The sequence below is a fragment of the Thermanaeromonas sp. DSM 22490 genome (genome assembly GCF_056378755.1).
Window position 1 is genome coordinate 57,062 of sequence record NZ_JBJHHE010000004.1, and the last position, 115,343, is coordinate 172,404.

Genomic DNA, 115,343 nt, shown 5'->3' on the forward strand with positions numbered 1-115,343 from the left:
GAGGATAGTGGACGCGGGTGGCGGCGCGTGGTACCTTCTCCCCGGCCTGTAGAAATCGTGGAAAGGCGAGCTATTAGAAAAGCACTGGATGATGGTCTGATAGTAATAGCTGCCGGGGGAGGAGGTATACCTGTGATCCGGGACGAAAAAGGCCGGTTGACCGGCGTGGAAGGGGTGATTGACAAGGACCTGGCGGCGGCCAGGTTGGCCATTGATATCCAGGCTGACGTGTTGCTAGTGTTGACCAGTGTGAGGAAAGTTGCGATCAATTTTGGCCGGCCTGGTCAACGAGAATTGGACCTTATGACGCTGGAGGAAGCCAAAGGCTATCTAGCGGAGGGGCATTTCCCGCCGGGCAGCATGGGACCCAAAGTGGAGGCAGCCATTGCTTTTCTGGAACAAGGGGGTCAGAGGGCAATTATCGGTTTGCTGGAGGAGGCCAGGGAAGCTCTCCAGGGTCAGGCAGGGACCACCATTGTACGGGGATTATAAGGAACCTGTCAAATACTTAACGGTGGTATGCACAGGGCCAGATTTTATAGCGCTCCTGTCGGGACAAAAGGATTTTTATGTTCATAGCGTTTTTAACCGGGCTATCAATCTTTGTGACGGTAAAAGGTTTTTAACTATGCTACCTATGGGAAAAGGTTGTGGGGCAAGTTATGCCACTTTAGCTGTGGAAGATAAAGCATCTTTTCTATCCTGGGGCATTCTTCCAGGCCAAAGGGTTGAGCTGTTGCCAGGGAACTGCCTGAAGGTTGGACCTGGGGTCATTGCTGATTTTAGTTGCAGTGTACCCTGGCAAAGTCCACTTGAGGGAATGAAAAGGCTGCCTTTAGTTAACGAGCACAATTTGGAGGCTTTCCGTTTCACCTTGCTGCGCAAGGAGGCGGCCTCACCTTTTAAAGGTATCCTCGAGGGCAAGGAACCTAAGTTAAGGGCACTCCTTGAGCAGATAAGGGGTTCCGTACTGGCACAAGAGAGACTTAAACTGGAGCAAGCTCTGGTGGGGGTATTGGGGTGGGGGCCGGGGCTAACACCTAGCGGTGATGATTTAGTTTTAGGCCTTAGCATGGCCCGGGGTGTTATAAGAAAAGCACTGGGGTTGGGGCCAGGCCTGTGGGAGGTTAGTGTGCGCCATAAATTAAATAGTACCCATCCCTTGAGCGCCTTTTTCATAGAAGAAGCCTTACACGGACGGGGCCACGAATTTGTAGAAAATGCCCTGGCTTCTTTGTTGGGGATGGGGTCGGTAAAACCGGAGAAGGCTGTAGAGCTATTGCTCAATTTAGGTGCTACTTCGGGATTTGATATTGCCTTAGGATTATACCTCGCCCTGGAATGGCAAAGGAGGTATAGTTGGTGTTCAAAAGGATAGTAGTTAAAGCCAATACTTACTATGATTCCGTGACCCTGATGAGTCTCAGCCAGGAAGTCCAAAGAGTAAAGGGGATTAGGGAAGCGCTGGTGGGCATGGGAACGGATCTCAATAAAGACAGTTTAAAAGCGATTAACCTTTATGGTCCGGAGGTAGAAAGCGCTACAGCTACTGATTTAATCATAGCTTTCGCCGGGGAAAGCGAGGAGGCCCTCACCAAAGCACAGGAGTTAATAGAACTCCGGCTAAGCCGGAGGTCCGACATACCAAGCGAAGGAGGGGAGAAAATATATAGCTCCCTGGAGGAAGCTGCTGCGCAGAAGGCGGGTATCGTCGCCATATCCGTTCCCGGACCATATGCTGCCCGAGAAGCTAGGAAAGCTTTAAAACAAGGATTACATGTCTTTCTTTTTAGCGATAATGTCTCTTTGGAAGATGAAATTTCCCTGAAGGAAATGGGTCGAGAAAAGGGCCTGCTGGTAATGGGGCCGGACTGTGGTACCGCAGTTATCGGAGGCCTGGGGCTGGGCTTTGCCAACAAAGTAAAGCCTGGAAGCATAGGGATTGTAGCGGCTTCGGGAACAGGCTTACAGCAAGTTATGGCGGTAATAGATCGTTTGGGTGAAGGCATTACCCACGCTATAGGTACCGGGGGGCGCGATCTGCGGCGGGAGGTAGGCGGTATAACTACTTTGATGGCCCTGGAACTTCTGGAGGAAGATGAAAGCACGAGGGTCAAAGTAGTTATTTCTAAGCCACCGGCGCCCGAAGTGCGGGAAAAGGTGGTCAGGGCGCTGGAGCGGGGCTCCAAGCCGGCAGTGGTGTGCTTTATGGGAGAGAGTGAGGGTCGGGATACGGGCAAAGTGAAATATGCCCGTAGCTTGGAAGAAGCTGCAGCTTTAGCCTGTTCTCTGGCCAGTGGGATAAGTGGAAGGACACTGTATTATTCGGAAGAAGAAATAGACTCGTTAGCTAGGAAATTGACGGGAGGTAAGCCTGTTAACGGGTACTTGAGAGGTTTATATGGGGGGGGCACCCTCTGTGATGAAACGCTTACCATTCTAGGGAGGGAGGGGCTAAAGGTTTATTCCAATATAGCCTGGCAGCCTGAGCTCCTTCTCTCTGATCCAGAAAAAAGTTACGCTCACTCTTGCATTGATCTGGGCGACGATTATTTCACTAGGGGTAAGCCCCATCCTATGTTGGAACCTGGCCTACGGGTTCCGCGGTATCTGCGTGAGGCTCAGGATAACGAAGTGAGTATCCTACTATTTGATGTGGTCCTGGGCTACGGCTGCCATCCCGATCCGGCAGGGGTGATGGCGGAAGCAGTTAGAGAGGCTGGCGCCCTGACCAGGCAAGCCGGCAGAGAGCTTATTCAAGTGGCAGTTTTGGTGGGTACCGAGGGCGATCCCCAGGATTTAAGTAGACAGGAAAGAGTTTTGCGCGAGGCCGGCGCTATGGTCCTGTATTCTAATTATGCGGCAGCAAAATTAGTGGCTAAGATGATCCGGGGATAAGGAGGGAAAGTTATGCCAGTACTCGCGAATTGGCCACCCCAGCTGAACGTAGTGAACCTGGGCAGCGAGGTCTTTGCCCGCTCTATGCAGGCCCAGGGGGCCACTGTATACCAGGTGAGGTGGGAACCGCCTGCCCGGGGCCAAGTAGAACTCATTAAAATCCTGGACCAATTGTCGGAACGGGAAGATATAGAAGAGGCGAACCGTATAGCCTTGGATAGATATAATTCTGCCCAGCCGGTTTTAGTCGGCATTGGGAAGGCAAAAGAAGTTATCCCAGGTTTTGGAGAGCGTATGTTACTGCACGCCGGGCCGCCCATAACTTGGGAAAGGATGTCAGGGCCTTTACGGGGGGCCATAATAGGCGCACTTCTCTATGAAGGTTGGGCGGGGTCAGCGGAAGAGGCGGAAAAGCTAGCTGCCTCAGGGGAGATAGAGTATTCCCCTTGCCACGAACACTCCAGCGTAGGCCCCATGGCAGGGGTAGTGTCTCCCTCTATGCCGGTATTTATCGTCGAAAATAAGACCCATGGCAACCGCGCTTACTGTACTTTAAACGAAGGCTTGGGCAAGGTTCTGCGTTATGGGGCATATAGCCAGGAAGTCCTGGACAGGCTTCACTGGATGGCTGAAGTCCTGGCCCCGGTGCTCCAAGCGGCCCTAGAGCTGGCTGGCGGCCTTGACCTTAAGTCCCTCATTGCTCAGGCCCTGCATATGGGCGATGAGGTACACAACCGCAACAAAGCGGCTACCTCCCTCTTCGTTCGGGCCATAGCTCCTCATATTTTAGAGACAGGCTATCCTTTGCCAGATCTGCGACGGGTATTGGAATTTATTAACAATAATGATCACTTTTTCTTAAATCTCTCCATGCCGGCTGCCAAAGCTATGTTGGATGCGGCCCATGGTATCCCCAAAAGTACTGTGGTAACGGTTATGGCGCGTAACGGGACAGAATTTGGAATTAAAGTAAGCGGTCTGGGGGATCAGTGGTTTACGGGACCAGCTCAGCAGGTCAAAGGACTTTATTTCCCCGGTTTTACCGAGAACGACGCTAACCCGGACATAGGGGACTCAGCTATTACCGAAACAGCTGGTTTAGGCGGTTTTGCCATGGCGGCGGCCATTCCTATAGTGCAGTTTGTAGGCGGCACTCCTGAGGACGCCCTGAATTTTTCACGGAAGATGTATAGCATCACTTTAGAGGAAAACAAATTCTTTACCATCCCTGTTTTAGGCTTCAGGGGAACAGCTACAGGCATTGATATCCGCAAGGTCGTGGAGACGGGTATTTTGCCGCAAATAAACACAGGTATTGCTCACAAAAAACCTGGTATAGGGCAGGTGGGTGCCGGCCTGGTCAATCCTCCCTGGGAATGTTTTGAAAAGGCTTTGTTAGCCTTTGCTGAACAGTACGCCTGAGAAGAGTGCGCCGGATAGAGGGGGAGGCAAGGCCATTTAGTTTGTGTGAGCAAGTGGCCTTCTTGGGCCCTGCGCAAAACTAATAAAATCCTATTAATTTGAGGAGGGATTGGCATGCTATCTTTTTGGGACAAAGTACAAATGTATGATCTCACCCAACCTTTAAGCCATCTCACGCCAGCTTGGCCTACTTACGAGCCGTTGCAGATTAAATTTTTCAAGAGGTTAGCGCCCAACGGGGCTAACGGACAGCTTATTACCACTTCCAACCACGTGGGTACCCATCTGGATGGTCCCCTGCATTTCTGTACCCATGGCAAGGATATTGCCAGCCTACCCCTGGATTACTTGGTAGGACCCGGAGTAGTGGTGGACATTAGTGACATAGCCGAAGACTATGGAATCTATACCTCCCAGGATATTATTGATCGAGTGGAAGTGCGGGAGGGAGACATCTTAATTATCCATACGGGATACCATCATTACGCCTGGGACCAGCCGGAAGCTGATGAAGTGCGGTATATGGTAAAACACCCCGGCCCCACGCGGGAATTTGCTGCTTGGTGCCGCAAAATGAAAATCAAGTGGATCGGCGTGGACTGCGGCTCGGCCGATCACCCCATGAATACCAAAATCCGCGAATGGATGCCTGTGCAGGCTAGGGAAGCTGATAAGCACCTGCGGGAGAAATATGGCAAGGGCTTGGACGATTTCTTCCCGCCGGAAGACTATCAGCTTATGCATATAGCTCTATTCCCTTATGATATAATCCATGCGGAAAACGTAGGGGGAGAGATCGATAAGATTTTAAACAAGAGAGTAGTTATCGGCTGCTTCCCCTGGAGGTTCGTAGGAGGCGAGTCTTCCATCTGCCGCATTGTGGCCTTTGATGAAAAGTGAACTATGAGCCAACGCTATGAATTAACGGCGAATGCTTTGTCTTTGGTTTTAGCAGCATTCGCCGTTAATTTTTAGCCCGTAAGGTTAACATTGTCATTTTTGTTTGGCATTTTTAGAGCTGACTGTAGGAAATGTACACTGATTTTTAGTAAAGGTATCTAGTTTTCCTGAAAGTATTTTGTTAATTATTACGAAGGTTAGGCGATAGAATATACAGAATTTACCTCATGATGTTAATAAGTAATTCATTTCATGAAGGATGACCCACCAAAGTTAATTTTTAGAGAGAAAACTTAAAAACGAGGACAAATTAAAGGGTTAAACGGGAGGTGTAACTGATGGCCGCAATAGAATATTTCAGGCCCACCAGCCTTGCCGAAGCTATTGAACTCAAAGATAAATATGGCGAGGAAGCTAAAGTGCTTGCCGGCGGAACAGATATTATTGTCAATTTAAGGGACAGGGTCCTGAAATGTAAATATTTGATTGATATAAAACATATTCCGGAGATGCAGGAGCTGAAATATGTACCAGAGAAGGGCCTGACCTTAGGGGGTGCCATAACTATTAACCAACTGCTGAAAGCTCCGGTTATTATCCACTATCCCCTGCTGGCCCAGGCCGGTAAGACCCTGGCCAACAGCCTGGTCCGCAACCGGGCAACCTTTATCGGCAACCTTTGTAACGCCTCGCCGGCAGCTGATATGGCTCCCGCAGCACTGGTGCTAGGGACTAGAGTAGTGGCTTTTTCCCGGGCGGGAAGCCGGGAAATACCCATAGAAGAATTTTTTGTTGGTGTGAAGAAAAATGCCCTGCGGCCAAACGAGCTGGTGGTAAGGCTGGAAATACCGGTGAGTAGTGGAAAGGGCGTGTATTTAAAAAAGTCGCGGATTAAAGGGCACGACCTCTCCCAGGTAAGTGTGGCGGGATTTTTAAGCGAGGAGGGAGAGCTGCGCCTGGCCTTGGGAGCAGTGGCGACGACACCGGTACTTGTTCAAGGGCTTAAGCGAGTCCGGCGCGATGCCTTGCAGCAAGAAGAAAACATTAAGGCCATTATCAATAAAGTAATGGAGCAAGTAAATCCCATCAGCGACCAGCGGGCCTCCAGGGAATACCGCTTGGCCATGGTCCACTATCTGGTCCGGCAGGTCCTGGGAATCTTGGGAAAGGAGGTTTGAGAGTATGAAGAAGGTTATTAATCTAAAGGTCAATGGGGAAGAAGTGAGTGTGGCAGTGGAACCAGACAAAACGCTGCTGTGGCTTCTACGCGAAGAGTTGAACCTGACGGGAACTAAAGAGGGATGCGGTGCTGGTGAATGCGGTGCCTGTACGGTAATTTTTAACGGTAAGGCAGTTAATTCTTGCTTGGTGCTGGCGGTGGAAGCCGAAGGAGCGGAAGTGTTTACTATAGAAGGTGAAGCCCGGGACGGTGAGCTTTCCGACCTGCAGAGGGCCTTTATCGAGCATAATGCCTTACAATGCGGCTTTTGTACCCCGGGAATGATTATGGCTGCTAGGGCGCTGCTGAATGAAAACCCTCATCCAACGGAAGAAGAGATTAAAGAAGCCATTGAAGGCAATCTTTGTCGGTGCACAGGTTATGTACCCATTGTCGAAGCCATCAAAGCTGTGGCTGCAAGGGGGGCGCAAGAATGAGCCAGAACCTGATTGGAGCCGGAATTCCCCGAATTGACGGGGTGGAAAAGGTAACCGGCGAAGCCCTTTACGTTCACGATCTGAAGATTCAAGGCATGCTCTATGCAAAATTAAAAACCAGCCCTTACGCCCATGCCAGGATCAAAAGAATGGATACCAGTAAGGCCCGGGCCTTACCTGGTGTAAAAGCTGTGCTTACGGGTCAGGATGTCCCTTATAAATTAGGAATATATATGATTGATCGCCCCGTATTGGCTACCGGGAAAGTCCGTTATTTTGGAGAACCCGTAGCGGCTGTCGCAGCCATTGACCTGGATACGGCTCAGGAAGCTGTCGATTTAATCGAGGTAGAATATGAACCGTTGCCGGCAGTACTTGATGTAGAGGAAGCCTTAAAGGAAGGCGCTCCCCTGGTCCACGAAGATTTAGGTAGCTATTCCTGGATTAAAAATGTTTACTTCCCTAAACCGGGAACCAATATTGCCAATCATTTTAAAGTGCGTAAAGGGGATATCGAAGCAGGATTTGCCAAGGCGGACCTAATAGTTGAAAATAAGTTTTACCAGCCCCAGGTACTGCATATGCCCTTGGAAACCCACGTGACTATTGCTAAGTGGTCCACCGGCGACCGGATTAAAGTGTGGACGAGTGCCCAGTCGCCCTTTGCCGTGCGTGACCTTTTAAGTGTGGCCCTCGGAGTACCTCGAAGCCAGATTGAGGTTATTGTACCCTATGTTGGCGGCGGGTTTGGCGGCAAAGCCGGTATCCACCTGGAAGCACTGGTAGCCTGTCTGTCGCGGGCGGCCCGCGGCCGGCCGGTTAAATTAGCTGCTACTAGGGAAGAAGAGTGTTCCACTCTGCCCTGCCGCCAGGGCTTGGTAGCCAGAATCAAGACTGGCGTTACCAAGGATGGCCGGATTATTGCCGAGGAAATTGAATATCTATGGGATGCGGGGGCCTATGCCGATTACGGTGTTAATATCGGCCGGGCTGCAGGTTATTCCGGGGTGGGGCCCTATGAGATAGAGAACGTTAAAATAGATTCTTACACTATTTATACTAACCATATCTTTGGCACGGCTTACCGGGGTTTTGGCCATGCCGAGTTTTTCTGGGCCATTGAGCGCCAGCGGGACCTGGTAGCCAAGGAACTGGGAATGGATCCCCTGGAATTCCGGATGAAGAACCTCCTTAAGCCCGGGTCGATCACTATCACGGGGGAAAAGATTCATGAAAACACAGGCAGGGTTGACAAGTGCCTGGCTATTGTAGCTGAAAAGATCGGCTGGCCGCCAGGAAAAACTGAAGAAGAGAAAGCTCGGGAGAGAGAGACCGGTAAGTACCGGGGTAAGGGGCTGGCCGTTTTGCATAAAGCGCCGGCCATGCCAACCTGGACTGCTTCTTCGGCCATAGTAAAGATGAACGAAGACGGTTCGGTTCATGTCTTAGTAGGTGGGATTGACTATGGCCAGGGCACCTATACCACGTTAGCCCAGATTGCGGCCGAGGAGTTGCACCTGCCTCTGCAAAAAGTTCATGTTGTTTGGGAAACAAATACGGAGGTCAGCCCTTATGACTGGCAAACGGTAGCCAGCCGTTTCTCCATTATGGGCGGTAATGCCCTCATCCGGGCCTGTCAAGATTTAAAGGCGCAAATGAGGAGCCTGGCAGCAGCCGTCTTACGAGCGGCGGAGGATGAGCTGGAATTTGGCCAGGAGGTAATTTATGTCCGCCACCACCCGGACAAGAAATTATCCTACCGTGAACTGGCCATAGGCTATACCTACGAAAATGGTAATGCCGTGGGTGGACCCCTTATAGGCAGAGGGAAGTATATAGCGCAGGGTCTAACCTATCTTGATCCGGAAACTGGTCAGGGATATCCGGCCCTGGACTGGACTTACGGCGCCCATGGCGTCGAGATCGAGGTGGATACAGCAACCGGTAATATCGAAGTCCTTAAAGTTGTATCCGCCTTTGATGTCGGTAAAGTTTTGAATGAAACTTTAGTTAAAGGGCAGGTAATTGGTGGTATTGTCCAAGGTTTGGGTACAGCTTTTTCAGAGTTCCTGGTTTATGATGCTGAAGGTAGATTGTTGACCAGGAACCTGGTGGATTATAAGATACCGACGGTAAAAGATTTGCCCCGGGAAATAGAAGTCTATTTTGTGGAAACGCCCCAGTTGGATGGCCCTTATGGCGCCAGGGGGGTAGCGGAACACCCGATGATCTCTATTACTCCAGCCATCGGCAATGCCCTGGCCAATGCCATCGGTTTAGAAATGCTGGAAGGGCCTCTATCGGCAGAAAAAGTCTACTTAGGCTGGCAGAAGAAACAGGAGAAATAGGTGGCATCTTGGAGTTTAGGACACGGTGGGGACTTGAACTGAAGCCACACCGTGTCCAGCCAATAATAATTTTGACCCATGCTGGAAAGGAGGTTTATAGAGAACAGTACAACATTAAGAAGATATTCTTTTATGGTGAAACTTAGGAAAGTATTTGAAAAAGGAGGGAATTGACGAATGGCGCGACGAGTCATCCAGATTGAAGAGAAACTGCCTATTTTAGAAACGATCCCCCTTTCACTGCAGCACTTGTTAGCTATGTTTGGCGCTACTGTATTAGTACCATTTCTGTTTAAAATCGACCCTGCTATCGCTTTATTGATGAATGGTATTGGTACTTTGATTTACAGTTTTGTCACCAAGGGTAAAATTCCTGCTTATTTGGGTTCCAGTTTTGCTTTTATCGCTCCAACCCTATTAATCATGTCCAAATACGGCTATAATGCTGCGCAGTCCGGCTACATTTTCTTCGGGTTATTCTTCGTCATTGTATCATTCATTATCAGGTGGGCTGGTACCAAGTGGATCGATATAGTTCTACCGCCTCCGGTCATGGGGGCTGTGGTGGCCGTAATCGGGCTCGAATTGGCACCGGTGGCTGCCCAAATGGCGGGCTTGGTGGGAGATAAAGTGGATGTTAGGGCCATAACCGTCTCCATGTTTACGCTGGCGGTGGGAGTATTTGGTTCGCTAGTATTCCGTGGCTTTTTCCAGGTTATTCCTGTATTGATCGCTGTTATTGCAGGTTATATACTGGCTTTCTTCTGGGGTATGGTAGATGTGAATATCATTGCCAGTGCCCCTTGGTTTAAGATACCTACCTTTCATGCTCCCGTTTTTAACCTGAACGCTATTGCTATAGTATTCCCGGCTTCGTTGGTAGTTTTGGCTGAACATATCGGGCATCTTATTGTAACCGCCAATATTACTGAACGCGATCTGGTAAAAGATCCTGGCTTGCACCTGTCGTTGCTAGGCGATGGGTTATCCAATATGCTCTCCGGCTTCACAGGTTCCCCGCCCAATACTACCTATGGAGAAAATATTGGAGTAATGGCCATTACGCGGGTCTATGCTGTCTGGGTAATCCGGGGAGCAGCAATCATTGCTATAGTTTTGTCGTTAGTAGGTAAGCTTGCTGCTCTTATCCAAGCCATACCGGTACCGGTTATGGGCGGCATTACTATCTTGTTGTTCGGTGTAATAGCAGCAGCAGGTATTAGGATGATTGTAGAACAGAGGGTCGATTATTCACGTAACTTTAATTTAGTGCTTTCAGCAGTTGTATTTACTTTCGGGGTAAGCGGCGCCAAGATAATGATTGGCACGGTAGAACTGAAGGGCATGGCGTTAGCCGCAGTAGTTGGTATTATTATAAGCTTGGTAGCCTATCTATTTAGCACCTTGAAGTTACTAAATGAAGAAATACCGACTCCTGGGAATAATATTGAAGGTAGGAAGGTAACTGAGAGCCATTAAACAGACACATTAAATATTATGAATATTAAAGGGAAGAGGGCGGAACGTAGTTACCCGCCCTTAATTTTTTGCTAAAAAACCTCTTTTAACCGGGCTTAGGGGAATACCAAGTCTGCGGTTGCTTAACCGGTCTGAGGTACATTAGTAGGATAGGTTGCGAAAGTTTGCCAGTCTTACATCCAAAGATAAAGTATAATATTGATGTATTTAAAATAGGTCACAGTAGGAGTTGAGTTGCGAACCATGTCTATATATCTTGACAATGCCGCCACTTCCTTTCCTAAGCCAGAGAAAGTATATAAGGCCATGAGCGATTACATGAGAAGTATAGGGGTTAGTGCGGGTAGAGGAGCCTACAGGTTGGCGTTGGAAGCCGACAGGGTGGTATATGAGGCTCGCTGCAATTTAGGCCGCCTGTTCAACATAAGGGATGTGAGCCGTATAGTTTTTACCTTTAACGTTACCGAAGCCTTAAACCTGGCTATCAAGGGATTGCTTAAAGAGGGAGATCACGTTATAACTACATCCCTGGAGCACAATGCCGTCTGGCGGCCCCTAAAACGGCTGGAGCGGGAAAAAGGGGTGAAAATCACTGCCCTTCCTTGTCCTGCAGGAGGCCCTTTTAACTTACGTGATCTCCAGGAAGCCATCCGGCCGGAGACCAGGATGATAGTCATGCTCCATGCTTCCAATGTTACCGGTGCTTTGATGCCGGTGGAGGAAGTAGGGAAAATAGCTCAGAAGCAGGGCATAGCTTTTCTGGTAGATGCTGCCCAGACAGCAGGGACTTATCCTATTGACGTGGAGGCCATGAATATAGACCTTTTAGCCTTCACGGGTCACAAAGGGTTGATGGGACCGCCGGGGACGGGTGGTCTATATATTAGGGAAGGTTTTGAGCCAGCACCGCTTATCGAGGGAGGGACCGGGAGCGAATCGGCTCTAGAAGAACAGCCCCGGGTTTTGCCAGACAGGTATGAGGCGGGAACGCAGAATGTAGCAGGTTTGGCGGGCTTAAAGGCGGCGGTGGAATTTTTGCTGGAAACCGGTGTGGAAAAGATACGAAAAAAAGAGCTGGAGCTCCTCGCCTATCTGCAAGAAGGGCTAAAGGGAATACCCGGATTAGAAATTTATGGTCTTCAGGATGTTGCCTCTAAAGTTGGTGTGGTGTCTTTCAATTTCCCTGAGATAAGCGCTGGTGAAGTAGCCTACGTTTTGGACCATGTTTACGGCATCATGGTGAGGTCCGGGCTGCACTGTGCCCCTTGTGCTCACCGCACCCTTGGCACTCTAGAACGGGGGACAGTAAGGGTAAGCCTGGGCTATTTTAACACCCAGGAGGATATCGATACCCTTCTGGCAGCCCTACTGGATATAGCCAAACATTAAGGCCTGGCTATTCCTTATAATTTAGCAAGCGGAAAGATTGCGTTAAAAATCTGAATTTCTTTATATATTTTGTAGGAGTGGGGGAATCCTTAGGGGGTTCCCCTTATTTTGGGGTCAGAGAAGAGAGGGGTAGTTGATTACCATAAAGACCGAGGTAAAAGTTTATAAATAATTTACAAAGGTTTATGGCTTTGTTTACGTTAATAAATTTAATAAAACGTATATCACAAGGGCGATAACTATCTTTAGAAAGGAGCAGGGACTATGTAAAACGTTAACAAACATTAACGATTTCAAACAGTCACTATACTAAATAAAGTCAAGGATTAAGGAGGAGGATTTAAAATGCTCGTTGACAAACTGGAACAATCTCTGCGTCCACCGGAGACTCCGATGCCTCCCTATCCCCCGAAGTATATTACTTTAGCCTCAGGGGAAAAAATGGTTGTCCATCAGGTGGGCCGCGAAGATATTCCACGCCTTCTGGAAGCAGTAAGGCCTTTGGTAATGGTAGAAAAAGACTTTTATGATATTGTGGCTGCTCGCCTCTATGCAGAGCTCCTTGGCTATTACCGCTACCGGGTGAAAGATGAGTATGTTCTGGTGGGCACCATCGACGGCGTCATAGCGGGTATTGTCAACGGCCGGTTGGTAAATGAGAAGGTGGGTATGTCCTATCATACTATGACTCTTAAACGTGGCCTCAGGATTGGTGCGCAACTTTTTGCGGCCAAGATGGAATATCACTTCGATTTTCTAGGTCAAGAAGAAGTTTATATCGTGGCGGAAAGCCCCATTGGCTTCCGGCGCTGGATGATTGAATATGAGCTTGAATATCGTCCGGAAGTCTGGCATGAGCTGGGTGGCGTTCCTACCTATGTTTTGACCAAGGCTCTGTGGGAAAAGCATAAGCCTATGAAATGTACCGGCCGCCGTCCAGTACCTCCCGAGATGCTGGAAGTAGCCAAGAAGCTTATAGTTCCTTCCGTTTCCGTCTAACCCCAGATACCTGGTTACAAACGAGGAGGGGGGCCAGGATTACCTTGAGGAAAGTTGGTATTGTCGGTGTTGGTCATACCAAATTTGGCAGGTGGAATGGCTCGCTAGTTGAGATGCTAGGCGCTGCAGCCCTGGAAGCCCTTGATGACGCCGGTATCAAACCCGGTAAAGATCACGGAGTAGACCAGGTTTTCGTAGCTACCATGGGGGCAGGTATGCTTAACCGCCAGAGCAGCGTGGCTTCCGCCCTGGTGGACACGCTCAACCTGCAACCCGCTATGGCTGAAACCATTGAGAACGGGCCGGCTTCCGGCGCTTCGGCCGTCAAATTGGGCTATATGGCCATTGCCAGCGGGATGTGTGACGTTGTCCTGGTGGTAGGAGGCGAATTGATGCGCGTGGTGACCGGGTGGGAAGCCACAGATTTTGTGGCGACTATGCTCCACCCGGAAGCAGAGTATAATTACGGGCTTACTCTCCCGGCCCTTGCCGGCATGTTTACCAGACTCTATATGGAGAAGTATGGCGTAACCGAAAAAGATCTAGCTATGGTGGCGGTAAAGAATCACGAGCACGCCATGCATAATCCCGTGGCGCACATCCAGTTGGTTCCTAGTTTGCACGCTATTACTGAGGACGAGGATGCCCATGTAATTAATCCTTATGTAGCTGAACCCCTACGAGTGTACGATGTATGCCCTGTTTCCGATGGTGCCGCTGCTTTAGTGCTTTGTGCGATGGATGTGGCCGACCGCTTCCCTAAAAAGCCTATCAGGATTGCCGGCATTGGACAGGCCACTGATACTCACGTCGTTGCTGAACGAGAAAATCCTACCGATTTATTAGCCGTGCGTTTGGCCGCCGAGCGTGCCTACCAGATGGCTGGCCTTAAGCCAGAAGACATCCATGTGGCTGAGCTCCATGATGCCTTCATAATCCTGGAAATCGCTATTTCGGAGGAAGTAGGCTTTTTCCGTAAGGGAGAAGGCCATCTCGCGGTGCGCCGAGGCGAAACAAAGGTTGGCGGTAGAATTCCCATTAATACTTCCGGCGGCTTGAAAGCTAAAGGGCACCCTCTGGGAGCTACCGGCGTTTCTCAAATAGTGGAGCTGGTCCGACAGTTACGTGGGGAAGCCGGTGGGCGCCAGGTGGCGGGCGCTAAACATGGGCTGGCTGTCAATTTTGGCGGCTTTGGTAATAATGTGGTAGCCACAATTTTGACCAGGGAGGATGGTTAGGCCATGGAACCTAGAATGTATGCTTATAAATGTACCCAGTGCGGCAAGCTATACCATCCTTCCCGGTTAGTTTGCCGTGAGTGCGGAGGCCGGGAGTTTGAGGAGATCCCTTTAGAAGGTGAAGCCACGCTTTTGACCTATACCCGCGTGTACAACTTGCCAGAGGGCTATATGAAGCCCTGGCTGACTTTTGGTATTGTCGAGTTTCCCAACGGAGTACGCGTTGCCGGACAGATGGCCACCGAGGACCTGGCTATAGGCATGAAGGTAAGGGCCACAGTCGATTTAGTTAAAGAAGGTATAGGGAGAGATTATTACGGCTTTATCTTTAGGAAAGCTGAGTAAAGTGATGATATTTTTGTCGCCGGCGTAAGCCGGCTTATTTTTTTGGTGTCAATCCCCTTCAAACAGGGTTATTTTCAGGGAACAGTTCGTGGCTCCTTCAAGGCCAGAGTGCTATAATGTTTTAATGGGTTAACCTAAGCCTTAGGAGTTCAGACGATGCAAAAATGGAAATATAACCTTTATACCGCTGTTGTAATCCAGATTATGGTTACAGCTACTTTTCAAATCGTGACCCCGTTTTTACCGTTTTTTATTTCCCAGCTGGGCGTTACGGAAACTCAAAACTTACAGAGGTGGAGCGGTACCCTGGTGGGAGTAAATGCACTCTTTACAGGGCTTCTCTCTCCTTTTTGGGGTAACCTCTCTGACCGTTACGGCCGGAAGCCCATGCTCATTCGTTCGGCAGCGAGCATCGCCCTTTTTACATTCCTCACTAGCTTTTCCTCTACTGTATATCATGTTCTTATTTTTCGTATCTTACAGGGAGCTTTCAGCGGTTTTTCCCCCGCTGCCCTTTCTCTAATAGCCACCAGCGTTCCGGAAAACCGTTTGGGCTATTCCTTAGGATTGCTTCAGGCCGGCCAAATACTGGGGTACCTTTTGGGTCCCCTTCTGGGCGGCATACTTTCAGATTTCTTTCCCTACCGCCGCGTCTTTCAGCTGGGAAGTCTTATTGCTGTCGCGGCCACGCTTCTCGCTATATTTAACATACACGAACCCTCTCAATCCCCGAAGGAAAAAGAAACCGAGAAAGCCAGCCTTTTTCCTAGTCTGTCTTGGCCATCAGCTATCTGGGTCATGTTTATGGTTATTTTTCTTTCGCAATTTGCTACCCGCGGAGTGGAACCGCTTTTACCCCTCTACGTGAAGAATTTAGTAGGCCCTTCTACCGCCCTAAACACTTATTCCGGTACAGCCATAGCCGTGCAAGGTATATCTTCGTTCATGGGTGCGGCTGTAGTAGGTTATCTCGCGCCGAAACTGGGGTATAAAAAATTGCTTGTTGTCAATTTATTTGGTTCGGCCTTGCTCTATTTTCCTCAAGCCTTGGCTTCTAACATCTGGACTCTAATATCTTTACGCTTTATCCAGGGGTTTTTCTTGGGAGGGCTATTACCGTCTGCCAATTCTATCATAGGCCTGTTTACGCCTGCAGAAAGAAGAGGTAGCGTCTATGGCTTAACTTCTAGCGCTTTCTTTTTTGGCAATTTTCTAGGCCCCCTAACTACCGGTTTCTGGTCTGCATATTTTGGGCTAAAATCCATCTTTTACACAGCTACCTGTCTTCTTTTCCTTAACCTTTTATGGGTACTTGTGGAGGTACGCGAACCCAGACGACACCAACCCCTTAAAAGGCAAAGTTTATAACTCACTTTGATAGGAGAAAAACTGGAAGTAGCAGGGAAAGGAAATTACTTGTGGAATAATATTGTCCAGGTAGTGTTAGGGGGAGTGATAATTCATGGTTATGTTCGCGGTACTTTTCAATATTTTCGGCACGCTGGCTTTTTGGCTCCTAATGGTGTTAGCAGGGGGTTATCTTACTCTGCAAGAAACTCTGGCCCTTGCCCTGCAGCCGCGTGTTCTGGCCTGGACAGGAGTTGCTGTTTTAGTTTCTACTCTTTGGGTTATACATAGCTTACGCAAACTGGAGAGCAATGCCCAGGCCTTACCCAAAGTATTGGTACAGTATTTGGTAGTGATGCTGGCCTTTTTTATAGGGGAAGGGGTATTGATGCTGGTAGGCTACGACTTGGGGAATACCAAGCTGTGGATTATTTTATCTTCGGGTGCTGGTACGGCAGCCTTAGTCACGGGCTGTACTTTTATGTTGGTTGCCTACTTGTTGGAATGGAAATATAGTCAGGGTTATTTTGCCACTGGGGGCAAGCGTTTGTACCCCATCTGGCTGCGGGTGGCCATAGGTACTGTTCTGGTGGCAGGCGGCGCCTCCATGTGTTTGTGGGGAGCAGTAGTAGGTTACTTAAACGAAGAGGTGGCAACCCACTTCTTCTTTTCCCACCTTCCCTGGGTGGCCGCCCTGGTTGCCGCAATGGTCGCTGCCTATTGTGCCTTTCTGTTTGCCAGTATAGGCAGAAATATGCAATACCTCTCTAAAGCCATGGCGGCGGCCACGGAGGCACAACGAGCGGATTTAAACATTACTCTAGGAGTACCTGCCATAGACGAAATTGGGCACGTGACCAATGCTTTTAATACTCTAATAGCCAGGATTGCTACTTTAGTGCGGGAGATCAGGAGTGCAGGGGAGTCCTTGGGACGGACTGTAAATCCTTTACAGGAAGTGGCAGATACCGTTACCAGAACAGCGCATGAAGTTGCCCAGGCGGCCAGCCAGGTAGCCGCAGGGGCTGATGCTCAGAGTACTCAGGTACAATCCTTAAACGAAACCTCGGAGAGTTTACGTGCCACAGCCGGCGAACTGTTAGACGCGGCTACGGAAATAACGGGTGCTGCAGAGAATAGCCTGGTGGCCGTCAAACGAGGCCGAGAAGAAGCCCGCCTGTTAGCCTCTACAGTAAGATCTTTAGAAGAAATAAGCCGGATTACAGCAGATTCTGTGCAGCTGATGGCGAGTTCAGCAAGGCGCATTGAGGAAACCCTGAGGGTGATTACTGAAGTAGCAGATCAAACTAACCTTTTAGCCCTGAATGCGGCTATAGAGGCTGCACGAGCAGGAGAAAATGGCCGCGGGTTTGCTGTAGTAGCTGAAGAAGTGCGCAAGTTAGCTACTACTGCGGGTCAAGCAGCAACTAAAATCGGTGCCTTAAGTTCTGAGATGCAGGAGAGGATCACTGCTGTAGAAAAGGCGGTAGCAGAGGAGAATAGCTCAGTCAAACGTTCAGGAGAGGCAGTGGAATCCCTGGTGGCTGTATTAGAGGAAGTGCTCGCCCGGTCGGACCAGGTAGAGCTATTGGCCTCGAAAGTGAAGGGAGTAGCCGAACAGGTAAAATACGTGGCCGAGGTGGTGGCTAAAGGAGCGACCAACCTGGCTACAGTATCTCAGGGAACAGCCGCCTCGGCTGAGGAAGTTGCAGCTTCAGCCGAGGAGCAGGCCGTTACCGCTGCTACTCTGCGGGAAAGTATAGATAATCTCAACAGGATCACTTCTTCTTTAGTTAACCTTGTCAGCCGTTTCCATCTGCCTTCTTAAGTTTGGGCCAGCAGGAGACTTCAGCAGTTACAGCGGGAAGAGGCTGGCAGGGAAAGCCGAGAAGAGGGAAAGGTGTTATTTAAGGGGGGCCAAGGGCCATAAAGTTGCCCTTAATTTTTTTCTCTGCTATAATGTTCCCGTGGTAAATTAGCCCAGGGTGGTGGAAGGATGCCTCTAAGTAAAAAAGAAGTCGAACACGTAGCTCTGCTGGCGCGGCTTTATCTCTCTGAGGAGGAGAAGGAGGCTTATACCCAGCAGCTCAATGCCATCCTTGATTATATGGAGAAACTAAATGCTCTGGATACCAAGGAAGTGGAACCCACAGCCCACGTTTTACCTTTGCGCAATGTTTTTCGGGAAGATGCGGTACGGCCGGGATTGCCGCGGGAAAAAGCCCTGGAAGGCGCACCTGCTGCCAGAGAGGGCCAGTTTGAGGTGCCGCGGGTAGTTTAGCCTGCTTGAATGTCGCGGACTAGGATAAAGGAGGGCTACTGGTTGGAACTTTTTTATATGAGCGCTCACGAAGTGGGCAGACTTCTGGCCCGCAAGGAAATCAGCTCCGTAGAATTAACGGAAGCTATGCTGGAGCGTATTGAACAAGTAGAAGGGCAGATTAAAGCTTTTGTGACTCTTACACCCGAGGTGGCCCTGGAACAGGCCAGGGCAGTGGATGCAGCCCGGGCTAGAGGGGAAGAATTGGGTCCCCTGGCCGGCATACCCATGGCCCTTAAAGATAACCTTTGTACAGAAGGAATACGCACCACTTGTTCCTCCAAAATGCTGGAAAACTGGGTGCCCCCTTACGATGCCTTTGTGGTGAAAAAGCTCAAGGAAGCGGGGGCTGTTTTGCTGGGCAAGCTCAATATGGATGAATTCGCCATGGGGTCGTCGACGGAAAATTCTCGGTTTTTCCCTACCCGCAATCCCTGGGACCTGGAGCGGGTGCCCGGAGGTTCCAGCGGGGGAGCAGCGGCTGCCGTGGCGGCCGGTGAGGCTTTTTACTCTTTAGGATCCGATACCGGTGGGTCTATCCGCCAGCCAGCCTCTTTCTGTGGCGTGGTAGGGTTAAAGCCGACCTACGGCCGGGTTTCTCGCTTCGGGTTGGTGGCCTTTGCTTCTTCCTTGGACCAGATCGGACCTCTCACCCGGGACGTGACCGACTGCGCTCTGGTTTTGCAGGCCATCGCCGGCCATGATCCGGCGGATTCTACCTCGGCGGACTTCCCGGTGCCCGATTACTTGGCAGCCCTGCGGCCGGATATTAAGGGCCTCAAAGTGGGTGTGCCTAAGGAATATTTTGCCGCCGGGATGGAACCTGAGGTGGCAACTTTAGTACGGCGGGCTATTGACCGCCTGGCCGACTTAGGGGCTATTTGTGAAGAAATTTCTCTACCTCATACCGAGTATGCCCTGCCGGCCTATTACCTGGTGGCCCCGGCGGAAGCTTCCAGCAACCTGGCCCGTTATGATGGGGTGGCTTACGGTTTCCGGCTGCCGGGTAAGGATATTGTGGACATGTATATGAAGACGCGTAGAGAAGGCTTTGGTCCTGAAGTCAAACGGCGCATCATGCTGGGCACCTATGCTTTGAGCGCGGGCTATTATGATGCCTATTACCTTAAAGCTCTTAAGGTACGCACCCTTATACGCCGGGACTTTGAGGAAGCCTTTAAACGCTTTGATGTCCTGGCCACGCCTACTTCACCCACGGTAGCCTTTCGCCTGGGAGAAAGGGTGGATGATCCCCTGGCCATGTACTTATCTGACTTGTGCACCATTCCGGTGAATATGGCGGGATTACCGGCTATTTCTGTTCCTTGCGGTTTCAGCCAGGGCTTGCCGGTGGGTTTGCAGTTTATTGCTCAACCCTTTGCGGAAGAGATTCTTTTCCGGGTGGCTTATACCTTGGAACAGGCTACCGTCAATTTACGGCGGCGGCCGGAATTGGGAGTGGTTGCCTAATGGAATACGAAGCAGTAATTGGCCTGGAAGTTCATGTGGAACTAAAAACAGAATCCAAAGCTTTTTGTAGCTGCACTACTGCTTTTGGAGGCGAACCCAATACGCACATTTGTCCCGTTTGCTTAGGGCTGCCGGGGGTGCTGCCTGTTATCAACCACCAGATGGTGGAATTCGGCCTGAAGACCGCCCTGGCCCTAAATTGCGAGATAGCGCCCATTTGCAAGTTTGACCGTAAGAATTATTATTACCCGGACTTACCCAAGAATTACCAGATATCCCAGTACGATATGCCTTTGGCCCGGAATGGTTATCTGGAAATAGAAGTGGACGGAGTTAAAAAGCGCATCGGCATTACGCGCATCCACATGGAGGAAGATGCGGGGAAGCTTATCCATGTGGAAGGTCCAGGCGGCGATTATTCTCTGGTGGATTATAACCGGGCAGGTGTACCCCTCCTGGAAATCGTATCAGAGCCAGATTTGCGCTCGCCGGAAGAAGCCCGGGCATATATGGAAAAATTAAAGGCCATCCTGGAGTATATTGAAGTTTCGGACTGTAAAATGCAGGAAGGCTCTTTGCGCTGTGATGCCAATGTTTCGGTCCGTCCCAAAGGTTCGACCACTTTCGGAACCAAAACCGAAGTTAAAAACATGAACTCTTTCCGCGCCCTGCAAAGGGCCTTGAGCTTTGAGATCGAGAGGCAAATTGCTGTGTTGGAAAGGGGCGAAAGGGTAGTCCAGGAGACGCGGGCCTGGGATGAAGAAAAGCAGGTAACTTATACCATGCGGAGCAAGGAAGAAGCCCATGACTACCGCTATTTCCCCGAACCGGATCTGGTACCCCTGGCCATTAATCACGAGTGGATTGAGAAGGTGAGGGCTACCCTACCGGAGTTGCCCGATGCCCGGCGGGAGCGGCTGATCCGCCAGTACGGTTTGCCGGAGTACGATGCGGGAATTATTACCAGCTCCAAGGCCCTGGCTGACTATTTTGAGCGGGCAGTATCCCTCTTTCCCGATGCCAAGCAGGTAGCTAACTGGCTTATGGGTGATTTCCTGCACTTGCTGAATGCTAAAGGGTTGGAGCCCAACCAAGCGCCGGTTTCCCCCGAAGGGCTGGCGGAGCTGCTAAAGCTCCAGCAAGAGGGTACCATCAGCGTAAAGATCGCCAAGCAGGTTCTGGAGGAAATGTTTGCCACCGGCAGGGGAGCCCGGGAGATCGTGGAAGCTAAGGGCCTGGTACAGATAAGCGATGTGGCCGAGCTTACGGCTGTCGTGGAGCGGGTCCTGGCCGCCCATCCTAAGGTAGTAGAGGATTACCGTAAGGGCAAAGAAAAAGCCTTAGGTTTTCTGGTGGGCCAGGTCATGAAAGAGACCAAAGGCAAGGCCAACCCCGGTCTGGTGAACGAGCTCCTCAAGGAGCGCCTTTAGAGGAGGGCAAAAGTTTGGCCTGGCAGGGAGTCCTCTTTGACCTGGATGGTACCATACTGGATACTTCGGACTTGGTAATCAAATCCTTTCAGTATACCTTGCAGCCTTATGTGGAACGCACTGTGGAGCCTGAGGAACTTTATCCCTACTTTGGGGTACCCTTGCGGGAAGGTTTGGCGGCCTTCGTGCCGGACAAGGTGGAGGAGATGCTCCCCATCTACCGCCGCTATAGCGCGGAGCACTTCGAGGAATTGGTACGCCTCTGTCCCGGAGTTAGAGAAGGTTTGGAAGAGCTCCGGCGGGGTGGACTTAAGCTGGGCATTGTAACTTCCCGGGTGCGCGATACCACCCTTTATGGCTTGCAGCTTTTTGGATTGCAGGACTTTTTCCAGGCTATAGTTACCCTGGAGGATGTGGCTACCCATAAACCGGGTCCGGAGCCGGTGAAGCGAGCTCTGGAACTCCTGGCCTTGCCACCGGAGGCGGCTTTAATGGTAGGGGATAGCCCCCATGATATCGCTGCAGCCCGGGCAGCCGGTGTGGCTTCGGTAGCTGCAGGATGGAGCTGTGTTCCCCGCCAGCGCTTGCTGGCAGCCCGGCCTGATTTTTGGGTGGATTCTATGGCGGAGTTGGTGGCCCTGGCCGTGGCAGGTGCCAGGGCTCTGACCGGCAATAGCGGCCTCTTGCCTTAATACCGGACAGGCAGCCTGAGTGGGGGTGAGTTCATGCTAGCTTTTTTCCGAGAATTACAGGAGGCTCTGGATGCGAATCGGCCTGCGGTGGCAGCCAGGGTGGTTCGGGTGGTTCCTGAAGGGGATGCCCAAGTTAGACCCGGGGCCAGGAAACTTTACTTCTTTGATGGTGCAGGGGTGGGCAACTTAGGCGATCTAGAGCTGGAAGCGGAGATAGCCAGGAGAATACCAGAAATTTTTGCCCGGCGACAGCCAGAAATGGTTACCATAGTCCTTCCTGCCAAAGAAGTGGAGATTTTTCTGGAGCCAGTACTGCCGGAACCGAAAATTTTGGTCCTGGGAGGAGGCCATGTGGGGCAAAAGGTAGCTGCCCTGGCCAAGGAAGTGGGTTACCGAGTTACAGTGGTGGATGATCGGCCGACTTTTGCCAATCGTGAACTTTTTCCCACAGCCGACGAAATAATTTGCGAGGATTTCGAGGTCGCCCTCGGGAAGATAAAAATCGATCCCGCCACCTATATTGTCATTGTCACCCGGGGGCACCGCCATGATTACGAATGTTTGCGCAGGGTCATCAATTCTCCGGCTGCTTATATAGGCATGATCGGTAGCCGCCGGAAGGTAAAAGGCGTTAAAGACCGTCTGCTGTCCGAAGGGGTTACAGAGGAAATGCTCTCCCGGGTTTATGCTCCCATCGGCCTGGATATTGGGGCGGAGACTCCGGCAGAAATTGCGGTAAGCATCATTGCTGAAATTATAAGGGATTACCGGCGAGGAAAGGAGAAGAAAGGCTAAAAATTAATTATAGTAGAAGGAAAATAGCTAAAAATGTTGTATAAATGTAAAAGATAGTTCTACAGGTGGGGATTCATGGATAGGGAAATGTTAAATACTATTGTCGAGCTGCTAGAAAAAGGAGAAACCTTTGTGCTGGCTACCATTGTACGGACTAAAGGTTCCACGCCGAGGGAGGCAGGTGCCAGCCTAATTATCTTGCCTGATGGGAGAATGTTGGGCACCATCGGCGGTGGTTGTGCCGAAGCAGAGGTGCGACAAAGGGCCCTGGAGGTCCTTAAGACAAACCAACCAGAGCTATACCGTTTGGATCTTACCGCCGATGTGGCTGAAGATGAAGGCATGATCTGTGGGGGTATTATGGAAGTCTTTATGGAACCTTTGGGAGGTCAGCAATGTTAGGTAAAAAAATTCGCCAAATCCGCCGGGAAAAGGGTATGAGCTTAAAGGATGTAGCCGAAAAAACAGGGCTTACCTCTAGTTTCTTAAGTCAGGTGGAAAGGGATCTGGCTGATCCTTCCATTACTTCCCTCCGCAAGATAGCGGAAGCCCTGGAAGTGCCCATATTCTATTTCCTTTTAAACCACGATGATCACAGCCCGGTAGTCCGGCGGGATCAACGTAAGGTTTTAAGATTCCCCCAGTCGCATCTGAGCTACGAACTATTATCTCCTGATCTTAATCGCAAGATGGAAGTAATGATAGCCCGTTTGGAACCAGGTGCAGTGAGCGCTGATGAACCCCTTTCCCACCCGGGAGAAGAATGTATTGTGGTGCTGCAAGGCTGTATGGATATCGACATCGGTGGAGAGGTTTATCACCTGGAAGAAGGGGACAGCATTTATTACTATGCGGCTGTGCCCCACAAGCTCTGGAATCCTGGCGATAAAGAGCTGGTCTTTCTATCGGCCATAACACCTCCCTTATTCTAATTCTAAGGTGTGATCTCCCTACATGGAATTGCAGACGGCACTGGAACTGGGAGAAAAAGAGATTATTACCTTGGTCGGGGCAGGAGGGAAAACTTCTGCCCTTGTTTGTTTAGCCCGGGAACTGGTAGCCAGAGGCAAACAGGTAATAGCCACTACTACCACTAAAATGTTAATGGAACAGGCCCGCCTTTTAGCTGAACCCCTGTGCCTGCCGGAAATACCTGATCTAGTAGCGGGTGTAGCCCAACGGCTACAAAATTCTCCTCTGGTCACCTGCGGAAGCGGGATAGGTCCGGGTGATAAGCTTCTGGGGGTAGATCCGGAAGCCATCGCCTTACTCGCTCGCCTGCCTGCGGACTATATCCTAGTAGAAGGCGATGGTGCGGCCGGAGCCTGGCTCAAAATCCCGGCTGTCCACGAACCTGTTGTTCCGGCAGTAAGCACCCTGGTAATTACCGTTATGGGTTTAAAGGTTTTAGGCCGTCCCCTGGACAGGCCCTGGGTGCACCGCCCGGAGCTTGCTCCTGGTATTTTAGGGGGAGAAGTCCCCCGGCAGGTTACTGTTGAACTGGCGGCTCGCGTTCTAAGCCACCCCCAGGGGGGCCGTAAAGGCCTTCCGACTTCTGCCCGCTGGGCCGTGCTCCTCAACCAGGCCGAGGAAGCAGAGGAGCAGCAGGCGGGATATTGTCTGGCTGAAGAACTATTAAAAAAGGGAGCGGAACGGGTAATATTAGGGGCCTTGAAAACTGAAGCCCCTGTAAGGCAGGTATTATTGTCTTCAGCTCAATCTTCCAGCCGGGTGGGGGTTATAATTTTGGCTGCCGGCGAAGGCCGGCGCTATGGTACCCCTAAGCAGCTTTTGCCTATAAAGAATAAGACTATGCTGCAGCAGGTGGTGGAAGTAGCGCTGGCGTCTGGTATAGGAGAAGTGGCAGTTGTTCTGGGCCATGCTGCGGATAGGGTTGCTCACCTTTTACGAGGCTATCCGGTTAACCTTATTTTTAACCCCCACTACCAGGAAGGGATGAGCACTTCCCTAAAGATTGGTTTGAGGTCTTTGTCGCCTTCAGTAGCCGGTGCTCTGGTAGTTTTAGGGGACCAGCCGGGAGTCAGCCCTTCAGTTCTTACGGCCCTGCGAGACGCTTATCTTGAGCAGGGGAGAAAGCTTGTGGCTCCTTTTTACTGCGGGAAGCGGGGCAACCCGGTGCTGGTGGATCGTTCTTTTTGGGAGGAGATAAATAACCTTAGCGGTGACCAGGGCGCCCGGGCTCTCTTTGCACGCTATCCGGAAGAAGTATGCCTGGTACCAGTAGACTGCCGGGGTGTGATAGAGGATATAGATACACCGGCAGATTACAGGCGTTGGGTGGACGGAATAAAGGAAGGGTGAAGGGAAATGGTGCGGGAAAAGCTTGTGGTTATTAAGGGAGCTGGGGACCTGGCCAGCGGCGTTGCCCATCGGCTGTGGCGCGCAGGGTTTCACATAATTATGACCGAAATACCCCAGCCTACTGTGATAAGACGGACTGTAGCCTTTGCCGAAGCTGTTTACCAGGGGAGCGTCATAGTAGAAGACCTCAACGGTAGGTTGGTAAGAAACAGCGAGGAAGCATGGGAGGTGGCTTCCCACGACGAGGTTGCCGTCCTCATCGATCCCCAGGGCAGGGTAATCGAAGATCTCCGGCCCCAGGTAGTGGTGGATGCCATTATGGCCAAAACCAACCTGGGAACTACCATACATCAAGCGCCGATAGTCATTGCCCTGGGTCCGGGCTTCCGGGCCGGCCGGGATGCCCATGCGGTCATAGAGACCATGCGCGGCCATTATTTGGGGCGAGTAATTTTCCAGGGCGAAGCTTTGCCCAATACAGGAGTGCCGGGTGAAGTGGACGGCTACAGCCACGAGAGGGTGCTCAGATCTCCAGCGGAGGGCCTCTTCCAGGGGCTCAAAGAAATTGGTGCGCAAGTGCAGGCAGGGGAAACAGTAGCCCTGGTGGGAGGCATACCAGTGGTAGCGGCCATTAATGGAGTATTGCGCGGGATGCTCCACGACGGTTTATGGGTCACCAAAGGTATGAAAGTGGGAGATGTAGATCCCCGAGCTAAGCGCGAGTACTGTTTTACTATTTCCGATAAAGCGCGGGCCGTCGCGGGAGGGGTATTGGAGGCTATTTTATACTTTCAAAATCGGGTAAAAGCGGTGACCAACCGGGATTAATCAATATTTTTGCAGATAGCTAGCAGGAAGAACTGGAACAGGGAGAGAAACATACAACTGGGTTAAAAAAGCGAAACCCCTGTACCAGGAAGGAGGACGAGTAAGAGTGAGTGTGGCTCAAATCCCTCAGGAGCAGAGGCGCCCGGGCAACCTTAACCTAAAGTATCTAACCATGGAATGGCTAGAAAGGCGGGGTGTCACAGTAGAGGATATAGCTTCCCTTGTTTATTCTATTCAAATAAAATACATTCCCAGTTTGACTCTTGAAGATTGCCTGGAGAGCGTGGAACGGGTGTTGGAGAAACGCGAAGTCCAAAATGCAGTCTTTACTGGTCTTTCCCTGGATGAGATGGCTGAAAAGGGGCAGTTGACCGAGCCCCTGACTACCATGTTGCGCAGTGATGATAGCCTATACGGCATCGACGAAGTGCTGGCCTTGAGCATTGTAAATATTTATGGTTCCATAGGCCTCACTAATTTTGGCTATTTAGACAAAGTGAAACCAGGGATTATCGGTAAGATCAATGAGAAAAAAGGAGAAAGGGTAAACACTTTTCTAGATGATTTAATTGCCGCTATTGCGGCAGCAGCCGCAGCTCGTCTGGCCCACCAGGAAAGGGATGGCAGTTAAATCTCCTTCGAAGTACCTAATTAAAGGAAGAGACCCCGAGAATATTTATAGGGCTCTATGGCGGGTATACTCCCGCCCTTATTTTTTTCTAAAGAAAAAGAGGGATTGTTTTTTCTTCGTCGAAATAGTATTGTAAGTAATAGTAAAGTTTTAATCTCACATTAACATTATACTTAATGGGTATAATTTAGGAGGTATTGCTTATGGCAAGCAGAATTCCCTTCGGGCCGACTTATGAGGAGATGCTCTATCCGGAAAAAATCGACCCGGCTGTACGCCAGAGAGCTATTAAAGCTCTCAAGGAGGACGAGTTAGATCCTATTAACCTCTTTAATATTACCTGGAAAGACGAGAACAACCAGGTGCGCAAGATGGTGTTGCCTCCAGAGCTAACCGGAGTGGACGCCAATATTGTGGTCCTCCTGGGACGCTATTTCCCGTCGGGCTCCCATAAGGTAGGACCGGCTTACGCTACGCTGATTGAAGGCTGTGTGGATGGAGTTATCCGCCCAGGAGAACATACTATCCTGGGGCCGTCTACCGGTAATTTTGGTATTGGTGTGGCCTACATCTGCCGTCTCATGGGGTACCGGGCCATCGTCATAATGCCCGACAGTATGAGCGATGAACGCTACGAGCGCATACGTAAATACGGTGGGGAATTAGATCTGACTCCGGGCACAGAATCCGACGTTATTCTAACCCTCCAGCGCACTCATGAACTCAAAAAAGATCCCAAGAACTTTGCCTTAGCCCAGTTTGAGCTTCTTCCCAACTACCGTTTCCACCGCTATGTGACGGGAAATTCGGCCATTGAAGCTGTCCAAGATGTAGGCAATGGTCGTATTGCCTGCTTTGTTTCGGCGCCAGGTTCCGCCGGTACCATTGGCGCTGGAGACGAGATTAAGCAGGTTTTCCCCGAGTGTAAAGTCGTTGCCCTGGAGCCCTATGAATGTTCCACCCTGGCTACCGGAGGGCGTGGCCAGCACCGTATCGAAGGCATAGGCGATAAAATGTGTACTCTGATTCATAATGTGCTTAATACTGACTTTGTCGTTCTCATTCATGACGAGGATTGCGTCAAGGGGTTAAAGCTTATCCAGGACGGGACAGAGACCTTGATTAAGATGGGTGTGAAAGAGGAAGTAGCCCTGCAGCTTAAAGATCACTTTGGCGTTTCCGGTATATGTAACGTCCTGGGAGCCATCAAGATGGCCAAGTACTTGCGCTTAGGCCCTGGCGACAATGTGGTTACTATTGCTACCGACGGCTTCGACCGTTACCGGTCCGTCCTGGATGATCTGGAAAAGCGTACTTTGGAAATAACCGATTTTGTTCTGGAACGCTGGTTCCGCGATATCTTCTTGCGGGCGAATGAAGAATACATTTATGATTTCCGCAAACCTGAAGCCAAGGAGCGCCTCTTTGCCCAGAAGGAAGCGGATTGGCTGCCCTTTGGCTACAGCAAGGAATACCTTGACTCCATGCGGAGCCCCAGCTTCTGGGAAGATGAATATGCCAAGATAAAGGAGTACGACGAAAAAATCCGGGCTATGCGCTAGGAATGGAGGAGGGGCCGAGATGCGCCTGGAGCTTATAGTTAACGGGCAGCAGAGGGTGGTAGAAGTACCGGCAGAGGCTACTTTGCTGGATGTACTGCGCGATCACCTGCGGCTTACCGGCGCCAAAAACGGTTGTGGCGAAGGGGTTTGCGGGGCTTGTACCGTATTGTTGGGCGGCCGGCCGGTGCGGGCCTGCCGGATACCGGCAGCTAAGGCGGTCGGCCAGGAAGTCTTAACCATAGAAGGTTTAACTCCCCGGGAGAAAGAGATATATGCCTGGGCTTTTACCGCCGCCGGGGCAGTGCAGTGCGGTTTCTGCACCCCCGGTATGGTCATGGAAGCCAAAGCGTTGCTTGACCGCAACAATAATCCCTCCGAGGAAGAAATCAAGCAGGCCTTTAGAGCTCATCTGTGCCGCTGCACCGGCTACCAAAAAATTATTGCTGCTGTGCAGCTGGCGGGTCGAGCACTGCGGGGAGAAGTATCGCCCGGCAGGGGAGAAGAGGCCGGCATGGGCCGGCGCTTTTTCCGGCCGGAGGCGCCGGCCAAGGCTCTAGGCCAGGCCACCTTTGTAGATGACCTTATTTTTCCCAATATGCTTTACGGCGCCGTCCTCCGGCCGCCTTATGCCCGCGCCCGGGTATTATCTCTGGATGTAAGCCCTGCCCGGGAGCTCCCGGGAGTGGTGGCGGTGCTCACTGCCGAGGATATTCCGGGCCAGCGTTACCAGGGCCATATATTTAAAGACTGGCCGGCCCTGGTAGCTGTAGGAGAAGAAGTGCGCTACGTAGGGGACGCTATAGCCCTGGTAGCGGCTGAAACCAAAGAGGTTGCGCAGAAGGCTCTCGAGAGCATTAAAGTGGAATATGAGGTACTACCCCCTGTAACCAGCCCGGAGGCTGCCCTGGCGCCGGGCGCTCCGGCCCTGCACCCCAAAGGCAATATTTTAAGCGAAACCAGGATAAATAAGGGCAAGGCTGAGGAAGCGCTGAAGACGTGCGCCCATGTAGTGAGCCAGACCTACCGGACTCCCTTTACCGAACACGCCTTTTTAGAGCCGGAAAGCGCTATAGCAGTGCCGGAGGGCGAGGGGATAACTATCTATACCAGCACCCAGGGTGTATATGAGATCCAAGAGCAGATCGCTTCTCTTCTGGCGCTGCCTCACGACAAGGTGCGGGTAATAAACCAGTATGTGGGCGGGGCCTTTGGGGGTAAAGAGGACTTAAGCGTGCAGCACCACGCAGCTTTGCTGGCCTGGGCTACCAAACGTCCGGTCAAGATTACTTTAACTCGCCGGGAGAGCATCCTGGTCCATCCCAAACGGCATGCCATGGAAATTAAGCTGACTACAGGATGTGATGCCCAAGGCCGACTGGTGGCCCTGGTGGCAGAGATTACAGCGGACACCGGCGCTTATGCCTCCTTGGGTGCTCAAGTGCTGGAGCGGGCCTGCCACCATATTACCGGGCCCTATCGCATCCCAAACGTAAAAATTTACGGCCGGGCTGTTTACACCAATAATCCTCCCGCGGGGGCTTTCCGCGGCTTCGGGGTACCGCAGGCGGCCTTTGCCTGCGAAAGCCAGTTGAATCTGCTGGCCCAGCGGGTAGGCAAATCTCCCTGGGAGATCCGCTGGATAAATGCCCTGGAGCCGGGAGACACCCTGGCCACCGGCCAGATAGTGACCGAGGACGTGGGTATAAAAGAGACCCTGCTGGCTGTCAAAGAAGCCTTTGATAGCAGCCCCTATGCCGGCATAGCCTGTGCCTTCAAGAACGTGGGCTTAGGTGTAGGAACCCGCGATACCGGCCGGGCCAATTTAGTAGTCAAGGACGGCAAAATTCATATTTACTCCGGGGCTGCCTGCCTAGGCCAGGGGCTGGAATCGGTGCTGATACAGATAGTGGCGGAAGCCACCGGTTTACCAGTGGAGAAGATAGAAGTTACCCTGGCCGACACAGCTTTTACCCCGGATGCCGGCATTACCACTGCTTCCCGCCAGAGCCTGTTTACTGGTGAAGCCGTGCGCCGGGCGGCAGAAGAATTGGTCAAGGCCCTTAAAGAAAGCACCTTGGAGGAGCTAGAAGGCCGTACCTTTATAGGCGAGTTTTACGGCGCTACCGATCCCATAAATTCTAACAAAGAGCACCCCGTCACTCATGTGGCTTACAGCTATGCCACCCAAGTGGTAATCCTGGATGAGGAAGGCCGTGTGGCGGAGGTAGTGGCTGCTTATGATGTGGGCCGGGCCATTAATCCCCTCAACATTGAAGGCCAGATCGAGGGTGGCATAGTTATGGGCTTAGGTTTTGCCCTCACTGAGGATTTCCCCCTTAAAGATGGTATCCCCCAGTATCAGCAATTGGGCCGCTTGGGTCTGTTCCGGTTCCACCAAATACCGCGTATGAAAACCATATTAGTGGAAAAGGGAGGCACTCAGTACGCCTTTGGAGCTAAGGGTATAGGTGAATTAGCTACTATACCTACTGCTGCAGCGGTAGCCGGTGCCTATTTTCGCCGCGACGGTATTTTCCGCACCTCTTTACCCCTGGAGGGTTCGCCTTATAGTAGGAAGTAGAGAGAGGAGATGGGCGGCCATGTCGAATATAGCCGGGTTGCATTGTATTAATTGTGGAAGAACGTACCAGCCCCAGGTAGGGCTTTATACCTGCAGCTTTTGCGGGGAAAAAGAAGGGATTTTAGACGTTGATTACGATTACGATTACATTAAGAGAACTATCTCTCCCCAAAGCCTTCAGGGCAATCGTGAACCTTCCATGTGGCGCTACCGCCCTTTTCTGCCGGTTAATCAGGAAGGACCGCTGCCGCCTTTAAGGGTGGGCTGGAGTCCTTTATATAAGGTACCACGACTGGAAGCGGAAATAGGATTAAAGCACCTCTATATTAAGGATGATGGGGTTAATCCCACCGCTTCTCTCAAGGACAGAGCTTCGGCCATAGCCGTGGCCCGGGCTTTAGCTGAAGGGGCTACCTCTGTGGCCTGCGCGTCTACCGGTAATGCCGCTTCTTCCCTGGCTGGTGCGGCAGCCTCGGTAGGGCTGAAAACTTTTATTTTTGTACCGGCCAGGGCACCTCAGGGCAAGGTGGCTCAACTGCTTATCTTTGGCGCCACCGTAGTGAGCGTTCAGGGTTCCTATGAGGACGCCTTCCGTTTATCCGCCCAAGCTATCAAACGTTGGGGTTGGTATAATCGCAATGCTGCCATCAACCCGTATTTAGTAGAGGGCAAAAAGACGGTCTGCCTAGAAGTGGCAGAACAATTAGGGTGGGAAGTGCCTGACTGGGTGGTAGTGTCTGTCGGTGACGGCTGCACCATAGCCGGAGCCTGGAAAGCCTGGTTAGATCTTTACCGGGTGGGCTGGATTGACAGGTTGCCCCGGATGCTGGGGGTGCAGGCTGAGGGGTGTTGTCCCATTACCAAGGCTTTCCGGGAGGGAGGCAAAGTGCAGCCGGCCGAGGAAAATACCTTGGCCGACAGCATAGCCGTGGGAGTGCCGCGCAATCCCGAGAAAGCTCTGCGGGCTGTCCGCGATTCGGGCGGCACCATGATCAATGTGAGCGAAGAAGAAATCTTGCAGGCCATGCGCCTCTTAGGACGTACTTGCGGGGTTTTCGGTGAACCGGCGGGTGTAGCCGGCCTGGCAGGTCTGATCAGAGCTGTGCAGGAAGGAATTGTGCGATCTGAGGATAAGGTAGTATGCCTGGTGACAGGTAACGGTCTTAAAGATGTGGCCAATGCCATAAAGGCGGCGGGTGCTCCTATAAGCTTGCCGCCGGATATAGATGAACTGGCTCAAGTGCTTGAAGGCTTACTCTAAATAAAGGAGGTGGCCCCCGTGACTTTGCTCATCAAAGGTGGCTGGCTGGTTACTGAAGATAGAGTGGAAAAGGGAGATCTGCTTATTGAAGGGGAAAAGATCGAGGCTTTAGGGTCTGATTTAAAGGTTAGCGGAGCTGAAGTATTGGACGCCAGAGGCAAGTATGTACTGCCCGGCATAATTGACGCCCATGTACATTACCAGATGCCCATTGGCGATCTTCTGACCGCGGACGATTTTTATACAGGTACCATGTCAGCCGCGTGCGGGGGCGTGACCACCGTTATTGATTATGCTGAACCCTCAAGCCCTCAAGACTCCCTGAACGAGGTAATTGACCGGCGGCTGGAAGAGGCCCGAGACAAGGTGGCGGTGGATTTTGCCCTCCACCTGGTACTGCTTCCCGGGCAGGAAGAGGACAGGGAAGCCTTGAGGGAGGCCGTAGCGCGGGGCCTGGTGAGCTTCAAAGTCTTTACTACTTATAACCAGCGGCTGTCTTACGCAGCCATCGAGCGTTGTCTGGAGCAGGCAAAAAACTTAGGCGCCCTGGTAACCGTCCACGCCGAAGATCACGATATAGTCATGGCTGCCCGTGAGGAGTTGACAGGTGCCGGGCAAACTTCGCCTCAGTACCATGCCCGGAGCCGCCCGGCAGCAGCAGAAGTAGAAGCGGTGCGCCGCATACTGGAAATGGCCCGCCGGCTAGAAACCTGCCCTTATTTTGTCCATATTTCCACCGGTGAGGCAGCCGAACTGATAGCCTCTGCCCAGGGGGAGGGGCTAAAAGTGTATGGGGAAACCTGCCCGCATTATCTATTGTTAACCGAAGAGGCCTATGCTACGGAAGACGCTTCCCTTTATCTCATGTGCCCGCCTTTGCGCCGGAAAGAGGATAACCTAAAACTTTGGCAGGCCCTATCCGAGGGCTATTTCCAGGTGGTGGCCACCGACCACTGCAGCTATACTCCTGGTCAAAAGGCTGCCGGTACAGCTTTCTTTAATACACCGGCCGGGATACCGGGTAGTGAGACCCTGCTCCCGCTTCTTTATTCCTTTGGTGTGCGGGAAGGCTGGTTGACTCTGCCGCAACTGGTACAGGTTCTCTCCAGCAATCCGGCCCGCCTTTTTGGTCTTTACCCGCGCAAAGGCAGCTTGAAAGTGGGTAGCGATGCCGATATTGTTATTTTTGACCCGCGGCAGGAGATGATGCTGGAGGCCGAAAAGCTTCATTCGGCAGCCGGGTATACGCCCTTTGCCGGTTTCACCTTACGGGGCTATCCCGAGGCCACCATCTTGCGCGGTCAGCTAATTTTTTATCAAGGCCGCTTCTTGGGCCGGCCGGGTCAGGGTCAATTTATTCCGGGAAAAACTACAGTATAAATGAGGCTCCGGCTACTCCCATTGATAAAAATTATACGGTGTAAATCCCTGTATAGAAGCAATAAACTAACCAAGACAGAATTATACTCAGCCCCTACCTCGGTATTATCTGAGGTAGGGGTAATTTGTGGTTGCAATACCCTGGGAGAAGAGATACAATTACTCCTAGTTCCAGGGGGAAAGAAGGTAACCTCTTATGAAGGTGTCCAACGGGAAGGTGTCCTGTGATAGCCTGGAGGAGAGACGATTCCGGCAAATTGGTTATGCAGAAATAATTTTAGCTTGTCTCCTTTATGGCGGTAACGTAGTAGCTGGCAGAATCGTAGCTACCCAGGTGCCACCCTTTGCTTTATCAGCCGTGCGGGCCATATTAGGTCTATCAATATTAGCGCCTTTTGTCTGGCGGCTAGGGCCAGCCTGTAGGCCCAAGGGGAAAGACCTTTGGTGGCTAGCGCTGCAGGGTTTTGTGGGTATTAGCTTGGCTTATAGCACTTTTGCTTGGGGTATTCGCTTTAGCCCCGCAATTAATGCTGCTATCATTTTTGCCACCTTTCCTGCCGTGACCTTGATTCTTTTAGCCCTTTTCTGGCGGGTCAAGCCGACCCTCATACAGGTAATAGGAATAATCATAGCTTTTACAGGGCTTCTAATCGTCGCTACTCGGGGTTCCGTGGAACGGTTGCTGTCCGTATCCTTTACGCCGACGGATGGCATTTTACTTTTGAACGTTGTCGCTGTTGCTTTCAGCAACATTTTAGGCCAAAAACTTATGCAGCGCTATTTACCTATAGTAGTTTCAGCCTACGGTCTTTTTTTTGGCATCCTCTGGCTTTTACCTTTGGCACTCTGGGAAGTCATGACGCGAGGGTGGCACCTTTCCTGGCAAGGCTGGATATTCCTTCTTTATATGGGCTGTACCGTTTCCGGGCTGGCGGTCGTCCTCAATTTTGAGGCTGTATACCGCATCGGAAGCGGTGCCGTAGCTATTTTTAATAATCTTAATCCCATTTTTGCCATAGCCCTGGCTGCCCTGTTCCTGGGAGAACGATTATACCTTTACCATGGTATAGGTATTATCCTGGTTTTAGGTGGTGTAGGCCTTTCTCTGACTTCGGAACAGCATTCGAAGAATTCTACCCGATGCCTTAAACCCAAGTGTAGTCACGCCAAAGCTTTTTCGAGGTAAGGAGGTTGACAGTAGGCCCATGGTAAAAGCTAATTGTGTAGTGGCCCAATCAGGAGGACCGACGGCTGCCATCAATAGCAGTTTAGCAGGCGTCATCCAGGAAGCTTTGCAACACGAGGAAATAGGTGAAATTTGGGGCGCCCGGAACGGCATCCTGGGCATTTTGCGAGAGGATTTTATAGATCTGCGGCAAGAAGATAGAGCCACCCTTGAGGCCCTGCGCTATACCCCAGGTGCGGCTCTGGGTTCTTGCCGATACAAACTCAAGATCTCCGACTATGAAAGGATTATGGATGTCTTCAAAGCCCGGAATATCCGTTACTTTTTCTATATCGGTGGCAACGATTCCATGGATACAGCTCAAAGGGTTGACGAACTGGCCCGGTCTCAAGGTTGGGACATGGGGGTAATCGGCATTCCCAAGACCATTGATAATGACCTGCCTTTGACCGATCATTGTCCGGGCTACGGCAGTGCTGCCAAATATCTGGCCACCTCAGTACTCGAGATGAGTATTGATCTGGAGCAGATTGTTACTTCAACTAAAGTATTAATTATAGAAACTATGGGCCGCAATACTGGCTGGTTAGCCGCTGCTACCAGCCTGGCACGTCAAGGGCCTTGGAAAGCGCCTCACCTTATCTATTTCCCGGAAGTGCCCTTTGATCTCCAAAGTTTTGTTACTGATGTTAAAAGGGTATATGCAGAGCGGGGCCATGTGGTTGTTGCCGTGGCCGAAGGCCTGGTAGATGCCAAAGGAGAGTATATTTTTAACGATAGCCAGACTTTGGATGCTTTCGGCCACCAAAGACTTGGTGGTCTGGGCCAATATTTGCAAAACTTAGTGGAAACTGAAGTGGGGATTAAAGGGCGTTTTGTGGTATTAAGTACTGCTCAGCGCAGCGCTATGCATTTGGCTTCGCTGACTGATCTGGAAGAAGCTTACCGTGGGGGTGCTGAGGCTGTAAAAAGTGCTCTTGCGGGCCAGACAGGGATAATGGTCGCCCTGCAAAGGGAAGCGGGGCCTGAATACCGCTGCTCCTTTACAGGGGTACCTTTGAGGGAGGTGGCCAACCAGGAGCGCAAGATGCCGCGAGAATGGATTAATGAGGCTGGCAATGATGTGACCCCGGCTTTTATCGAGTATGCTTCTCCTTTGATCCGGGGGGAGGTAAAATTAAATTACCGCAATGGCTTGCCGGAATATGTGCAGCTTAAAGGATGTCGGGTTTAACTGGGAGTTCTAACTTGACGGCCGGCGTACCACGGGATTTAGTGTTGTTGCTCTCTGTGTATCCTGAAGATTGTAGCACCACAGATCCGCTTATAAGTCGCGCCGACAAAATTATGTATCGTAATAAAGAAAGGAGGTGTTTGGCCAGTGGCGGACGGATTGAAGGGATAGATTCAGCACTTACGTTGAGCAAAAACCACGCTTGATTTGTTCCGTCATATTTTTTAGACTTTCACGCTGGCGGGGTTACCAGCGCGATGTCCACTAAACCACAACTTATTACGTGGGGAAAAGCGCATGGGTAAGAGATTTTGGCGGCAAAATAGGTTGCTTGTTGGGGCTACCATAGGTATTTTTATACTTTTTGCGCTAGTTTTGTTTTTGGGCGGGAATCAGATATATGAGCAAGAGGCTAGATGGCGACATGATAATACCGCTGCCCAATTGCTTTTAGCAAAACACGTAGTTAGTACAGTTATTTTGCATTCCTATGAGTCTTTATTTTTGTTAAATGATCTGCCGGGCATAAAGAGATACATAGATAGTGGTTTTGAGTCTCCAATGTACAAGAAGGAAACCCAGGAAATACTACATAGTTTTGCGACGGTTCATAAACAGTATTTTCAAATAGGGATCATCACTTCCTCAGGATATGAATTAATTAGAATACAAAATAAAGAAGACGGTACCACTACCATTGTTCCTGATTCCCACTTGCAACTTAGCGCGGATCAGTATTATTTTCAAGAGTATATGAAACTAGGGAAAAACAGGGTCTATGTATCCCTAATCAATTTGGATGTTGAGCATGATAAGGGACAAGCATTACGGATACCAGTTATAAGATTAGCCACCCCCTTGTTTGATTCTAACAATAACAAAAGGGGAATTTTAGTATTAGATTTATACGCATCTAAAATTTTGGAGGCACTGCCTCAACATGTATTTATTCAAACCAATGGCGGGAAGATGATATCAATTGGCTCAAATGGATCTATTATCTTTAAGGACTCACCTTATGTCTTTACTGAAGATAATGGCAGGTTATACCTTTCAGATACAGAAACTCTTCACTATTCTATGCTGGAACTCCTTTCGGGGCAAAAATGGATTATAGCTATAGTCCACAGCTACCCTTTACTTAAAAATGCTTTGCGAAGCCTCATACTAATATCTGCGATGCTTATAGGGTTATTTCTGGTGCTTACATTCATTATTGGATATACCAATGTTTTAACATTCAAAGATCTGATTGGCGCGCAAAAAGCAATTATTTCTTCTCTTGTAGAGCTTACCGAAGGGAGAGATCCAGAAACAGCAGGCCATTTGGAAAGAACAAGGAACTATGCAATAGTGTTGGCAAGATACCTCAAGAATAATCCAAGGTATAGCAAGATAATTACAGAGGAATTTATCGAAGATCTATATGAAGCCGCCCTGCTACATGATATAGGTAAAGTATGCATACCAGATTCTATCCTAATGAAAGAAACAAAGCTGACCGCTCAAGAATACGAAAAGATCAAGGAACACGTCCGGGTAGGAAGAGATGTGCTTCAGAGTATCATCGACAAATTGAAGACTAAACCCTCATTTCTTATCATGGCCAGGAATATTTGTGCGTATCACCATGAAAAATATAATGGCAAAGGATACCCGGATGGTTTAAAAGGTCAAGAGATTCCTCTAGAGGCAAGGATTTTTGCCCTTTGCGATGCCTATGACGCAATCCGCTCAAAAAGAGCTTATAAGGGCGAACTATCCCATGAAGAGGCGATCAGAAGGATCTGTGCTGATAGGGGAGAACACTTTGATCCCGAGGTCGTGGATGCGTTTTTACAGTGCGAGAAGGAATTTGTGGCGATAAGCAATTCCTATCATTGAAATCTTCCTTGTCCCCAGGGACCCAACGTGGTAAAGGAACCTGAGCGTGGATGGCACACAAAAGGATGGGGTATACTATTTGTGAGGCGTGGGGAACAATTTATTAAATGTTTAGATTGTGAAATCAGGGAGAAAACTGTCTATAGGGAGGGGAGGATTGGCTCAATTATGCCTTCAGTACGGGCCCATTTTTCTGTCCGCGGCAGGGTTCAGGGAGTGGGTTATCGCTATTTTGCCCTCAATCATGCTGTAAACCTAGGACTGAGCGGCTGGGTACGTAACTGCTACGACGGTACGGTAGAAGGGGTGGTGGAAGGTCCTCAGGAGAAGGTACAGGAGTTTTTGTCTTTATGCCGGCGGGGGCCCCGCTGGGCTCAGGTAGAAGGTATAGAGATAAGATACGAGGAGCCCCAAGGGGAAAAGGGTTTTAAAATAAGAGACACTTACTTTCCCGGTGACCAGATTTAAGTGGCGCAAGAAATACTAGGTCATTTAGCAAAGGAGTGTTTTTCTTGGTTAAACGTTTGGGTATTCTAACTGGTGGTGGAGATTGCCCGGGGTTAAATGCTGTTATAAGGGCAGTGGCTAAAACAGCTTATGCCCATGGCTATGAACTCATTGGTTTCCTCGACGGTTATACGGGCCTGGTGGAAGAGCGTTATGTCCAGCTGGACCCTCCGGCCATATCGGGCTTGTTACACCGGGGCGGGACCGTTCTAGGGACCAGTAACCGCAATGATCCCTTTCACTTTCCCGTGAAGGTGGGGGATAAAATAACTTACCAGGATAGGTCCGACCAGGCAATAAAGCTTTTGGAAAAGCTCAACATTGAGGTCTTGCTCGTTATCGGCGGAGACGGTACCCTGGCTGCGGCCCGCGACTTCAAGGCCAAAGGGGTCCGGATCATTGGCATTCCAAAAACCATTGACAATGACTTGGCCGCTACCGATCAGACCTTCGGCTTCGATACAGCGGTGCGCACGGCTACGGAGGCTCTGGACAAACTACATACCACAGCGGAATCCCACCACCGGGTCATGGTGCTGGAGCTTATGGGACGTTATGCCGGCTGGATTGCCCTCTATAGCGGCCTGGCCGGCGGGGCTGATGTAATCCTCATTCCCGAGATCCCCTGGACTCTAGAAGGCGTGCTGAAAAAAATTTTGGCCCGTCAAGGTGAAGGAAAACCCTTCAGTATTGTGGTGGTGGCCGAAGGAGTTAAATCTCCCACGGGAGAATTGGTAGTCCAGCGTCGGGTGGAAGATAGCGTGGAAAAGGTGCGGCTGGGGGGTATAGGTCAACTGATAGGCCGGCTTATTGAAGAGAATAGCGGCATTGAAACGCGAGTCACAGTTTTGGGCCACATCCAGAGGGGAGGTTCTCCTTCTTCCTACGACCGCGTCCTGGCCACGCGTTTTGGTGTGGCAGCAGCGGAGCTGGCCATCCAGGGCCTCCACGGGGTAATGGTGTGCCTGCGGGGCAGCGAAATCTCCCATGTTCCTCTGGAAGAAGTAGCCGGCAAACCCCGGACAGTTCCCCCGGACCATCCCTTGATACATACCGCCAGGGCTATCGGCATAAGCTTTGGCGATTGAAAAATGTTCGAGGTGATAAGCAATCTTGGCACGTCGGCCTTTAAGTTTATTGATCTTATTGGTGGCGGTCGCCTTAGCGGGAGGTTACTTTTTTGGATATGATAAAGCGCTAAGGTTGCCGCCCTTACTTATAGAAAACCCGGGGGAGCACCGGCCTGTTCCTCAGGCCAAAGGCTATTATGTGCAGGTGGCGGTCGCCGACGTTCGCGCTGAAGCTAGTGCCGAGGCGGAACTAGTTACCCAGGCCCTCCTGGGCGATGAAGTTAAAGTATTATCAGGAGGAAAAGGGCAGTGGCTGCGGGGCCAGGTACCGGATGGATATATCGGGTGGCTTAAAGCGAGCGAAGTCATAGACGATATACCCCCGGGAGGAAGGGAGCTGGCGGTTGTGGCTGTTCCCTTAGCCCAGCTTTACCGGGAGCCGAGTACCACGGCCCCCGGAATAGGGGAAGCGGTGCTGGGCACCGATCTGCCCCTAATAAGTCAGAAACCGGGTTGGGTAGAAGTCTGGCTTCCCGGCCACAGAACGGCCTGGCTAGCGGAAAAGGATGTGGAGATCTGGCCTCAAGGAAAGCCTGCAGGCCAGCGGGGCGGCCTTGACGTGGTTAAAGTGGCGGAAAAGTTGCTGGGGGCACCTTATCTCTGGGGCGGTGTAAGTATTTATGGGGTGGATTGCTCAGGGCTCTCTTATGTCTCTTACTTTTTAAATGGGATAAAGCTACCACGGGATGCTGACCAGCAATTCCAGGTGGGGCGCAAGGTGGAAAGGACAGATTTACGCCCGGGGGACCTGGTCTTTTTTAACACTGAAGGGTCCGGTACGGTTCCCACCCATGTAGGCATATATAGCGGTGATGGCCAGTTTATCAATGCTCGTTCTCGGCAGGGAGTGGTTGTGAGCCGGCTGGAGGAGCCCCTCTTTGCCCGAGGCTACCTGGGCGCTCGGCGGTATTTGCCTTAGCTTGTAAATGTAAAGATTATGTTTGGAGGAGGGTGCAGGAGTGGAACTAGCCATAATTATAGCTACGTTGGATACAAAAGGGGAAGAAGCTTTATATGTTAAGAATATTATAGAATCGAAACACATTTCTACTCTAGTGATCGACACCGGTATTAAGGGTCAACCCTATTTTGAGCCTGACATATCGAGATATGAAGTGGCTAATGCGGCAGGGACAAACTTGGAGGATCTCATAGAACGTAACGACAGAGGTTATGCAGTCGCAGTTATGAAATGTGGATGCGCCAGAGTCCTGGAGAGATTGCATAAGGAAGGTAGAATTGGCGGAGTAATGGGGCTTGGCGGTTCTGGAGGCACAAGTATAGCCGCTGGGGCCATGCAAGTTTTACCTATAGGTGTACCTAAGATTATGGTTTCCACCATGGCTTCCGGAAACACCAGGCCCTATGTGGGATTTAAGGATATCATTATGATTAACAGTATTGTGGATATTGCTGGTCTAAATACTATTTCAAGGAAAATACTTTATAACGCAGCCTTGAGTCTATGTGGCATGATCTATGGAATGAGAGAAGCAGAAAAAGAGAATATAACAGACAAAAAGGTGGTAATAGGCGCGACCATGTTGGGAGTAACTACTCCTTGTGTCATGGAAGCCAAGAAAATTCTGGAAAGTAAAGGTTATGAGGTATTGATCTTCCATGCCAATGGTGCCGGAGGACAGGCGATGGAAGAGCTCATTAAGCAGGGTGAGATAGCAGCAGTTATGGATATTACTACTACAGAAATAATCAACGAAGTGTGTGGTGGCACTTTTGCAACTGGGTCGGGGAGAATGGAGGCTTCGAGCGAAAAGGGGACACCTCGAGTAGTCTCTTTGGGAGGCCTGGACATGTCGATATTTACTCCCCCGGAAGCCTTGCCTCCGCAGTACCGCAACCGCCTTTTATATTCCCATAATCCCTCAGTCACCTTAATGCGTACCAATGTGGAAGAAAACAAAAAGGTGGCGAAGATTTTGGCTGAAAAGCTAAATAGGGCTTGTGCACCAATAACGCTAGTTGTACCGGAAGGAGGGTTCTCTTCACTAGATGCCCCCGGTCAGCCTTTTTATGGCCCTGATGAAGACCAGGCCCTTATTGAGGGTTTGTTGGCAGCACTAAATTCCAAGGTAAAAGTTATTCGAAGGAAGGAGAACATTAATGATCCCGTAGTAGCACGAGTGATAGCAGAGGAACTTTTGCAATTGTTAGAGGGAAGGCGTGAGAGGTTATGAAGCTCGCGGTGTTTTCCGATGTACACGCTAATCCCCGTTCTCTCCAGGCTGTACTTGCTGATTGTGAAAAGAGAGGGGTGGATATGATCCTTTGCCTCGGAGATCTTGTGGGTTTTTCACCCCGTCCTAAGGAAGTCATTGACATTGTTCGTAAAGAAGGAATCGAGTGTGTCCTTGGAAACCATGATCGTCTGGCTTTTGATCCTGCTTATCTCGATTCTTGGCCCATATGCAACCCAGAAGAAAAAAACTTGCTTAGGTTATCACTGAACTTTACTAATTCCAAATTAAATAATAAAGAAAAGGAGTACCTTAGTAGTTTGCCAGATAAGATTATAATCGAGTATAAAGATTACCGCCTCATCGCTGTACACGGTAGTATCGGCGATCCGAATCGTTATTTACATAAAGGAGCACCTAAACAGGAACTTCTAAGAAGCTTAGAGGATCAGAACTTCCATCTCTTATTGTGCGGGCATACCCACATATACTATCAGGAATGGTATGGAGGAAAGGGTATAGTTAACGTCGGCAGTACAGGTAAACCCAAGCATGGAGATCCCTATGCTGTCTATGCTTTGGTTACACTCACCTCTTTTGTAACTGTTGATTTTGTAAAGGTAACTTATGATTGGCATACAGCTGCTCAAGAGGTTTTGGAGGCAGGACTAGGAGAAGCCACGGCGCGGTGGATTGCTTATGGCAACTTGCAGGGCTTCCAGATCCAGTAGGTTAAGTATATGGGGACATACTTTAGTTCTATACGCTTTGCAGCAAGAAGTGGAAAGCTACTTAGAAAAAGATGTAGGTTGGTAAAAAAGTATTTAATGTTTTTTTATTACTAGGCATTGACGTATAAAGAAGTATCAATTAAAATAATAATAGATAATCGATAATCTTTAATGCTATCAATATACACATGCTGCATGAGGAAAGGGCGTAATAACACTTATGTACCAATATTTGAATTTAAAAGGGCCTACAATTGAGCGACGCGTTTTAAGGGAAGATATTAAGAAGTTTTTATTAAATTGCATTATAACTGGTATTCTCCAGCCAGGCCAGCGAATAATTGAGACCCGCATAGCTAAAGAATTGGGCGTAAGCCAAGCACCTGTCCGGGAGGCTATACGCGAACTGGAACAGATGGGGCTTGTGGAAACCATCCCTTATCAGGGAACCTATGTAAAAAAGCTGACGCGTAAAAGCCTGAAAGAAGCTTACGAAGTACGAGGAATTTTGGAAGCAGCAGCAGCCCGTGAGGCAGCAAGGCGTATTAGCAGCCAAGAGATAAAAGAGATGGAGCACCTTATAGATGACATGGTAACCGCTGCAGAAAATAATGATCATTCACTGTACGTTGAGAAAGATATTGCTTTTCATGAAGCTATTTTTAAAGCTGCTGGTAATGAATTACTCTATAAACTATGGAGTACAGTTCATATGGGGAATTTTACTGTGGTTACTACTAACATTTCGAAGAGGAGTTTAAGGGAGCTTGCAGAAAGACATAAACCCCTGTTGGATAGTATAGCCAATCGAGATCCTGAGCAAGCTGAAAGTTTAGCAAAACTTCATATAAGCGAACTCGCTGAAGAAGTATTAAATACACTTTCAGAATAGATATAGGTAACGAAGAAGGAGGGGAGAGAGAAAATCGTTAAAAAGAATCGTTAAAAACATTGAAATGATTATCTGTCAGGGGGGGGGGGGGGGGTTAAAAGGAGTTTCAATAACTTTTTCTTCTTCATCAAATATGTGTTTTAATGAAACTTTTGTAGTTTATCTACTTCAGTTAATTTAACTATTAGTAAAGAATTTATGGAGGTGAAGAGGATGAGTGAAGTGCTGGGGACTTTTTTTGGCGACGAAAAGTTTCCCATAGAATGGGCTAGTGAGGAAGAGAAGCAGCTACACTGGTTCTATGACGATTTACATTGTCCTAATCCCATCTCCCCTATGTACGCGGATATAGGGGGCTGGTGGGGAGATACATGCGCTTATATGTATCGACGATTTGGGGCTCCTTTTGGAAAAACATGGATTGGGAAAGTTATAAATAACTATGTTTATACCGCAATAGTGCCGCGCGATCCTGAAGAGGCGCAAAGGCTAGCTCCTTATTACAATGCGGTAATGCCAATTTATGCCGAAAAGTTTTTAGACTGGTGGCATGAGCGCTATTTACCAGAAATATTGAATAACCTCCAGTATTTAGATAATTATCCTTATGATAAGGCAAGTATTCCTGAACTTTTAATATTGCTCGAAGATGCTTTGGACATCCAAGAACGTCATTTTAAAATACATTGGATTTTAAATTTAGCCCAGTTCCAGGCATTTCTTCAATTTAGAGCCGTTTACAAAGAGGTTTTGGGCGAAGAGGACCCCGACAATATAGGGAAAATCTTAGTATCCGTGGAAGACAGGAATTGGGATTCTCTACGGGAGCTGTGGAAGTTAAAAGAAAATATAAAGGCTAAGCCTTCTTTACGTAATTGTTTTACTCTGGACAAGCCTTCCGAAATTCTCCGCGAATTGGAAAAAACAGAAGAAGGGAAGGAATTCCTTAACGAATTGGCTTCTTATCAGAAGGAATACGGATACAAGGCCATTTACACTCACGAATACATTTATCCCACTTGGATCGAAGATCCCACTCCTATAATTGAAATGCTTAAGACCTACCTGGACACCGATTACAATTTCCATGAAGCCTATGAGAAGTGCCTTAAAGAGCGGGACGAGGCTATAGCCGAAATGTTTTCCCGGGTCAAAGATGAAGAAGGAAAGGCTAAGCTGCAAAAAGCCCTTGACCTGGCCTTAAGGATGGCACCTCTCACTCCAGATCACCACTTTTATATTGACCAGGGTACTTATGCACGTATGCGGTTAGTTTTGATCAATATTGGGAAGGCCCTGGTCAAGGCGGGAATACTGGAAAACCCGGACGATACTATCTTTCTCAGGTATGAGGAATTGAGGCAGATTGCGATTAATCCTTCTCTATTTGATGTTAAAGAGCTTGTGCGTAAGCGCCGCCAAGAAAGGGAGGAGGCTTTTAAAGTTCGCCCGCCGGACTGGGTAGGAACGGTAACCAGATGGTCGCTTTATGAAGAGCCGTACAAGACCCTATGGGGTTTCCCCGAGAAATTCGAAAAGGCGGCTGCCAAAGCTGAGGAGGTAGTAGACGTCGTAAGAGGCTTGCCGGCTTCTCCGGGAGTAGTGGAAGGAACAGCTCGATATGTGGTCTCACCGGAGGAATTTGACCAAGTCCAACCTGGAGATATCCTGGTGTGCAAGATGACTAACCCGGCATGGGTAGTGGTGTTTACTAAAATTGCAGGTTTGGTAACTGATGCAGGAGGAGTGCTTTCCCATCCTGCTGTTGTGTCTCGTGAGTTTGGTATTCCTGCAGTAGTGGGCACTTCCAATGCTACGCGGAAAATAAAAAGTGGGAATCGCATAAGAGTAAACGGTAATACCGGCGTAGTAGAGATCTTGAGCTAAGCACTGCAAGGGGCGGGGTTGGATACCAACCCCGCTCAGGCCGAAAGTGGGGTGCAAGGATTATGTGGATATGCTGGTTCGGAGAAAACTTTTATGGTGTTGAGGAACTGGGCGGTAAAGGTGCCAGTCTAAGCAAAATGGCAGCTCATGGGTTGCCTGTACCCCCGGGCTTCGTAGTTAAAGCTAGTGCCTTTCGTCACTTCATGAATGTGTCGGGATTAATTACACCGGTAAAAGAGAAAGTGTCCAACTTAGATCCCTATAATAATACGGCCTTAACCGAAGTGTCTACGAACATACGGGAGTCAATAAAAGAAAATCCGGTTCCCAGGGAAATCTGTGAAGCTGTGGAGGAAGCTTACAAGAAACTGGGTTCAGGAGAAGAATTAGTAGCAGTTCGTTCCAGTGCCACAATAGAAGACGCTAAAGAGGCCAGTTTCGCCGGTCAACATGCAACTTATTTGTTCGTGAGCGGTGTTTCTAATGTGATAGACAAGTTAAAAGAATGTTGGGCCTCTTTATATAATCCTAGGGCAATATTCTACAGGCGCAGCAAGGGTATACCCGAGGAGCAAGCAGTAATTGCTGTAGTTATCCAAAAAATGGTCAACTCCGAAAAATCAGGGGTAATGTTTACGGTAAACCCTATCACTAAGAACAGACAAGAAATTGTTATTGAAGCGGTGTGGGGACAGGGTGAGGGCATAGTTTCTGGGATGATAACTCCAGATAATTACGTGGTTGACCGGGAAAGTTTAAATCTAGTTTCTAAATTTGTAGCTTTTAAAGAGGTCATGATGGTGCCAGACCCAGTGGCCGGGGGTGTGCGAGAAGTGGAGGTTACGCCGGAGATAGCGGAGGCGCAAGTTTTGGATGGGGAAGAACTTAAGGGCCTTGTAGAACTGGGGAAACGGGTTGAAAACTTTTTCGGTTTCCCGCAAGACGTGGAATGGGCTACGGAGGGAGGCCGCATCTATTTGCTCCAAAGCCGACCTATCACAACGCTTTAATTGTTTTGGAGTTGAGAAATGTTTTTGGCGCCAGGGACGAGGAAGCATTACTTTTGGTGGAGGGAATATTGCATGCTTCAGGGTGGATATACGGGGCAAGTTTTATTGGTCAATCTTACAACAGGCACGGTGGAGAAAGTTCCTTTAGACAAAAAAATGGCCGAAACGTATATTGGGGGGCGCGGGTTTACTTCTTACCTGCATTTCAAGTTAATAGACCCCCTAACGGATCCCTTCAGCGAAGACAACGTATTGATTTTTGCTACCGGTCCCCTGACCGGTACCCTGGCCCCTGCCAGCGGGCGATTTACAGTAGGAGCTCGCTCTCCTTTAACCTATATTTTGGGCGACGGTAACGGCGGTGGCCACTTTGCACCGGAACTAAAAATGGCCGGTTATGATGTTTTGATTGTCAAAGGCAAGGCCAAGTGGCCGGTGTACCTATGGATTAACGATGATGTGGTTGAGATACGGTCGGCGGATGCCTTGTGGGGCCTGGACACAGCAGCAACGGAAATGGCTATTAGGAAAGAGTTGGGTGAGGAAAACCTCCAGGTAGCTACTATTGGGCCAGCAGGAGAACGTTTAGTCCGTTTTGCTGGTATAGTGGTCAATCGTGATCACCTGGCAGCGAGGACAGGTATGGGCGCCGTTATGGGTTCCAAGAACTTGAAAGCTGTTGCTGTCCGCGGGAGCAAAAGCATTCCGCTGGCTGACCCTAAGAATTTTAAGAAATGGGCGGATGCCCTCTTTGAGACCATAACCACGGATAAAGTCAGTGGTGAAGCCTTACCTCAGTATGGAACGACAAGCCTGGTCGATCTCCACAATTCGTTAGGAGGTCTGGCAACAAAGAATTGGCAAAAAGGGTACTTTGAGCAGGCCAGCCTGATCAACGGAGATGCTCTCAATGCGCGCTTTCTAGTTAATGCCACCGCATGCTATAACTGCCCTTGCAGGTGTGACCGCTACTGCGTCATAACCGAGGGCCCTTATGCGGGCACTGCAGTAGGTGGTCCAGAATACTACACTATAGTTTCTTTTGGGAGCAAATGCTGCAACCCTGATTTGGCCTCTATTATTAAGGCTAATCATCTCGCCAATTTATACGGGTTAGATTCTGGCAGTACAGGTGGAGTCATAGCATACGCTATGGAGCTCTATGAAAAAGGTATACTCACCGCCCGAGATACAGGCGGCCTGGAGTTAACATGGGGGAATGGTGGAGCTGTCGTAGAGTTAGTCAAGAGGATCGCTTTCCGGGAGGGCATAGGTAACTTATTGGCCGAGGGTATCCGGGAGATGGCCAAGCAGCTGGGACCTGCCGCTGAAGAATGCGCTATTACAGTTAAAGGGATGGATCCCCCCACCTTTGATCCCCGGGCACTTCAAGTATATAACTTCCGCTATGCTGTGGCCAGTCGTGGTGCAGATCATTTGCGTATATCAGCTCATGGAGCCTACGAACTAGAGAGGATAGAAGATGATAACGAGGCAGCTAAAAGGCTGGCCTTTTGGCAAAACGTTGTCTGTATACCCGATATGATGGGTATTTGCAAATTCCCCTACACCTTTTATGCAGAAAATGCGGAGGTAACTTTTAAAAAAGCTTTGGAGTTGGTTCCCAAGGCCTTTGAGGCTGCTACGGGAATTTCTGCCAATGGTGATTATCTATTAGAGGTTGCTACACGTGTGGCTCAGCTTGAAAGGGCTATAAATGTGCGCTATGGTCTTACGCCTGCGGACGATGAACTGCCGAAACGGTTTTTGACCGAGCCCCTGCCTGATGGCCCCAAGAAAGGCCAGGTCCATGACCGTTTCCCTGCCTTAAAAGAAGGTTTCTACCTTGCCATGGGATGGGATTTGAACAGGGGGGTACCCACAAAACAAGTATTGCAGCAGTTAGACATGGATGAAATTGCTCGAGACCTGGAACAAAGAGGTTTATTGTAAAAAAACAGAGGTGAGTTAAATGGCTTTGACCTTTCGACAGGAAGTTTGTTCAGGCTGCCGGACCTGCGAGTTGATCTGTTCCTTTACTAACTTTCAAGAAGTTAATCCTAAAAAGTCCGGCATACGGATTAAGGAAAGCAATAAGCCAGGGAGGTATACAGCGCGTATTTGTTCTGGGTGTGGAAGATGTATGGAAGTTTGTCCGGCGGAAGCGATATCTATGGAGGCCGGCAGGGTAAAGATTGATGCTAGCCTCTGCACGGGTTGCCTGACCTGTGTAGATAGTTGCCCGGAGGAAGCTATTTTTATGATGCCGGGGTCGGAAATACCTTTTATGTGTAATAGCTGTGGTGCTTGTGTACAGTATTGTTCTCCTAAGGCATTATCGCTGTGAGGGGGAGTTATTAACCGATGTACCACCATATTGAAGAATTGGCCGCTGCCAACGTGCGTTTACGCGTAGATGTAGTTAGCCAGGAAAGGGTGGGGCGTGTATTACAAAGTGAAGAATTTCTCAATTATCGCCTGGCCGGGGTGCGGAGGTATTTGGAGTATACCTTGCCCGAGCCGGATATGGTTTGGTACCCGGACAAAGATGAAAAGGAAATAACATACCATGAAGGACGTGTCACCATTTTTGGCAAATGGTACGAGGGAGAGATACAGCGCATTATAGTCTCCCTGCTAGCCAAAAAGATGTTTGAAGCCGGTCTTTATCTTTTTCATGCTTCGGCCGTTAGATACCGGGACAAAAGCATTGCTTTTATAACCGGTGAAAGCAACTCGGGAAAAACCATGTCCCAAATTGAAGCATGTCGCCGCGGAGGGAAAATTATTTCCACCGAAACTATTGTAGTAAACGCGGAAGGCCAGGTTATCATGGGCTCCAAAAATGTCTTCCTGAGGCAGCGGAGTAAAGGTACGGAAAGAATAGATAAACCCGACCAGGATGAAGGGGTCGCCAAGTTTTTTAGTACAACACCAGAATTCGAAATCTATGATTTACCTACAGGTATAGATTTGGTGGTGTTGCCGGATATAGACGGCAATTACAGCCCGAAGTGCGGCGAAATGTCCGATTATGAGAAGCAATATCAGACTTTTCATTGCCTGTGCGATTACTTGGGCATGCATATCCTATTGGCACCGGGACTGCCCATGCCTCTGTTAGACACTCCGGAATTAAGAAGAGAACGGGCCAACTTTATTAAGAAGTTCTGTCAAAGGCCTTATTACTATATAAGGGGGCAGAACCCCCAAGTAGTAATTGACCAATTAGATAAGATCTTGGACCAGATGGAGGTAAGGACTTAGATGGACAAGAATTACCGTGACCTGTTTGACCTTAGTGGCCGGGTAGCCTTGGTGGTAGGGGGTACGGGTGGCATAGGGCGAGATATTGCCTTGGCCTTGGCCCAGTACGGTGCGGATGTAATTATTGCCAGTCGGCGACCGGAAGCAGGGGAAGAGGTGGTAAAGGCCATTGCCGCGACGGGTCGTAGATGTACATCTCTTAAGGCTGACATATTAAATGCAGGCGATTTGAGAAATCTGATGGATACTATTGACAACATGTATGGCCAGCTGGACATTTTGGTCAATGCAGCCGGTACCAATGTTTGGCAGAAAGCGGAAGAGTATAGTGAAGAGAATTGGGATAAAGTGGTGGATACCAATCTTAAGGGTGTGTTTCTTACGTGTCGGGAAGCAGGGCGTCTAATGATTCGCCAGCGACGGGGTAAGATAATCAACATCTCCTCTGTGCGGGGCAAGCTCGGGTTTCCTGAAAATTACACAGCATACTGTGCTAGCAAAGGAGGGCTCAACCTTTATACTAAGTGTTTAGCAGCCGAATGGGCCAAGTATAACATAAACGTAAACGCTATCGCGCCGACCTTTATTGAAACTCCCTTGGTGTCCAATATGCTGGCAGATCCAGAGACGTATAATCGCCTAGTCAATCGGATCCCGCTCCGGCGGATCGGTATGCCAGGTGATTTAGTGGGGGCAGCTATTTTCTTCGCCTCTCGGGCCTCTGATTTTATTACAGGGCAGATTCTTTACGTTGATGGCGGAGTAACGTGCACGCAATAGGTTGATGAAAATTCAAATTCAAGGAGGAATATACAGCTATGGCCCGCAGAATTATCGATCTAAGCATGGAAGTATCTAACGACATGATTGTTTTTCCCCGCGTAGCTCGTCCTATCATGGTTCAGCTAGAAAGCCACGAGGATTATGCCCGCAATATAGGGGCAGCGGAGTATGGTGTGACCCACTTAACAGCCCACTGTATAGTGGTCTTAGGGGATCACGTTGGAACCCACATTGATTCTTTACGTCATATGCGAAAAGATGCTCCCGGTGCGGAAGGTATCCCTTTGGAATATTGCTATGGCGATGGGGTGGTTTTAGATTTTGCGGATAAACCGGCAGGTTATGTTATTACCGTTGAGGATATAGAAAAGGCTTTAAAGAAAATTGATTATGAAATTAAACCCTTAGACATTGTGTTGATTAAGACAGGAGCTTCGCGATACAACAATACGGAAAGATATCTCACCGAGCACTGTGGAATGTCAGCAGAAGCAACGCTCTGGTTAATAGATCGCGGTATAAAAGTTATGGGTATTGATGCCCCTACTTTTGACCCGCCAGTAAAGACCATGTTTGAGATCAAGAAGTTCTGGGAGGCTCACCGGGTGATGATGGAGCGAGAATATTATCATTTGGAAAACCTGGCCAATCTGGACGCCATACCCGTCCCTTACGGGTTTAAAGTAGCAGTTTTTCCGGTTAAATGGAGAGGGATGACCGGGGCGCCAGTGCGAGCAGTTGCCATCCTGGAAGATTAAAGCGCCATGCTCAGAATTTATAAGAGGTTGGTTAACGATGATGGTCGTCAAAGTACGTTTTCCAGCACATATAGAACGCTTTTTCAGCCAACTGGCCAGCAAAGACTTAGAACGTCTAGAAATACCTGAGGGTACGACCGTAGCCGGCCTTTTACAGGTCTTAGGCCTGGCCCAAGGGGAAATCGGTCTGGTCCTTATCAACGGCAAACAAGCGGATTTATCTACGTTACTGGAACATGGTGACGAAGTCGAACTTTATCTTCCTCTGGCTGGTGGCTAGACGCCTCTTTTAAAGTATCAATTTAGTATTTAGGGAGGGAAAGCTAATGTCTAAAGTGCGGGTTGGCGTGGTGGGTTATGGCGTTATAGGTCAACGTTTGGCCGATGGTGTGGCTCGCCAGGGAGACATGGAACTGGTAGGTATAGCTGATGTAGCGCCAACTCTGGCCTTGAGGGCTCTGGCTGAGAGGGGCATGCCTTACAAGTTATATGCAGCTATTCCAGAAAATATTCCTCAGTTGCAAGCGGCAGGTATACCGGTTAGCGGAACCTTGGACGATTTGCTCGACCAGGTAGATGTGGTGCTTGATGCAACCAGCGCTGGCGTGGGCCGCAAAAATAAGGAGATCTATGAAAAGAAAGGTGTTAAAGCGATCTTTCAGGGCGGCGAAAAGAACGATGTGGCTGAGGTCTTCTTTCATGGATATGCCAATTACGAAAAAGGATTGGGCAAAAGATTTCTAAAGCTGACTTCTTGTAACACGACTGGGCTTATCCGCGCAGTAGACTGCTTGGACAGAGCAGTAGGCATAGAAAGAGTGGTCATAACGATAATACGTCGTTCTGCCGACCCAGGTGATACCCATCGGGGCGTGGTGGACCTGGCGCTCGTGGAACCTGTGCCCAATCATCAGGCTAAAGACCTGATGCTCATAATGCCCCATGTGGAAGCCACTGGACTGCTGGTACATGTACCTACTACCCATGGCCATATAATAAGCATTCTCGCCACGCCTAAAAAGAGTATTACTAAGGAAGAGGCGCTGGCAGCCTTTAATGCGCATCCACGCATTAGAGTGGTAAGAATAGCCGATGGTTTTAATTCCAATGCCGCTCTCTTCCGTTATGCTCGTGATCTAGGCAATCCGCGAGGAGATATGTATGAGATCGCTGTTTTCGAAGAGACAATAGCGTTCAGTGGGAAAGATATTTTCTTCACCATCAATGTGCCCCAGGAGGCTGTAGTTACACCGGAAACCATAGACGGTATTCGCGCCTGCATGGAGATGCAAGAGACCCGCGATGAGGCCGTGGCCATGACCAATAAATACCTGGGGTTAAAATAGAGGTGGCCAGAAAATGAAACATGGCATTTATACTCTGGACGACTTTGATTTCTATAATAAAACAGTGCTTTGTCGGGTAGATATTAATTCCCCCCTCAAACCGGACAAGTCCGGTTTGAGGGACATTACTCGGATTGAAGGTTGTCTACCTACCATTAAAGAGCTAGCGGATAAAGGGGCCAAGGTGGTGATTTTGGCCCACCAGGGTGGAGACCTAGAATACCAGAATTATGGCTCCACGGCCCCTCATGCACAAGTAATGAGCGAACTTCTTGGACGGCCTATTCAGTTTATCGATGATGTTTGTGGACCGGCTGCCAGGCAGAAGATTAAAGAGCTGAAGCCGGGAGATATCCTGGTACTAGACAACGTGCGTTATATGGCCGAAGAACTTACCCTTTTCGAAACCCGCCTAAAATTGACTCCTGAGGAGCAAAGCAGGACCGTGGTAGTACAAAAGCTGGCCCCGCTGGCGGATGTTTATGTTTGCGATGCTTTTGCTGCTGCCCACCGATCCCAGCCCACTCTGGTGGGGATGGAAGAGGTTTTGCCTTCGGCTATGGGCCGGCTTTTTGAAGCAGAGCTTTCTGCCTTGAGCAGGTTGAGAGAAAATCCCGCCCGGCCTTGTTTGTTTATCTTAGGTGGGGCTAAAATCGAGGATGCCTTTCTTATGATGGGCTCAGTTCTTAAAGATGGCGTAGCTGATGGAATTTTAACCGGTGGATTGGTGGCCAACATAATGTTCCTGGCGGCAGGAGTGAACTTGGGAGAGCAGTCGAAGGAATTAATTTATAAGCGAAATCTAGCCGAGTACATTGAAGTGGCAAAGGAACTTTTAGAAAAATATGGGGACAAGATCCATCTCCCTGAAGACTTGGCCTGGGTAGAAGAAGGAACAAGGAAGGAGATAACAGTAAGTCGTTTGCCGGTAGATGGTCTGATAGTAGATATCGGGCACCGAACGGTAGAACGATATCTGGAGAAAATAAATAATGCCCAGACCATATTTATCAACGGCCCCTTGGGCGTCTTTGAAAACGAAGCCTCCAGCTATGGTACTAGAGAAATTTGGCAGGGAGTTGCCAATTCCTCGGCTTTTAGCGTTATCGGGGGCGGGGACAGTCTTACGGCGGCCAATAAATTTGGTGTCCTAGACAAGTTTTCTTATGTTTCTACCGGAGGCGGCGCTCTGGTTCGCTTCTTAACAGGTGAGGAACTGCCGGTGATTAAAGCCCTTAGAAAGGCGGCTCAGAGATTTAAGTCTGACAGGAGTTGAATAAGGTGTCTTATACCGTGCGCTTAGCTTACGGTAAGAACCAATATAAGGAACTAGCCATTGAGGAACAAAACCTTTTAGGTGTATTACAACCGAAACCCTTTGCCCTGGATACTGAAGCTTCTATAGAACAAGCTCTGGAAAATCCTATAGGAAGTCCTCCCTTGGGGAAGCTGGTTCGCCCTGGAGAAAAGGTGGTCATAGTTACCAGCGACGTAACTCGTCCTTTTCCCACCAAGAAAGTATTACCTAAAATTCTTGCAGAACTGGCTAGGGCTGGAGTTGGCCAGGAGGATATAACCATAGTTTTCGCTATCGGCAACCACCGTCGGCATACGGAGAGGGAAATGGTTGCCCTGGTGGGCGAAGAAATTTATAGGGATTACCGTTGCCTAGATGCGGATTCGCAAGATGTAGTTTATTTAGGGCGGACTAGTAGGGGTACTCCAGTAGAGATATTTCGTCCGGTGGTAGAGGCTGATCGGCGGATTCTTTTGGGCAATGTGGAATACCACTACTTTGCCGGTTATAGCGGCGGGTTCAAAGCCATTATGCCGGGGTGTGCCTCCCGTAACAGTATTCAGGCCAATCACAGTTTAATGGTAATGCCCGGAGCCGAGGCAGGAGAGCTTCAAGAGAATCCTGTACGCCAGGATATTGAAGAAGCGGCTCAATTTCTGCCCGTAGATTTTATTCTCAATGTAGTGCTAGACGAAAAGAAACAAATTGTGGGCGCGTATGCCGGCCACCCGGTTATGGCCCACCGAGAGGCGGTTAAGTTGTTAGATACTATTTATCGGGTGGAAATCTCTCAACCGGCAGATATAGTGGTTGCCTCAGCCGGCGGATATCCTAAGGATATTAATCTTTACCAGGCCCAGAAAGCTTTAGATAATGCCAAAAGAGCAGTCAAAAGCGGGGGCATATTGATTTTGGTGGCTGAATGTGCCGAGGGTTTTGGAGACGTTGCTTTTGCTCGCTGGGTGAGGGAAGCCCGGCATCCCCAGGACTTAATTGAACGTGTAAAGACCCACTTCGAACTGGGAGGACACAAAGCTGCTGCTATAGCCATGGCTCGCGAGAGAATAAGAATATTTTTAGTATCGGGCATGGACCCAGGGGAAGTTAGGAAAGCTTTTTTAGAGCCTTACAGTGAACTGACCGAGGCCTACCATGTTGCTTTCAGCCTAATAGGTTCTGATGCCCAAGTCCTTGTTATTCCTCAGGCGGGCTCTTTGCTGCCTACTCTAAAACGTTAAAGGGATGGTGGTTATGGAAATAACCCAGGAATTGCGGTTAAGGATGTACCGCAAAATGCTAGAAATTCGATATTTCGAAGAAAAGATAGTGGAGGTCTATGCCCAGGGCCTGATGCCTGGACTGGCCCACCTTTATATAGGGGAAGAGGCCGTAGCGGTAGGGGTATGTGAGGCCCTGGATAAACAGGATTTGATAACCAGTACCCATAGGGGTCACGGCCACTGTATAGCCAAGGGCGGAGACCTCAACAAAATGATGGCTGAGATGTTTGGAAAGGCTACAGGTTATTGCCGTGGCAAGGGCGGGTCCATGCACATTAGCGATATAGAGTTGGGTATTGTGGGTGCCAATGGTATAGTAGGTGGAGGTATACCTTTAGCTACTGGAGCAGCCCTTTCGGCAGTAATGCGCCGATCCGGTCAGGTGGTAGCCTGCTTTTTCGGTGACGGTGCTTCTAATCAGGGCTCCTTCCATGAATCCTTAAACCTGGCTACCCTCTGGCGCTTGCCGGTTATCTACGTGTGTGAGAACAATCAATATGGGATATCTGTAGCCCAGCACCGCCACCAGGCTATCAAAGATATCGCTGTACGAGCCTCTGCCTACGGCATGCCCGGAGTTGTTGTTGACGGTAACGATGTAGAAGAAGTGTATAAAGTAACCTGCGAAGCAGTAGAGCGAGCGCGTAAGGGGCAAGGTCCTACCTTGATCGAATGCAAAACTTACCGGTGGCGGGGACACCATGAAGGTGACCCTAATAGAGGAATTCGTTACCGTCCTACTGAGGAGATAAAGGAATGGGAACAGCGATGCCCGATATTGCGGTTGGAGTCCAGACTTTTAGAAAGTGGAATTAGTCGTTCACAACTAGATGAGATTAAAGCCCAAGTGCGAAAAGCCGTGGAAGCGGCAGTAGAGTTCGCCAACGCCAGCCCCTTTCCTCCCTTGGAGGAAATTACAAGCGATGTATATAGCGATTAAATTAGAGAAAGGAGGAGTATTATGCCCCTCAAAACATACAGAGATGCTCTGAGAGAAGCTATTCGCGAGGAAATGATCCGGGATGAGCGGGTCTTCATAATGGGGGAAGATGTCGGTGTATATGGCGGTATCTTTGGAGTGACTGCTGGCCTTATGGAAGAATTTGGTGAAGAAAGAGTGAGGGATACACCTATATCAGAAATTGCAATAGCAGGGGTGGCTACCGGAGCTGCCATGACGGGTATGCGCCCCATAGCTGAAATTATGTTTATAGATTTTACCACTATTGCCATGGACCAAATTGTAAACCAGGCCGCCAAGTGGCACTACATGTCGGGTGGGCGTATTAAGGTTCCCCTTGTTATAAGAACGGTTGCCGGTACCGGGAGAAGGGCTGCTGCTCAGCATTCCCAGAGTTTAGAGGCCTGGTTCGCTCATGTGCCGGGTTTAAAAGTGGTCATGCCCGCTTCTCCCTATGATGCCAAGGGCTTACTTAAGAGTGCTATTAGGGATAATAATCCGGTAATTTTTATCGAACATAAAGGACTTTACAATGAAAAAGGAGAGGTTCCCGAAGAGGAATATCTCATACCCTTAGGCAAGGCGGATATTAAACGAGAGGGTAAAGACTGCACAGTAGTAGCTACTTCTATAATGGTCATGCGTGCACTTGCCGCAGCCGAAATACTTGAGAAAGAGGGTATTAGTATTGAAGTTGTCGACCCCAGGACTCTGCGGCCCCTAGATGTAGATACTATTTGTAACTCGGTAAGAAAAACCAACCGGTTGGTAATTGTGCATGAAGCTTGTGGCTTTGGTGGTTTCGGTGGAGAAATAGCTATGCAAGTTATGGAGAATGCTTTCTTCGATTTGGATGCCCCCATTATCCGCCTAGCAGGTTTAGATGTTCCTGTTCCTTTCAGCCCACCTCTGGAGGATATAGCAATTCCCAGTGTGGAGCAAATTGTGAAAGCTGTACGGGACTTGGTACTGGGAGGTTAGGTCGATAATTATGGCTAGTAAAGTTGTAATGCCGCAAGTAGGTTTAACCACTACTGAGGGTGTTATTGTGGAATGGTATAAGAAAGAAGGCGAAAGGGTAGCCAAAGGCGATAAGTTATTTTGCATAGAAACTGATAAAGTTACTATGGATATAGAATCCACCGCTAGCGGGGTATTAAGAAAGATAATGGTTCCGGCGGGCACCCCTGCCCAAGTAACACAGACCGTAGCCATCATCGGCGAACCCGAGGAGGACATATCCCAGCTGTTGGAGGGAGAGGAGAAGGAAAAGGATAAACCGACGGAAGGGCCAAAGTTGGCAGAACGCGGTGCTCAGAAATATGATTTGCCGGGAGAGACGGAACCTTACCCGACGCGCCTAAAGATTTCGCCTTTGGCCAAGCGCATGGCTAAGGAAAAAGGGATTTCCTTTAAGGCTTTAGCCGATTTAAAAGGCACAGGCCCTGGAGGCAGTATCGTTAAACGAGATGTATTAGCCTATTTAGACAGCCTAAAAGAAAGACAACCATCACAGTCTTTAGAGAGAGCTTTGGATAAAGCCGGCACTCCTACCCCACCAACTGCTGAAACAGTATCCACGTTTTCATCTCCTAAAGGAAGAATTGTGCCTCTAACGAATATGCGACGGATTATTGCCCAGAGGATGAGTCAAAGCAGTCATGATATACCTCAATTTTGGCTGAAGGTTGAAGCGAAGGCGGAAGCATTAATTAGGTGGAGAGAGATACTCAACGAGAAAATGAAAGGTGAAAATGGGGAAACCAAGTTAACTTTTACTGATTTTCTAGTCAAGGCCAGTGCCTTAGCTTTACGGGAGTGCCCTTACGTTAACTCGCGCTACACTCAGGAGGGTATTGTTTATCTTGATGAAATTAACGTGGGTATAGCTATAGCTCTGGCGGAGGGACTGGTGGTACCGGTAATAAAGGATGCGGCGCGCAAAACTCTCCTGGAAATTGCCAAAGAGCGAACTGATTTGGTAAGAAAAGCCCGTGAGGGGAACCTTAGTTTGGAAGAGCTTAGTGGAGGCACTTTTACAGTGTCCAATCTGGGCATGTATGACGTGGATGAATTTGTAGCCCTTATCAACCCTCCCGAGGCAGCCATCCTGGCTGTGGGGCGTCTGAGGGAAAAACTTGAACTAGTGAACGGGGAGGTCAGAGCTGTACCCTTCTTTTCCCTTACCTTGACCTTTGACCACCGAATTGTCGATGGTGCCCAGGGGGCGCGCTTCCTCCAAAAGATAAAGGAGCGAGTTGAAGATCCGCACTTGCTGCTTCTCTAAAAACCTGGGAATAATCGGGAGGCCATTTTATGCAGGTTAAATACTCCGACATTACAGTAATAGGTGGCGGTCCGGCGGGCTATGTAGCAGCCATCACTGCCGCGCAAAGGCAAAAGAAAGTAATCCTGATCGAAAAAGAGGAATTGGGGGGAACCTGCCTTAACGTAGGATGTATTCCCACCAAGACGTTAGCCAAGACAGCCGCCTTACACGCTTTGATTAGGCGGCTGGAGGAATTTGGGCTGGATGCTACCTCAACAAAGGTTGACTGGCAAGGTGTACAAAGGCGAAAAGAAGAAATAGTGGCTTCTTTAAGGCAGGGTGTGGCCGGTTTGTTGCGGGCCAATAACGTGGAAGTCCTGCAAGGTGTAGCTAGGTTGACAGACCGAAATACGGTGGAGGTCGCCCGAGGAGGAGAAAGGGCCTACGAGGTAAAGTCTAGCAGGATAATACTGGCTACAGGTTCTATTCCCGGTACCCTCCCAACAATAGAAATTGATGAAGAAAAAATCTTAAGCAGCACAGGTATTTTAAGACTGGATGCCCTGCCGCAGAGCTTGTTAATAATTGGTGGGGGAGTAGTGGGAGCCGAGTTTGCCAGCCTCTTTCAACTTCTAGGCACTAAGGTATTTCTGGTAGAAATACTTCCACGGATATTACCTGGAATAGATGAGGAAATAGCCCTATTGTTGCAAAAGCAACTGAACAGACAAGGAGTGGCCATTTGGACCAGGACCGAAGTGGAAAGAATTGAGCCTTTAGAGGAGGGCAGGATGGCGGTCTATTGCCGTAATGCAGAGGGCACAAAAAAGGCCCTTGTGGAAAAGGTATTGGTAGCAGTAGGCCGTAAACCTGCTACCTCTGGCCTGGGCCTAGAGAAAATAGGAGTAGAGCTAGAAGGAAATATAATTAAAGTCAACAAAAGGATGGAGACCAATATACCCGGCATCTATGCAGCGGGAGATGTAATCGGTGGCTATCAGCTAGCTCACGTAGCCTTCGCTGAAGGAGAAGTTGCAGCCCTTAATGCTACGGGAGAAACAAAAGAGATTAATTACCACAGCGTGCCTTCCTGTATATACACTCACCCTGAAGTGGCCCAAGTAGGTTTAACAGAGCAAGAAGCCAGGGAGCATTACCGGGAGATCAGGGTAGGTAAATTTCCTTTTAAAGCTAACGGCAAAGCTTTAATTGAAGGTGAAGCCGCGGGTCAAATTAAATTCATTTATGAACCTACCTATGGTGAGATCCTGGGAGTCAGCATTATAGGACCCCAGGCTACCGAGCTAATTGCAGCGGCGTGCCTAGCCATAAATAATGAGATAACTGTCGAAGGTTTGGTGGATACTATGTTTGCTCACCCTACTATTTCCGAAGCAATGCGGGAGGCCGGCCTGGTAGCTATGGGAAGGCCGTTACATTTCCCGAAATGAAACTTGCAAATAAAGTTGGCATTGACACCATCATTCAACAATAAGGGGTTGTTGCTATGAGCAAAGTTTCCGAAGTCCTTTGTCAAGCGCAGAACAGCGTCAATGCGGCATTAAAGATGCATGAATATTATGGGGGCAAGTTACAAGTAGTTCCTCGCTGCCCGGTAAGGGGTTTAGAAGATTTCGCCATTTGGTATACTCCAGGTGTGGCTGAGGTTTGCAAGGCAATTCAGCGAGAAAGAGACTTGTCCTACCGCTACACATGGCGGTGGAACGTGGTGGCAGTTGTTTCCGATGGTACACGCGTGTTGGGATTGGGAGATATTGGCCCGGAGGCAGCTTTACCTGTAATGGAGGGCAAAGCCTTTCTTTACAAGTACCTGGGCGGGGTGGATGCTGTACCTATTGTGTTAAACACACGGGACCCAGAAGAAATAATTAATACAGTGAAACTACTGGAGCCTTCTTTTGGGGGCATCAATCTTGAAGATATAGCTCAGCCAAAGTGTTTCCCGATCCTTGAGCGATTGCGGAAAGAAATGAACATACCGGTGTGGCATGATGACCAGCAGGGCACTGCTGCCGTGATTTTGGCTGCCCTTATTAATGCTTTAAAATTGGTGGAAAAAGAGCTTAAAGTAGCTCGGATTGTGCTGTTAGGAGCAGGGGCGGCAAGTATTGCTACAGCTCGGCTACTTATGGCGGCAGGCGCGGAACCAGGAAACCTTATTTTGGTAGACACCAAAGGTATCCTCCACCGCGGGCGCACGGAGCTTAAAGAGGCTTATCCAGAGAAATGGGAGATGTGTGAGGCCACCAACGCAGAGAACCGCCGGGGCGGCTTGCCAGAAGCCTTAAAAGGGGCTGATGCAATAATCGCCCTGTCCAAACCCGAACCTGGTACTATTAAACCCGAGTGGATCAGGACAATGAACCGGGACCCGATAGTTTTTGCCTGTGCCAATCCGACACCAGAAATTTGGCCGTGGGAGGCCAAGGAAGCGGGTGCTAAGGTAGTAGCCACTGGTCGTTCGGACTTTCCTAATCAGGTTAACAATTCCCTTGTTTTCCCGGCTATTTTCCGGGGTGCTCTGGATGTGCAGGCCACTACTATAACCGATGGGATGTGTATTGCTGCTGCGGAAGCTCTGGCACAGTATAATGAAAAGTGCGGCCGGCTGAGTCCTGATTACATTTTACCGACCATGGAGGACTGGGAGGTATATCCTTTAGTGGCGGCAGCTACCGGCGCTAAAGCAGTTGCAGAAGGCGTGGCTCGCTATACAGCAGCTTTCGAGGAACTTCATCGAAAAGCCACTGAATTAATTTCAGCAAGCCGTCAGATATTAAAAACATTAATGGAAGCACTTTTTAAAACGGGATAAAGCTGCTACGGGCTCCTAAAGAGAAGAACCTCTGGCCTTAAAATAAGACCAGAGGTTCTAAAGTTAGAGTCTTAAAGTTAATGTTTAATCTCTAAAAAGCGCGGGGGCTTGCTGGCCGCCTAGGCTTCGTTCGATCCAAGTGGTTATAGCAAAGGCTAGGACGCCAGCAATCGATCCAGCTACTATGGCCAGTATGCCGTAAGGTTCTTTGAGTATTTGCCAATATACACCCACAGCACTTCCTACAATAATAGAGGCCAAGCCGGCTGTCTTTGAGGCGCGCTGCCAACTGGATTATCAGGCTAAATATAGTAGCAAAACCTACGCCTGTTAGGGACATCTTTGCGGGCGGCACTTTACTTACTACAGCTTGCCAGCCGCCAGCGCCGCTTATAATATACGGCAGTGAAATCAGCAGGCCAAAGAAGATTATTATCCACTGGAACAAGTCTGTAAAAGCATCGGCCCAGAGACCGCCCTTGACGGTGTAAATTATGGCCACCAGTCCGGCAATTATAATAGCTATATTAAGGGGTAAGCACTAGTGTTAGGTGCCATATAGAAACCAGATACGATTCCGTTTTTGTAGTAGGAAACAGTGGGGGCATAACTTCAGACTTGGGGCCTCGTATTAGGAAAGTAATTCGGGGCCCCTCTTGTCAATAAAGGCTACGGAGTTGAGTTGTAATGGGTCCTGGCTTACCGGTACCAATGGGTCGGTCATCTACGTGTGTCAAAGGCATGATTTCCATAAGGCTGTTGGTCAGGAAAGCTTCTTCAGCCGCCAGGAGCTCCCCTGGTGATAAGGGTTTTTCCTCGACCGGCAAGCCTGCCTGAAGGGCCAGTTTCAGCACTCGGGCACGGACGAGGCCGGGCAGGGGGCCGCTGGCCAGATCAGGGGTATAGAGGATGCCCTGGCGTACTAGAAAGAGATTGCTCCGGCTACCTTCGGCCAGGTAGCCGTCGAGGTTTAGAAGGATGGCTTCTTTAGCGCCTTTGGCCTGGGCCTCGGCGAGGGCCAAGAGGTTCTCCAAGTAGTTCATGGTTTTAAGACCAGAAAGAGGTGAGTGGTGGTTTTTACGGATACTTACAATAGAAGCCCTGTAACCCTTAACATAATCCTCCGGTGTATAGGGAAGGCCAGCCTGGACAGTAATCATAAGGTGGCACCCGCTGGTGCCCAAGATTAAATTGACGCGAGCGCGGCCCCGGTCAACACCATTGGCCGCTATAGTAGCCTGGACAGCTTCTTCCAGATTAATCTTTTCTGGAAGCTGCCAGCCCAGTTGGCGAGCGCCGGTGATGAGTCTATCAAGGTGCTCCGTTACAAATAGGGCTTGTCCCTTTTCGATGCGCATGGTTTCAAAAAGCCCGGCCCCGTAGATAAAGCCGGGTTCGGTAGGATCGACCTTAACCTCTTTACGGGGCTTGAGACTGCCGTTAAAGTAAATGATGTCTGTAGTCATTATAAAGACCCCCTACATAAGAAGACTTATAAACACAGAGCACGGATGAGACCCCGAGCTTTATCCAGGGTTTCCTGATATTCGCGGGCGGGAATGGAATCGGCTGTTACTGCTCCGCCCACCTGAAAATAGGCGGTGTCTCTAACAATCAAGAAGGTACGGATGGCAATATTCCAGTCAGCTTCCCCCTGAAACCCTAAATATCCGAGGGAACCTGTATAGACGCTGCGGCGTACCGGCTCCAGTTCCTCAATGATCTCCATGGCCCGGACCTTGGGAGCGCCGGTAATGGAACCCCCGGGGAAGGTAGCTCGCCATAAATCTACCATATCTTTATCCCGTCGTAGAGTACCGGTAATAGTGCTTACCAGGTGAAAGACGGTGGCATACTCTTCTAGCACGAAGAGTTCGGGTACCTTTACCGAACCCACCTCACATACCCGTCCCAGGTCGTTGCGTTCCAGATCGATAATCATTACTAATTCTGCGCGATCCTTTTCGCTTTCCCATAATTCCTGACGCAAGGCTGCATCTTCGGCTGAATTTCTACCCCGGGGCCGAGTCCCTTTAATGGGCCTGGTTTCTACCTGGCCTTGGCTAACGCGTAAGAATCTTTCGGGAGAAGCGCTTATGATAATTCCTTCTTCCAGGGGCAAGTAGGCAGCAAAGGGGGCCGGGTTGACAGCCCGCAGGCGGAGGTATAGATCCCAAGGATTTATGGACAGCTTCGTGTGGAAACGCTGGGAAAGGTTTACTTCAAAAATATCCCCAGCAGCAATATAAGCTTTAGCTCGGTCAACGGCCTGGTAGTAGGATTCGGGAGTAAAAAGAGAAGTGATGGCCCCTGTATTTTTGGTGATACTTAAAGGAGTTGATAGGGGCCTGGCCTTCTGCAGACGCTCAATTGTAGCCTTCAGGCGAGCGGTAGCCTCTTTTTCCGCTCTAACACCAGTGCTGGGGAAACCGTTAGAGGCTACATACACTTTTTCTTCCTGGTGATCTACACCCACCACAGTATTGTAGAAGGCCAGGTAACATTCAGGTAAAGGTAAATCATCCATAGCTATTTGGGGTAGCTTTTCGATATACCGACCTAAATCGTAAGACAGGTAACCCACTGCTCCTCCTGTAAAAGGGAGGGGTTGAGGGTGATAAGGTTGTTGAAACATAAGTAAAAATTTCCGGATAATATTCCAGGGGTTGTCCTGGACAGTTTTAACTCCTTGGCCAGGTCGGTATATAATACCTCGGTGGCCTTTAGTTTTAATAACCAGAAAGGGGTCGCAGCCTAGAAAAGAATAACGCCCGAACCGCGGGTGGGAAAAAGCACTTTCCAGCAGGAAGCTGCCCGCCCTTCCGCCAGTCAAGGCGGCATAAAGGGCTGCCGGGTCTGGTGGCACCTTTACTTCAGCAATAACAGGTAACATGCCTCTCTGCCTCCCCCAAATAAAAAAACCAGCTCTCCATAAGCTGGTCCTCACCCCAAAAACTCCGAGTCGTCTCATCTCCAAGCTCTAACTCTTCTACCCTCACCTAACTCAGCTCTATTCAATTTTGTTGTTTTACAATCATTTTATAGCATATTTTATGCTATAAGACAAGGGTATTGGCTCCCCTTACCACCCCAAGGCATACCCATCACCGCGCGGGTCGGCACCGCCCATCAACACTCCCCGGCTGTAGTCGATGACAATACCCTGGGCGTGGCCTGCTTCGGATGACCAGTCCGGTAAGAGTTCCACTTTATGTCCCCGCCGGCGCAGCCCTTCGATTACCCTGGGGTCAAAGCGATTTTCCAGGTACAGGCAGGGAGAGCTGTCTCCCAGGATACTCCCGTGAATCCAGCGGGGCGCTTCGATGGATTCCTGGATGTTCCAGCCAAAATCTAAAATCCGGGAAATTACTTGCAAATGGATCTGGGGTTGACCGTCAGCTCCCATGGTACCGAAGACCAGGCAAGGCCGACCCTCTTTCATAACAATGGAGGCCATAAGGGTATGAAGGGTGCGCTTGCCGGGAGCCAGGCAGTTGGGGTGGCCGGGATCAAGGGAAAAATAGGCGCCCCGGTTCTGCAGCAGGATACCAGTACCCCGGGCTACCATCCCCGACCCGAAGGGAAAATAAATGCTCTGAATACAGGAGACAATGTTTCCTTCCCTGTCAACCACAGCGAAATAGGTAGTATCGCCCTGTAGCTGGCCACTGGGAGGTGCTTCTTTAGCCTGGTCGGGATTTATAAGCTGGCGGCGCCGGGCTGCATATTCTTTGGACAGCAAATGCTCTACTGGAATATGAACAAATTCCGGGTCGCTTACATAGGCATCGCGGTCGGCAAAGGCCAGCTTTTTAGCTTCCACCAGGTGGTGAATATACACATCTGAATCAAGGCCCATGTTTTGCAGATCTAAACCCTCGATAATATTGAATTCAAGCAGAGCAGTTATACCCTGGCTGTTAGGAGCAGTTTCATAAATGGTATAGCCCCGGTAGGTAGTAGCTACCGGCCGGCCCCAAACTGAAGTATGGCTGGCCAGGTCCTCCACTGACAGGAAGCCGCCCTCCCTTTGTACGGTTTCGGCTATAGCTTCAGCAATGGGCCCTTGGTAGAAAGCCTTTTTACCCTCCTTGGCCAGAAGGCGGAAGGTGGCGGCCAGGTCTCGCTGACATAAGATGTCTCCTGGCTGCGGGGGCTGCCCTCCCGGCAAAAAAATAGCCGCTGTATCCGGGTGTTGAGAAAGAGCTTCCCGGTATTGGGCTATATACCAGGCCAGCTTATGGCTGACGGGATGGCCTTCAGCATAGGCTATGGCCTCAACCAGGAGTTCTTCTAAGGGAAGGGTGCCGTAACGCTCCCGGGCTTCTTCCCAGGCAGCAAAGCACCCAGGAACCGTGACAGCATAAGCGCTCCGGGGAGGTATTTTCTTCATTTTTCTGTCTTGGAAAAATTCTAAGCTTATCTTTCGGGGTGCCCGGCCCGAACCGTTTAAGAAAACTATTTCTTCCGTCCGGGCTAGGTAAATAAGGTAAAACAGATCGCCTCCAATACCACACATATGGGGCTGGGTAACGTTTAAGACCGCATTGGTAGCAATGGCCGCATCTATAGCATTGCCGCCGCGCTTCAGGATATTGATACCGGCTAGGGAAGCCAGAGGGTGGGCAGAGGCCACCATGCCGTGTGTACCCATCACCACAGGACGATACATACGTTGGACACCCCTCTTTAATACTGCCCTTGTTCCTTCATATGGAGCTTTGATATAATACTCGACGAAGGAGGGTTTTTCCTGCTAATTACCGTATTTCGAGCTTAGTTTTTTAATGGTGCGTGAAAAAAGCAGGCCTTCGACTTGACCCGAATTTCCGGCCCGCAAGCAAATTGACCTAAGGCGTAAATTAGTGAAGCAAAGGGGAGTAGCATTGAATAAGCAAAAGTGGCTGATTTTGGTAGTGTTACTAATTCTGTCTTTAACAGCAGCTAGAACCGCAGGCCAAGGTTTTTCTGATGAACTGGACTTAAACCTTTGGAAACATGATATATTGAGCAGCCCCGGCCCTTCAGTGGGGGGCACGCCCGAAGGGCCTGAGGGAAAGGCATTGGTTAATGAGTACGACGGTTTTAAGATAGAGTACCCACCTGGCTGGCAGCCAGAAATTATTCCCGGAGTTGTCACCGTCCTGAGTCATCCCGGGGTGGCCAAGTTATCCATTTTTGTTCAACCCCTGGGCAAAATTACGGCGGACGAGTATATCCTTTACAGCAACCGCAGCCTGCAGGAGGGTTGGGGAACCATAAGGTTACTGCAACAAAAGAAACTAAAGATTAAGGGTTATCCGGCCTGGCAATTTGACTGGACCCGAGATAAAGTCGCGGCGGATGATCTTAATTATTACCGCGAATATCATATTATTGTCTCCAATACGGTCTATACCTTTATGCTAAAAACTGAGCCAGCCAACTTTAAAACAGCCACGGAAGAATTAAGCCGTATACTGGTAAGCTGGCGTCCGATACCGGCCAAGGGGCTGCCTTCCTTCCCTGAACCCCCGCGGGTCGAACGTAAGATAGAACTGGAGGGGAATCACCACCGACTGGTTATTCCCGCTGATAAGACTCTGTGGGGAATACTCAATCCCCACAAGCTGGGCAAGCTGGAGTATTTCCGCCATTTAATTCCTTTGGAACAAAAGCTGGATTACAAATTTGAGTTTCTTATAACCTACGCCGCCTTTGACACCCGTTTTGCCTCTGAGGAATTGCACAAAATTTATAATGATGGCCGGATATTAATGGTAGCCCTGCAGCCCTGGTGGTATGGTAAAAAAGATGATACTTCTTTAATTGATCTTTTAAAAGGAAAATACGATGGAATTTTCCGCGAGTGGGCCCGCCAGTTTAAGGCTGTGGAAGATCCTGTATTTGTACGCTTCGGCAATGAAATGAACGGTGATTGGTCTACCTGGAGCGCCTGGTTCTACGGTAAGGATGCCGATATTTTTAAGATGGCTTGGAAACACGTCTACCGGCTGTTCAAGGAAGAAGGAGCGGATAACGTTATTTTTGTCTTCAATCCCCATGACCGTTCCTTCCCCAACTTCAAGTGGAATAACTATCTCCTTTACTATCCTGGCGATAGCACTGTAGACTGGATCGGCCTTACGGGCTATAACAACGGTACCAGCCATGCTGCCGATGTGTGGCGGGAGTTTGATGCCATCTATGAGCCCCTTTACCGGGAATACATGTACTACTTTGGCGATAAGCCCTTCATTATTACGGAATTTGCCAGCAATGAAGTTGGGGGAAATAAGGCCAACTGGATTAAGCGAGCTATGGAGAGCCTGGGACAAAATTATCCCAATATAAAAATCGCGGTATGGTTTAATCAGATTGATGGCAAGTGGTTGTACAACCTGGATTCTTCTCCTGAAAGCTTCCTGGCCTTTAAAGAAGGGCTAAGAAACACCCGTTACCAGTTCCGAGCTGTCTGGCCCAAGCAAAAGTGAGCGCGACAGGGCGTAGGCTACTCTGAAGTTGCGCTCTATGGCCACACGGTACTGGCAGGTTGCCCCGGTTGCTGCCGGGCTTTTGGTTGGAAGGAGATGGACTGTGCAGTTTGTGGCTGATTTTCATATTCACTCCCATTATTCCCGCGCCACCAGTCAAGAGGCTAACCCGGAGGATCTATACCGGTGGGCGGTTTATAAAGGTGTGGCTGTGGTGGGTACGGGCGATTTTACCCATCCGGCGTGGCGGGAGGAACTTAAAGATAAGCTAGAGCCGGCGGAAGAGGGGCTCTACCGCCTCAAAGAGGAGTATTGCCGGCCGGTTGAGGAGGAATGGCAGCAGCCTAACTGGCAGGGGAAAGATCCTGCTGGAAGGCCCCTTGTTCGCTTTATAGTTTCGGGTGAGATCAGCACAATATATAAAAAAGGTGGGCGGGTACGTAAAATCCACCACGTAATCCTGTTGCCCAGCCTGGAAGCTGCGGAGGAGCTTAGCCGCCGGCTGGAGAGGATAGGCAATCTCACCTCGGACGGCCGGCCTATCCTGGGTATCGATAGCCGGCAGCTCCTGGAGATTACCCTGGAGGTGTGTCCCGAGGCCCTTTTTATACCGGCTCATATTTGGACTCCTCATTTCTCCCTCTTGGGAGCCAATTCAGGGTTTGACGATATCGAGGAATGTTTCGAAGATCTCACCAGCTATATCTATGCAGTGGAGACCGGCCTGTCCTCGGACCCTCCCATGAACTGGCGCCTCTCTAAACTGGACCGTTTCCTCCTCGTTTCCAATTCGGATGCCCATTCGCCCCGGAACCTGGCCCGGGAGGCTAACCTTTTTGCTACTGAACTTTCCTATCCTGCCATCTACCGGGCTTTGAAGGAACGCACTACCGGTTTTATAGGAACTCTGGAGTTTTTCCCGGAGGAGGGCAAGTATCACTATGACGGGCACCGGGCTTGCAATATCCGCTGGAAACCTTCCCAGACTCGGGAAGCAGGAGGGGTGTGCCCCGCATGTGGCCGGAAGGTAACGGTGGGGGTACTAAACCGCGTGGAGGAGCTGGCCGATAGGGAAGAGGGTGTTAGGCCTCAGGCAGCGAGGCATTTCGAAAGCCTCGTTCCCTTACCGGAAGTAATTGCCTCAGCCCTGGGTGTGGGCGTGTCCTCTAAGCAGGTCTGGCAGCGCTATTTCTCTCTTATCCGCCAGCTAGGCCCGGAACTGGTTGTTTTACGCGAGGCTCCCCTGGAGGAGATCGGGAAGATTGGCGGAAGACTGGTGGCCGAAGCCATCCGGCGGATGAGGGCAGGGAAAGTAGAGGTGTTACCCGGGTTCGACGGGGAGTACGGCAAGATAATATTATTGCGGCCAGAAGATAGACAAGGGCTATTGACCCAGGCCACGCTTTTTGGGGAGACCGCCGGAGATACCAGAGGTGCGGCCAGTGGTGAGAACAGCGGGGAGAACGGCCTGGAGGTGGCTGCGGGAGTGATTTTACCCCGTACCCCCAGTAGAGGGAGAAGCTCTGCCCTTTACACTAAGGCGGAAGAAGAAGGAACCGGCACCCCCCTAGGGAAGCATCCGCGGCCGGCGGCCGAAAGCAAAGATATTCTGGCCAGCCTTAACTCTGACCAGCAAAAAGCGGTTACCGCCGGAGAAGGGCCGGTTATTGTAATTGCTGGCCCGGGTACGGGCAAGACCAAAACCCTGGTGCATCGCATCGCCTATCTAATAGGCCAACGGGGTGTGGCACCGGGACAGATCACGGCCGTTACTTTTACTAATAAGGCTGCTTCCGAGATACGCCACCGTGTAGTTGATCTTATGGGTGAGATTCCATACATTGGGTCTTTAACTGTGGGAACGTTCCACAGTATCTGCCTCGATATACTCCGGAATTATAGGTTAAATAATTCTCCCGAAAATACAGATTCGGCGCTGCACGGCGGGCTGACCATCCTGGATGAAGTAGACTCTCGCAGCATCCTGGAAGAAGTGCTAAAGGGGAGTAGAGGCTCCAGGCTTCGAGATGTATTAAAGGTTCAGCGGATGATTTCTTTTCTTAAGAGCCGGGGCCTTACTCCTTTATCCGAGGGGATCCCGGAAGATCTGCGCTCCATTTATAGGGCTTACCAGGAGAGGCTGGCAGACTACAGTGCCCTGGATTACGATGATGTTCTCCTGGAGACCCTTAAGCTGGGAGAAAGCTGCACGGACATTTTTGGGGAACGCTTTACCCATTTGCTGGTGGATGAATTTCAGGATGTTAACCCGGTCCAGTACGGGTTGGTCAAGCTCTGGGCCGGGAAGGGGGAGAATCTTTTTGTCATAGGCGACCCAAACCAGGCTATTTATGGATTTCGGGGAGCTGACCACCGCTTTTTCTGGAAGCTCAAGGAGGATTTTCCCCAAGCCCAGCTCATTCGACTTTCCCTGAATTATCGCTCTACTCCCCTCATTCTCCGCGCAGCCTCGGCGGTGGTGGGTAATAACCAGGAAGGGCTGGTGGCCGTAAGGCAAGGTGGCCCCAAGATCCGGCACCTGGAGGTACCAAGTGAGATTTCCGAAGGAATAGCTATTGTAAGGGAAATCGGCCGGCTGGTGGGCGGTGCTACCATGTTGCAGGCCCATGGCCAGTACGCCGGGATTCCCGGGGAAGACTCGCCAGTTACGGCGGAGAACTGGAGTTTCTCAGATATAGCGGTTCTCTTTCGTACGGGTCTGCAAGCTGAGATACTGGAAGAATGTTTTCTTAAGGAAGGAATACCTTACCGGGTGGTGGGCCGGGAAAGCTTTCTGGAAGACCGCAACGTGCGGAAGGTCCTGGCCTTTTTCTGGTGTGTGGTGAACCCGGAAGATGATTTCCATCTCTTTCGCATCTTAAGCACAGCTCCCTTTGACGTGGGCCCGGAGGAGATAACAAAAATCCGGGAAGCAAGTGGACAAGAGGGAAAGCCGGCCTGGAAAGTTATAGAAGAGGGCAAATCAGCGAATAGCCAGAAGTTGCTGGCTTTTAGACAGGCTATAGGTGAGTACCGTTCTTTGGCGGGAATAGAACCTCCCGAACGCCTTGTGGCCCGCTGGATAGAGGAACACAACCTGGGAGAAACAGAAGCCCTAAACCGGCTTTTACGGGTTGCTGCGCGTTTTAACGACCTTCTTTCCTTCCTGCGGGGGATTTCCTTGGCCCTGGATGGCGATCATGAACGCCAGGGGAAAAATGCTGTATCTCCTGAGGCAGTTACTTTGATGACTCTGCATGCTGCTAAGGGGCTGGAATTCCCCGTGGTATTTATTGCCGGTGTGGAAGACGGGCTAATCCCCCTTCGGGATAGAGAAAATTTGACAGAAGAAGACCTGGCCGAGGAACGCCGTCTGTTTTACGTAGGGCTGACCCGGGCCAGGGAGGTGCTCATCCTGGTATCCGCCCGGAGCAGAGCGCTATTCGGGTCTAAGACCTCAACCCAACCCTCTCCCTTCTTGCTGGACATTCCTCCCGACTGCCTGGAAAGAAAGGTTTGGACAGACCAAGTTAAGAGAAAAAAAGTAAACGGCGACGACCGGTATAAGCAACTGAGCCTGTTTTAAGCTAAGTTATTCCCAGTTTTGTGGCTGGGCCTGCTTGGCTTTCCCTCGCTCCGGAACTGCTAGCCGGGCGACTATGTTTAACTCCAATAATAAAGGATTAAGAAACAGGAAACTATCCACAGAAGGACAGTGGCGGCCAGGGGTTTATCTTGCAGAATTAAGGTTTCCGGTTCTCCCCCGCCCTGATGGCGGTGGAGGAGGTAAAGGTAGCGACAAAGGCCGAAAAGGACCAGGGGTATGGTGAGCATCAAGTATTGATTTTCAGTTCCCAGTGAAGTGTAAAGGGCATAAACTACCACGGTGGAGGAAGTCACCGTAGTAATCAACTGATCTAGAAGGGGGACGGAGTATTCGGCCAGGATGCCCCGGTGCTCGCTAGCCTTTTCCAAAGATGTTAACTCCTGGCGCCTTTTGCACAGAGCGAGAAAAAGGGCTAGCAGGGTAACGGAGACCAGCAGCCAGGCGGATACCGGTACTTGAATAACCGCAGCTCCGGCCAGCACCCGCAACACAAAGCCGAAGGCCACGACGAAGACATCTATTATAACCAGATGCTTCAAGTAAAAAGAATAGACAATAACCTGGACTGCATAGACCAGACTGATTATCCCCACCTGCCACCCCAGCCAGAAGGACCAGCTTAAGCTTATTATTAAGAGAAAAATGGCAGCAGTTCCGGCTTGCCAGGGAGAGATTAAACCTGCTGCCACCGGGCGGAAGCGCTTGCGCGGGTGCAGGCGATCCCTTTCGCGGTCGGCTATGTCGTTCAGCAAGTAGACGGCACCGGAAAGGGAACAAAAAATGGTAAAGGTTTGCAGGGTACGTAACACCAGTGGGACCTCCAGCAGGTGGCGGGAAAACAATATAGCAGCAAAAATGAAGGCATTTTTCATCCACTGCTTGGGTCGCATACTGAGGAATATGTAGTACCACAGCTTGCGGGTAGATACTGTTACGAGACTCCCTGTCTCTATCGAGCTCACCATTTGTTCCTCCTTTAAAAGGTTTCCCTTTTTATCTAGAGCTAATTCGGCTATAAACAATATACTCCCCGTACTGGAAATAAGGTTTGAAGCCCAGCGGGTTATCTTTTAACCAGCCCTCGGCGGAGCTACCCCGGGTGGTAAGGAAGTACTGAATGTCGAGGTCCGCCAGCTGCTGATAAAAAAGAGATCGCTCACCGGTAGTTAAGCGAAATACTTTGTTGCGTAAGTGATGGCCGTAAAGAAGGTAAGGGAAAGAGGTCTGGGTATAGCCGATGCGAGAACCTGGCGGTACTTCATCCACCCAGGCCAGCTCGTCCCCCCAGGGGCGCAGTTGGGCGAAGGTACGCTTTTCCGGCGGCAAGGCCAGAAACCGGCCGACTACTTCTGGCGTGAAATAGGTATGGGTAAAGCTTCCCACTAAAGAAACGAGCACCAGGCTTAAAGTAGCCGTCCTTAAAGGCTGAGCTAACCAACAGGATAGCTTTTGTTCTAGCCAAGGTAGAGCTATGGCTCCGGCTGCTACGAAAAAAATAGTGTAACGGGACCACCAGTTGGCGGGCTGGAGGAGAAATAAAACCCAGAAGGGTATAAGGAGAGCCAGCAGCTTTTTTAAACGTTTTAAACAGGCTACCGCAGTCAAGAGGGTGAGAGCCGGAAATTCCAGGTAGAGCCACTGAGGGCCGAAGCCGCCTATTAATTGGTCGTAAATATAAGGGCCGTTGGTCTCCTGCCAGGAAGTCCAGACTTTGCGGAACCAGGGCTGGTCCAGGAATTCCCGGGGTGTATTGGGAAGCATAATGAGGTTTTCCACTTGACCGGTCCCTGGGAAAAGGGTATAGCCGAAGAGCTTTACTGTAAAGGGGTAAAGGGGATTGCCATAATAATACCAGGTGCGCAGGTACCAGAAGCTGCCCGCCAGGGAGACCAGGAAAAGAAAGAGCCCGAACCTTTTAAAGCAAGAGCTAAAGCAATTCTTGCGTTTTTGCCGGTAGTAGCCCCTCAACCCTGCCAGGATAAAAAGGGTGTTGACGGCTACGTATAGGGCGGCAGAAGATTTCATGCCCAAGGTGATTCCTGAGCTAAGGCCCGCCAAAAAAAGATAAACCTCCCGGGGCTCCTGGGCGTAGCGGTAGGAAAAATAAAAAGAAATAAGAAACATGGAGGCCAGGGCTACGTCTACATAAGCGGTTTTGGCTTGAACCAAAACGATGGGAGTAAGAAAGAAGAGGCTTCCAGCCACCACCGCTCCGGTAGGCTTAAGGCCTACCAGCCTGCCCAAACAGGCAACAGCCCCGGCTCCCATCAGGGCAAAGCCCAACTGGGTCAGGTCTACAATAATATCGTTGCCTAGAAATAGCATATTCCAGGTGAAAAGGAGTTCTGTATTTAAAGGATAAACGTTAGCCCATAAAGAATGGGGAGTAATAATGATTTTGCCGGCTTCCAGCCAGGCAGCCGCTGCTGTCAAGTGGTAGGCCAGGCTGTCCCAAGCATAGGGTGGGAAAAGGTAGCCCAGGAAAAGAATCCAGGCTGTGTCGGCTGCCACCAAGAAGAGGAAAGCTTGGGTCCAAAAGTTTCCCTTGATTTCTTTTAGAATTAAGCGACAGGAAAAGGTTGGTATGGTAATTGGTTGACGCCAGCGACTGGCTAGGGCTACAAGAAAGAACAAGGTGTTAACCAACAGGACAACCGGGGCAGTAAGCTTTTGCAGTACTGCTCCGGCTACGAGGAGGGAAAAGATGATTTGGCCGGTCATAAGGACAAAAAGGCCGAGCACTCCTTCGCCTGCCGGTAAGGACCAGTGCTGGCTTACCAGGAGTGCTGAAGCGAGGACTAAGAGATTGGCTGCTACAAAAAGAAGCCAGGACATGGTATTCTCTTCCCCTTTTATACCTTAAGCTAATTTTTTCCTTTTTACAAGCAGAATATTTTTTGAGGGTCCCAAGAAGAGTTTTACGTGATAGCTATAATGAGCAAGAAAATTAAATGAGATTTAAAGTTACTAGCAGGATTTAAGAAAAATATAGCGAATTTATAGATGTAACTTCGTATAACCCCGGTAATTGGTCCGGGGGTCTCTACCAGGTGACCGTAAATCACCCGACTACGAAGTTTGGTTTGGTGTGGGTGTACGGAGCATCTGGTTTTTTAATGAATAAGCCAGCTACACAATTTAAATTAGGGTTAAAGGGGTTTACAGACAAGTGCGCCAGTTTAACCTTAAAGTTAATGGAAAAGAGGTTCAGGTAGAGGCTCCGGCGGGTATCACTTTGCTAGAATTGTTACGGGAATATTTGGGCTTAACCGGTACCAAGGAGGGGTGCGGGGTGGGCGAATGTGGCGCCTGCACTGTACTTTTAGATGGGGTACCAGTAGACTCTTGCCTGCTGCCCGCAGCCAAGGCTGAAGGCAGGGAAGTTACGACCATCGAGGGCCTGGCTCAAGGGGAAAAGTTGCATCCTTTACAGGAAGCTTTTCTTACTGAGGGAGCGGTGCAGTGCGGTTTCTGCACCCCGGGAATGATTATGAGCGCTAAAGCTTTGCTGGACCGTGAACCTCATCCTACCAGAGAACAGATAAAAGAAGCTATTTCGGGCAATCTCTGCCGCTGCACAGGTTATGCTCAAATTGTCCGCGCCGTGGAAAAGGCAGCGGAAGCTTTGGCTAGGGGAGATACACCTTAAGCTGAAACAGCCAGGTTGGTTGGGGTAGGAGGGAATAAAATGGCTTATACAGTAGTGGGGAAAAGCGTAAATAGGGTTGATGCCGTGGCCAAAGTTACCGGGAAAGCCAAATATGCCGGCGACTTTTTGGAAAGAGACATGCTGGTAGGCAAAATATTAAGAAGTCCTTATGCCCACGCTATAGTCAAAAACATCGATGTGAGTAAAGCTAAAGCCTTACCTGGCGTAGAAGCAGTTTTGACCTATAAAGACGTCCCGCAAATAAAATTTGCCACTGCCGGGCATCCCTATGCCCTGGACCCTAAGCACAGGGATAAAGAAGACCGGACGATTTTAACCAACAAAGCCCGCTTTGTAGGGGACGCCATTGCGGCAGTAGTGGCGAAAGACGAGTTAACAGCAGAAGAGGCTCTGAAATTAATTGAGGTAGAGTATGAAGTATTGGAACCGCTGCTTACCCCTGAGGCGGCCATGAGGGAAGGTGCGCCTTTAATCCATGAGGACTGCGAAAGAAACATCGTTAGTTCTGTCGGTTATGAAATTGGCGATATAGAGGAGGCTTTTAAAGAAGCCGACTATATTTTTGAGGATGAATTAGAAACAAGCATTGTACAGCACTGCCAGTTAGAAAATCATGTATCCTGTGCTTATGTAGACAGCGATGGCCGCATTGTGATTATAACTTCTACCCAGATTCCTCACATTGTAAGAAGAATTGTGGGACAGGCTTTAGGCATCCCCTGGGGAAGAGTACGGGTAATTAAGCCTTACGTGGGCGGAGGATTTGGGAGCAAACAGGATGTTTGTTTGGAACCCCTAGTTGCGGCCATGACCCTGGCGGTAGGCGGAAAGCCAGTAAAATTAGAGCTGTCCAGGGAAGAATGCATGATCGACACCCGTACCCGTCACGCCATCAAATATAAGATTAAAACGGGCGTTTCTAAAGACGGAAAATTGATTGGCATGCATATAATTGCCATCTCCAACACTGGGGCTTATGCCTCCCACGGGCATTCTATTCTCATGGCCGGAGGCTCCAAATTTAGGGTCTTGTACCCCATGAAAGCACTGAAATACGAACCCTACACTGTGTACACCAATTTACCTGTGGCAGGCGCCATGAGAGGTTACGGGTCGCCCCAGATAACCTTTGCTGTGGAAAGTCATTTGGAAAATATTGCAAGAAAGCTAAATATGGATCCTATAGAGTTCCGGAAGAAAAACCTGGTTGATGTGGGCTACGTAGATCCCTTGAATGGAAATGTAGTAAGGAGCTGCGGAATTCGCGAGTGCATTGAAAAGGGTAAAGAATTGATCAAATGGGATGAGAAAAAAGCGCGGTATAAAAATCAAACAGGTACTAAACGTCGGGGCTTAGGTATGGCCTGCTTTAGCTATGCTTCTGGTACCTATCCAGCAGGACAGGAAATAGCGGGGGCCAGAATTGTTTTAAACCAGGATGGCTCCGTCCAATTGCAGATCGGCGCTACTGAGATAGGGCAGGGAAGCGATACCGTCTTTGCCCAAATGGTAGCTGAAGTCTTGGGTATTCCTATAGACATGGTGCATGTCGTTTCCATCCAGGATACAGACGTCAGTCCTTTTGACACCGGCGCCTATGCTTCCAGACAAACTTATATTACAGGTATGGCTGTAAGGAAAGCAGCCTTAGAAGTTAAAGAAAAAATCCTTAATTTTGCCTGCCATATGACCGGTATACCTGCTCATGCTTTGGATATCAAGGATCAACACATTGTTTATAAAGACTCGGGGAAGGTGGTCATGCCCCTTTCCGAGGTGGCCTTGCACACTTACTATGACCTCGTATCTGCCCAGCCTATAACCAGCGATACCTCCAATAATGCTCGGGTCAATGCCTACACTTTCGGGGTAACTTTTGCCGAAGTTGAGGTAGACATAAAGACTGGGAAAATCGAAATCCTGGAGATATATAATGTGCATGATTCGGGTAAAATCATCAACCCCCAGTTGGCCGAAGGACAAGTGCATGGTGGCGTAAGCATGGGTATTGGATACGCGCTTTTAGAACAAATGCTCTTTGACGAGAAAACCGGAAAACCCCTAAACAACAATTTGCTGGATTATAAACTCCCCACTATAATGGATATCCCGGATATCGGCGTAGCTTTTGTGGAAACCTTTGAGCCTACGGGCCCCTTTGGCAATAAGTCTTTAGGAGAGCCGCCCGTTCTTTCTGTAGCTCCCGCGATCAGAAATGCTGTTTTAGACGCCACAGGTGTAGCCTTTAACCGGTTACCCCTGAATCCACAACGGGTCTTTGAAAAGTTCAAAGAAGCCGGGTTAATATAGAAGGGCAGGTGAAGAGTCATGTTCGACATAAAAGCATATTTCGAGGCGGAAACAGTAAATGAAGCAACTGCGTTGCTGGCGGCCAATCCTAATCTAATCGTCATTGCGGGCGGAACGGATGTTCTGATTAAACTGCATCATGGACAACTCGAAAAAGCAGAGCTGCTCAGCATTCGGAAAATAAAATCCCTGGAAGGCATTCGTAAACTTGAGGATGGGACTATCATAATCGGCCCGCTTACAACTTTTACTCAAATCGCCCAAGACCCTATTATCGGTGAAAACATCCCCATCTTGGCGGAAGCTGCCCTCTCCATGGGAGGACCACAAATCCGTAACGTGGCCACCATAGGGGGTAATATTTGCAACGGCGCCACCTCTGCCGACAGCGCTTCCACCCTATTTGCCCTCAATGCTAGATTAAGATTGCAGAGCAATCAGGGTGAGCGGGTAGTTCCCATTCAGGAGTTTTACCTGGGCCCCGGAAGGGTTGATTTAAAACCGGGGGAACTCCTTACCGAAATTATCATTTCTCCGGACAATTATAAGGGTTATGGTGGGCACTATATTAAATTTTCCATGCGCAAAGCCATGGATATTGCTACTTTAGGTGTGGCCGTAATTTGCAGGATAAAGGATGGTAACGTTTTTGAAGATGTCAGGATCGGGCTAGGGGTGGCGGGTCCCACTCCTTTACGATGCCACGAAGCTGAAGCCTATGCTAAGGGTAAAACGATCTCCGCCGAAACCATAGCGGAAATGGGCAAATTAGCAGTCAAATCGACGAAGGCCAGAACCTCCTGGAGGGCTTCCAAAGAATACAGGGAGCACTTGGTGGAAGAACTTACTCAAAGGGCGCTAAAGGTGGCCATTGTCAAGGCAGGGGGTGAGGAAATTGCTTAAAAAAATTTCCTTGGTCGTAAACGGAAAACAAGAGACCCTAGAAGTCGACGTTCGCGAATCGTTGCTGGAAGTTTTGAGAAACCGCTTAGGATATACCGGTGTAAAAAAAGGGTGTGGAGTGGGCGAATGCGGGGCTTGCACTGTTCTCATCGACGGCACCCCTATTGATTCGTGTATTTACCTGGCCGTTTGGGCCGACGGGAAAAATATAGTCACCATAGAAGGTATAGCTAAAAACGGGGAGCTCTCCAAGGTACAAAAGGCCTTTATCGAAGAGGGAGCTATTCAGTGCGGCTTTTGTACGCCGGGGTATGTGCTTACTGCAACGGCTTTGGTAGAGAGCGGTAAGAAATATACCCGGGAAGAAATTAAGAGGGAGTTATCCGGTCATCTTTGCCGCTGTACCGGTTACCAAAACATTATTAAAGCTGTAGAAAAAGCCCTGGCAGATTAAGTTTCGACACCAATGAGGGGGTAAAGAAATGCTCATAGTAGGTAATGGACGTCTGCTCACATTAGACCCGGAAAGTCCTTACTACGAAAAAGGGGCGGTGGCCATAGAAGGGGACCAGATAGTAGCTTTAGGTCCTACGGACCAGCTAAAGGAACAATACCCGGAAGCAGAGTTTCTGGATGCAGAAGGCAAAATTATTATGCCGGGTATGACTAATACCCACATGCACCTTTACAGCACCTTTGCCCGGGGAATGGGTTTAAAGGATGATCCTCCGACCAATTTCCTGGAAATACTCCAGCGGCTTTGGTGGCGGCTGGATAAAGCCCTGACCCTGGAAGATGTTTATTATAGCGCTCTCCCGCCCCTGATAGATTGTATTAAGAGCGGGACTACCACGATTTTAGATCATCATGCCAGCCCCCGGGCGGTGAGGGGGAGTCTGGAGGCCATTGCCCAGGCGGTACAAGAAACCGGCGTTCGCACCTGCCTGGCTTATGAAGTATCTGACCGGGATGGCCCGGAGATTGCCCGGCAGGGTATTGAAGAAAATGTAGAAGCTATTAAAAAATACCGGGGCAAGGGAGGACTCCTCTCAGCAACCTTTGGCCTGCATGCTTCCTTTACTCTATCCGATGATACACTAGCCGCTTGCCGGGAAGCTGCCCAGGAGCTGGGCTGCGGTTTTCACATCCATGTGGCTGAGGGTATTCAGGATGTGGAGGATGCTCTGGAGCGTTCCGGCAAGCGGGTGGTTGAGCGTCTGGCTCAGCACGGTATTTTGGGACCTCAGACCATCGCGGCTCACTGTGTCCATGTAACAGAAAGGGAAATTGCTATACTAAAAGAGACGGGCACTCTGGTTGTTCACAACCCGGAATCCAACATGGGGAATGCTGTGGGCTGCGCTCCGGTAGGGGAAATGCTGGCTGCGGGGGTTACGGTAGGGTTAGGTACCGATGGGTATACCAGTGATATGTTTGAGTCCCTCAAAGTAGCTAACGTCTTGCGCAAACTGGCCAGCGGCAATCCCAGTACCGGCTGGACAGAGATACCGGCCATGGCCTTTACTAACAACAGCCGGATCCTGGAAGCCTTTTATCCCCGTCCTCTAGGACGTCTGGTTCCGGGTGCTTATGCTGATGTAATCTTGGTGGAGTATGAACCCCCTACGCCCCTTACGGCTGAAAACTGGTACGGTCACTTGCTTTTCGGCTTCCACGGCGGCCGGGTGGATACTACTATTATTGGGGGAAAAATCCTTATGCGCGGCCGTAAACTTCTGCACCTGGACGAAGCAGCCATTGCTGCCCGCGCGAGGGAGCTGGCCTTAAAAGTTTGGGAACGGTTTTGAGAGAGGGGACATCCAGGAAAGTGGAGGGCATTTTGTAAGGGGAGATTGGTATAATATGGTAACTACCTACCTTTTCCCTAGCTCGCCGGCCGAATGCCTGGAAATGCTAGCCGCCCATGAAGGAGCCAGGATTATTGCCGGCGGCACGGATTTGATGGTGGATATAAAAGAAAAGCGAAGGAACCCTCAAGTGCTGGTGGATATCACTCGCATCCCCGGGCTGAATGTTATTGCCGAAGAAGAGGATAGTATAATTTTAGGCGGTGGGGTGACCCACACCCAGGCGGCAACTTCGGAGCTTATTAGGAAGAGGCTTCCCGCCCTGGCCCAGGCTGCTGCTTCCGTGGGATCGCCACAAATTCGTAATGTGGGTACCCTGGCGGGCAATGTGGTCAACGCGCAGCCGGCGGCCGATGCGGCGGTAGCCCTGGTGGCCCTGGGAGCCGAGGCGGAAATAATCGGCCCTGGGGGTACTAGGCGAGTACCGGTAGAAGAGTTATATGAAGGTGTGGGCCGTTCCCGAGTGGACAGCAGCCGCGAACTTCTCTGGCGTTTTCTAGTGCCCAAGTGGGGTGAGGGTGATACGTCCGCCTTTGTGCGGCTTTCCCCGCGCCGGGCCTTGTCTTTGCCTATGCTCAACGTAGCTGTACGGTTACAAGTAAAAGATGGGCGCTGGCAAAGGGTGCGTATTTGTCTGGCACCAGTAGCTCCAAGGCCTTTCCTGTGCCGGGAAGCGGCCGAAGTGCTGGTAGGAGCGAAAGTCAGCCGGGAAAGGATGATGGAGGCGGCGAAAATTGCAGCTGACCTCGCCCAACCGAGAGATAGCGTTTTGCGCGGCTCCCGGGAATATCGTAAAGAAATGGCCCAAGTCCTAGTTTTCCGGGCTTTGGAGGAAGCCCTGGCCAAGCTAAATTAAACTTAAGGCCACAAGCAATGGCAACAACAAAAAGTAGGCCCTTCTCCTTTATTGGGGGAAGGGCCTTTTGTAATTACCAACGCGATATCCACGGGCTACGGTCAAATTGACCGTCAGGTTCCCGCAAAGCCCTTGGGGGAATCAGACTTAGCGCAGTTTCTTTAAAGCGTCTTCTATTCTGTTCAAGGCCTTTTGAATATTTTCCACCGAGTTGGCATAAGAGAGGCGCAGGTAACCTTCACCATACTCGCCAAAGGCCGTACCGCCGAGTACAGCCACGCCGGATTCTTCTAGCAGGAAATCGGCAATTTGCTTACTGGGGCGGCCGAAGGATTTAACATTGGGGAAGACGTAGAAGGCACCCTTTGGTTTTTTACAAGTAACGCCGGGGATAGAATTCAGGCCATCGACAATGATGTCTCGCCGGCGCTTAAATTCGGCCACCATAGCCTCTACCGCCTCCTGCGGACCGGTTAGAGCTTCAATGCCGGCTATCTGGGTAAAGGCTGCTGTACAGGAGTTAGAGTTAACCATAAGCTGGGCAATACGGGCAGCCAGCTCTTTATGCATAAGACCGAATCCCAGGCGCCAGCCGGTCATGGCATAAGTTTTGGAAAAACCATCCAAGATAATGGTCTGATCTTTCATACCCGGCAGGGAAGCAATGGATACCGGTTGTGCTCCGTCATAAATAATGCGGTCGTAAATTTCGTCAGATAAAACTATAATGTTTTTACCCCGTACCAGGTCGGCGATGCGTTCCACATCTTCACGGGTTAGCACGCCGCCGGTGGGGTTGGCAGGCGAATTTATAATCAACATCTTGGTTTGGGGTGTGATGAGGGTGGCCAGCTCCTCCACATCCAGGCGGAAATCCTTTTCTTCGCGCAGGGGAATGGGAACGGGCTGGCCCCCTACAAACTTGATGACGGATTCATAAATAGGAAAACCTGGGTTGGGATATATGACTTCATCTCCCGGATTAACCAGGGCCAGTATGCTGAAGAACATAATAGGCTTGCCGCCGGGGACTACAACCACTTCCTCGGCTGAATACGGGACGCCCTTCTGGCGAGTGGCATATTCAGCGATAGCTTGGCGGACTTCCATCAGGCCAGGGGCCGGGGTATAATGGGTATAACCTGAATTAAGGGCTTTGATAGCAGCATCAATAATATTGCGTGGAGTATCGAAGTCAGGCTCCCCAATTTCTAGATGAATGACTTCTTTGCCCTGGGCTTCCATGGCCTTGGCTTTAGCCAGTACTTCGAAGGCGGTTTCGGTGCCCAGGTCAAACATTCTGCGGGCTAAAAGGTGTTCAAACACAAGCGTTACCTCCCTTGAAAATACCCTTGGTTTCCTTTGGACAGAGGCCGTTCCCCCTATGTTTACATTATTTTCCGCGGTAGGCTTCCGGATTTACACACTGGGGCGGTAGTTCGCCTCGCAGGGCAGCTAGCAGGTTTCTGGCAGCCATAGTAGCCATGGCAGTACGGGTCTCCCAGGTGGCACTGGCTATGTGAGGACAAACGATTACATTGTCCAGTTCGGCCAATCCTGGTGCCATTTTGGGTTCCCATTCGAACACATCCAGGCCGGCGCCCCAGATTTCTTTTTCCTGTAAGGCTTTGACCAGGGCTATTTCGTCTACTACCGGGCCCCGGGAAGTATTTATAAGAATGGCTGATTTTTTCATGAGCTTTAATTCTTTTTCGCTGATGAGGTGATAAGTGGAGGGTGTTAAGGGCACGTGGATAGATACGAAATCAGATTCCCGCAAAAGGGTATCCTTGTCTACAAACTGGCCTCCGGTTTCTGCTTCAAAATGGGGGTTGGGCTGTACGTCAGTATACAAAACTTTAAGATCAAAGCATTTGGCTCTGCGGGCAAAGGCTGTACCGATCCGGCCAGCTCCGATTACTCCCAGGGTTTTGCCATGTATTTCCTGGCCGAGGAAAAGCAGGGGGCCCCATGCCTGGTATTTACCCGCACGCATGAACTTATCGGCTTCCACTACTCTCCTGGCTACTGCGAAAAGAAGAGCCCAGGCCATCTCTGCTGTAGCTTCCGTAAGAACGCCGGGCGTGTTAGTTATGAGGATGCCTCGTTCAGTGGCAGCTTTCACATCGATATTATCAAAGCCCACAGCCATATTGGCGAATACCTTCACGCTCTTGGCAGAATCCATAACCTCGGCATCAATTTTGTCGGTTAGCAGGCAGAAGACACCGTCGCACCCTTGAATCTTTTCTATAAGCTCTTGCTTGGTGAGGACGCGGTCTTCAGGATTAATTTCTACTTCGCAGTGTTCTGCCAGCATATCGATAGCTGGCTGAGGTACAGGGCGGGTTACATAGACTTTCCATTTAGACATACCTGGATTCCTCCTTGTTTGTGATTTTAATTACTATTACACTGTACCCAGTTAATTTAATTACATTTTTATTCGACATTTCTATGTAATATCCTTTAACCTGTCTCCAAAGAATACAGTATAAATTATTTCACCCTGGAACAGTGGCAGGATTTTATGAATTCATGGCGAATTAGAGTCTTTGTAACAGCTTTATATTAACTTGTAATGACTTCGTATAACCCCGGTAATTGGTCCGGGGGTCTCTACCAGGTGACCGTAATCACCTGACTACGAAGGTTGATCCTTCGTGGTTAAGTGATCGGAAGCCTGGCTTTTTAATGGCGTCAAAAGTTAGAAGGGTTAGGAGGATTATAGAAGATAGTAGCCAAATAATATTAGGAGGAGGTGGTGAAAAAGAGTACAAAAAGAATAAATGCATTATACAGCTTAAGCACGGTAGCGCGGATTGATGAAGTAGAAGCAAAGTTATAATTAAAAAAACAAGGAGGTGGCAGCCGGGTGCCTATGTGCGAACCCGGTACAGAGGTATGAAAAAAGTAGCTCGTATTTTGTTAGCGGGTTTGATCCTGCTATTGGCTATGGCTTTGCTGGCCGGCTGTGGTGGCAAGCAGAGCGCTCCTCCCCAAGGTGAGCAAAAGCAAGGAGAGCAGAAGAAAGAAGAAAAAATGAAAGTAGCTTTTGTATATGTTGGACCTGTAGGTGATGCAGGCTGGACCTGGGCCCATGACCAGGGACGCAAGTATTTAGAACAAAAACTGCCTTGGGTTACCACTACCTATATTGAAAACGTTCCTGAAGGCCCTGACGCAGAGCGCGTCTTGACTCAACTGGCCGAAGAAGGCAATAAAGTAATCTTTGCCACCAGCTTCGGTTATATGGACTACGTTATTAAGGTTGCTGAAAAATATCCTAACGTTGTCTTTTTGCACTGCTCCGGATATAAAACAGCTCCCAATGTGGGCACCTATTTTGGAGCCATGGAAGAACCCCGTTATCTTTCCGGCATAGTTGCCGGTAAAATGACCAAGAGCAACATTCTGGGGTATGTAGCGGCCCATCCCATTCCGGAAGTCATCCGCGGGATCAATGCTTTTACCCTAGGAGCCCGTTCGGTCAACCCCAACGTTAAAGTAAAAGTGGTCTGGACCAATACTTGGTATGATCCCGCAGCCGAAAAACAAGCTGCCTTGAGCCTCCTGGATGCGGGTGCCGATGTGATTGCCCAGCACCAGGATACTCCTGGACCTCAGCAGGCCGCCCAGGAGAGGGGTAAATATGCTATCGGGTATAATTCCGATATGCGCCAATTTGCTCCCAAGGCTTCTCTCACTGCGCCCATTTGGAATTGGGGGCCCTACTATGTGAAGACCGTGGAAGCTGTAAAGAACGGCACCTGGAAATCGGAGCAATACTACGGTACCATGAAAGACGGTATTGTGGACCTGGCTCCCTTCAACGATATTGTGCCCCAGGACGTCCGCCAACTGGTAGAAAACAAGAAGAAAGAGATTCTCGAAGGTAAGTTCTATGTGTTCCAAGGGCCCATTAAGGATCAGAGCGGTAAAGTCCGGGTACCCGAAGGCAGCAAGATGACCCACGAAGAAGTTTTAGGCGTTGACTGGTTTGTAGAGGGTGTCGAAGGAGAGATCCCGCGCGCTAAAAAATAGAAAAATATTCCTCTTGAAGGCCGTGGGATAAAGCCCACGGCCTTTAGAGTACAATTCTATTTAAATCTCATATGATAAAATACCCAAAATTTAATTATAGATTATTTTTAAACTGGGAGGAATTTATTCTCCCGTAGCGAATTTAAGCTCTAAAGTCTAGACCAGGAGGCATTTGCATGACAGTACCTCTCGTGGAAATGCGAGGTATTACGAAGGTTTTCCCCGGCGTTGTGGCCAACGATGGAGTAAATTTAACTGTTTATCCAGGAGAAATCCATGCCCTTTTAGGGGAAAATGGGGCAGGGAAAAGTACTCTAATGAGCATTTTAACCGGCTTGTACCGTCCGGACGGGGGCGAAATTTATATTAACGGGCAGAAAGCGAATTTCCGCTCTCCCCGGGATGCCATAGAAGCAGGAATCGGCATGGTGCACCAGCATTTCCGGCTGGTGGCCCCCTTCACCGTAACCGAGAACGTAGCCTTGGGCCTAAAAGGTGGTCTTAAGCTCAATTTGAATAAATTGGCCGAGGAGATAGCAGATTTATCCAGTGCCTACGGGCTTCAGGTAGATCCTCACGCCCGTATATGGCAGCTTTCAGTGGGAGAGCAGCAGCGGGTAGAGATCATCAAACTCTTATACCGCCGCGCCCGAGTACTTATTCTCGACGAACCCACAGCAGTTTTAACACCCCAGGAAGCTAGGGACTTATACGGGACGCTTAAAAAAATGGCTGCCGAAGGTTGTGCAGTAATCTTTATTACCCATAAATTGCAAGAAGTTATGGAGGCTGCCGATACCATCACCATTTTGCGGGGCGGCAAGACAGTGGCGACCGTAAAGAAAAGCGAGACCAACGAAAAGGAACTGGCCAGGTTGATGGTGGGCCGGGATGTCTTATGGCAAGGAGATAAACCTAAGGCAGCTAAAGGTGAAATAGTTTTGGAAATTAAGGGCTTAAAGGCCTTAAACGATAAAGGCTTGCTGGCTTTAAAGGGCATCGACTTGTCTATTGCTGCCGGTGAAATTTTAGGTATTGCGGGGGTGGCCGGTAACGGGCAGCGGGAGCTGGCCGAGGTGATTGCCGGGTTACGCCCTGTTTTAAGCGGCACTATCACTGTGGCCGGCCAAGAACTAGGCCAATGCGATCCCTGCCGGGTTATTAATGCCGGTGTAGGTTTTGTTCCCGAGGATCGCCTGGGCATGGGCTTGGTGCCTAATTTAGGAGCCATCGATAACCTGTTGCTCAAGGAGTATCGTCACCCTCGCTGGGGTAAGGTACTGATGAACCGGAGGGCGGCACGTCAGTGGGCCGGCGAACTGGTAGAGCGATTTAAAGTCAAAATGGCAGGCTTAGATGCTCCGGTAAAGTTGATGTCCGGGGGCAACTTGCAGCGACTGCTGCTTGCGCGTGAAATCTCTAACCGTCCACGCCTTTTGTTGGCTGTTTATCCCAGCAGAGGCCTGGATGTGGGGGCTACACAAACGGTTCACCGCCTTTTGCTGGAACAGAGAGCTGCGGGGACTGCTATCCTCCTGATCTCCGAAGACTTGGAAGAGCTCTTCCGCTTAGCCGACCGGATTGCGGTGATGTACGAGGGCCAGATTATGGGTGTAGTGCCGACTGAAGAGGCCAATATTGAAGACTTAGGGTTGATGATGGCTGGAGCTAAAAGAATGGAGGTAAGTGCATGACCTGGGTAAGGTGGGAAAAGCGTTTACAACCTTCTCCTTTTATGGTTGTAATAATTCCTGTTATTTCCATAATTCTTGCCCTGGGACTAGGAGCTATCTTTCTAGCCCTGACGGACCTCGATCCGTTAAAAGTTTACCAGGGCATGTTAAAAGGAGTTTTTGGCTCTAAATACGGTATTTCGGAAACCGTGGTTAAGGCTATACCGCTGATGCTGACCAGTTTGGGAGTCTCGGTAGCTTTCCGGATGCTCCTGTGGAATATCGGCGCCGAAGGACAGTTTTATATGGGAGCCTTTGGTGCCAGCTGGGTAGCCTTGACTTTTCCTCATTTACCGGTCTACGTTATGCTGCCAGCTATGTTTGTGGTCGGCTGTCTGGCGGGTGGCCTTTGGGCTTTACTGCCGGCTGTCCCCCGGGCCAAATGGGGTGTCAATGAGGTTATTACTACTTTGATGCTCAATTATGTAGCCATCCTCTGGGTAGACTATTTGGTCTACGGCCCCTGGAAGGATCCTAAGGGCTTTAACTTCCCCCTTACCGCTCCTTTCAGTAAAGCGGCCACTTTGCCCACCATTGCCGGAACGCGGGTCCATTTAGGCCTGCTCTTTGCTCTGGTAGCTGCAATAATTTTGACTGTTATCCTCTGGCGTACGCGCTGGGGTTATGAAATACGGGTTATTGGCGAAAGCTTTAAGGCGGCCCGCTATGCAGGAATGAATATTGAACGCAATATAATCCTGGTCATGTTTTTGAGCGGTGCTCTGGCTGGCCTGGCAGGCATGAGCGAAGTAGCAGGTGTAAGCCATCGCCTGCAGCACGGCATTTCTCCCGGGTATGGTTATACGGCTATTATCGTTGCCTGGCTGGCTAAACTCCATCCGGCCACCGTTATTCTGGTCTCCTTCCTGTTTGCGGGCTTGATTGTAGGAGGCTATAGCGTGCAAAGTATGGGTGTACCGGCTGCGACTGTTTCCATGCTCCAGGGAGCCATCCTCTTTTTCGTGCTAGGTGGCGAGATTTTGACCCGTTATCGCCTACACTTTGGTCGCAAGGAGGTCGCAAGATAAGCTATGGATAACTCCATATGGGTGGCTGCTCTGGCAGCGGCCATTATTGCTGGAACTCCTATACTTTATGCTGCCCTGGGTGAAATTTTAGCCGAGCGGGCGGGGGTCCTCAACTTAGGGGTTGAGGGTATGATGCTGGTGGGAGCAGTCACCGGGTTCATGGTTGCTGCGCGAACGGCTAATCCCTGGTTGGGTTTCATCGTGGCCATGCTCGCCGCTGGATGTACGGCAGCCATCTTTGCTTTTCTGACCATTACCCTGCGCTCCAATCAAGTAGTAACCGGCTTAGCCTTAACCCTTTTCGGTACTGGATTAAGCGGCTTTTTAGGCAAACCTTATATTGGAGTTCCCCTGCCAGTAAGTTTTAAAGCGGTGGCCATTCCCGGTCTTTCTCAGATACCTATTTTGGGTCCAATTTTGTTCCGCCATGATCCCTTGGTTTACCTTACGTATATTCTGGTTCCCCTGCTCTGGTATTATTTGTACCATACTAGGCCGGGTCTTAATTTAAGGGCTGTAGGAGAGAATCCCGGAGCTGCTGATGCTCTGGGGGTAAATGTTTTTGCCCTGCGCTACCTCCATGTTATAATTGGAGGTATGCTGGCTGGCGCCGGTGGTGCCTACCTTTCTTTAGCCTATGCACCCAGCTGGCTGGAGCACATGACCGCCGGTCGCGGGTGGATCGCTGTGGCCCTGGTTATTTTTGCTGTGTGGGATCCTTTAAGGGCTGTACTAGGTGCCTACCTCTTTGGGGGAGTAGATGCCCTGGCCTATACCCTGCAAGCAGCGACTAAAATTAGCATCCCTTCTTTCTTCTTAAAAATGTTGCCCTATATTCTCACGGTAATTGTGTTAATTATTGCCACCCGTCAGACCATGATAAAGCATATAGGAGCACCGGGGGCTCTGGGTATCGCTTACGACCGGGAGGAAAGATGAGGATAGCGGTGTCGTCAAAGATTGACCAAGCGAGCAAGGGGCTCGCAAGTCAAGAATCCCAGCGCAAAGCTGGGATTCTTAATTTGGACCCTTGCATGAAGCATTTTTCTTTTGTCAGCCGACAGGATTTGGCGGCCTGAAGGTGGAAAATAAAAACTGTGACTAAACATCTTAAAGGAGCTGAAACCTTTTTGCGCATATTACATACCTCTGACTGGCACCTGGGCCGTACCCTGGAGGGCAGGTCGCGCCTGCCTGAACAAAGGGAATTTGTGAACCTGCTGTGCGACCTGGCTGATGCGGAGGATGTGCACCTGGTCCTCATAGCCGGGGATGTTTTCGATAGCTTTAACCCTCCAGCGGAGGCCGAAAATTTGTTCTTTGAAGCCCTGGAACGGCTATCCCGGGGCGGCAGAAGAGCAATTGTAGCTATTGCCGGCAATCACGATAGCCCGGAGCGCCTGCGGGCTGCCAATCCCCTGGCCTTAACTCACGGCATCTCACTCATCGGTTATCCTCTGGAGGAATTGCCACCGGGACTTGGAAAGGGAGGAGTAGAGAGGGTAGCGTCCGGTCCGGGTTGGCTGGAACTTAAGATTCCGGGTTGTGAACAGCATGCCGTGATCGTCACCCTAGCCTATCCTTCGGAAGCGCGGCTCAATGAGCTGCTGACCCCTGAACTGGAAGAAAGCACCATGCAACAAGCGTATTCTGCGCGGGTTAAGGCTATTCTGGAGGGAGCTGCTGCCCATTTTCGTCCTGAAACCGTTAATCTTGTTGTTAGCCACCTTTTTATGGCTGGGGGTAGGGAATCGGACTCCGAACGGCCCATTCAGCTGGGGGGTGCCCTGTCCGTGGCGGCAGAGGCGCTACCGGCTAATGCCCATTATGTAGCTTTGGGTCACCTCCACCGCCCCCAAGGTATAGAAGCTGCTCCGGTAGCCTGCCGTTACGCCGGTTCGCCTCTGGCCTATAGCTTTTCCGAAGCAGACCAACAAAAAGAAGTGGTAATTATAGATGTTCGACCGGGCCAAGAAATCTATTTGAGACGAGTACCTCTTAATTGCGGCTGGCCTTTAAAAGTGTGGAGCGCCTCCAGCCTGGAAGAGTTTTGGAGTTGGTGCAGGGATGAAAGGAATTTACGTTGTTGGGTAGATCTGGAAATAAGAGCGCAGGAGCCTTTATCTCCCCAGGTAGTAACTGAGATCCGCCGGTACCATCCCGGGGTTGTTAATATCAAAGTCCTTTTGCCGGAGACAGAGGCCTTAGATAAAGAACACCGGAGACAGGCCTTATCCTTAGAGGAGCAATTTCGACTTTTTGCTGCCCGGCAGCTGGGGAACGAGCCTCCCCAGGAACTGGTAGACCTGTTTATGGAGTTGGTGAACGCTGAAGACGAAGCCGAACTGGTAAGGGAGGCGGGTTTATGAAGCCTCTTAAGCTGGTATTTTCTGGGTTGCACAGTTACCGGCAGGAGCAGCAGATTAATTTTGCAGAACTGGCCGGCTACGGGTTATTCGGGATTTTCGGGCCTACCGGAGCGGGTAAATCCACCATTTTAGATGCCATCACTTTAGCTCTCTTTGGCAGTGTGGAGCGAGCCGAGAGGGGGAAGCGCGGCATCTTAAACCAACAGGAGGACCGGCTGCAGGTCTCCTTTACCTTTGAAATAGGAGGAGGGATCTACCGGGTCGAACGGCAGTATATCCGGGAGGGAAGCGATACCTTTTCCGTCCGGGCCAGAAACGCACGTTTGCTGCAACTGGACAAGGACGGGAAAATCTTAAAAGTGATAGCGTCTTCCCCTAGTGAAGTTGATAGCCAGATTATAAAGATTTTAGGGTTGAGAAAGGAAGACTTTACTAGGGCTGTAGTCCTGCCCCAGGGGAAATTTGATGAGTTTCTGAAGCTCAGCGGCGGGGAACGGGCCAAAATGTTGGAATATATTTTCTGCCTGGAGCATTATGGTGATGAACTGGCAGAGAAGGCCAAGAAAGTGCTTTGGAATTGTGAACAGCGGCTGGCCAACATTGCCGCCGAAGAAGCAGGAATGGGAGATGCTTCGGAACAGGCTCTGGCCGCAGCTAAAGAGGCGGTAGTGGAGCAGGAGCAGAGAGTGCGGGATATGGAGCAGGCGCTAACAGAATTGCGCCAGCAATGGGAGCAAATGGAGGAAGTAAGAAAGCTGTATGACAAATTACAACAAGCTAAAAATAAACTGGAAGGTTTGCAAGGTGAACTCCCAGCGATGGAGAAGTACCGCGAGGCTTTGGAGCTGGCAGCCAAGGCTGAACCCTTGCGGCAGGACCTAGCCCGCGAGCAGGAGCTTACCTCAGAGCTAAAAAGACTGGAAGGATTGCTGGTGCAAGCAAAATCCCGGGAAAAGCAGGAGGAGGCAGCCTGGAAAAGGGCCCGGGAACAGTTGGAGGAAGCGGAGAGGGAAAAGGAAAGGGAGTGGCCTTTATGGCAGGACAGGCTTGTCAAGGTTAAAGGGGCCGTAGAAAAGGCTGCGGAAAGGAAGGCGCTACGGGAAGAACTGGAGAAGCAGGAGACAGCCCTGGAGGAACTCCGAAAAAATATTGCCCAGGTTACCCTAAAGCTGGAAAACAAGCGTACTTATCTGGCTGAACTGCGCGGGCAACAAAAGAAAATAGCAGCTCACCTGCACTCTTTGACCATAAATCCAGAGGAAAAGGAGCAGTTGGAAAATGCGGTAAGGCTTCTTTCCCTCTTGGAAGACAGGGAAAAACGGGCTCTAATCTGGGAAAAGAAATACCGCGAGGGAGAGCTGCGCCTGAAGGAAGGGCTGCAAAGCTTAACCCAATTGGTGCAAGATATGTTACCGGCCGCGGTAGTTACCCAGGAAACTGATATTGGTCTTCTCGTGGAAGGGGTGGTAAGGGAAGCCGAAGGGAAAGTGGACTCTTTGCGCCTGGCCCGGGAGCAAATTTTGCTGGCGCAAAAGGCAGTGGCTCTGGCTGCCGAACTCCGTCCGGGGGAGCCCTGTCCAGTTTGTGGTTCCCGGGAGCATCCCTGCCCGGCCAGAACAGGGGAAGACTCCTCGAAATTGGAGGCTTTGACTCGCGAACTGGAGCAAGCAGAAAAAGAGCTGGTGGAGGCAAGGCAATGGCGTGAGGCTGTTTTAAAAGTTAACAGGGATCTGGAGGTCCTCTACCGGACTTTGTGGGAGAATATTGCCCCGGAAAGGGAGAGGTTGCAGGAAGAAATAACAGAGCTTGCCGCTGCTTTTTCCCGGTTGGCGGAAGGGCAAAGCCGGGAGCAAGTTAAAAAACGGTTGGAGGAGCTCCGGCAAGCTGAAAAGAGACTGGCTGAGTTTAGCCAGCGCCGTAACCAGCTCGAGGAGGAAATAGAAGAGATAGATGTTCAAGTGCGCGAACTGGGGGAACATTTACAGTCCGTCCAGATTAAAGAAAGTGCTCTGAAGGGAGAGATTGCCAGCAGACGCGCTCGTGAGGTTGAGTTACAGGAAAGGATACGCCAAGTAGCTGGCGAAAGAGATCCGGCGATCTTGCTAAGGGCTATTGAGCAAAAGATAGCGGAGATGGAGGCCAGAGTTAACAAGTGTCGGCAACTAAAGGATGAGGCCCTGGCAGGGCTTACCGAAGCCCAGAAAAGAGTAACGGCCCTGGAGAGCCAGCTGAAGACTTGGCAAAGCGAGGAAGAGGACCTTAAGAAGCGTATAGAACAAAAGCTTCTGGCTGCCGGCTTTGCTAGCCGCGAATCTGTCCTTAACGCTCTTATGGACGAAGAAGAACGCCGCGCTATAGCTACCCGGCTAGAAGACTTCCAGGGCCGCCTTTATGCAGCCCGCGAGGAAATAAAAGAACTGGAAGAGGCTCTAGCCGGCCGGCCCTTTGATCCCGCAAGCTGGGAAGCCCTAAAGGCTCGGTTGGAAGAGGTAGAAAAGGAGCTGGAAGGCAATAAGGCCCAACTGGCAGTTTATAAAAATGAACTTGAGCGCCTCGAGAGGAATCACCAGAGGTGGCTTAAGCTGCAAGAAGAAAAACAGAAGGTTGCCCGGCGACGTGACCTGGCCGATATTTTAAGGCGTATCTTGAGCGGCCGTAAATTTGTAGAATTCCTGGCAGAAGAGCAGCTTAAGGCGATGGCTCTGGAGGCTTCCCGGCGCTTGGGAACCCTTACTGGCCAGCGCTATGCTTTGGAACTGGATGAAAGAGGCGATTTTATCCTGCGGGACGACTTTAACGGGGGCCAGCGCCGCCCGGTTTCTACCCTTTCCGGAGGGGAAACTTTTCTTGCTTCCCTCTCCCTGGCCCTGGCCCTGTCCTCCCAATTACAATTGAAAGGCCAGTATCCTTTGGGATTCTTCTTTTTGGATGAAGGTTTTGGCACCCTGGATGCTGAAAAACTGGAAGTAGTTATGCAAGCTCTGGAAAAACTGCGCCTGGGAGAATGTCTCGTGGGAGTCATCAGCCATGTGCGAGAGATGCGCGAGAGGATGCCTGTTTATTTGGAAGTAATACCGGCAGGGCCGGACGGCAGCGGGAGCAAGGTACGGCTGGTACGCAACTAAGAGCATTTGGTGTATAAGGCCCTGGTGGTAAGTCAAAAATATAAATGCACACACTCACTTCTTCAAGACCTCCTTGAGCCACTGGGGCCCAAAGATCAGCGTTTTGGGCCCCAGTAGTTTTATAAAGCTATATTCCTTTGGGGGGATAATCCTTTGGCTAAAGTTCATGTTGTGGGCATAGGCGATAGCCTTACCTACGGTTATCCCTACGGCCCCGAGGCTTCCTGGCTTAATCTGGTGGGACAGGCCACTGGCTGGGCAGTGGTAAACCGGGGCATAAACGGGGAAACCACTGAAGAAATGCTGGCCCGTTTTGACCGGGATGTTCTCGAGATAAAGCCGCGGGTCGTAATTATCATGGGAGGGACCAATGACGCCTGGGCGAAGGTGACTACGGCTGAAGTTAAAGACCATGTGCAAAACATGGCGGATAAGGCCAGCCGGGCAGGTATCTTGCCGGTAATTGCCCTGCCGCCTCCCCTTTGTCAAAAGGAAGCGGACATCCCGGTTTCTTTCTTGGCCGATATGGCTATTGCCCTGGAAGGCTACAGGGATGCTTACCGGGAGCTAGCTGCTTCTGAGGGTTTAAGGCTGCTCGATCTTTATACTCCTCTGCTGGACCCGGATACCGGCTGGGGCAGGGAAGAATATTTTGTGGACGGCGCCCACCCCAACCGGCGGGGTTACCAGGTTATGGCTGAAGCTGCCTTGTCGTTTCTAAAAGGTATATTTTAATAAAGTATATTTTTAAATTGAACAGGCCCTATTTATTGTAATGTAACTGGCGGGACAAAGATTGGTAAGGTTCAGTAGTCTTAAGTCAACGTTAAATCATAAGCCAATAAAGTAAATAATATTTTATTTAGCAGCAGGAATCGGACAAAATGTGTAGAATAATATTAACGACATAAAAATGACATGACGCTTTTGGGTATAACGAGTAAAGGGTGTTACAGCGCAGTGTTAAATGAAAGGCCCATTAAAGCTGCTCTGATCGGCCCAGGAGACCTGGTTAAAAGGGCGTCTTACTGTGCACGAGAGATGGAGAACCGGATAGAGGTAAATCTCTATCCTTATGAAGAAGAAGAACAAATTATTAGTCTTTATCAGAGAGCTAGTGGAGAGAACGAAGTTATACTCTTTACCGGACCTTTAGCTTATTTGCGTGCTCAAGGAGCATTTCCCCAGTGGGTAGTGCCTTCCACTTATGTACCCTACAGCCCCGAGTGGTTGTATCCTTCTCTGCTGCGGCTCTTAAGTCGGGGTTATGACATAAGAAAGGTCAGTATAGACGGTTTCGACCGCGATATAGTTAATGAAGTTTTCCGGGAAATTGGATTTGACAGCAGCGGGGTATTTGTTTTAGATACCACTGACGAGGAAAGCCTCTACCGGCTTAACCGGCAGGCCTATGAGGAAGGTCGTATTTGTTGTGTCGTCACTTGTATGAGAAATATTTATCGAAGATTGCTCAAAGATAACATTCCGGTAGAATGGGCTGTTCCTACCAATTCTGCCCTGCGTGAATTACTGGAAAAGGGTATTCTTTTAGGTGAGGCTGCCAGGGAAGCCGAGCGACAGATAGCTGTTGGTATTTTGGAATTTGATGATTGGCACAGGGATGACCCGGGAAGTCCCTATGAATATAAGAGGGAAAAGTTAATACTAGAAGTTCATCAAGTTTTGTTAAGCCAGTTCGAGCGCATCGGGGCCTTTGTTACTTATACGAGGCCGGGGAGCTTTTTATTTATAGCTACGAGGGGTTCTCTGAGGGATTTGACCTGTTCTTTTCGCACCTTTGAATTGATCGATATCTTGAAGGAAAAAATAGGGGTTTCGGCCAGCGTGGGAATAGGTTTTGGTCGCACTTCCTGGGATGCGGGACAGCTGGCCTACAAAGCAGTGCAAATGGCCAGGAGGAATGGAGGCAATTGTTGCTACCTGCTATCCGATAGCGGAGAACTCTGGGGACCCCTGCAGAGCAGCCAGGCCTTAAAGGTAGATGTTTGTGTGACAACCGATCAAGCCCTTTTCCACCTGGCGGAAAGGGCGGGTTGTTCACCTGCGACCTTGAGCAAGATTCTCTCTGCCTTATGTTCCCTGGAAAAGGGTGTGTTCACTTCCGGTGATTTGGCCAGAATTACAGGAGTAAGCTTGAGGTCAGCTCAAAGGATGATTAAAAAACTTTTGGAAGCCGGGATGATTAAAAAGGCAGGGGTGGAAAAAATACTAGCGCCAGGAAGAAATAAATCTTTATATATTTTTTCCCGGGAAGCGAAGGAGGTGAAGAGAGTTTTAGGGGGTTAATAAATTATAAGTATCACCATTTAATACTAAAACCAGGAGGGATAGTTATATGCATTCACTATTGAGGGGAAAACATTTCATTACTACTCAGGAATGGACCAAAGAAGAATTAGAAATGGTTTTTTCTTTGGCTGAGCGCCTGAAACAGGAATTTGCCACAGGACAGCTGCATGACCACATTTTGCGGGCCAAGACCCTTTTTATGATTTTCTTTGATAATTCCACCCGTACCCGCAACTCCTTCGAAGCGGGTATGACTCAGCTCGGAGGACATGCCCACGACCTTAGCCCGGACAAGCTGCAGATTTCCCACGGTGAAAACGCTAAAGATACGGCCATGGTCTTGTCCAGGTTTGGTCATGGCATTGCTATCCGGCATTGCACCTATGGAGAAGGTAACAAATATCTTCGCGAAGTGGCCAAGTATGCCAGTGTACCTGTAATCAACATGCAGTGCGATATGTACCATCCCTGCCAGATACTGGCGGATTATCTCACCATAAGGGAGCGCTTTGGCCGCAACACCCGGGGCTTGAAACTGGTAGTATCCTGGACTTCGGCTCCTAGATATGTGCGCCCGCTATCCGTACCCCAGAGCTTAATTCTGATGATGCCGCGCTTCGGTCTTGACGTTACCCTGGCCCATCCGCCAGAGTTTGAGCTCATGCCCGAGATTGTGGCCCAGGCTAAGAAGAATGCCGAAGAGGCCGGAGTAAAATTTGAAATCGTAGACGATATGGAGTATGCCTTCAAAGATGCGGACATCGTCATTCCCAAGAGCTGGGGGCCCCTGGTTCATACCCAGGACAAAGAAGAAGGAATCAAGCTCATCAAGAAATATCCCAAGTGGATCTGCGATTCCCGCATGATGAGCCTGGCCAAGAAACATGCGATTTATATGCATCCCCTGCCGGCAGATCGCGGTTTTGAAGTTACAGATGAAGTTATCGATGGGCCTCAATCTGTGGTGTACGACGAAGCGGAGAACAGGCTGCACGTACAGAAAGCCCTTCTGGCCTTGGTGATGGGTGGACGCCCGTAACCAGTCGGTAGTGGCTCTTGCCCTTTAGGAGGTAAAAAAATGAAACAAGACGAAGCCATCATTAAAAGGATAAAAGACGAGGTCGAGCGCTACCGGGAGGACATCATCCAGTTTTTAAGGGATATTATTGCTATCCCTTCCCCCAACGGAGCCATCGGTAATGTGGTCAAGCGCATTGCGGAAGAAATGCAAAAGTTGGGGTATGACGAAGTATTCTTTGATCACATGGGGAATGTAGTCGGCCGCATCGGCAACGGAGAAAAGAAAATCCTTTACGATTCCCATGTGGATACGGTGGATGTGGCCGATCCCACCCAGTGGGAATGGGATCCTTACCAGGGTAAAGTGGAGAACGGTATTTTCTACGGGCTGGGGGCCTGTGACGAAAAGGGTTCTACCCCGGGTATGGTCTACGGGCTGAAGATTGCTCACGATCTCGGCCTGCTGGAGGGGTATACAGCCTATTATTTCGGCAATCTAGAAGAAGTATGCGATGGTATTGCCCCGCATTCCCTGGTAGAAACAGATAAGATCCGTCCCGATTATGTAGTAATCGGAGAACCAACTAACATGAAGATTTACCGTGGCCACCGCGGGAGAGTGGAGATGAAGGTGGTCACCAAAGGGCGTACCTGCCACGCCAGCGCGCCTGAACGGGGTGAGAACGCAGTTTACAAAATGGCCCCCATTATTCAGGCCATAAGCACCATGGGGGCGGAGTTTATTGACGATCCCTTTTTAGGGAAGGGAAGTATAGCAGTAACGGATATACACTGCAAGACTCCCTCGATAAATGCCCTTCCTGACGAATGTACTATATTTATTGATCGAAGATTAACCTTTGGTGAAACCCTGGAGATGGCTGTGGAGCAGGTGCGCCGGGTAGCGGAACCCCATGGTGGTAAAGTAGAAGTATTAATCTACGATGAGCCGAGTTATAACGGCTTTGTCTTTCAAGTAGATAAGTACTTCCCTGCCTGGGCCCTTCCCGAAGACCATGTTCTGGTCAAGGCCGGGGTGGAAACTTGCCAAAAACTCTTCGGATACCAACCCGAAATAGGTAAGTGGGTGTTTTCGACCAACGGTACTTATTGGATGGGTAAAGCCAACATTCCGGCCATTGGTTTCGGCCCCGGTAATGAAGTGTACGCCCATACGGTAAAAGACCAAGTGCCCCTGGATGATGTTGTTAAGGCTGCCGAATTTTATGCCCTGTTCCCTGCCGTTTTGCGCAACAAACTATAATAAGGTACTGGAGACTGGGGTACTGCCTTGGATGCCCCAGTCTCCGATTCTCTCTGGGCCATACCCTAAAAAGTGGGGTAAATTTCCAGACAAAATAACTGAAAGTTGGGCTAGAAATTAAGTTGAAAAACAACTGATTAGCAGGATTTAAAAACAAGATGGCGAATTAATCAATACAAAACCTTCGTATAACCCCGGCAATGGGGCCGGGGGTTTCTACCAGGTGACCGGAATCATCTGACTACGAAGGCTGGCTTGCCTTGCGTAGAAAGCGGTCACTATTTTTATAGGTTTTACCTTCTTAGAGGAAGAAGGTGAGATTATGAGTGAAAGCTTGATCGGCAAATCGGTGGGACGCATTGAGGGAGTTGCTAAAGTAACGGGGCGGGCCCTTTATCCTGCAGATATAAGCTTTCCCGGGATGCTTTATGGAAAAGCCAAGCGGATACCTGTGGCTTCCGCCCGTATAAAAAAGGTGGAAGTAGGGCCGGCGCTAAAAATACCGGGGGTAGCCGCTGTTTTAACCTCCTCCGATGTACCGGGACACAACGGACATGGTGTGCTTATACCCCATATGCCAGTGCTGGCCGGCGAACGGGTTCGCTCAGTTAATGATGTGGTGGCGGCAGTGGCAGCCGAAGAGGAGGAGACGGCAGAGAAGGCTTGTGAGGCTATTGAAGTGGAGTACGAGCCCTTGCCGGCTGTATTTGATCCTTTAGAGGCTATGCAACCGGGAGCGCCTTTAATTCACGAGGAAGGCAACGTACTTTACCACATAAAAATAAGGCGGGGGGATATAGAGGCTGGCCGCAAGGCTTCCGCCGTTGTTGTAAGCAACACTTATCGTACGCCGATGTTGGACCACGCTTTCCTGCAGCCGGAAGCTGTGGTGGCCAGGGTAGATGAGAGGGGGCATATAGAAATTCACGTGGCCACCCAGTATCCCCACTGGGACAGGGCCGAGGTGGCCAGGGCCCTGGGCCTGGCCCAGGATCGGGTGCGCATAATCACCACTACGGTCGGAGGGGCCTTCGGCGGCCGGGAGGATATGACCCTGCAGATCCTGGCGGCTTTACTGGCCTACCGCACGGGGCGGCCGGTGAAGATGGTAAACAGCCGGGAGGAATCCTTTTATTCCCACAGCAAACGCCATCCCATGATCATGAAATATACCACGGGGGCCGATAAAGAAGGAAGGCTAACTTTTGTAGAAGCTGAGATTATCGGCGACAGCGGAGCCTATGCCTCCTGGTCCCCCAATGTTTTGCGCAAGGCTGCTGTCCATGCCACCGGCCCCTATTATGTGCCTAACGTCAAAATCGATGCTTATGCTGTCTACACTAATAACCCCTTTACCGGCGCCATGCGCGGCTTCGGAGCGACCCAGCCGCCCGTGGCCTATGAGGGCCAGATGGATTTGCTGGCCACCCAGCTCGGCCTTCATCCTTTCACCATCCGGTGGCGCAACATTTTGCGCCAGGGTGACGTAACGGCCACGGGACAGGTTCTGGAGAGAAGCGTAGGCCTGGAAGCTTGTCTTTTGGCAGCCGCCAGGGCGGCAGGTTGGGAGGTAGAAAGGTTAAAATAGGAAAATTTCGGTGAGGAGAGGAGGGAGAGCTTTGGCCAAGAAGCGGGGTATAGGGATGGCCTGTACCTTCTACGGTATAGGTTACGGCAATGGATTCCCGGATGTATCCACGGCACTGGTGGAAATCCATGATGATGGCTCGGTTACCGTACGGACTGGTGCCGCTGACTGCGGCCAGGGGTCCAGCACCATTCTGGCCCAAATTGCCGCCCAGGAAATAGGTGTACCCCTGGAAAAAGTCACAGTAGTGGCGGCGGATACCGATGCCACCCCGGACGCCGGGACCACAGCAGCTACGCGCCAGACTTATGTCTCCGGCAACGCCGTGCGTCTGGCCAGCCGCCAGGCGGCCGATAAGCTCCTGGAGTTTGTAGCCCGCGAACTGGGTGTCAATACCATTATGGGTCTTAAGGCGGCCGATGGGTATATCAGTGTGCTGGGTTACCCTGAAAAAAGAATAGACATCGCGACGGCGGCAGCCCGGGCGCGGCTGGCAGGGGTCCGGCTGGTAGGGGAAGGGACTTTTACGGCCCATACTACCAAACTCGATGAGAATGGCCAGGGAGCTCCTTACTGGCCCTATTCCTTCGGGGTACAGATTGCCGAAGTAGAAGTGGATACTGCTACCGGTGAGGTAAAAGTCTTAAAAGTGATAGCAGCTCACGATGTGGGCCGGGCTATAAATAAAGGGGCTGTTATAGGCCAGATTGGCGGAGGCGTGGCCATGGGTGTGGGGTTGGCTTTAATGGAAGAAGTAGTCTTAAGCCAAGGCCAGATCTACAATCCTTCCTTTAGCAACTACCTTATTCCCACCAGCCTGGATGTGCCCGAGGTAGAGGCCATTATCATAGAAGACCCGGAGCCCACCGGACCCTATGGGGCTAAAGGGGTAGGCGAGCCTGCTACTTTACCTACTGCTCCGGCCATCATCAACGCTATTTATAACGCCACTGGCGTGCGCTTAACCGAACTACCAGCTACACCGGAACGAGTGCTTAAGGCTTTAAAAGCTAAGGAGGACCAAAATGAGCATTCTCATTAAGAACGGTATACTGGTTACTATGGATAGGGAACGCCGTATCTTAAACGGTAACCTCTATATAGAAAAGGACCGCATTGCGGCTGTAGGCGAGACACCGGAAACCGCCGATACCGTGATTGATGCTTCCGGCCAGGCTGTTATTCCCGGCTTAGTGCAGACTCATGTCCATCTTTGCCAGACTCTTTTTCGCGGTCAGGCCGATGACCTGGCCCTGCTGGACTGGCTGAAAAAGCGCATCTGGCCGCTGGAGGGCGCCCACGATGAGGAATCTATCTATTACTCCGCCCTCCTGGGCTGCGCAGAAATGCTCTTAAGCGGTACCACCACCATTCTGGATATGGAGACGGTACACCATACCGAGGCGGCCGTCAAAGGGATAGAAGAAAGCGGTATCCGCTGTACCTTCGGCAAAGTTATGATGGATGCGGGGGAAGGCGTCCCGCCTTCCTTGCGTGAGGATACCGAGGATTCCCTGGCCGAGAGCGAGGAACTATGCCGGAAGTGGCACGGAGCGGCCGGGGGGCGTTTGCGCTATGCCTTTGCGCCACGTTTTGTCCTTTCCTGCTCAGATAAACTTATGCGGGAAGTAGGGGAACTAGCCCGCCGTTACGGGGTACTCGTCCATACCCATGCCTCGGAAAACCGGGATGAAGTGCGCTTGGTGGAAGAGCTGACGGGCAAGCGCAATGTTACCTATTTGCATGAGCTGGGATTGACAGGCCCCCACGTGGTATTGGCCCATTGTATCTGGCTGAACGAGACGGAAAAGGAAATCTTGGCTACTACCGGAACCCAGGTGGCCCACTGCCCCTCGTGTAACCTGAAGCTCGGATCCGGTGTCGCTCCGGTGCCGGAGCTCATGAGCCGAGGTGTGAATATTACCCTAGGGGCGGATGGAGCGCCGGCCAACAACAACCTGGACATGTTCAAGGAAATGCACCTGGCAGCTTTAATCCAAAAACCCCTCCATGGTCCCACGGCCATGCCTGCCTGGCAGGTCGTGGAGATGGCCACCCTGGGAGGGGCGCGAGCTTTAGGCCTAGAACAAGAAATAGGGAGCCTGGAAGTGGGCAAAAAGGCCGATGTGGTTATAGTTGACCTGCGCGGCCTGCACCAGACGCCGGTGGATACCGTAGATATATATAGCCTACTGGTCTATGAAACCCGCGGCAGCGACGTCACCTGGACTATAGTGGACGGCAAGCCGGTGGTAGCTGACGGGCAGCTTCTCACCGTAGACGCGGAAGAACTCCGGCGCCAGTGCAACCTGGCTCTGCGCCGCGTCCGGCGTCGGGCGGGTTTGGAAGGATAACTCAGGCCCCGATAGGGATTGACTTGCATACCTTTATTCCGTATCCTGAAAATAGCAGCTATTCTTGGGCGACACCGCCAGTTGCCCCCCCGAAATCTGGTTGGTTAAAGTGGTTAGAGCGCTATGAACGATTATCTGGTGCGAGCTACCGCCGAAGAAGGCCAAATATTCGCCTTAGTGGCGCGGACCTCCGACCTGGTAGAGGAAGCCAGAACCCTGCATAATACTTCGCCTGTGGCTACGGCAGCCCTAGGGCGCGTCCTGACCGGGGCCGCCCTTATGGCAGCTAGTCTTAAAGATGGGCATCGCCTGACTTTGCGTATAGAAGGAGATGGACCTTTAGGTAGCATTGTGGCCACGGCCAGACCAGGTACAGTCAAAGGATATGTGGCTGAACCCCAAGTAGATTTACCGTTAAAGGCCAAGGGCAAGTTAGACGTAGGCAGAGCAGTCGGTAAAGGTTCACTTTATATTATTAAGGATTTAGGATTAAAAGAGCCTTATGTGGGCAGCGTAGAGCTGGTCTCCGGGGAGATCGGCGAGGATTTGGCCTATTATTTTACTGCTTCGGAGCAGAAGCCTTCGGCTGTGGGCTTGGGAGTACTAGTAGAGCCCGAAGGCAAGGTGGAGGCTGCAGGCGGATACCTTCTGCAGCTCTTGCCTGGCGCCAGCAATGAGCTGGCCGAGGCTCTGGAAAAGAATATTAAAGAGGCGGGAGCTGTCAGCCGGCTTATCTCCCTGGGCTATACACCGGAAGATATTCTGGCCCTCCTTTTAAGAGGCTTTTCCTTTAAAATACACGAACGCCAGCCCCTTAAGTTTGCCTGCGACTGTTCCCGCGACCGGCTGCGAGAAATCCTCTTGGCTTTAGGACCTAAAGAATTGGAGCAGCTCCTGGCGGAACAGGGCGGGGCGGAGGCCAAGTGCGCCTTTTGCAACCGGACTTACTGGTTTAACCGGGAAGAGGTAGCGAAATTACTGGAGTTAAGCCGTTCGGCTAAAGAAGACTAGAAGTAGGTTGAGTAATTAGTTAAGAGATTACATTATATATGGAAGGACGGGTTTATAAAGACCCGTTTTTTATTTTAGCTAAAAAAATATTTTAAAATGAAGCAGGACTAATCTAAATTACATTGAATATATATAGTGAAAAATAAAACGGACTTAACAGGAGTGAGCAGGATGGCCAAAACAGTAGTATTGGCCTTTGGAGGCAACGCCATCGTCCGCCCTGGCCAGAAAGGCACCTATCAAGAGCAGAAAGCCAATATTCAGGACACTTGCCGGCAGGTAGTAGATTTAGTACGCGAGGGTTACCGCCTGGTAATTACCCACGGCAACGGGCCCCAAGTGGGAAGCATACTCATAAAGAATGAGCTAGCCAAGGATGTAGTACCTGCCATGCCCTTAGACGTCCTGGTATCTGATACCCAGGCTTCTATTGGTTATATGATTCAACAATCCTTAGGATACGAATTGCAACGCATAGGGTTAAAGGTGCCAGTAGTATCCCTGGTCACTCAGGTAGTGGTAGATCCGGCAGATCCGGCTTTTCAAAATCCCACCAAACCCATTGGACCCTTTTATACTGAGGAGGAAGCGCGCAAACTGGCAGCCGAAAAAGGATATAAGGTAGTGGAGGATAGCCATCGCGGCTGGCGGCGAGTAGTACCTTCTCCCCAGCCCTTAGAAATAATTGAAAAAGAGGCTATCAAGGCCCTGGTTCAAGCAGGTATTATTGTAGTGGCCGCCGGAGGAGGAGGCATACCGGTTGTCCGCCGGCCCGACGGGAGCCTTTGGGGTGTAGAGGCGGTAATCGATAAGGACCGGGCGGCGCGCCTTTTGGCCAGCGAAGTCGGAGCAGAGGTTTTATTCCTGTTAACTGAAGTGGAACAGGTCTATCTGGATTTCGGCAAACCCACCCAGAGGGCAGTTTCGCAGCTGACAGTGGCGGAAGCTAAAAAATATCTGGCGGAAGGCCAATTCCCACCGGGAAGCATGGGTCCCAAGATCGAAGCTGCCATCAGCTTTGTAGAGGCGGGCGGCGAAAAGGCTATTATCGGATCTTTAAGTAAAGCGGCTGCTGCCGTGGCAGGCAAGTCTGGTACAGCCATTGTAGCCGGGTAGGGATAAACCATGGATGTTTTCCAGGTTATCGGCCCTGTTATGATAGGCCCTTCCAGTTCCCATACAGCCGGAGCGGTGCGCATCGGCCGGCTAGCCCGGGCTATCTTAAGCGAAGAACCCCTAGAAGCAGATATTTTCCTCCACGGGTCCTTCGCCCGCACTTACCGGGGGCATGGTACGGACAGGGCTCTGGTGGCAGGTTTGCTAGGCTTGAACGTAGACGACGAACGGGTACGCCAGGCTTTAGACCTGGCCCGGGACAAGGGGCTTAAAATTAGTTTTAAAGAAAAAGATTTGGGCGAGGTACATCCCAATTCAGCACTTCTCATCTTAAAAGGTAGTTCCCGCAAGGTAGAGGTAATGGGTTCCTCTTTAGGAGGTGCCCAGGTGGTGGTCACCAAGATCGACCAATTTCCGGTGGAAGTCACCGGTGAATTGCCCACCCTGGTGGCTGCCTATAAAGATCAGCCCGGAATTATAGCCGCAGTAACCGCTTTGCTGGCCGGCCAAAGTATCAATATTGCCAGCATGCGGGTTTCCCGGGAAGGCCTGGGCCAGCGGGCTTTAATGGTGTTGGAGACGGATGATAGTATTCCGGAAGAAATAATCGCTGGCCTGCGGGCCTGGCCGGTAATGGAGCGGGTGATTCGTATTGACCCTGTGTAGCTGGAAAAGAGCATCTGAACTCTTAGCCGAGGCAGAAGGGAAAAACCTGCCCCTGTTCCAGGTGGTAATACAATACCAGGCGAGTTTAAGCGGGCAGGATGAAGCTTCCATCAGGCAGAAGATGATGGAAAGGTTAGAGATAATGCGGGCCGCTGCTCAAAGGGGACTGACAGAGGATATGCGATCCCCCAGCGGCCTGATAGGTGGAGGAGCCAGGCTGCTAGAAGCTGCGCGGGAAAAGGGGGAAAGTCTATCGGGTGGCACTACCGGACGGGCTATTGCCCTGGCCATGGCTGTGGCCGAAGTCAACGCCTGCATGGGGCGTATAGTTGCTGCACCTACGGCCGGTTCCTGTGGCATCCTGCCTGGGGTCCTTCTGGCCTTGCAGGCAGAAAAAGGCTGGAAGGATGAAGTTCTGGTAGATGGCCTTTTTACGGCTGCTGGCATAGGTATAGTTATAGGCAAACAGGCTTCTCTCTCCGGTGCGGCCCTCGGCTGCCAGGCAGAATGCGGTGTGGCCAGCGCCATGGCCGCCGCTGCAGCCGTAGAGGTGGCCGGTGGCCAGCCGCGCCAGGCTATAGACGCAGCAGCTATTGCCCTGAAGGGCTGGCTGGGATTGGTCTGCGATCCGGTGGGCGGCCTGGTAGAAATACCCTGTGTGAAACGCAATGCTATAGGGGCAGCCCATGCCCTGGCGGCTGCGGATATGGCCCTGGCCGGTTTGCCCTCATATATTCCGTTAGATGAAGTAGTAGCCGCTATGGTCCAAGTAGGTCGCAGTCTCCCACCTTCATTACGAGAAACGGGGGAGGGTGGCGTGGCCGCTTGTCCCACTGCACGTTCTTTAATGCGCGATCTGATGGGATGATAATTATAAAAAAATTTTCATACAAGAAGGATAATAGGTCGTAAATGTCGAATTAATTTATTAGCCCATGAGTTAATTACAACTTCATATAGGGCGAAGGAAGGGAGTAGAAGAGACCCCTCCTGACAAAAGAGAAAGACAGGGTAGGGGCGCCGAAGGAGCAAGCCCGGCTGTGGGTGGCAGCACGGGGGAAACTCTCAGGCAAAAGTACTACTCCTGGACGCGGCTCTGGAGAGTTCTCCCTTACGGGAGACACCAAAGGGGTAAGGCTTTGAAGCCTAATCTCTCAGGTAAGCAGACAGAGGCTCACACCGTTTTAATAACGGTATGGGCCTCTTAATTTTTTCCGGCCATACTATATTTGTTGAGGTGAGATTATGGGTACAGAAACCGGGAAGAAGACACCCCTTTATGAGGAGCATATATCAGCAGGTGCCCGAATGGTGGAATTCGGGGGCTGGATTATGCCCCTGCAATATACGAGTATACTGGAGGAACACCGGGCAGTAAGAACCCAAGCCGGGCTCTTTGACGTTTCCCACATGGGAGAGATTGAGATAAAAGGGCCGGATGCCTTCCGCCTGGTCCAGCATTTGATCACTAATGATGCTTCCCTGGCCCAGGGAGATAAGGTTATTTACAGCCCCATGTGCTATCAAGACGGCGGTACCGTAGATGACATTTTGGTTTACCGCCTGGAAGAGGAGAAATTTCTCTTGGTAGTCAATGCTGCCAATACTCTTAAGGACTTAGAATGGGTACAGAATAATGCTAAGGAATTGAACGCCGATGTGGTCATCACCGATGCTTCCCCGGCCACGCTGCAGCTGGCTTTACAGGGCCCGGAAGCAGCACCCATATTGCAGCCGCTAACTGATATTAATCTTCAGGACCTGGGGTACTATCGCTGGACTTATGGCAAGGTGCGAGGAGTCTTTTGCCTTATCTCCCGCACCGGTTATACGGGAGAAGACGGCTTCGAGCTCTATATGGACCCGGCAGAGGGACCCAAAATTTGGCGGGAGTTGCTGGAAGCAGGGCGGGATAAGGGCTTGAAACCTTGCGGTTTAGGAGCGCGCGACGTTTTGCGCCTGGAGGCGGCTATGCCCCTTTACGGGCATGAGCTGAGCCCGGAAATCACCCCCATAGAGGCCGGCCTGGGGCGCTTTGTGCGCACGGAAAAAGGGGAATTTAACGGTAGTGAAATTTTAAAACAGCAAAAAGAAGATGGGCCTCCGCGCCACCTTATTGGCCTTATAATGCTGGACCGGAACATTCCCCGGCCCGACTATCCGGTGAGCACAGCTGGCCGGGAGGTGGGGCGCATTACTTCCGGATCCTTCGCCCCTGCTTTGGGCCAGAATGTCGCCCTGGCCCTGGTAGAAAAAACTTATGGCCAGGTAGGAGAAAGCTTAAGTGTAATTATCCGGGGACGGGAACACCCGGCACGGGTAGTATCATTACCCTTCTACAGCCGGAAGAAAAAATAAGGAGGGTCATTACCATGATTATTCCTGAGGGCTTATTTTACACTAAAGAGCATGAATGGCTGCAACTAAAGGGCAACCGCTGTAGAATCGGCATTACTGATTACGCCCAGCAATCGCTAGGTGACATTGTATTTGTGGAACTCCCCCAGGTGGGGGACGAATTTAGTGCGGGCGATAGTTTTGGCGTAGTGGAATCGGTTAAATCTGCCTCCGATGTTTATATGCCGGTTTCCGGCAGAGTAGTAGCTGTCAACGAAGAACTGTTGGAGGAACCGCAGAAGATTAACCAAGATCCTTACGGTAAGGGCTGGATGATTGAAGTGGAACTGGCGGACCCTTCAGAAATAGCAAGTTTACTGGGTGCTGAAGCCTATCAGAAGTTGCTTGAGGAGGAATAAAGTTATGACTTATATTCCCACCACCTCAGCCCAAAGGGAAGAAATGCTTAAAGCCTGCGGCGTGGAAGGGATAGAAGACCTGTTTGCGGATATTCCGGAGGAAGTGAAACTTAAACGGGAACTGGACTTACCTGAGCCTTTAGCTGAAGCAGAAGTCTTACGCCATCTCCAGGAACTGGCCGGCAGGAACCGGACCGATTTGATTTCCTTTCTGGGCGCAGGAGCATACGAACACCACATACCCAGTGTGGTACCTGCTTTACTGTCTCGTTCCGAATTTTACACAGCTTATACTCCTTACCAACCGGAGGTGAGCCAGGGCACCCTCCAGGCCATATTTGAATTCCAGTCCCTCATTTGTGCCCTAACAGGTTTAGACGTAGCTAATGCCTCTCACTACGATGGCGCTACGGCTACGGCCGAGGCAGCCCTGGTGGCCTGCGGAGCTACCAGGCGCCAGAAGATTCTGTTCTCCCGCGGACTTAACCCCCAGTACCGCGCCGTTCTCCACACTTATACCCGTGGCCAGGGAATTGAGCTAGTAGAGATTCCCTGGGAGGACGGCCGGACTTCCCTAGAGGAACTGGCGAGAATAGCTGACCGGGACGTAGCCGGCGTCATCCTTCAACAGCCAAATTTTGTGGGGCAGCTGGAGCCTATGACCGAAGCCAGTGAACTGGCTCATAAGGTGGGGGCCCTTTTCATAGCAGTGGTAAATCCCATCTCCTTAGGCATATTGGCGCCGCCCGGAGAATATGACGCTGACCTGGCGGTGGGCGAAGGCCAGAGCCTGGGCAATCCTTTGAACTTTGGCGGGCCTTATTTAGGCTTTATGGCCGCTAAGGAGAAGTTTGTGCGACGCCTGCCGGGACGGATTGTAGGCCAGACAGTTGATGTAGAAGGCCGCAGAGCCTTTGTCCTTACCCTCCAGGCCAGAGAGCAACATATAAGGCGGGAGAAAGCTACTTCCAATATTTGTTCTAACGAAGCCCTTTGCGCCCTAGCGGCTACCATATACCTTTCCTGCCTGGGCAAGGAAGGGCTTAAAGAAGTGGCCCGCCAGTGCTTGCTTAAAGCGCATTACGCTTTTGAACAACTCCTAAAAATAAAAGGGATAAAGCCGGTCTTCAACGGGCCCTTCTTCCATGAATTTGCCATCCGCGCCTCCCAAGCTCCTTCCCAAGTAGCTGACCGCCTGATGCGCGCCGGTATAGCGGGTGGCTTTGACCTGGGACGCTTTTACCCGGAATTGGAAGGAGCCATGCTTTTCTGTGTCACTGAGGTGCGGACGCGGTCGGAAATAGACCGCTTAGTAGAAGTAATGAGGGGGTTGTAAACAGTGGCAGTAGAACCGCTTCTCTGGGAACTGGGAGCTCCCGGCCGGAAAGGCTATGTCTTTCCGCCGCTAGATGTGCCAGGAGAAGTAGAAAACCACCTGCCGGAGGCTTACCGCCGGCGGAAAGACGCTGAGCTACCCGAATTAAGCGAAATAGAAGTAGTGCGCCATTTCACCCACCTTTCCAGCAAAAACTACGGGGTGGATACCGGCTTTTATCCCTTGGGTTCCTGCACTATGAAATACAACCCCAAGGTCAATGAAGTGGTAGCCAGCTTGCCCGGCTTCACCGATTTGCACCCCTGTGTGCCGCGGGAGGCAGCCCAGGGGTCGCTGGAGCTTATGTATCACTTACAAAAGTATCTGGCCGAAATTACCGGTATGGACGCCGTGACGCTGCAGCCGGCGGCCGGAGCCCATGGCGAACTGGCGGGATTACTTATCATTGCTGCGTACCACCGGAGCCGCGGCGAGACCCAGCGGAAGAAGGTGCTGGTACCGGATTCGGCCCACGGGACCAATCCGGCCAGCGCTGCCATGGCTGGCCTGGAAGTGGTCCAAATACCCTCCAACGACCAGGGGCTGGTGGACCTAGAAGCCTTGCGAAAGGCTTTAGGGCCGGATACCGCAGCCCTCATGCTCACCAATCCCAACACCTTGGGTCTTTTTGAAAGTGATATTATAACTATGGCTGAAATGGTGCATAAAGCCGGCGGCCTGCTCTACTACGATGGGGCCAACCTCAATGCCGTTATGGGTATTACCCGGCCGGGGGATATGGGCTTTGATGTAGTGCACCTTAACCTGCATAAAACCTTTTCCACCCCCCATGGTGGAGGCGGGCCCGGCAGCGGTCCGGTCGGGGTAAAAGAGCACCTGGCCCCCTTCTTACCTGTACCTGTGGTCAGTTTCGATGCAACTAAAGGGCAGTACTACCTAGACTACGACCGTCCTCAAAGCATAGGGCAGATGAAGGCTTTCTACGGCAATTTTGGCGTTATGGTAAAAGCCTATACCTATATCCGCACTCTGGGACCCAAGGGCTTAAAAGAGGTCAGCGAGCAGGCCGTTCTTAACGCCAATTATTTGCTCAGCCTCCTGCGCCCCCACTTCAACGTACCCTATGACCGCATCTGTAAACATGAATTTGTGATCAACCCTGGCCCCAAAATAAAAGAGGCGGGAGTGCGCACCTTGGACATAGCCAAGCGGCTTTTAGATTACGGCTTCCATGCCCCTACCATTTACTTCCCCCTTATTGTCCCGGAAGCCATGATGATCGAACCTACCGAAACTGAGCCTAAAGAGGTGCTGGACGCCTTTGCTAGGGCTTTGATTGCCATTGCTGAAGAAGCAGTAAGCAAGCCGGAACTCTTGCACAATGCGCCCCATAGTACACCGGTGCGGCGGCTAGATGAAGCAGGTGCCGCCCGCAATCCTATCCTTAAGTGGCAGAAAAAATAAAGCAGGAAATCCTGGCCGTCCTAGTCGAAATATAAATTGGGTGATACTAAAGCCATGGCAGAGATGTGGCGCCTTCTGGATACAGGAATAGCTGACGGGCCTACCAATATGGCTATAGATGAAGCTATCTTGCAACAACATCGTGCGGGCAACGCGCCCCCTACCGTGCGCTTCTACGGCTGGGACCCGCCGACCATCTCCTTGGGCTATGCCCAGTCAGTCGAGAAGGAAATCGATTTGGGTGCCCTCCAGGAAAGGGGGCTAGGCCTGGTACGGCGTTTGACAGGGGGGCGGGCGGTGCTCCATGACCGGGAAGTAACTTATAGCCTGGTGGTAGTAGAAGATCACCCCCTAGTGGATGGGGGCGTTTTACCTTCTTACTTGCGGATTGCCCGGGTCCTGGCCCAGGGACTTAAGCGCCTGGGCGCCGAGGTGGAGATTGCTTCCGGCAAAAAAAGCACCGGTGAGCACAGCAGTGCCGCCTGTTTTGATGCCCCTTCCTGGTACGAGATTACTGTAGAGGGGCGCAAGCTAATCGGCAGTGCCCAGACCAGGAAAGGCGGCGCTGTGCTCCAGCACGGTTCCATTGTATTAAAACAAAATGTAGAGGATTTGTTCGCGGTATTAAAATTTTCCTCGCCCGAAAGGAGGAAAAAACTTAAAGAAAAATTTTATCAGCAGGCCTGCGGCCTGGAAGAGATTTTAGGTCGCCCAGTGGCTCCGGTGGAAGTTAAAGAAGCTATAATTAAAGCCTTCGCCGAAATCTATGATATCCAGCTCGTCCCGGGCGAACTTACACCAGAAGAAAAGATTCTGGCAGCAGAATTGCGGCAGAAATATGCCAGCGAAGAGTGGAACAGGCGCCGCTAGCTGCCAGCATAGCTTTTTCCTCTCCGGGGAATGCTATAGGGCAGAAGATTCCTTGCTTTTTGGGGAGGTAAAATAAATGGGTGATAGAGGCCGCAGCCGTTTTGTTAATGAAGACCGCACTAGACTGGAGCAAATGCGGGCAGCAGAATATCCCGGAGGAGTAGTGGTCGATCCGGTGCCCATAACTGCCGGAAGTGAAGTAACAATTTTGTACTATGGACTGCTGTCCCAGTGCGGCGCCGATCAGGTCTGGATGCGCACAGGATATGGCGACCCCCATAACTGGCAGGACATTTACGATCATCCCATGGAGCGCACCGGGTACGGCTGGGTTAAGAACATACGCGTATCGGAGGATTACGACCGGCTCAACTTTTGCTTTAAAGACAGCGCCAACAATTGGGACAACAACAACGGCCTCAATTGGAGTTTTATAATTCACAACGGCGAACGGGCTTAATAGAAAGGTGCTTAAAAAGAAGCGGGGGTGGGGTCCAGGAAATCGGGGCCCTATCCCCGCTCTTGTTTGGCTATCTTCAGTTCTTTTTGCGAGCATATCTTGACTTGCGGACGCTGTTACCCCACTTTAATTTGGGCGGCTTGGCGTTTATCTAAGGCTTCCCGGTACATTTTTTCGTACTGGGCGGCGGAGGCAGACCAAGAGAAGTCTGCCAGCATGCCCCGTTCCACCAGCTGGCGCCATTCCTGAGGCTGGGTCCGGTAGACGTTTAAGGCGCGGTTGATGGTTTCAAGAAAGGCCTGGGGGGTATACTCATAGAAAGAAAAGCCATTGGCCTTATCTGGGTGCTGGTGGAAATCGAAGATGGTATCCTCCAGGCCTCCGGTGGAGCGCACTACAGGCACTGTACCGTAGCGCAGGCTTATCATCTGGCTCAGGCCGCAGGGTTCAAAGCGCGAGGGCATAAGAAAAATATCAGCACCCGCATAGATGCGCTGGGCCAGGTCCGGGTCAAACCCTATTTTGACCGCCATTTTCCGGCGGTATTTTACTTTATACTGGGAAAAAAGTTGCTGATAATAATCATCGCCGCTCCCCAGCAGGATCAGTTGAACATCCTGCTGCAATAGGGGATCCAGTATGGCAGCCAGGAGGTCGAGACCCTTTTGGTTTACTAGGCGAGAAATCAAAGCTAGCAGAGGCACATCCACTACTGGCAATTCCAGCTCCTGCTGCAGAGCCTTCTTGTTTTCTTTTTTGCGCTCCGGGCTAGAAGCATCATAGTTAACCGCAATACGCGGATCCGTGGCTGGGTTGAACTCTTCGTAGTCGATACCGTTTAAAATGCCCCGCAGGTCGGCTGCCCTTTTCCTTAACAGGCCGTCCAGCCCCTCTCCCAATTCAGGGGTCTGGATCTCCAGGGCATATTTTTTGCTTACAGTGTTAAGGAGATCAGCATAAAGGAGGCCGGCCTTCATGAAATTAACTTTGCCATAAAACTCCAGGCGTTCGGGGACGAAGAATTCGTCGCCCAGGGCCATGAGCCTCAAGGTTTCCCGCGGGAAATGGCCCTGATACTGCAGATTGTGGATGGTAAAGATGGTAGCTGTGCGGAGGTAAAAGGGGTTATCCTCATGCTTTACTTTGAGGAAGAGGGGGATAGGCCCTGTCTGCCAGTCATTACAATGGATTATATCCGGGCGAAAATCCACCCAGGGCAACAGGGACAGGACCGCCTTACAGAAAAAATTAAAGCGAGCATCATCGTCAGGGTAACCGTACATACCATCCCGGTAAAAATACTTATAGTTATCAATAAGGTAAACGGGTACTGCGGCTGTACCTGAGAGGGTCGCCCGGCGGATTATGGCTGTCTCCAGGCTGCCATCCATCTCTACCGGGAGGTCGGTGAGATAGGTCACGTCCTTGATCTGGCGGTAGCGCGGCATAACTACTCGTACGTCATGGCCGCGCTGGGCTAAAGCTTTCGGGAGGCTACCGGCTACATCGGCCAGGCCACCTGTTTTAGCCAGGGGAGCTACTTCCGGCGAAACGAAGAGAATGTTAAGACGCTCAGCCATTCCTAATCCTCCTTGGTAACTGCATTTAAAAACTGGGCGGCGTGCTCCGGTGGAGTGGGATTAATATATATATCGGTTCCCCATTCGAAACCGGCCACAGTAGTTAAACGGGGTAAAAGCTGCAAGTGCCAGTGGTAAGCAGGAGTTGCCTCATGCAGAGGAGCTGTGCGTAAAACCAGGTTAAAGGGAGGGTTATCCAGGGACTTGTGAAGCCTATCCAGCAGGTCCTGCAATATGGAGGCCAAATCTTCCAGCTGTTGGTCCGTTATATCTCCAAAGCTAGGCTGATGTTGACGCGGAAAAATCCAGGTTTCAAAAGGAAAACGGGAGGCAAAGGGACAGAAAGCCAGAAAATGTTTATTGAAGGCTACCACCCGTGCTCCCTGATTTAACTCTGCTTCCAGCATATCACAATAAATACAGCTTTCCTTTTTCTCCAGATACTCTTCCGCCCGCCTTATTTCTTCCCGGACGGCCGTCGGAATTAAAGGTGTGGCGATGAGTTGGCTATGGGGATGTTGCAGGGAAGCCCCGGCTTCGGTACCATAGTTTTTAAAGATCTGGACGTAAGCCAGGCGTTCGTCCCGGGCATGTTGCAGGTAACGCTGGCGCCAGGTCTTAAAAACCTGTACGGCGTGCTCGGGCTTATAGGCAGGGAGTTCGAGGTCATGATCGGGCCCCTCGATAATGACCTCATGTACCCCTATGCCCTCCCGCCTGCGATACAGGCCGGCTGTCTCCTCCTCCCCATTGCCCTCCGGGACCAGCGCAGCGAATTTATTGGGTACTACCCGCACTTGCCAGCCGGGAGTATCCGCTTCCGTACCGGGTAGGCGGAGAGCAAAGACTTCGGGCGGCGTTTCCTTCTCATGACCTGGACAAAAAGGACAATTATCTTTACTTTTAGCCCCTAGCTCTTCAGATTCTTCTTTAGAGCGAACGAGATCTGAAGGGCGCTTAGCCCGTTCCGTAGCGATGATAACCCACCGCTGGGCAATGGGATCGTGACGCAGTTCGGGCATGAAATAGTAACCTCCGCTAAAATACAGTCTGTGTCTAGGTTACTTCTTTAAGGGGCAGTTTATACAAGAAGAAGATTAAAACCTGCAGCAGGAAATATCAAATAAAAGTAGAATAGCTGTATAGACGGCAAAGCCTACATGGAGCCATCGGCTGTTGACCATTTCCGAAGTTCTAACTTTATAAAAGGGTGGGGTCTGGTTCGAAATATAAATATGGCAACTGCTGGCCGTATCCACCTGAGTGAGGAGGGTTAACTCAATGGCCATAGATAAAAGCTCCTTTGTGCCTCCTTACTACCAGCTAGCGCAAATCTTGGAACGCCAGATTAGGTCAGGGCAATATCGCCCCGGCGATGCCTTGCCTTCCGAAGCGGAACTGAGCGAAAAATATGGGTTAAGCCGCATGACCGTCCGTCGCAGCCTGAGCCACCTGGCCAAGGCTGGCCTCATTCGGACGGAAAGAGGGAAAGGCACTTTTGTCTCCCGGCCCGAGCTGGATCGCGCCGTTTTTGTCATGGAGGACTTCCACAAAGAGATGGCCGCCCGGGGTTTGGCTTCCAGTGTGCGGCTTTTGGAAGCCAGGTTGGTTCCAGCACCGGAAAAGGCGGCCAGAAAATTACAGCTCCCGGTAGGTACGAAGGTGCTCTATATTCGTCGCTCTCTTTTAGCTGGCGGAGAGCCTATGGCCTATCATCGCAAATACCTCCGTTATGACCGCGGACGGCCCATTCTGGAGAACGAACTCCAGTACCAGGCGCTTCCGGACATGGTAGAAAAACATGCCGAGGCCCTGCCGGTAACCAGCAAAATGGTGTTGCAAGTGACCGTTCTTAACGAGGAAGAAGCCCGGGCCCTCCGCGTGGCGCCGGGTTCACCCGCCTTCTTGCTGGAGCAGATACTCCTGGCCGGAGATGGCCGACCCGTGGGCTGGGGATGGTGCATATACCGCGGGGACCGTTATCAATTGACTTCGGTTCCCACAGCGATTTAGATCCCGGGGTGCTAGCCAGCACACCAAAATTATAGTTTTAGAAGAGGGTGCTGATTCATGGGACCTTTAGCCCGGGCTATGGCAGAATTAGAAGAAAAGAAGGTCCTAGAACTGGTTAGGAGAGCACTGGGTGAAGAGAGGACGCCCCTGGAGATTGTGGAAGAATGCCGTCGGGGGCTCAGTCTCGTAGGGGAACGCTACGCCCGGGGGGAATATTTCTTAAGTGACCTGGTTATGTCGGCGGAAATATTCCAGGAAGTGCTCCGGATTCTGGAACCTTTCCTGGCCTTATCGCCGGCCTGGCAGGAACAGCCAGGCAAGGCAGACATCCTTTTTGGCACGGTGGAGGGCGACATACATGACATTGGCAAGAATATAACTATCTCCCTCCTCCGGTGCGAAGGCTTCCGCGTCTTTGATGCAGGGGTGGACGTTCCTCCTGACGTCTTTCTGACCCTCCTCCAACAAACCGGTGCCCGTGTTTTGGCGTTATCCGCTTTACTGACTTCTTCCTTTGAATCCATGCGCCGGACCGTCCAACTGGTCCGCATGGTGGCCCCTAAACCTGCGGTAAGGGTCATCATTGGAGGCCTGGTCAACGAGCGGGTCTGCCAGTACGTAGGTGCCGATGCCTGGGTGCGAGAGGCGGGAGACGGCGTGGCCATCTGCCGGCGCTGGTTAGGGGTGAGAGTTATAAACAGAGTTGGCTCGGGATAAGAGTTATAATAGAAAGGGAGACCGAAACGATTCTAAAATTTTTGTTCGCTTAAGAGAGAATTATCAAAAGATTGGATCTAGAGAGA

General features: G+C 50.5%; 98 protein-coding genes and 5 riboswitches (1 of these 103 cut by a window edge). Of the genes, 87 read left to right on the plus strand and 11 right to left on the minus strand.

Going from position 1 to position 115,343, the window contains the following annotated elements; all coding sequences use genetic code 11:
• The 54 genes from arcC (AC1BI1_RS04350) to AC1BI1_RS04615 form a co-directional block, all read left to right on the plus strand.
• Window positions 1-492, plus strand: partial view of a carbamate kinase gene (gene arcC, locus AC1BI1_RS04350; RefSeq protein ID WP_476716050.1) — the 3' portion only. It extends 459 nt beyond the left edge of the window; only the last 492 of its 951 coding nucleotides appear in the window; the start codon falls outside the window, past its left edge; its stop codon occupies window positions 490-492.
• A complete protein-coding gene (locus AC1BI1_RS04355; protein ID WP_476716051.1) occupies window positions 476-1,378 on the plus strand; it encodes an oxamate carbamoyltransferase subunit AllH family protein in 903 nt (300 codons plus the stop codon). Before arcC (AC1BI1_RS04350) ends, AC1BI1_RS04355 begins: the two co-directional genes overlap by 17 nt.
• The gene (gene fdrA / locus AC1BI1_RS04360) at window positions 1,363-2,898 is read left to right on the plus strand and encodes an acyl-CoA synthetase FdrA (protein ID WP_476716052.1); all 1,536 of its coding nucleotides are present in this window, start codon (window positions 1,363-1,365) and stop codon (window positions 2,896-2,898) included. The genes AC1BI1_RS04355 and fdrA overlap by 16 nt, the downstream gene beginning before the upstream one ends.
• 12 nt (window positions 2,899-2,910) lie before the next feature.
• The gene (locus AC1BI1_RS04365; RefSeq protein ID WP_476716053.1) at window positions 2,911-4,320 is read left to right on the plus strand and encodes a YlbE family protein; all 1,410 of its coding nucleotides are present in this window, start codon (window positions 2,911-2,913) and stop codon (window positions 4,318-4,320) included.
• Between the two features lie 114 nt (window positions 4,321-4,434).
• Window positions 4,435-5,220, plus strand: coding sequence for a cyclase family protein (locus tag AC1BI1_RS04370; RefSeq protein WP_476716054.1), 786 nt, complete (start codon window positions 4,435-4,437; stop codon window positions 5,218-5,220).
• 338 nt (window positions 5,221-5,558) lie between these two features.
• Window positions 5,559-6,398, plus strand: a complete 840-nt coding sequence (locus AC1BI1_RS04375; protein ID WP_476716055.1) for an FAD binding domain-containing protein — start codon at window positions 5,559-5,561, stop codon at window positions 6,396-6,398.
• Between the two features lie 4 nt (window positions 6,399-6,402).
• The gene (locus AC1BI1_RS04380; RefSeq protein WP_476716056.1) at window positions 6,403-6,876 is read left to right on the plus strand and encodes a (2Fe-2S)-binding protein; all 474 of its coding nucleotides are present in this window, start codon (window positions 6,403-6,405) and stop codon (window positions 6,874-6,876) included.
• Window positions 6,873-9,224 (plus strand): xanthine dehydrogenase family protein molybdopterin-binding subunit, encoded by a 2,352-nt coding sequence (locus AC1BI1_RS04385; RefSeq protein WP_476716057.1) that lies wholly within the window; start codon window positions 6,873-6,875, stop codon window positions 9,222-9,224. Before AC1BI1_RS04380 ends, AC1BI1_RS04385 begins: the two co-directional genes overlap by 4 nt.
• A 177-nt stretch (window positions 9,225-9,401) precedes the next feature.
• The gene (gene uraA / locus AC1BI1_RS04390; protein WP_476716058.1) at window positions 9,402-10,703 is read left to right on the plus strand and encodes a uracil permease; all 1,302 of its coding nucleotides are present in this window, start codon (window positions 9,402-9,404) and stop codon (window positions 10,701-10,703) included.
• A gap of 243 nt (window positions 10,704-10,946) precedes the next feature.
• Window positions 10,947-12,092: an aminotransferase class V-fold PLP-dependent enzyme gene (locus tag AC1BI1_RS04395; RefSeq protein WP_476716059.1), complete on the plus strand. Its 1,146-nt coding sequence runs from the start codon at window positions 10,947-10,949 to the stop codon at window positions 12,090-12,092.
• Window positions 12,093-12,437: 345 nt separating this feature from the next.
• On the plus strand, window positions 12,438-13,091 hold the full coding sequence (locus AC1BI1_RS04400) for a hypothetical protein (protein WP_476716060.1): 654 nt from the start codon (window positions 12,438-12,440) through the stop codon (window positions 13,089-13,091).
• Window positions 13,092-13,135: 44 nt separating this feature from the next.
• Entirely contained in the window at window positions 13,136-14,329 is a 1,194-nt protein-coding gene (locus AC1BI1_RS04405) for a thiolase C-terminal domain-containing protein (protein ID WP_476716061.1), read from the plus strand.
• A 3-nt stretch (window positions 14,330-14,332) separates the two neighbouring features.
• A complete protein-coding gene (locus AC1BI1_RS04410; protein ID WP_476716062.1) occupies window positions 14,333-14,674 on the plus strand; it encodes a Zn-ribbon domain-containing OB-fold protein in 342 nt (113 codons plus the stop codon).
• Window positions 14,675-14,830: 156 nt separating this feature from the next.
• The gene (locus tag AC1BI1_RS04415) at window positions 14,831-16,042 is read left to right on the plus strand and encodes an MFS transporter (protein ID WP_476716063.1); all 1,212 of its coding nucleotides are present in this window, start codon (window positions 14,831-14,833) and stop codon (window positions 16,040-16,042) included.
• A gap of 94 nt (window positions 16,043-16,136) precedes the next feature.
• Entirely contained in the window at window positions 16,137-17,849 is a 1,713-nt protein-coding gene (locus AC1BI1_RS04420) for a methyl-accepting chemotaxis protein (protein WP_476716064.1), read from the plus strand.
• A 168-nt stretch (window positions 17,850-18,017) separates the two neighbouring features.
• Window positions 18,018-18,302 (plus strand): Asp-tRNA(Asn)/Glu-tRNA(Gln) amidotransferase subunit GatC, encoded by a 285-nt coding sequence (gene gatC / locus AC1BI1_RS04425; RefSeq protein ID WP_476716065.1) that lies wholly within the window; start codon window positions 18,018-18,020, stop codon window positions 18,300-18,302.
• Window positions 18,303-18,344: 42 nt separating this feature from the next.
• A complete protein-coding gene (gatA, locus tag AC1BI1_RS04430) occupies window positions 18,345-19,811 on the plus strand; it encodes an Asp-tRNA(Asn)/Glu-tRNA(Gln) amidotransferase subunit GatA (RefSeq protein ID WP_476716066.1) in 1,467 nt (488 codons plus the stop codon).
• Window positions 19,811-21,241, plus strand: a complete 1,431-nt coding sequence (gene gatB / locus AC1BI1_RS04435; protein WP_476716067.1) for an Asp-tRNA(Asn)/Glu-tRNA(Gln) amidotransferase subunit GatB — start codon at window positions 19,811-19,813, stop codon at window positions 21,239-21,241. Before gatA ends, gatB begins: the two co-directional genes overlap by 1 nt.
• Before the next feature lie 14 nt (window positions 21,242-21,255).
• Window positions 21,256-21,933 carry a pyrophosphatase PpaX gene (gene ppaX, locus AC1BI1_RS04440; RefSeq protein ID WP_476716068.1) on the plus strand — a complete coding sequence of 226 codons (678 nt, stop codon included), beginning with the start codon at window positions 21,256-21,258 and terminating at the stop codon, window positions 21,931-21,933.
• 33 nt (window positions 21,934-21,966) lie between these two features.
• Complete coding sequence (locus AC1BI1_RS04445) at window positions 21,967-22,728, plus strand: XdhC family protein (protein ID WP_476716069.1); 762 nt, start codon at window positions 21,967-21,969, stop codon at window positions 22,726-22,728.
• 75 nt (window positions 22,729-22,803) lie between these two features.
• Window positions 22,804-23,130, plus strand: coding sequence for an XdhC family protein (locus AC1BI1_RS04450; protein WP_476716070.1), 327 nt, complete (start codon window positions 22,804-22,806; stop codon window positions 23,128-23,130).
• On the plus strand, window positions 23,124-23,660 hold the full coding sequence (locus AC1BI1_RS04455; protein ID WP_476716071.1) for a cupin domain-containing protein: 537 nt from the start codon (window positions 23,124-23,126) through the stop codon (window positions 23,658-23,660). The genes AC1BI1_RS04450 and AC1BI1_RS04455 overlap by 7 nt, the downstream gene beginning before the upstream one ends.
• A 22-nt stretch (window positions 23,661-23,682) precedes the next feature.
• The gene (yqeC, locus tag AC1BI1_RS04460) at window positions 23,683-25,050 is read left to right on the plus strand and encodes a selenium cofactor biosynthesis protein YqeC (protein WP_476716072.1); all 1,368 of its coding nucleotides are present in this window, start codon (window positions 23,683-23,685) and stop codon (window positions 25,048-25,050) included.
• Between the two features lie 6 nt (window positions 25,051-25,056).
• Window positions 25,057-25,878: a selenium-dependent molybdenum cofactor biosynthesis protein YqeB gene (yqeB, locus tag AC1BI1_RS04465; RefSeq protein WP_476716073.1), complete on the plus strand. Its 822-nt coding sequence runs from the start codon at window positions 25,057-25,059 to the stop codon at window positions 25,876-25,878.
• Between the two features lie 172 nt (window positions 25,879-26,050).
• Window positions 26,051-26,509: a phosphatidylglycerophosphatase A family protein gene (locus AC1BI1_RS04470; RefSeq protein ID WP_476716166.1), complete on the plus strand. Its 459-nt coding sequence runs from the start codon at window positions 26,051-26,053 to the stop codon at window positions 26,507-26,509.
• A gap of 203 nt (window positions 26,510-26,712) precedes the next feature.
• Window positions 26,713-28,071: a PLP-dependent cysteine synthase family protein gene (locus AC1BI1_RS04475; protein WP_476716074.1), complete on the plus strand. Its 1,359-nt coding sequence runs from the start codon at window positions 26,713-26,715 to the stop codon at window positions 28,069-28,071.
• Window positions 28,072-28,090: 19 nt separating this feature from the next.
• The gene (gene xdh, locus AC1BI1_RS04480) at window positions 28,091-30,652 is read left to right on the plus strand and encodes a selenium-dependent xanthine dehydrogenase (RefSeq protein ID WP_476716075.1); all 2,562 of its coding nucleotides are present in this window, start codon (window positions 28,091-28,093) and stop codon (window positions 30,650-30,652) included.
• Window positions 30,653-30,671: 19 nt separating this feature from the next.
• Window positions 30,672-31,913, plus strand: a complete 1,242-nt coding sequence (locus AC1BI1_RS04485) for a threonine synthase (RefSeq protein WP_476716076.1) — start codon at window positions 30,672-30,674, stop codon at window positions 31,911-31,913.
• A gap of 18 nt (window positions 31,914-31,931) precedes the next feature.
• Entirely contained in the window at window positions 31,932-33,293 is a 1,362-nt protein-coding gene (gene hydA, locus AC1BI1_RS04490; protein WP_476716077.1) for a dihydropyrimidinase, read from the plus strand.
• Window positions 33,294-33,489: 196 nt separating this feature from the next.
• Window positions 33,490-34,479 carry a DMT family transporter gene (locus tag AC1BI1_RS04495; RefSeq protein ID WP_476716078.1) on the plus strand — a complete coding sequence of 330 codons (990 nt, stop codon included), beginning with the start codon at window positions 33,490-33,492 and terminating at the stop codon, window positions 34,477-34,479.
• A 19-nt stretch (window positions 34,480-34,498) separates the two neighbouring features.
• Window positions 34,499-35,713 (plus strand): 6-phosphofructokinase, encoded by a 1,215-nt coding sequence (locus tag AC1BI1_RS04500; protein ID WP_476716079.1) that lies wholly within the window; start codon window positions 34,499-34,501, stop codon window positions 35,711-35,713.
• A gap of 297 nt (window positions 35,714-36,010) precedes the next feature.
• Window positions 36,011-37,597 (plus strand): HD domain-containing phosphohydrolase, encoded by a 1,587-nt coding sequence (locus tag AC1BI1_RS04505; RefSeq protein ID WP_476716080.1) that lies wholly within the window; start codon window positions 36,011-36,013, stop codon window positions 37,595-37,597.
• A 168-nt stretch (window positions 37,598-37,765) separates the two neighbouring features.
• The gene (locus tag AC1BI1_RS04510; protein ID WP_476716081.1) at window positions 37,766-38,065 is read left to right on the plus strand and encodes an acylphosphatase; all 300 of its coding nucleotides are present in this window, start codon (window positions 37,766-37,768) and stop codon (window positions 38,063-38,065) included.
• 44 nt (window positions 38,066-38,109) lie between these two features.
• Window positions 38,110-39,192, plus strand: a complete 1,083-nt coding sequence (locus AC1BI1_RS04515; protein ID WP_476716082.1) for a 6-phosphofructokinase — start codon at window positions 38,110-38,112, stop codon at window positions 39,190-39,192.
• Window positions 39,193-39,217: 25 nt separating this feature from the next.
• Window positions 39,218-40,153, plus strand: coding sequence for a C40 family peptidase (locus AC1BI1_RS04520; protein ID WP_476716083.1), 936 nt, complete (start codon window positions 39,218-39,220; stop codon window positions 40,151-40,153).
• 40 nt (window positions 40,154-40,193) lie between these two features.
• Window positions 40,194-41,429: a Tm-1-like ATP-binding domain-containing protein gene (locus AC1BI1_RS04525; RefSeq protein WP_476716084.1), complete on the plus strand. Its 1,236-nt coding sequence runs from the start codon at window positions 40,194-40,196 to the stop codon at window positions 41,427-41,429.
• On the plus strand, window positions 41,426-42,160 hold the full coding sequence (locus tag AC1BI1_RS04530; RefSeq protein WP_476716085.1) for a metallophosphoesterase family protein: 735 nt from the start codon (window positions 41,426-41,428) through the stop codon (window positions 42,158-42,160). The genes AC1BI1_RS04525 and AC1BI1_RS04530 overlap by 4 nt, the downstream gene beginning before the upstream one ends.
• A gap of 220 nt (window positions 42,161-42,380) precedes the next feature.
• Entirely contained in the window at window positions 42,381-43,052 is a 672-nt protein-coding gene (locus AC1BI1_RS04535; RefSeq protein ID WP_476716086.1) for a GntR family transcriptional regulator, read from the plus strand.
• 213 nt (window positions 43,053-43,265) lie between these two features.
• On the plus strand, window positions 43,266-44,939 hold the full coding sequence (locus tag AC1BI1_RS04540; RefSeq protein ID WP_476716087.1) for a PEP-utilizing enzyme: 1,674 nt from the start codon (window positions 43,266-43,268) through the stop codon (window positions 44,937-44,939).
• Window positions 44,940-45,001: 62 nt separating this feature from the next.
• Window positions 45,002-45,949, plus strand: coding sequence for a PEP/pyruvate-binding domain-containing protein (locus tag AC1BI1_RS04545; protein WP_476716088.1), 948 nt, complete (start codon window positions 45,002-45,004; stop codon window positions 45,947-45,949).
• Window positions 45,950-46,021: 72 nt separating this feature from the next.
• The gene (locus tag AC1BI1_RS04550) at window positions 46,022-47,902 is read left to right on the plus strand and encodes an aldehyde ferredoxin oxidoreductase family protein (protein ID WP_476716089.1); all 1,881 of its coding nucleotides are present in this window, start codon (window positions 46,022-46,024) and stop codon (window positions 47,900-47,902) included.
• Between the two features lie 19 nt (window positions 47,903-47,921).
• Window positions 47,922-48,296: a 4Fe-4S dicluster domain-containing protein gene (locus tag AC1BI1_RS04555; protein WP_476716090.1), complete on the plus strand. Its 375-nt coding sequence runs from the start codon at window positions 47,922-47,924 to the stop codon at window positions 48,294-48,296.
• A 17-nt stretch (window positions 48,297-48,313) separates the two neighbouring features.
• Complete coding sequence (locus AC1BI1_RS04560; RefSeq protein WP_476716091.1) at window positions 48,314-49,216, plus strand: hypothetical protein; 903 nt, start codon at window positions 48,314-48,316, stop codon at window positions 49,214-49,216.
• Entirely contained in the window at window positions 49,217-49,996 is a 780-nt protein-coding gene (locus AC1BI1_RS04565; protein ID WP_476716092.1) for an SDR family NAD(P)-dependent oxidoreductase, read from the plus strand.
• A 38-nt stretch (window positions 49,997-50,034) separates the two neighbouring features.
• Complete coding sequence (locus AC1BI1_RS04570; protein WP_476716093.1) at window positions 50,035-50,757, plus strand: cyclase family protein; 723 nt, start codon at window positions 50,035-50,037, stop codon at window positions 50,755-50,757.
• A gap of 37 nt (window positions 50,758-50,794) precedes the next feature.
• Entirely contained in the window at window positions 50,795-51,037 is a 243-nt protein-coding gene (locus AC1BI1_RS04575; RefSeq protein ID WP_476716094.1) for a MoaD/ThiS family protein, read from the plus strand.
• Between the two features lie 46 nt (window positions 51,038-51,083).
• Entirely contained in the window at window positions 51,084-52,103 is a 1,020-nt protein-coding gene (locus tag AC1BI1_RS04580; RefSeq protein WP_476716095.1) for a type II glyceraldehyde-3-phosphate dehydrogenase, read from the plus strand.
• 13 nt (window positions 52,104-52,116) lie between these two features.
• Window positions 52,117-53,379 (plus strand): phosphoglycerate kinase, encoded by a 1,263-nt coding sequence (locus AC1BI1_RS04585; protein ID WP_476716096.1) that lies wholly within the window; start codon window positions 52,117-52,119, stop codon window positions 53,377-53,379.
• Window positions 53,380-53,384: 5 nt separating this feature from the next.
• Window positions 53,385-54,638, plus strand: coding sequence for a nickel-dependent malate racemase, LarAH6 family (gene larAH6 / locus AC1BI1_RS04590; RefSeq protein ID WP_476716097.1), 1,254 nt, complete (start codon window positions 53,385-53,387; stop codon window positions 54,636-54,638).
• 13 nt (window positions 54,639-54,651) lie between these two features.
• Window positions 54,652-55,620, plus strand: a complete 969-nt coding sequence (locus tag AC1BI1_RS04595) for a thiamine pyrophosphate-dependent dehydrogenase E1 component subunit alpha (RefSeq protein WP_476716098.1) — start codon at window positions 54,652-54,654, stop codon at window positions 55,618-55,620.
• 21 nt (window positions 55,621-55,641) lie between these two features.
• Window positions 55,642-56,622: an alpha-ketoacid dehydrogenase subunit beta gene (locus tag AC1BI1_RS04600; protein WP_476716099.1), complete on the plus strand. Its 981-nt coding sequence runs from the start codon at window positions 55,642-55,644 to the stop codon at window positions 56,620-56,622.
• A 10-nt stretch (window positions 56,623-56,632) separates the two neighbouring features.
• A complete protein-coding gene (locus tag AC1BI1_RS04605) occupies window positions 56,633-57,928 on the plus strand; it encodes a dihydrolipoamide acetyltransferase family protein (protein WP_476716100.1) in 1,296 nt (431 codons plus the stop codon).
• Window positions 57,929-57,957: 29 nt separating this feature from the next.
• Window positions 57,958-59,361, plus strand: a complete 1,404-nt coding sequence (gene lpdA / locus AC1BI1_RS04610) for a dihydrolipoyl dehydrogenase (protein WP_476716101.1) — start codon at window positions 57,958-57,960, stop codon at window positions 59,359-59,361.
• A gap of 56 nt (window positions 59,362-59,417) precedes the next feature.
• Window positions 59,418-60,746 (plus strand): NAD(P)-dependent malic enzyme, encoded by a 1,329-nt coding sequence (locus tag AC1BI1_RS04615; protein ID WP_476716102.1) that lies wholly within the window; start codon window positions 59,418-59,420, stop codon window positions 60,744-60,746.
• A 91-nt stretch (window positions 60,747-60,837) separates the two neighbouring features.
• On the opposite strand, the gene AC1BI1_RS04620 is transcribed toward AC1BI1_RS04615, so the two are convergent.
• From AC1BI1_RS04620 to ggt, 4 genes are all read right to left on the minus strand, one after another.
• A complete protein-coding gene (locus AC1BI1_RS04620; RefSeq protein ID WP_476716103.1) occupies window positions 60,838-61,248 on the minus strand; it encodes a sodium:solute symporter family transporter in 411 nt (136 codons plus the stop codon).
• A gap of 157 nt (window positions 61,249-61,405) precedes the next feature.
• Window positions 61,406-62,212 (minus strand): aminotransferase class IV, encoded by an 807-nt coding sequence (locus AC1BI1_RS04625; RefSeq protein ID WP_476716104.1) that lies wholly within the window; start codon window positions 62,210-62,212, stop codon window positions 61,406-61,408.
• A 26-nt stretch (window positions 62,213-62,238) separates the two neighbouring features.
• Window positions 62,239-63,639: an aminodeoxychorismate synthase component I gene (pabB, locus tag AC1BI1_RS04630; protein WP_476716105.1), complete on the minus strand. Its 1,401-nt coding sequence runs from the start codon at window positions 63,637-63,639 to the stop codon at window positions 62,239-62,241.
• A 189-nt stretch (window positions 63,640-63,828) separates the two neighbouring features.
• Window positions 63,829-65,418 carry a gamma-glutamyltransferase gene (gene ggt / locus AC1BI1_RS04635; RefSeq protein ID WP_476716106.1) on the minus strand — a complete coding sequence of 530 codons (1,590 nt, stop codon included), beginning with the start codon at window positions 65,416-65,418 and terminating at the stop codon, window positions 63,829-63,831.
• Window positions 65,419-65,632: 214 nt separating this feature from the next.
• Between ggt and AC1BI1_RS04640 the strand changes: the two genes are divergently transcribed.
• Together AC1BI1_RS04640 and AC1BI1_RS04645 are read left to right on the plus strand one after the other, a co-directional pair.
• Window positions 65,633-67,219 (plus strand): glycoside hydrolase family 26 protein, encoded by a 1,587-nt coding sequence (locus AC1BI1_RS04640; RefSeq protein WP_476716107.1) that lies wholly within the window; start codon window positions 65,633-65,635, stop codon window positions 67,217-67,219.
• A 103-nt stretch (window positions 67,220-67,322) separates the two neighbouring features.
• The gene (locus AC1BI1_RS04645; RefSeq protein WP_476716108.1) at window positions 67,323-70,805 is read left to right on the plus strand and encodes a UvrD-helicase domain-containing protein; all 3,483 of its coding nucleotides are present in this window, start codon (window positions 67,323-67,325) and stop codon (window positions 70,803-70,805) included.
• 77 nt (window positions 70,806-70,882) lie between these two features.
• On the opposite strand, the gene AC1BI1_RS04650 is transcribed toward AC1BI1_RS04645, so the two are convergent.
• On the minus strand, window positions 70,883-71,848 hold the full coding sequence (locus AC1BI1_RS04650; protein WP_476716109.1) for a decaprenyl-phosphate phosphoribosyltransferase: 966 nt from the start codon (window positions 71,846-71,848) through the stop codon (window positions 70,883-70,885).
• On the minus strand, window positions 71,820-73,661 hold the full coding sequence (locus AC1BI1_RS04655; RefSeq protein ID WP_476716110.1) for an ArnT family glycosyltransferase: 1,842 nt from the start codon (window positions 73,659-73,661) through the stop codon (window positions 71,820-71,822). The genes AC1BI1_RS04650 and AC1BI1_RS04655 overlap by 29 nt, the downstream gene beginning before the upstream one ends.
• A 156-nt stretch (window positions 73,662-73,817) precedes the next feature.
• A riboswitch (purine riboswitch) is annotated at window positions 73,818-73,918 on the plus strand.
• A 77-nt stretch (window positions 73,919-73,995) separates the two neighbouring features.
• Between AC1BI1_RS04655 and AC1BI1_RS04660 the strand changes: the two genes are divergently transcribed.
• The 6 genes from AC1BI1_RS04660 to AC1BI1_RS04685 are packed head-to-tail and all read left to right on the plus strand — an operon-like array spanning window position 73,996 to window position 80,433.
• A complete protein-coding gene (locus AC1BI1_RS04660) occupies window positions 73,996-74,475 on the plus strand; it encodes a (2Fe-2S)-binding protein (RefSeq protein WP_476716111.1) in 480 nt (159 codons plus the stop codon).
• Between the two features lie 39 nt (window positions 74,476-74,514).
• The gene (gene xdhA / locus AC1BI1_RS04665; RefSeq protein WP_476716112.1) at window positions 74,515-76,806 is read left to right on the plus strand and encodes a xanthine dehydrogenase molybdenum-binding subunit XdhA; all 2,292 of its coding nucleotides are present in this window, start codon (window positions 74,515-74,517) and stop codon (window positions 76,804-76,806) included.
• An 18-nt stretch (window positions 76,807-76,824) separates the two neighbouring features.
• The gene (gene xdhB / locus AC1BI1_RS04670; RefSeq protein ID WP_476716113.1) at window positions 76,825-77,709 is read left to right on the plus strand and encodes a xanthine dehydrogenase FAD-binding subunit XdhB; all 885 of its coding nucleotides are present in this window, start codon (window positions 76,825-76,827) and stop codon (window positions 77,707-77,709) included.
• The gene (xdhC, locus tag AC1BI1_RS04675) at window positions 77,702-78,163 is read left to right on the plus strand and encodes a xanthine dehydrogenase subunit XdhC (RefSeq protein WP_476716114.1); all 462 of its coding nucleotides are present in this window, start codon (window positions 77,702-77,704) and stop codon (window positions 78,161-78,163) included. The genes xdhB and xdhC overlap by 8 nt, the downstream gene beginning before the upstream one ends.
• Before the next feature lie 28 nt (window positions 78,164-78,191).
• The gene (gene ssnA, locus AC1BI1_RS04680) at window positions 78,192-79,517 is read left to right on the plus strand and encodes a putative aminohydrolase SsnA (RefSeq protein ID WP_476716115.1); all 1,326 of its coding nucleotides are present in this window, start codon (window positions 78,192-78,194) and stop codon (window positions 79,515-79,517) included.
• Window positions 79,518-79,572: 55 nt separating this feature from the next.
• Entirely contained in the window at window positions 79,573-80,433 is an 861-nt protein-coding gene (locus AC1BI1_RS04685; RefSeq protein ID WP_476716116.1) for an FAD binding domain-containing protein, read from the plus strand.
• A gap of 147 nt (window positions 80,434-80,580) precedes the next feature.
• On the opposite strand, the gene AC1BI1_RS04690 is transcribed toward AC1BI1_RS04685, so the two are convergent.
• Both AC1BI1_RS04690 and AC1BI1_RS04695 read right to left on the minus strand, forming a co-directional pair.
• Window positions 80,581-81,732 (minus strand): pyridoxal phosphate-dependent aminotransferase, encoded by a 1,152-nt coding sequence (locus AC1BI1_RS04690; RefSeq protein ID WP_476716167.1) that lies wholly within the window; start codon window positions 81,730-81,732, stop codon window positions 80,581-80,583.
• Between the two features lie 94 nt (window positions 81,733-81,826).
• Complete coding sequence (locus tag AC1BI1_RS04695) at window positions 81,827-82,807, minus strand: 2-hydroxyacid dehydrogenase (protein ID WP_476716117.1); 981 nt, start codon at window positions 82,805-82,807, stop codon at window positions 81,827-81,829.
• Between the two features lie 193 nt (window positions 82,808-83,000).
• A riboswitch (purine riboswitch) is annotated at window positions 83,001-83,100 on the plus strand.
• Window positions 83,101-83,337: 237 nt separating this feature from the next.
• Here AC1BI1_RS04695 and AC1BI1_RS04700 point away from each other — a divergent pair.
• The 23 genes from AC1BI1_RS04700 (at window position 83,338) to AC1BI1_RS04810 (ending at window position 110,947) form a co-directional block, all read left to right on the plus strand.
• Window positions 83,338-84,477: a BMP family ABC transporter substrate-binding protein gene (locus AC1BI1_RS04700; RefSeq protein ID WP_476716118.1), complete on the plus strand. Its 1,140-nt coding sequence runs from the start codon at window positions 83,338-83,340 to the stop codon at window positions 84,475-84,477.
• Window positions 84,478-84,653: 176 nt separating this feature from the next.
• Window positions 84,654-86,171, plus strand: coding sequence for an ABC transporter ATP-binding protein (locus AC1BI1_RS04705; protein ID WP_476716119.1), 1,518 nt, complete (start codon window positions 84,654-84,656; stop codon window positions 86,169-86,171).
• Window positions 86,168-87,238 carry an ABC transporter permease gene (locus AC1BI1_RS04710; protein ID WP_476716120.1) on the plus strand — a complete coding sequence of 357 codons (1,071 nt, stop codon included), beginning with the start codon at window positions 86,168-86,170 and terminating at the stop codon, window positions 87,236-87,238. Before AC1BI1_RS04705 ends, AC1BI1_RS04710 begins: the two co-directional genes overlap by 4 nt.
• Before the next feature lie 3 nt (window positions 87,239-87,241).
• Window positions 87,242-88,177, plus strand: coding sequence for an ABC transporter permease (locus AC1BI1_RS04715; protein WP_476716121.1), 936 nt, complete (start codon window positions 87,242-87,244; stop codon window positions 88,175-88,177).
• Window positions 88,178-88,335: 158 nt separating this feature from the next.
• On the plus strand, window positions 88,336-89,607 hold the full coding sequence (locus tag AC1BI1_RS04720; RefSeq protein WP_476716122.1) for a metallophosphoesterase family protein: 1,272 nt from the start codon (window positions 88,336-88,338) through the stop codon (window positions 89,605-89,607).
• Window positions 89,604-92,732, plus strand: coding sequence for an SbcC/MukB-like Walker B domain-containing protein (locus AC1BI1_RS04725; protein WP_476716123.1), 3,129 nt, complete (start codon window positions 89,604-89,606; stop codon window positions 92,730-92,732). Before AC1BI1_RS04720 ends, AC1BI1_RS04725 begins: the two co-directional genes overlap by 4 nt.
• A 153-nt stretch (window positions 92,733-92,885) precedes the next feature.
• Window positions 92,886-93,467: an SGNH/GDSL hydrolase family protein gene (locus AC1BI1_RS04730; RefSeq protein ID WP_476716124.1), complete on the plus strand. Its 582-nt coding sequence runs from the start codon at window positions 92,886-92,888 to the stop codon at window positions 93,465-93,467.
• A 225-nt stretch (window positions 93,468-93,692) separates the two neighbouring features.
• Window positions 93,693-95,039 carry a hypothetical protein gene (locus tag AC1BI1_RS04735; RefSeq protein WP_476716125.1) on the plus strand — a complete coding sequence of 449 codons (1,347 nt, stop codon included), beginning with the start codon at window positions 93,693-93,695 and terminating at the stop codon, window positions 95,037-95,039.
• A 49-nt stretch (window positions 95,040-95,088) separates the two neighbouring features.
• The gene (locus AC1BI1_RS04740; protein ID WP_476716126.1) at window positions 95,089-96,081 is read left to right on the plus strand and encodes an ornithine carbamoyltransferase; all 993 of its coding nucleotides are present in this window, start codon (window positions 95,089-95,091) and stop codon (window positions 96,079-96,081) included.
• Window positions 96,082-96,120: 39 nt separating this feature from the next.
• The gene (locus tag AC1BI1_RS04745) at window positions 96,121-97,326 is read left to right on the plus strand and encodes a YgeY family selenium metabolism-linked hydrolase (protein ID WP_476716127.1); all 1,206 of its coding nucleotides are present in this window, start codon (window positions 96,121-96,123) and stop codon (window positions 97,324-97,326) included.
• 164 nt (window positions 97,327-97,490) lie between these two features.
• A riboswitch (purine riboswitch) is annotated at window positions 97,491-97,590 on the plus strand.
• A 58-nt stretch (window positions 97,591-97,648) separates the two neighbouring features.
• Window positions 97,649-98,914, plus strand: a complete 1,266-nt coding sequence (locus tag AC1BI1_RS04750) for a xanthine dehydrogenase family protein molybdopterin-binding subunit (protein ID WP_476716128.1) — start codon at window positions 97,649-97,651, stop codon at window positions 98,912-98,914.
• A gap of 31 nt (window positions 98,915-98,945) precedes the next feature.
• The gene (locus AC1BI1_RS04755; RefSeq protein ID WP_476716129.1) at window positions 98,946-99,956 is read left to right on the plus strand and encodes a xanthine dehydrogenase family protein molybdopterin-binding subunit; all 1,011 of its coding nucleotides are present in this window, start codon (window positions 98,946-98,948) and stop codon (window positions 99,954-99,956) included.
• Window positions 99,940-101,268 (plus strand): 5'-deoxyadenosine deaminase, encoded by a 1,329-nt coding sequence (locus tag AC1BI1_RS04760; protein ID WP_476716130.1) that lies wholly within the window; start codon window positions 99,940-99,942, stop codon window positions 101,266-101,268. Before AC1BI1_RS04755 ends, AC1BI1_RS04760 begins: the two co-directional genes overlap by 17 nt.
• Window positions 101,269-101,391: 123 nt before the next feature.
• Entirely contained in the window at window positions 101,392-102,279 is an 888-nt protein-coding gene (hslO, locus tag AC1BI1_RS04765; RefSeq protein ID WP_476716131.1) for an Hsp33 family molecular chaperone HslO, read from the plus strand.
• A gap of 171 nt (window positions 102,280-102,450) precedes the next feature.
• The gene (arcC, locus tag AC1BI1_RS04770; RefSeq protein WP_476716132.1) at window positions 102,451-103,395 is read left to right on the plus strand and encodes a carbamate kinase; all 945 of its coding nucleotides are present in this window, start codon (window positions 102,451-102,453) and stop codon (window positions 103,393-103,395) included.
• A 9-nt stretch (window positions 103,396-103,404) separates the two neighbouring features.
• Window positions 103,405-104,061 carry an L-serine ammonia-lyase, iron-sulfur-dependent subunit beta gene (gene sdaAB / locus AC1BI1_RS04775; protein WP_476716133.1) on the plus strand — a complete coding sequence of 219 codons (657 nt, stop codon included), beginning with the start codon at window positions 103,405-103,407 and terminating at the stop codon, window positions 104,059-104,061.
• Window positions 104,048-104,929 (plus strand): L-serine ammonia-lyase, iron-sulfur-dependent, subunit alpha, encoded by an 882-nt coding sequence (gene sdaAA, locus AC1BI1_RS04780; protein ID WP_476716134.1) that lies wholly within the window; start codon window positions 104,048-104,050, stop codon window positions 104,927-104,929. The genes sdaAB and sdaAA overlap by 14 nt, the downstream gene beginning before the upstream one ends.
• Before the next feature lie 97 nt (window positions 104,930-105,026).
• Window positions 105,027-105,152, plus strand: a riboswitch (glycine riboswitch).
• Between the two features lie 3 nt (window positions 105,153-105,155).
• A riboswitch (glycine riboswitch) is annotated at window positions 105,156-105,233 on the plus strand.
• Window positions 105,234-105,306: 73 nt separating this feature from the next.
• The gene (gcvT, locus tag AC1BI1_RS04785; protein ID WP_476716135.1) at window positions 105,307-106,419 is read left to right on the plus strand and encodes a glycine cleavage system aminomethyltransferase GcvT; all 1,113 of its coding nucleotides are present in this window, start codon (window positions 105,307-105,309) and stop codon (window positions 106,417-106,419) included.
• A 14-nt stretch (window positions 106,420-106,433) separates the two neighbouring features.
• Complete coding sequence (gcvH, locus tag AC1BI1_RS04790) at window positions 106,434-106,817, plus strand: glycine cleavage system protein GcvH (protein ID WP_476716136.1); 384 nt, start codon at window positions 106,434-106,436, stop codon at window positions 106,815-106,817.
• A gap of 4 nt (window positions 106,818-106,821) precedes the next feature.
• On the plus strand, window positions 106,822-108,153 hold the full coding sequence (gene gcvPA / locus AC1BI1_RS04795; RefSeq protein ID WP_476716137.1) for an aminomethyl-transferring glycine dehydrogenase subunit GcvPA: 1,332 nt from the start codon (window positions 106,822-106,824) through the stop codon (window positions 108,151-108,153).
• Window positions 108,154-108,156: 3 nt separating this feature from the next.
• Window positions 108,157-109,617 carry an aminomethyl-transferring glycine dehydrogenase subunit GcvPB gene (gene gcvPB / locus AC1BI1_RS04800; protein WP_476716138.1) on the plus strand — a complete coding sequence of 487 codons (1,461 nt, stop codon included), beginning with the start codon at window positions 108,157-108,159 and terminating at the stop codon, window positions 109,615-109,617.
• Between the two features lie 54 nt (window positions 109,618-109,671).
• Window positions 109,672-110,487, plus strand: a complete 816-nt coding sequence (locus AC1BI1_RS04805; protein ID WP_476716139.1) for a lipoate--protein ligase family protein — start codon at window positions 109,672-109,674, stop codon at window positions 110,485-110,487.
• Window positions 110,488-110,563: 76 nt separating this feature from the next.
• A complete protein-coding gene (locus tag AC1BI1_RS04810; protein WP_476716140.1) occupies window positions 110,564-110,947 on the plus strand; it encodes a carbohydrate-binding protein in 384 nt (127 codons plus the stop codon).
• 116 nt (window positions 110,948-111,063) lie between these two features.
• On the opposite strand, the gene glgA is transcribed toward AC1BI1_RS04810, so the two are convergent.
• The 3 genes from glgA to AC1BI1_RS04825 all read right to left on the minus strand — a co-directional run bounded on the left by glgA (window position 111,064) and on the right by AC1BI1_RS04825 (window position 113,816).
• Window positions 111,064-112,527, minus strand: a complete 1,464-nt coding sequence (gene glgA, locus AC1BI1_RS04815; RefSeq protein ID WP_476716141.1) for a glycogen synthase GlgA — start codon at window positions 112,525-112,527, stop codon at window positions 111,064-111,066.
• Window positions 112,528-112,529: 2 nt separating this feature from the next.
• Window positions 112,530-113,549 carry a galactose-1-phosphate uridylyltransferase gene (galT, locus tag AC1BI1_RS04820; protein ID WP_476716142.1) on the minus strand — a complete coding sequence of 340 codons (1,020 nt, stop codon included), beginning with the start codon at window positions 113,547-113,549 and terminating at the stop codon, window positions 112,530-112,532.
• A gap of 75 nt (window positions 113,550-113,624) precedes the next feature.
• Window positions 113,625-113,816 carry a hypothetical protein gene (locus AC1BI1_RS04825; protein WP_476716143.1) on the minus strand — a complete coding sequence of 64 codons (192 nt, stop codon included), beginning with the start codon at window positions 113,814-113,816 and terminating at the stop codon, window positions 113,625-113,627.
• On the opposite strand from AC1BI1_RS04825, the gene AC1BI1_RS04830 reads away from it, so the two are divergent.
• Both AC1BI1_RS04830 and AC1BI1_RS04835 read left to right on the plus strand, forming a co-directional pair.
• Window positions 113,809-114,540, plus strand: coding sequence for a GntR family transcriptional regulator (locus AC1BI1_RS04830; RefSeq protein ID WP_476716144.1), 732 nt, complete (start codon window positions 113,809-113,811; stop codon window positions 114,538-114,540). The genes AC1BI1_RS04825 and AC1BI1_RS04830 overlap by 8 nt on opposite strands.
• Window positions 114,541-114,597: 57 nt before the next feature.
• Window positions 114,598-115,257 carry a cobalamin B12-binding domain-containing protein gene (locus AC1BI1_RS04835; RefSeq protein WP_476716145.1) on the plus strand — a complete coding sequence of 220 codons (660 nt, stop codon included), beginning with the start codon at window positions 114,598-114,600 and terminating at the stop codon, window positions 115,255-115,257.
• Window positions 115,258-115,343: the final 86 nt, after the last annotated feature.

Excerpts from the sequence above, each read along its gene's own strand:
- AC1BI1_RS04365 (WP_476716053.1), top strand. The coding sequence starts at position 2,911 with ATGCCAGTACTCGCGAATTGGCCACCCCAGCTGAACGTAGTGAACCTG.
- AC1BI1_RS04370 (WP_476716054.1), top strand. The coding sequence starts at position 4,435 with ATGCTATCTTTTTGGGACAAAGTACAAATGTATGATCTCACCCAACCT.
- AC1BI1_RS04375 (WP_476716055.1), top strand. The coding sequence starts at position 5,559 with ATGGCCGCAATAGAATATTTCAGGCCCACCAGCCTTGCCGAAGCTATT.
- AC1BI1_RS04380 (WP_476716056.1), top strand. The coding sequence starts at position 6,403 with ATGAAGAAGGTTATTAATCTAAAGGTCAATGGGGAAGAAGTGAGTGTG.
- AC1BI1_RS04385 (WP_476716057.1), top strand. The coding sequence starts at position 6,873 with ATGAGCCAGAACCTGATTGGAGCCGGAATTCCCCGAATTGACGGGGTG.
- uraA (WP_476716058.1), top strand. The coding sequence starts at position 9,402 with ATGGCGCGACGAGTCATCCAGATTGAAGAGAAACTGCCTATTTTAGAA.
- AC1BI1_RS04395 (WP_476716059.1), top strand. The coding sequence starts at position 10,947 with ATGTCTATATATCTTGACAATGCCGCCACTTCCTTTCCTAAGCCAGAG.
- AC1BI1_RS04400 (WP_476716060.1), top strand. The coding sequence starts at position 12,438 with ATGCTCGTTGACAAACTGGAACAATCTCTGCGTCCACCGGAGACTCCG.
- AC1BI1_RS04410 (WP_476716062.1), top strand. The coding sequence starts at position 14,333 with ATGGAACCTAGAATGTATGCTTATAAATGTACCCAGTGCGGCAAGCTA.
- AC1BI1_RS04415 (WP_476716063.1), top strand. The coding sequence starts at position 14,831 with ATGCAAAAATGGAAATATAACCTTTATACCGCTGTTGTAATCCAGATT.
- AC1BI1_RS04420 (WP_476716064.1), top strand. The coding sequence starts at position 16,137 with ATGGTTATGTTCGCGGTACTTTTCAATATTTTCGGCACGCTGGCTTTT.
- gatC (WP_476716065.1), top strand. The coding sequence starts at position 18,018 with ATGCCTCTAAGTAAAAAAGAAGTCGAACACGTAGCTCTGCTGGCGCGG.
- gatB (WP_476716067.1), top strand. The coding sequence starts at position 19,811 with ATGGAATACGAAGCAGTAATTGGCCTGGAAGTTCATGTGGAACTAAAA.
- AC1BI1_RS04445 (WP_476716069.1), top strand. The coding sequence starts at position 21,967 with ATGCTAGCTTTTTTCCGAGAATTACAGGAGGCTCTGGATGCGAATCGG.
- AC1BI1_RS04450 (WP_476716070.1), top strand. The coding sequence starts at position 22,804 with ATGGATAGGGAAATGTTAAATACTATTGTCGAGCTGCTAGAAAAAGGA.
- AC1BI1_RS04455 (WP_476716071.1), top strand. The coding sequence starts at position 23,124 with ATGTTAGGTAAAAAAATTCGCCAAATCCGCCGGGAAAAGGGTATGAGC.
- yqeC (WP_476716072.1), top strand. The coding sequence starts at position 23,683 with ATGGAATTGCAGACGGCACTGGAACTGGGAGAAAAAGAGATTATTACC.
- yqeB (WP_476716073.1), top strand. The coding sequence starts at position 25,057 with ATGGTGCGGGAAAAGCTTGTGGTTATTAAGGGAGCTGGGGACCTGGCC.
- AC1BI1_RS04470 (WP_476716166.1), top strand. The coding sequence starts at position 26,051 with ATGGAATGGCTAGAAAGGCGGGGTGTCACAGTAGAGGATATAGCTTCC.
- AC1BI1_RS04475 (WP_476716074.1), top strand. The coding sequence starts at position 26,713 with ATGGCAAGCAGAATTCCCTTCGGGCCGACTTATGAGGAGATGCTCTAT.
- xdh (WP_476716075.1), top strand. The coding sequence starts at position 28,091 with ATGCGCCTGGAGCTTATAGTTAACGGGCAGCAGAGGGTGGTAGAAGTA.
- AC1BI1_RS04485 (WP_476716076.1), top strand. The coding sequence starts at position 30,672 with ATGTCGAATATAGCCGGGTTGCATTGTATTAATTGTGGAAGAACGTAC.
- AC1BI1_RS04495 (WP_476716078.1), top strand. The coding sequence starts at position 33,490 with ATGAAGGTGTCCAACGGGAAGGTGTCCTGTGATAGCCTGGAGGAGAGA.
- AC1BI1_RS04500 (WP_476716079.1), top strand. The coding sequence starts at position 34,499 with ATGGTAAAAGCTAATTGTGTAGTGGCCCAATCAGGAGGACCGACGGCT.
- AC1BI1_RS04505 (WP_476716080.1), top strand. The coding sequence starts at position 36,011 with ATGGGTAAGAGATTTTGGCGGCAAAATAGGTTGCTTGTTGGGGCTACC.
- AC1BI1_RS04510 (WP_476716081.1), top strand. The coding sequence starts at position 37,766 with ATGCCTTCAGTACGGGCCCATTTTTCTGTCCGCGGCAGGGTTCAGGGA.
- AC1BI1_RS04530 (WP_476716085.1), top strand. The coding sequence starts at position 41,426 with ATGAAGCTCGCGGTGTTTTCCGATGTACACGCTAATCCCCGTTCTCTC.
- AC1BI1_RS04535 (WP_476716086.1), top strand. The coding sequence starts at position 42,381 with ATGTACCAATATTTGAATTTAAAAGGGCCTACAATTGAGCGACGCGTT.
- AC1BI1_RS04540 (WP_476716087.1), top strand. The coding sequence starts at position 43,266 with ATGAGTGAAGTGCTGGGGACTTTTTTTGGCGACGAAAAGTTTCCCATA.
- AC1BI1_RS04545 (WP_476716088.1), top strand. The coding sequence starts at position 45,002 with ATGTGGATATGCTGGTTCGGAGAAAACTTTTATGGTGTTGAGGAACTG.
- AC1BI1_RS04550 (WP_476716089.1), top strand. The coding sequence starts at position 46,022 with ATGCTTCAGGGTGGATATACGGGGCAAGTTTTATTGGTCAATCTTACA.
- AC1BI1_RS04555 (WP_476716090.1), top strand. The coding sequence starts at position 47,922 with ATGGCTTTGACCTTTCGACAGGAAGTTTGTTCAGGCTGCCGGACCTGC.
- AC1BI1_RS04560 (WP_476716091.1), top strand. The coding sequence starts at position 48,314 with ATGTACCACCATATTGAAGAATTGGCCGCTGCCAACGTGCGTTTACGC.
- AC1BI1_RS04565 (WP_476716092.1), top strand. The coding sequence starts at position 49,217 with ATGGACAAGAATTACCGTGACCTGTTTGACCTTAGTGGCCGGGTAGCC.
- AC1BI1_RS04570 (WP_476716093.1), top strand. The coding sequence starts at position 50,035 with ATGGCCCGCAGAATTATCGATCTAAGCATGGAAGTATCTAACGACATG.
- AC1BI1_RS04575 (WP_476716094.1), top strand. The coding sequence starts at position 50,795 with ATGATGGTCGTCAAAGTACGTTTTCCAGCACATATAGAACGCTTTTTC.
- AC1BI1_RS04580 (WP_476716095.1), top strand. The coding sequence starts at position 51,084 with ATGTCTAAAGTGCGGGTTGGCGTGGTGGGTTATGGCGTTATAGGTCAA.
- AC1BI1_RS04585 (WP_476716096.1), top strand. The coding sequence starts at position 52,117 with ATGAAACATGGCATTTATACTCTGGACGACTTTGATTTCTATAATAAA.
- AC1BI1_RS04595 (WP_476716098.1), top strand. The coding sequence starts at position 54,652 with ATGGAAATAACCCAGGAATTGCGGTTAAGGATGTACCGCAAAATGCTA.
- AC1BI1_RS04600 (WP_476716099.1), top strand. The coding sequence starts at position 55,642 with ATGCCCCTCAAAACATACAGAGATGCTCTGAGAGAAGCTATTCGCGAG.
- AC1BI1_RS04605 (WP_476716100.1), top strand. The coding sequence starts at position 56,633 with ATGGCTAGTAAAGTTGTAATGCCGCAAGTAGGTTTAACCACTACTGAG.
- lpdA (WP_476716101.1), top strand. The coding sequence starts at position 57,958 with ATGCAGGTTAAATACTCCGACATTACAGTAATAGGTGGCGGTCCGGCG.
- AC1BI1_RS04615 (WP_476716102.1), top strand. The coding sequence starts at position 59,418 with ATGAGCAAAGTTTCCGAAGTCCTTTGTCAAGCGCAGAACAGCGTCAAT.
- AC1BI1_RS04625 (WP_476716104.1), bottom strand. The coding sequence starts at position 62,212 with ATGACTACAGACATCATTTACTTTAACGGCAGTCTCAAGCCCCGTAAA.
- pabB (WP_476716105.1), bottom strand. The coding sequence starts at position 63,639 with ATGTTACCTGTTATTGCTGAAGTAAAGGTGCCACCAGACCCGGCAGCC.
- ggt (WP_476716106.1), bottom strand. The coding sequence starts at position 65,418 with ATGTATCGTCCTGTGGTGATGGGTACACACGGCATGGTGGCCTCTGCC.
- AC1BI1_RS04655 (WP_476716110.1), bottom strand. The coding sequence starts at position 73,661 with ATGTCCTGGCTTCTTTTTGTAGCAGCCAATCTCTTAGTCCTCGCTTCA.
- xdhA (WP_476716112.1), top strand. The coding sequence starts at position 74,515 with ATGGCTTATACAGTAGTGGGGAAAAGCGTAAATAGGGTTGATGCCGTG.
- xdhB (WP_476716113.1), top strand. The coding sequence starts at position 76,825 with ATGTTCGACATAAAAGCATATTTCGAGGCGGAAACAGTAAATGAAGCA.
- ssnA (WP_476716115.1), top strand. The coding sequence starts at position 78,192 with ATGCTCATAGTAGGTAATGGACGTCTGCTCACATTAGACCCGGAAAGT.
- AC1BI1_RS04685 (WP_476716116.1), top strand. The coding sequence starts at position 79,573 with ATGGTAACTACCTACCTTTTCCCTAGCTCGCCGGCCGAATGCCTGGAA.
- AC1BI1_RS04690 (WP_476716167.1), bottom strand. The coding sequence starts at position 81,732 with ATGTTTGACCTGGGCACCGAAACCGCCTTCGAAGTACTGGCTAAAGCC.
- AC1BI1_RS04695 (WP_476716117.1), bottom strand. The coding sequence starts at position 82,807 with ATGTCTAAATGGAAAGTCTATGTAACCCGCCCTGTACCTCAGCCAGCT.
- AC1BI1_RS04700 (WP_476716118.1), top strand. The coding sequence starts at position 83,338 with ATGAAAAAAGTAGCTCGTATTTTGTTAGCGGGTTTGATCCTGCTATTG.
- AC1BI1_RS04705 (WP_476716119.1), top strand. The coding sequence starts at position 84,654 with ATGACAGTACCTCTCGTGGAAATGCGAGGTATTACGAAGGTTTTCCCC.
- AC1BI1_RS04710 (WP_476716120.1), top strand. The coding sequence starts at position 86,168 with ATGACCTGGGTAAGGTGGGAAAAGCGTTTACAACCTTCTCCTTTTATG.
- AC1BI1_RS04715 (WP_476716121.1), top strand. The coding sequence starts at position 87,242 with ATGGATAACTCCATATGGGTGGCTGCTCTGGCAGCGGCCATTATTGCT.
- AC1BI1_RS04725 (WP_476716123.1), top strand. The coding sequence starts at position 89,604 with ATGAAGCCTCTTAAGCTGGTATTTTCTGGGTTGCACAGTTACCGGCAG.
- AC1BI1_RS04740 (WP_476716126.1), top strand. The coding sequence starts at position 95,089 with ATGCATTCACTATTGAGGGGAAAACATTTCATTACTACTCAGGAATGG.
- AC1BI1_RS04745 (WP_476716127.1), top strand. The coding sequence starts at position 96,121 with ATGAAACAAGACGAAGCCATCATTAAAAGGATAAAAGACGAGGTCGAG.
- AC1BI1_RS04750 (WP_476716128.1), top strand. The coding sequence starts at position 97,649 with ATGAGTGAAAGCTTGATCGGCAAATCGGTGGGACGCATTGAGGGAGTT.
- AC1BI1_RS04760 (WP_476716130.1), top strand. The coding sequence starts at position 99,940 with ATGAGCATTCTCATTAAGAACGGTATACTGGTTACTATGGATAGGGAA.
- hslO (WP_476716131.1), top strand. The coding sequence starts at position 101,392 with ATGAACGATTATCTGGTGCGAGCTACCGCCGAAGAAGGCCAAATATTC.
- arcC (WP_476716132.1), top strand. The coding sequence starts at position 102,451 with ATGGCCAAAACAGTAGTATTGGCCTTTGGAGGCAACGCCATCGTCCGC.
- sdaAB (WP_476716133.1), top strand. The coding sequence starts at position 103,405 with ATGGATGTTTTCCAGGTTATCGGCCCTGTTATGATAGGCCCTTCCAGT.
- gcvT (WP_476716135.1), top strand. The coding sequence starts at position 105,307 with ATGGGTACAGAAACCGGGAAGAAGACACCCCTTTATGAGGAGCATATA.
- gcvH (WP_476716136.1), top strand. The coding sequence starts at position 106,434 with ATGATTATTCCTGAGGGCTTATTTTACACTAAAGAGCATGAATGGCTG.
- gcvPA (WP_476716137.1), top strand. The coding sequence starts at position 106,822 with ATGACTTATATTCCCACCACCTCAGCCCAAAGGGAAGAAATGCTTAAA.
- AC1BI1_RS04805 (WP_476716139.1), top strand. The coding sequence starts at position 109,672 with ATGGCAGAGATGTGGCGCCTTCTGGATACAGGAATAGCTGACGGGCCT.
- AC1BI1_RS04810 (WP_476716140.1), top strand. The coding sequence starts at position 110,564 with ATGGGTGATAGAGGCCGCAGCCGTTTTGTTAATGAAGACCGCACTAGA.
- glgA (WP_476716141.1), bottom strand. The coding sequence starts at position 112,527 with ATGGCTGAGCGTCTTAACATTCTCTTCGTTTCGCCGGAAGTAGCTCCC.
- galT (WP_476716142.1), bottom strand. The coding sequence starts at position 113,549 with ATGCCCGAACTGCGTCACGATCCCATTGCCCAGCGGTGGGTTATCATC.
- AC1BI1_RS04830 (WP_476716144.1), top strand. The coding sequence starts at position 113,809 with ATGGCCATAGATAAAAGCTCCTTTGTGCCTCCTTACTACCAGCTAGCG.
- AC1BI1_RS04825 (WP_476716143.1), bottom strand. The coding sequence starts at position 113,816 with ATGGCCATTGAGTTAACCCTCCTCACTCAGGTGGATACGGCCAGCAGT.
- AC1BI1_RS04835 (WP_476716145.1), top strand. The coding sequence starts at position 114,598 with ATGGGACCTTTAGCCCGGGCTATGGCAGAATTAGAAGAAAAGAAGGTC.